This window comes from Mesorhizobium sp. M0601 (assembly GCF_040320845.1).
In the GTDB taxonomy this organism is placed as follows: domain Bacteria; phylum Pseudomonadota; class Alphaproteobacteria; order Rhizobiales; family Rhizobiaceae; genus Mesorhizobium.
The window spans coordinates 109186-220859 of record NZ_JAMYQK010000004.1 but is presented as its reverse complement, the minus strand read 5'-3'; the positions used below and the strand labels follow the sequence as shown (position 1 = coordinate 220859).

General features: G+C 62.4%; 114 protein-coding genes, 2 tRNA genes and 1 pseudogene (2 of these 117 only partly in view). 69 read left to right on the top strand and 48 right to left on the bottom strand.

Annotated elements, in window-relative coordinates; genetic code table 11:
- Together NKI41_RS06840 and NKI41_RS06835 are read left to right on the top strand one after the other, a co-directional pair.
- Nucleotides 1–664, top strand: the 3' end of a protein-coding gene (locus tag NKI41_RS06840; RefSeq protein ID WP_352682111.1) for a glucan ABC transporter ATP-binding protein/ permease. It extends 1106 nt beyond the left edge of the window; only the last 664 of its 1770 coding nucleotides appear in the window; its start codon lies beyond the left edge, outside the window; its stop codon occupies nt 662–664.
- A gap of 350 nt (nt 665–1014) precedes the next feature.
- Nucleotides 1015–1767 (top strand): heme ABC transporter permease, encoded by a 753-nt coding sequence (locus tag NKI41_RS06835; RefSeq protein ID WP_352473660.1) that lies wholly within the window; start codon nt 1015–1017, stop codon nt 1765–1767.
- Nucleotides 1768–1993: 226 nt separating this feature from the next.
- On the opposite strand, the gene NKI41_RS06830 is transcribed toward NKI41_RS06835, so the two are convergent.
- The gene (locus NKI41_RS06830) at nt 1994–3052 is read right to left on the bottom strand and encodes a D-TA family PLP-dependent enzyme (RefSeq protein WP_352682109.1); all 1059 of its coding nucleotides are present in this window, start codon (nt 3050–3052) and stop codon (nt 1994–1996) included.
- A gap of 246 nt (nt 3053–3298) precedes the next feature.
- Here NKI41_RS06830 and NKI41_RS06825 point away from each other — a divergent pair, with 246 nt between their 5' ends.
- Nucleotides 3299–3985 (top strand): D-lyxose/D-mannose family sugar isomerase, encoded by a 687-nt coding sequence (locus tag NKI41_RS06825; protein ID WP_023674428.1) that lies wholly within the window; start codon nt 3299–3301, stop codon nt 3983–3985.
- Between the two features lie 270 nt (nt 3986–4255).
- Here the strand turns inward: NKI41_RS06825 and NKI41_RS06820 are convergent, their stop codons facing one another.
- The 6 genes from NKI41_RS06820 to NKI41_RS06795 form a co-directional block, all read right to left on the bottom strand.
- Nucleotides 4256–5044 (bottom strand): RDD family protein, encoded by a 789-nt coding sequence (locus NKI41_RS06820; RefSeq protein ID WP_352457151.1) that lies wholly within the window; start codon nt 5042–5044, stop codon nt 4256–4258.
- 64 nt (nt 5045–5108) lie between these two features.
- Entirely contained in the window at nt 5109–6140 is a 1032-nt protein-coding gene (locus tag NKI41_RS06815; protein ID WP_352682108.1) for a stage II sporulation protein M, read from the bottom strand.
- A complete protein-coding gene (locus NKI41_RS06810) occupies nt 6137–7444 on the bottom strand; it encodes a DUF58 domain-containing protein (RefSeq protein ID WP_352501473.1) in 1308 nt (435 codons plus the stop codon). Before NKI41_RS06810 ends, NKI41_RS06815 begins: the two co-directional genes overlap by 4 nt.
- Entirely contained in the window at nt 7441–8397 is a 957-nt protein-coding gene (locus tag NKI41_RS06805) for an AAA family ATPase (protein WP_352449246.1), read from the bottom strand. Before NKI41_RS06805 ends, NKI41_RS06810 begins: the two co-directional genes overlap by 4 nt.
- Complete coding sequence (locus tag NKI41_RS06800) at nt 8384–9583, bottom strand: DUF4350 domain-containing protein (protein WP_352682106.1); 1200 nt, start codon at nt 9581–9583, stop codon at nt 8384–8386. The genes NKI41_RS06805 and NKI41_RS06800 overlap by 14 nt, the downstream gene beginning before the upstream one ends.
- Entirely contained in the window at nt 9580–10206 is a 627-nt protein-coding gene (locus tag NKI41_RS06795; protein WP_352682104.1) for a DUF4129 domain-containing protein, read from the bottom strand. The genes NKI41_RS06800 and NKI41_RS06795 overlap by 4 nt, the downstream gene beginning before the upstream one ends.
- A 152-nt stretch (nt 10207–10358) precedes the next feature.
- Here NKI41_RS06795 and NKI41_RS06790 point away from each other — a divergent pair, with 152 nt between their 5' ends.
- A complete protein-coding gene (locus NKI41_RS06790) occupies nt 10359–11234 on the top strand; it encodes a DUF7847 domain-containing protein (RefSeq protein WP_352492976.1) in 876 nt (291 codons plus the stop codon).
- 60 nt (nt 11235–11294) lie between these two features.
- Complete coding sequence (locus tag NKI41_RS06785; RefSeq protein ID WP_352492975.1) at nt 11295–12059, top strand: hypothetical protein; 765 nt, start codon at nt 11295–11297, stop codon at nt 12057–12059.
- Between the two features lie 64 nt (nt 12060–12123).
- On the opposite strand, the gene NKI41_RS06780 is transcribed toward NKI41_RS06785, so the two are convergent.
- The 3 genes from NKI41_RS06780 to NKI41_RS06770 are packed head-to-tail and all read right to left on the bottom strand — an operon-like array spanning nt 12124 to nt 14854.
- Nucleotides 12124–12891: an N-formylglutamate amidohydrolase gene (locus NKI41_RS06780; protein WP_352682102.1), complete on the bottom strand. Its 768-nt coding sequence runs from the start codon at nt 12889–12891 to the stop codon at nt 12124–12126.
- Nucleotides 12891–14210, bottom strand: a complete 1320-nt coding sequence (locus NKI41_RS06775) for a type I glutamate--ammonia ligase (protein ID WP_352682100.1) — start codon at nt 14208–14210, stop codon at nt 12891–12893. The genes NKI41_RS06780 and NKI41_RS06775 overlap by 1 nt, the downstream gene beginning before the upstream one ends.
- Nucleotides 14207–14854 carry a cysteine hydrolase family protein gene (locus NKI41_RS06770; RefSeq protein ID WP_352682098.1) on the bottom strand — a complete coding sequence of 216 codons (648 nt, stop codon included), beginning with the start codon at nt 14852–14854 and terminating at the stop codon, nt 14207–14209. The genes NKI41_RS06775 and NKI41_RS06770 overlap by 4 nt, the downstream gene beginning before the upstream one ends.
- A gap of 150 nt (nt 14855–15004) precedes the next feature.
- Between NKI41_RS06770 and NKI41_RS06765 the strand changes: the two genes are divergently transcribed.
- The 5 genes from NKI41_RS06765 (at nt 15005) to NKI41_RS06745 (ending at nt 19754) form a co-directional block, all read left to right on the top strand.
- Nucleotides 15005–15727, top strand: coding sequence for a LuxR family transcriptional regulator (locus NKI41_RS06765; protein ID WP_352682096.1), 723 nt, complete (start codon nt 15005–15007; stop codon nt 15725–15727).
- Nucleotides 15728–15810: 83 nt separating this feature from the next.
- Entirely contained in the window at nt 15811–16467 is a 657-nt protein-coding gene (locus tag NKI41_RS06760; RefSeq protein WP_352682094.1) for an acyl-homoserine-lactone synthase, read from the top strand.
- Nucleotides 16468–16606: 139 nt separating this feature from the next.
- The gene (locus NKI41_RS06755; RefSeq protein WP_352682092.1) at nt 16607–17536 is read left to right on the top strand and encodes a hypothetical protein; all 930 of its coding nucleotides are present in this window, start codon (nt 16607–16609) and stop codon (nt 17534–17536) included.
- Nucleotides 17537–18121: 585 nt separating this feature from the next.
- Nucleotides 18122–18943: a hypothetical protein gene (locus NKI41_RS06750; protein ID WP_352682090.1), complete on the top strand. Its 822-nt coding sequence runs from the start codon at nt 18122–18124 to the stop codon at nt 18941–18943.
- Between the two features lie 379 nt (nt 18944–19322).
- A complete protein-coding gene (locus NKI41_RS06745; RefSeq protein WP_352682088.1) occupies nt 19323–19754 on the top strand; it encodes a YybH family protein in 432 nt (143 codons plus the stop codon).
- A 270-nt stretch (nt 19755–20024) separates the two neighbouring features.
- Here the strand turns inward: NKI41_RS06745 and NKI41_RS06740 are convergent.
- Nucleotides 20025–20098, bottom strand: a tRNA-Gln gene (locus tag NKI41_RS06740).
- Nucleotides 20099–20431: 333 nt separating this feature from the next.
- Nucleotides 20432–21364, bottom strand: a complete 933-nt coding sequence (locus NKI41_RS06735) for a lysylphosphatidylglycerol synthase domain-containing protein (RefSeq protein WP_352682086.1) — start codon at nt 21362–21364, stop codon at nt 20432–20434.
- Between the two features lie 328 nt (nt 21365–21692).
- Here NKI41_RS06735 and NKI41_RS06730 point away from each other — a divergent pair, with 328 nt between their 5' ends.
- Nucleotides 21693–23114 (top strand): Ppx/GppA phosphatase family protein, encoded by a 1422-nt coding sequence (locus NKI41_RS06730; RefSeq protein ID WP_352682084.1) that lies wholly within the window; start codon nt 21693–21695, stop codon nt 23112–23114.
- The gene (locus tag NKI41_RS06725; RefSeq protein WP_352682082.1) at nt 23111–23806 is read left to right on the top strand and encodes an RlmE family RNA methyltransferase; all 696 of its coding nucleotides are present in this window, start codon (nt 23111–23113) and stop codon (nt 23804–23806) included. The genes NKI41_RS06730 and NKI41_RS06725 overlap by 4 nt, the downstream gene beginning before the upstream one ends.
- Before the next feature lie 181 nt (nt 23807–23987).
- Here the strand turns inward: NKI41_RS06725 and NKI41_RS06720 are convergent, their stop codons facing one another.
- Entirely contained in the window at nt 23988–25409 is a 1422-nt protein-coding gene (locus tag NKI41_RS06720) for an MFS transporter (RefSeq protein ID WP_352682080.1), read from the bottom strand.
- 295 nt (nt 25410–25704) lie between these two features.
- Here NKI41_RS06720 and guaB point away from each other — a divergent pair, with 295 nt between their 5' ends.
- Genes guaB through NKI41_RS06705 form a run of 3 tightly spaced genes read left to right on the top strand, consistent with a single transcriptional unit; the run spans nt 25705 to nt 28226 of the window.
- Entirely contained in the window at nt 25705–27207 is a 1503-nt protein-coding gene (gene guaB / locus NKI41_RS06715; protein WP_352458563.1) for an IMP dehydrogenase, read from the top strand.
- Nucleotides 27208–27238: 31 nt separating this feature from the next.
- Nucleotides 27239–27778 (top strand): hypothetical protein, encoded by a 540-nt coding sequence (locus tag NKI41_RS06710; protein WP_352542392.1) that lies wholly within the window; start codon nt 27239–27241, stop codon nt 27776–27778.
- Between the two features lie 28 nt (nt 27779–27806).
- The gene (locus tag NKI41_RS06705) at nt 27807–28226 is read left to right on the top strand and encodes an MAPEG family protein (RefSeq protein ID WP_352542385.1); all 420 of its coding nucleotides are present in this window, start codon (nt 27807–27809) and stop codon (nt 28224–28226) included.
- 12 nt (nt 28227–28238) lie between these two features.
- Here NKI41_RS06705 and rnd read toward each other — a convergent pair whose 3' ends face one another.
- Both rnd and NKI41_RS06695 read right to left on the bottom strand, forming a co-directional pair.
- A complete protein-coding gene (rnd, locus tag NKI41_RS06700; protein ID WP_352542386.1) occupies nt 28239–29390 on the bottom strand; it encodes a ribonuclease D in 1152 nt (383 codons plus the stop codon).
- A 92-nt stretch (nt 29391–29482) separates the two neighbouring features.
- Complete coding sequence (locus NKI41_RS06695) at nt 29483–30712, bottom strand: MFS transporter (protein WP_352682078.1); 1230 nt, start codon at nt 30710–30712, stop codon at nt 29483–29485.
- Nucleotides 30713–31102: 390 nt separating this feature from the next.
- Here NKI41_RS06695 and NKI41_RS06690 point away from each other — a divergent pair, with 390 nt between their 5' ends.
- The 4 genes from NKI41_RS06690 (at nt 31103) to aspS (ending at nt 36194) form a co-directional block, all read left to right on the top strand.
- Complete coding sequence (locus NKI41_RS06690; protein WP_352682076.1) at nt 31103–32371, top strand: ABC transporter substrate-binding protein; 1269 nt, start codon at nt 31103–31105, stop codon at nt 32369–32371.
- 68 nt (nt 32372–32439) lie between these two features.
- A complete protein-coding gene (locus tag NKI41_RS06685) occupies nt 32440–33312 on the top strand; it encodes a carbohydrate ABC transporter permease (RefSeq protein ID WP_352472057.1) in 873 nt (290 codons plus the stop codon).
- Between the two features lie 52 nt (nt 33313–33364).
- Nucleotides 33365–34189, top strand: coding sequence for a carbohydrate ABC transporter permease (locus NKI41_RS06680; RefSeq protein WP_352682074.1), 825 nt, complete (start codon nt 33365–33367; stop codon nt 34187–34189).
- 214 nt (nt 34190–34403) lie between these two features.
- On the top strand, nt 34404–36194 hold the full coding sequence (gene aspS, locus NKI41_RS06675) for an aspartate--tRNA ligase (protein ID WP_352682160.1): 1791 nt from the start codon (nt 34404–34406) through the stop codon (nt 36192–36194).
- Between the two features lie 80 nt (nt 36195–36274).
- On the opposite strand, the gene NKI41_RS06670 is transcribed toward aspS, so the two are convergent.
- Nucleotides 36275–37468, bottom strand: coding sequence for an aq_1923 C-terminal domain (locus NKI41_RS06670; protein ID WP_352682072.1), 1194 nt, complete (start codon nt 37466–37468; stop codon nt 36275–36277).
- Nucleotides 37469–37828: 360 nt separating this feature from the next.
- Between NKI41_RS06670 and parC the strand changes: the two genes are divergently transcribed.
- Together parC and NKI41_RS06660 are read left to right on the top strand one after the other, a co-directional pair.
- On the top strand, nt 37829–40081 hold the full coding sequence (gene parC, locus NKI41_RS06665) for a DNA topoisomerase IV subunit A (RefSeq protein ID WP_352682070.1): 2253 nt from the start codon (nt 37829–37831) through the stop codon (nt 40079–40081).
- A 249-nt stretch (nt 40082–40330) separates the two neighbouring features.
- Nucleotides 40331–41551 carry an AI-2E family transporter gene (locus NKI41_RS06660; RefSeq protein ID WP_352542394.1) on the top strand — a complete coding sequence of 407 codons (1221 nt, stop codon included), beginning with the start codon at nt 40331–40333 and terminating at the stop codon, nt 41549–41551.
- Here NKI41_RS06660 and NKI41_RS06655 read toward each other — a convergent pair.
- The 3 genes from NKI41_RS06655 to NKI41_RS06645 all read right to left on the bottom strand — a co-directional run bounded on the left by NKI41_RS06655 (nt 41539) and on the right by NKI41_RS06645 (nt 43931).
- A complete protein-coding gene (locus tag NKI41_RS06655) occupies nt 41539–42435 on the bottom strand; it encodes a DMT family transporter (protein WP_352472036.1) in 897 nt (298 codons plus the stop codon). The two genes, NKI41_RS06660 and NKI41_RS06655, sit on opposite strands and share 13 nt — an antisense overlap.
- 122 nt (nt 42436–42557) lie before the next feature.
- Entirely contained in the window at nt 42558–43322 is a 765-nt protein-coding gene (locus tag NKI41_RS06650; protein ID WP_352472035.1) for an arginyltransferase, read from the bottom strand.
- A 138-nt stretch (nt 43323–43460) separates the two neighbouring features.
- Complete coding sequence (locus tag NKI41_RS06645; protein WP_352472034.1) at nt 43461–43931, bottom strand: RDD family protein; 471 nt, start codon at nt 43929–43931, stop codon at nt 43461–43463.
- Between the two features lie 210 nt (nt 43932–44141).
- On the opposite strand from NKI41_RS06645, the gene sthA reads away from it, so the two are divergent.
- Nucleotides 44142–45530, top strand: coding sequence for a Si-specific NAD(P)(+) transhydrogenase (gene sthA / locus NKI41_RS06640; RefSeq protein ID WP_352542395.1), 1389 nt, complete (start codon nt 44142–44144; stop codon nt 45528–45530).
- Between the two features lie 9 nt (nt 45531–45539).
- Here the strand turns inward: sthA and NKI41_RS06635 are convergent, their stop codons facing one another.
- Nucleotides 45540–46214 carry an alpha/beta hydrolase gene (locus tag NKI41_RS06635; protein WP_352682068.1) on the bottom strand — a complete coding sequence of 225 codons (675 nt, stop codon included), beginning with the start codon at nt 46212–46214 and terminating at the stop codon, nt 45540–45542.
- 215 nt (nt 46215–46429) lie between these two features.
- Between NKI41_RS06635 and NKI41_RS06630 the strand changes: the two genes are divergently transcribed.
- On the top strand, nt 46430–47605 hold the full coding sequence (locus tag NKI41_RS06630; RefSeq protein ID WP_023674470.1) for an OpgC family protein: 1176 nt from the start codon (nt 46430–46432) through the stop codon (nt 47603–47605).
- A gap of 23 nt (nt 47606–47628) precedes the next feature.
- Here the strand turns inward: NKI41_RS06630 and NKI41_RS06625 are convergent, their stop codons facing one another.
- A complete protein-coding gene (locus NKI41_RS06625; RefSeq protein ID WP_352682066.1) occupies nt 47629–48711 on the bottom strand; it encodes a LacI family DNA-binding transcriptional regulator in 1083 nt (360 codons plus the stop codon).
- A gap of 161 nt (nt 48712–48872) precedes the next feature.
- Between NKI41_RS06625 and NKI41_RS06620 the strand changes: the two genes are divergently transcribed.
- Together NKI41_RS06620 and NKI41_RS06615 are read left to right on the top strand one after the other, a co-directional pair.
- On the top strand, nt 48873–49016 hold the full coding sequence (locus NKI41_RS06620) for a hypothetical protein (protein ID WP_352472030.1): 144 nt from the start codon (nt 48873–48875) through the stop codon (nt 49014–49016).
- 57 nt (nt 49017–49073) lie between these two features.
- Nucleotides 49074–49217 (top strand): hypothetical protein, encoded by a 144-nt coding sequence (locus NKI41_RS06615; RefSeq protein ID WP_352472029.1) that lies wholly within the window; start codon nt 49074–49076, stop codon nt 49215–49217.
- Nucleotides 49218–49243: 26 nt separating this feature from the next.
- Here the strand turns inward: NKI41_RS06615 and NKI41_RS06610 are convergent, their stop codons facing one another.
- Both NKI41_RS06610 and NKI41_RS06605 read right to left on the bottom strand, forming a co-directional pair.
- On the bottom strand, nt 49244–49612 hold the full coding sequence (locus NKI41_RS06610) for a DUF423 domain-containing protein (RefSeq protein ID WP_352542399.1): 369 nt from the start codon (nt 49610–49612) through the stop codon (nt 49244–49246).
- 53 nt (nt 49613–49665) lie between these two features.
- Complete coding sequence (locus tag NKI41_RS06605; RefSeq protein ID WP_352682064.1) at nt 49666–50916, bottom strand: multidrug efflux MFS transporter; 1251 nt, start codon at nt 50914–50916, stop codon at nt 49666–49668.
- 196 nt (nt 50917–51112) lie between these two features.
- Between NKI41_RS06605 and NKI41_RS06600 the strand changes: the two genes are divergently transcribed.
- Nucleotides 51113–51775, top strand: a complete 663-nt coding sequence (locus NKI41_RS06600) for a GntR family transcriptional regulator (protein ID WP_352472024.1) — start codon at nt 51113–51115, stop codon at nt 51773–51775.
- Between the two features lie 96 nt (nt 51776–51871).
- On the top strand, nt 51872–52129 hold the full coding sequence (locus tag NKI41_RS06595; protein ID WP_023674477.1) for a DUF982 domain-containing protein: 258 nt from the start codon (nt 51872–51874) through the stop codon (nt 52127–52129).
- Between the two features lie 51 nt (nt 52130–52180).
- On the opposite strand, the gene NKI41_RS06590 is transcribed toward NKI41_RS06595, so the two are convergent.
- Together NKI41_RS06590 and NKI41_RS06585 are read right to left on the bottom strand one after the other, a co-directional pair.
- Complete coding sequence (locus NKI41_RS06590; protein WP_254817539.1) at nt 52181–52339, bottom strand: hypothetical protein; 159 nt, start codon at nt 52337–52339, stop codon at nt 52181–52183.
- Between the two features lie 113 nt (nt 52340–52452).
- The gene (locus NKI41_RS06585) at nt 52453–53496 is read right to left on the bottom strand and encodes an aldo/keto reductase (protein WP_352472022.1); all 1044 of its coding nucleotides are present in this window, start codon (nt 53494–53496) and stop codon (nt 52453–52455) included.
- Between the two features lie 280 nt (nt 53497–53776).
- Between NKI41_RS06585 and ppk2 the strand changes: the two genes are divergently transcribed.
- Complete coding sequence (gene ppk2 / locus NKI41_RS06580; RefSeq protein ID WP_352472021.1) at nt 53777–54697, top strand: polyphosphate kinase 2; 921 nt, start codon at nt 53777–53779, stop codon at nt 54695–54697.
- Between the two features lie 48 nt (nt 54698–54745).
- Here the strand turns inward: ppk2 and NKI41_RS06575 are convergent, their stop codons facing one another.
- On the bottom strand, nt 54746–55393 hold the full coding sequence (locus NKI41_RS06575; RefSeq protein WP_352682061.1) for a dihydrofolate reductase family protein: 648 nt from the start codon (nt 55391–55393) through the stop codon (nt 54746–54748).
- Nucleotides 55394–55452: 59 nt separating this feature from the next.
- Between NKI41_RS06575 and NKI41_RS06570 the strand changes: the two genes are divergently transcribed.
- Nucleotides 55453–55773 carry a hypothetical protein gene (locus tag NKI41_RS06570; protein ID WP_352682059.1) on the top strand — a complete coding sequence of 107 codons (321 nt, stop codon included), beginning with the start codon at nt 55453–55455 and terminating at the stop codon, nt 55771–55773.
- Nucleotides 55774–55789: 16 nt separating this feature from the next.
- Here NKI41_RS06570 and hemB read toward each other — a convergent pair whose 3' ends face one another.
- On the bottom strand, nt 55790–56821 hold the full coding sequence (gene hemB / locus NKI41_RS06565) for a porphobilinogen synthase (RefSeq protein WP_352542426.1): 1032 nt from the start codon (nt 56819–56821) through the stop codon (nt 55790–55792).
- 86 nt (nt 56822–56907) lie between these two features.
- Complete coding sequence (locus tag NKI41_RS06560; protein ID WP_352472018.1) at nt 56908–57732, bottom strand: DUF8605 domain-containing protein; 825 nt, start codon at nt 57730–57732, stop codon at nt 56908–56910.
- Between the two features lie 145 nt (nt 57733–57877).
- On the opposite strand from NKI41_RS06560, the gene NKI41_RS06555 reads away from it, so the two are divergent.
- The 17 genes from NKI41_RS06555 (at nt 57878) to NKI41_RS06475 (ending at nt 74261) form a co-directional block, all read left to right on the top strand.
- On the top strand, nt 57878–58921 hold the full coding sequence (locus tag NKI41_RS06555; protein WP_352682057.1) for an enoyl-CoA hydratase/isomerase family protein: 1044 nt from the start codon (nt 57878–57880) through the stop codon (nt 58919–58921).
- A complete protein-coding gene (locus NKI41_RS06550; protein ID WP_023674485.1) occupies nt 58918–59340 on the top strand; it encodes a DUF6163 family protein in 423 nt (140 codons plus the stop codon). Before NKI41_RS06555 ends, NKI41_RS06550 begins: the two co-directional genes overlap by 4 nt.
- Nucleotides 59341–59542: 202 nt before the next feature.
- Nucleotides 59543–60058 carry a transcriptional regulator LdtR gene (gene ldtR, locus NKI41_RS06545; protein ID WP_023674486.1) on the top strand — a complete coding sequence of 172 codons (516 nt, stop codon included), beginning with the start codon at nt 59543–59545 and terminating at the stop codon, nt 60056–60058.
- A gap of 338 nt (nt 60059–60396) precedes the next feature.
- A complete protein-coding gene (locus NKI41_RS06540) occupies nt 60397–61650 on the top strand; it encodes a L,D-transpeptidase family protein (RefSeq protein WP_023674488.1) in 1254 nt (417 codons plus the stop codon).
- Nucleotides 61651–61779: 129 nt separating this feature from the next.
- A complete protein-coding gene (locus NKI41_RS06535) occupies nt 61780–63426 on the top strand; it encodes a Na+/H+ antiporter (protein WP_352682055.1) in 1647 nt (548 codons plus the stop codon).
- Between the two features lie 116 nt (nt 63427–63542).
- Nucleotides 63543–64856, top strand: coding sequence for a serine hydroxymethyltransferase (gene glyA / locus NKI41_RS06530; RefSeq protein ID WP_352449301.1), 1314 nt, complete (start codon nt 63543–63545; stop codon nt 64854–64856).
- 69 nt (nt 64857–64925) lie between these two features.
- Nucleotides 64926–65510, top strand: a complete 585-nt coding sequence (locus tag NKI41_RS06525) for an invasion associated locus B family protein (protein WP_352682053.1) — start codon at nt 64926–64928, stop codon at nt 65508–65510.
- A gap of 153 nt (nt 65511–65663) precedes the next feature.
- Entirely contained in the window at nt 65664–66173 is a 510-nt protein-coding gene (gene nrdR, locus NKI41_RS06520) for a transcriptional regulator NrdR (protein ID WP_352501513.1), read from the top strand.
- Between the two features lie 2 nt (nt 66174–66175).
- Entirely contained in the window at nt 66176–67306 is a 1131-nt protein-coding gene (gene ribD / locus NKI41_RS06515; protein ID WP_352682051.1) for a bifunctional diaminohydroxyphosphoribosylaminopyrimidine deaminase/5-amino-6-(5-phosphoribosylamino)uracil reductase RibD, read from the top strand.
- Nucleotides 67307–67336: 30 nt separating this feature from the next.
- On the top strand, nt 67337–67954 hold the full coding sequence (locus NKI41_RS06510; RefSeq protein WP_352501515.1) for a riboflavin synthase: 618 nt from the start codon (nt 67337–67339) through the stop codon (nt 67952–67954).
- Between the two features lie 130 nt (nt 67955–68084).
- Nucleotides 68085–68579, top strand: a complete 495-nt coding sequence (gene ribH, locus NKI41_RS06505; RefSeq protein ID WP_023674495.1) for a 6,7-dimethyl-8-ribityllumazine synthase — start codon at nt 68085–68087, stop codon at nt 68577–68579.
- On the top strand, nt 68576–69076 hold the full coding sequence (gene nusB, locus NKI41_RS06500; RefSeq protein ID WP_023674496.1) for a transcription antitermination factor NusB: 501 nt from the start codon (nt 68576–68578) through the stop codon (nt 69074–69076). The genes ribH and nusB overlap by 4 nt, the downstream gene beginning before the upstream one ends.
- Nucleotides 69073–70290 carry an MFS transporter gene (locus NKI41_RS06495; protein WP_352682049.1) on the top strand — a complete coding sequence of 406 codons (1218 nt, stop codon included), beginning with the start codon at nt 69073–69075 and terminating at the stop codon, nt 70288–70290. Before nusB ends, NKI41_RS06495 begins: the two co-directional genes overlap by 4 nt.
- A gap of 159 nt (nt 70291–70449) precedes the next feature.
- Complete coding sequence (gene osmF / locus NKI41_RS06490) at nt 70450–71361, top strand: glycine betaine ABC transporter substrate-binding protein OsmF (protein WP_352682048.1); 912 nt, start codon at nt 70450–70452, stop codon at nt 71359–71361.
- 43 nt (nt 71362–71404) lie between these two features.
- On the top strand, nt 71405–72580 hold the full coding sequence (locus tag NKI41_RS06485; protein ID WP_352501519.1) for an ABC transporter permease: 1176 nt from the start codon (nt 71405–71407) through the stop codon (nt 72578–72580).
- Nucleotides 72577–73515 carry an ABC transporter ATP-binding protein gene (locus tag NKI41_RS06480; protein ID WP_352542408.1) on the top strand — a complete coding sequence of 313 codons (939 nt, stop codon included), beginning with the start codon at nt 72577–72579 and terminating at the stop codon, nt 73513–73515. Before NKI41_RS06485 ends, NKI41_RS06480 begins: the two co-directional genes overlap by 4 nt.
- Nucleotides 73512–74261, top strand: coding sequence for an ABC transporter permease (locus NKI41_RS06475; protein ID WP_352682046.1), 750 nt, complete (start codon nt 73512–73514; stop codon nt 74259–74261). The genes NKI41_RS06480 and NKI41_RS06475 overlap by 4 nt, the downstream gene beginning before the upstream one ends.
- A gap of 25 nt (nt 74262–74286) precedes the next feature.
- Here NKI41_RS06475 and NKI41_RS06470 read toward each other — a convergent pair whose 3' ends face one another.
- Complete coding sequence (locus tag NKI41_RS06470; RefSeq protein ID WP_352682045.1) at nt 74287–74520, bottom strand: hypothetical protein; 234 nt, start codon at nt 74518–74520, stop codon at nt 74287–74289.
- Nucleotides 74521–74599: 79 nt separating this feature from the next.
- Here NKI41_RS06470 and NKI41_RS06465 point away from each other — a divergent pair, with 79 nt between their 5' ends.
- Nucleotides 74600–75100 (top strand): DUF2165 family protein, encoded by a 501-nt coding sequence (locus NKI41_RS06465; protein ID WP_352682043.1) that lies wholly within the window; start codon nt 74600–74602, stop codon nt 75098–75100.
- Nucleotides 75101–75351: 251 nt separating this feature from the next.
- A complete protein-coding gene (locus NKI41_RS06460) occupies nt 75352–77493 on the top strand; it encodes a sodium-translocating pyrophosphatase (RefSeq protein WP_352501522.1) in 2142 nt (713 codons plus the stop codon).
- Between the two features lie 122 nt (nt 77494–77615).
- On the opposite strand, the gene NKI41_RS06455 is transcribed toward NKI41_RS06460, so the two are convergent.
- A complete protein-coding gene (locus NKI41_RS06455) occupies nt 77616–78149 on the bottom strand; it encodes an outer membrane protein assembly factor BamE (RefSeq protein ID WP_352682041.1) in 534 nt (177 codons plus the stop codon).
- 114 nt (nt 78150–78263) lie between these two features.
- Here NKI41_RS06455 and NKI41_RS06450 point away from each other — a divergent pair, with 114 nt between their 5' ends.
- The 7 genes from NKI41_RS06450 to NKI41_RS06420 all read left to right on the top strand — a co-directional run bounded on the left by NKI41_RS06450 (nt 78264) and on the right by NKI41_RS06420 (nt 83199).
- A complete protein-coding gene (locus NKI41_RS06450; RefSeq protein WP_352682039.1) occupies nt 78264–78803 on the top strand; it encodes a ubiquinol-cytochrome C chaperone family protein in 540 nt (179 codons plus the stop codon).
- Nucleotides 78804–78843: 40 nt separating this feature from the next.
- A complete protein-coding gene (locus NKI41_RS06445; RefSeq protein WP_352456592.1) occupies nt 78844–79392 on the top strand; it encodes a YceD family protein in 549 nt (182 codons plus the stop codon).
- 123 nt (nt 79393–79515) lie between these two features.
- Nucleotides 79516–80586, top strand: a complete 1071-nt coding sequence (plsX, locus tag NKI41_RS06440; protein ID WP_352472001.1) for a phosphate acyltransferase PlsX — start codon at nt 79516–79518, stop codon at nt 80584–80586.
- A gap of 9 nt (nt 80587–80595) precedes the next feature.
- Nucleotides 80596–81567: a beta-ketoacyl-ACP synthase III gene (locus NKI41_RS06435; protein WP_352682037.1), complete on the top strand. Its 972-nt coding sequence runs from the start codon at nt 80596–80598 to the stop codon at nt 81565–81567.
- Between the two features lie 104 nt (nt 81568–81671).
- A complete protein-coding gene (locus NKI41_RS06430; protein WP_023717292.1) occupies nt 81672–81995 on the top strand; it encodes an integration host factor subunit alpha in 324 nt (107 codons plus the stop codon).
- A 245-nt stretch (nt 81996–82240) separates the two neighbouring features.
- Nucleotides 82241–82783 (top strand): MerR family transcriptional regulator, encoded by a 543-nt coding sequence (locus tag NKI41_RS06425; RefSeq protein ID WP_352682035.1) that lies wholly within the window; start codon nt 82241–82243, stop codon nt 82781–82783.
- Nucleotides 82784–82857: 74 nt separating this feature from the next.
- Entirely contained in the window at nt 82858–83199 is a 342-nt protein-coding gene (locus NKI41_RS06420; RefSeq protein ID WP_352501526.1) for a hypothetical protein, read from the top strand.
- 126 nt (nt 83200–83325) lie between these two features.
- On the opposite strand, the gene NKI41_RS06415 is transcribed toward NKI41_RS06420, so the two are convergent.
- Nucleotides 83326–83517: a hypothetical protein gene (locus NKI41_RS06415; protein WP_023674514.1), complete on the bottom strand. Its 192-nt coding sequence runs from the start codon at nt 83515–83517 to the stop codon at nt 83326–83328.
- Nucleotides 83518–83834: 317 nt separating this feature from the next.
- On the opposite strand from NKI41_RS06415, the gene NKI41_RS06410 reads away from it, so the two are divergent.
- Both NKI41_RS06410 and NKI41_RS06405 read left to right on the top strand, forming a co-directional pair.
- A complete protein-coding gene (locus NKI41_RS06410) occupies nt 83835–84113 on the top strand; it encodes a helix-turn-helix domain-containing protein (protein WP_352471998.1) in 279 nt (92 codons plus the stop codon).
- 119 nt (nt 84114–84232) lie between these two features.
- Entirely contained in the window at nt 84233–84691 is a 459-nt protein-coding gene (locus tag NKI41_RS06405; protein WP_352682033.1) for a YbaK/EbsC family protein, read from the top strand.
- A 38-nt stretch (nt 84692–84729) separates the two neighbouring features.
- Here NKI41_RS06405 and NKI41_RS06400 read toward each other — a convergent pair whose 3' ends face one another.
- The 7 genes from NKI41_RS06400 to NKI41_RS06370 all read right to left on the bottom strand — a co-directional run bounded on the left by NKI41_RS06400 (nt 84730) and on the right by NKI41_RS06370 (nt 90823).
- Complete coding sequence (locus NKI41_RS06400; RefSeq protein ID WP_023674517.1) at nt 84730–84924, bottom strand: hypothetical protein; 195 nt, start codon at nt 84922–84924, stop codon at nt 84730–84732.
- A 147-nt stretch (nt 84925–85071) separates the two neighbouring features.
- Complete coding sequence (locus NKI41_RS06395) at nt 85072–85305, bottom strand: hypothetical protein (RefSeq protein WP_352471996.1); 234 nt, start codon at nt 85303–85305, stop codon at nt 85072–85074.
- 766 nt (nt 85306–86071) lie between these two features.
- A tRNA-Pro gene (locus NKI41_RS06390) sits at nt 86072–86148 on the bottom strand.
- Between the two features lie 36 nt (nt 86149–86184).
- The gene (locus NKI41_RS06385) at nt 86185–87474 is read right to left on the bottom strand and encodes an O-antigen ligase family protein (protein ID WP_352682031.1); all 1290 of its coding nucleotides are present in this window, start codon (nt 87472–87474) and stop codon (nt 86185–86187) included.
- The gene (locus NKI41_RS06380; RefSeq protein ID WP_352471993.1) at nt 87471–89006 is read right to left on the bottom strand and encodes an undecaprenyl-phosphate glucose phosphotransferase; all 1536 of its coding nucleotides are present in this window, start codon (nt 89004–89006) and stop codon (nt 87471–87473) included. Before NKI41_RS06380 ends, NKI41_RS06385 begins: the two co-directional genes overlap by 4 nt.
- Nucleotides 89007–89122: 116 nt before the next feature.
- A complete protein-coding gene (locus tag NKI41_RS06375) occupies nt 89123–90247 on the bottom strand; it encodes a glycosyltransferase family 4 protein (protein ID WP_352501530.1) in 1125 nt (374 codons plus the stop codon).
- A 12-nt stretch (nt 90248–90259) separates the two neighbouring features.
- Nucleotides 90260–90823: a polysaccharide biosynthesis/export family protein gene (locus NKI41_RS06370; RefSeq protein ID WP_352682029.1), complete on the bottom strand. Its 564-nt coding sequence runs from the start codon at nt 90821–90823 to the stop codon at nt 90260–90262.
- Nucleotides 90824–91078: 255 nt separating this feature from the next.
- Between NKI41_RS06370 and NKI41_RS06365 the strand changes: the two genes are divergently transcribed.
- Nucleotides 91079–93328 (top strand): GumC family protein, encoded by a 2250-nt coding sequence (locus NKI41_RS06365; protein ID WP_352682027.1) that lies wholly within the window; start codon nt 91079–91081, stop codon nt 93326–93328.
- 23 nt (nt 93329–93351) lie between these two features.
- On the opposite strand, the gene NKI41_RS06360 is transcribed toward NKI41_RS06365, so the two are convergent.
- Complete coding sequence (locus NKI41_RS06360; RefSeq protein WP_352682025.1) at nt 93352–94581, bottom strand: GNAT family N-acetyltransferase; 1230 nt, start codon at nt 94579–94581, stop codon at nt 93352–93354.
- A gap of 89 nt (nt 94582–94670) precedes the next feature.
- Here NKI41_RS06360 and NKI41_RS06355 point away from each other — a divergent pair, with 89 nt between their 5' ends.
- The gene (locus NKI41_RS06355) at nt 94671–95729 is read left to right on the top strand and encodes a polysaccharide deacetylase family protein (protein ID WP_352471988.1); all 1059 of its coding nucleotides are present in this window, start codon (nt 94671–94673) and stop codon (nt 95727–95729) included.
- Here the strand turns inward: NKI41_RS06355 and NKI41_RS06350 are convergent.
- Nucleotides 95726–95953: a DUF2842 domain-containing protein gene (locus NKI41_RS06350; RefSeq protein ID WP_023674629.1), complete on the bottom strand. Its 228-nt coding sequence runs from the start codon at nt 95951–95953 to the stop codon at nt 95726–95728. The two genes, NKI41_RS06355 and NKI41_RS06350, sit on opposite strands and share 4 nt — an antisense overlap.
- Before the next feature lie 151 nt (nt 95954–96104).
- Between NKI41_RS06350 and NKI41_RS06345 the strand changes: the two genes are divergently transcribed.
- Complete coding sequence (locus tag NKI41_RS06345) at nt 96105–97199, top strand: COX15/CtaA family protein (protein ID WP_352682023.1); 1095 nt, start codon at nt 96105–96107, stop codon at nt 97197–97199.
- Between the two features lie 18 nt (nt 97200–97217).
- On the opposite strand, the pseudogene NKI41_RS06340 reads toward NKI41_RS06345, so the two are convergent.
- The 3 genes and pseudogenes from NKI41_RS06340 to speB all read right to left on the bottom strand — a co-directional run.
- A pseudogene (locus NKI41_RS06340) lies at nt 97218–98027 on the bottom strand (aminoglycoside phosphotransferase family protein); the annotation flags it as partial.
- The gene (gene argC / locus NKI41_RS06335; RefSeq protein WP_352501535.1) at nt 98028–98954 is read right to left on the bottom strand and encodes an N-acetyl-gamma-glutamyl-phosphate reductase; all 927 of its coding nucleotides are present in this window, start codon (nt 98952–98954) and stop codon (nt 98028–98030) included.
- Between the two features lie 29 nt (nt 98955–98983).
- The gene (speB, locus tag NKI41_RS06330) at nt 98984–99991 is read right to left on the bottom strand and encodes an agmatinase (protein WP_352471982.1); all 1008 of its coding nucleotides are present in this window, start codon (nt 99989–99991) and stop codon (nt 98984–98986) included.
- Between the two features lie 304 nt (nt 99992–100295).
- On the opposite strand from speB, the gene NKI41_RS06325 reads away from it, so the two are divergent.
- Nucleotides 100296–101354 (top strand): glycerophosphodiester phosphodiesterase family protein, encoded by a 1059-nt coding sequence (locus tag NKI41_RS06325; RefSeq protein ID WP_352682021.1) that lies wholly within the window; start codon nt 100296–100298, stop codon nt 101352–101354.
- Between the two features lie 356 nt (nt 101355–101710).
- On the opposite strand, the gene NKI41_RS06320 is transcribed toward NKI41_RS06325, so the two are convergent.
- On the bottom strand, nt 101711–102589 hold the full coding sequence (locus tag NKI41_RS06320) for an aldo/keto reductase family oxidoreductase (RefSeq protein WP_352682019.1): 879 nt from the start codon (nt 102587–102589) through the stop codon (nt 101711–101713).
- 94 nt (nt 102590–102683) lie between these two features.
- Between NKI41_RS06320 and NKI41_RS06315 the strand changes: the two genes are divergently transcribed.
- Nucleotides 102684–103586, top strand: a complete 903-nt coding sequence (locus NKI41_RS06315) for a LysR family transcriptional regulator (protein WP_352682017.1) — start codon at nt 102684–102686, stop codon at nt 103584–103586.
- A 111-nt stretch (nt 103587–103697) separates the two neighbouring features.
- On the opposite strand, the gene rpsI is transcribed toward NKI41_RS06315, so the two are convergent.
- From rpsI to NKI41_RS06300, 3 genes are all read right to left on the bottom strand, one after another.
- On the bottom strand, nt 103698–104180 hold the full coding sequence (gene rpsI / locus NKI41_RS06310) for a 30S ribosomal protein S9 (protein WP_023674644.1): 483 nt from the start codon (nt 104178–104180) through the stop codon (nt 103698–103700).
- A 1-nt stretch (nt 104181) separates the two neighbouring features.
- Nucleotides 104182–104646 carry a 50S ribosomal protein L13 gene (gene rplM, locus NKI41_RS06305; protein ID WP_352682015.1) on the bottom strand — a complete coding sequence of 155 codons (465 nt, stop codon included), beginning with the start codon at nt 104644–104646 and terminating at the stop codon, nt 104182–104184.
- A 214-nt stretch (nt 104647–104860) separates the two neighbouring features.
- Nucleotides 104861–105325, bottom strand: a complete 465-nt coding sequence (locus NKI41_RS06300; RefSeq protein WP_352682013.1) for a PaaI family thioesterase — start codon at nt 105323–105325, stop codon at nt 104861–104863.
- Between the two features lie 157 nt (nt 105326–105482).
- On the opposite strand from NKI41_RS06300, the gene NKI41_RS06295 reads away from it, so the two are divergent.
- From NKI41_RS06295 to NKI41_RS06275, 5 genes are all read left to right on the top strand, one after another.
- Nucleotides 105483–106304 (top strand): enoyl-CoA hydratase, encoded by an 822-nt coding sequence (locus NKI41_RS06295; protein ID WP_352682011.1) that lies wholly within the window; start codon nt 105483–105485, stop codon nt 106302–106304.
- A gap of 9 nt (nt 106305–106313) precedes the next feature.
- Nucleotides 106314–106736 carry a VOC family protein gene (locus NKI41_RS06290; RefSeq protein WP_352449340.1) on the top strand — a complete coding sequence of 141 codons (423 nt, stop codon included), beginning with the start codon at nt 106314–106316 and terminating at the stop codon, nt 106734–106736.
- Between the two features lie 76 nt (nt 106737–106812).
- Nucleotides 106813–107334, top strand: a complete 522-nt coding sequence (locus NKI41_RS06285) for a CoA-binding protein (RefSeq protein ID WP_352682009.1) — start codon at nt 106813–106815, stop codon at nt 107332–107334.
- A gap of 180 nt (nt 107335–107514) precedes the next feature.
- Entirely contained in the window at nt 107515–108795 is a 1281-nt protein-coding gene (locus NKI41_RS06280) for an O-acetylhomoserine aminocarboxypropyltransferase (RefSeq protein WP_352501542.1), read from the top strand.
- A 5-nt stretch (nt 108796–108800) separates the two neighbouring features.
- Nucleotides 108801–109151: a cupin domain-containing protein gene (locus NKI41_RS06275; RefSeq protein ID WP_352682007.1), complete on the top strand. Its 351-nt coding sequence runs from the start codon at nt 108801–108803 to the stop codon at nt 109149–109151.
- Nucleotides 109152–109310: 159 nt separating this feature from the next.
- On the opposite strand, the gene NKI41_RS06270 is transcribed toward NKI41_RS06275, so the two are convergent.
- The gene (locus NKI41_RS06270; RefSeq protein WP_352682004.1) at nt 109311–110450 is read right to left on the bottom strand and encodes an LVIVD repeat-containing protein; all 1140 of its coding nucleotides are present in this window, start codon (nt 110448–110450) and stop codon (nt 109311–109313) included.
- A gap of 129 nt (nt 110451–110579) precedes the next feature.
- On the opposite strand from NKI41_RS06270, the gene NKI41_RS06265 reads away from it, so the two are divergent.
- Both NKI41_RS06265 and NKI41_RS06260 read left to right on the top strand, forming a co-directional pair.
- Entirely contained in the window at nt 110580–110750 is a 171-nt protein-coding gene (locus NKI41_RS06265) for a hypothetical protein (protein WP_352682002.1), read from the top strand.
- 127 nt (nt 110751–110877) lie between these two features.
- On the top strand, nt 110878–111674 hold the 5' portion of the coding sequence (locus NKI41_RS06260; RefSeq protein ID WP_352682001.1) for a LysR family transcriptional regulator. Its footprint extends 118 nt past the window's final position; the window shows 797 of its 915 coding nt (coding positions 1–797); its start codon is at nt 110878–110880; its stop codon lies beyond the right edge, outside the window.

The following is a 111674-nucleotide window of genomic DNA, read 5'->3' as shown; positions in this document are numbered from 1 at the left end:
GACGGGCGCCGGCAAGACGACGCTCATCAACCTTCTGCAGCGCGTCTTCACCCCGTCCAGCGGCCGTATCCTGATCGACGGCATCGACACCCGCACGGTGACCCGCAAGTCGCTGCGCCATTCGATCGCCACCGTCTTCCAGGATGCCGGCCTGCTCAACCGCTCGATCGAGGACAACATCCGCGTCGGCCGCGCGGAGGCGAGCTATGACGAGGTCCATGCGGCGGCCAATGCCGCCGCCGCGCAGGATTTCATCCTGTCAAAGAGCGAGGGCTACGACACGGTCGTCGGCGAACGCGGCGGACAGCTGTCCGGTGGCGAGCGCCAGCGCATCGCGATCGCCCGCGCCGTGCTGAAGGACGCGCCCATCCTGGTTCTCGACGAGGCGACCAGCGCGCTCGACGTCGAGACGGAAGACCGCGTCAAGGACGCCATCGACGAATTGCGGCGCGGCCGCACCACCTTCATCATCGCCCACCGCCTGACCACCGTTCGCGATGCCGATCTGGTCGTGTTCATGGACAAGGGCCGGGTGGTCGAGATGGGCGGGTTCACCGAACTGTCGCTGCGCAACGGTCGCTTCGCCAGCCTGCTGCGCGCCGGCGGCCTGCTCAACGACGAGGAGGTCCGCCGCCTCAGCCGTCCGGTGAACGAAGCCGCTTGAGCAGCGCGGCTTGCCTTCTCCCCTATGGGAACCACAAGGGGGGCAGCGCCATCGCAGGTGGAGAGCCGAGGCTTTCGCTCTACGATGTACCCCCACCCCTAACCCCTCCCCACAAGGGGGAGGGAGACTTCCGTTGGCGCTGACCTCGGCAAATTTGCCTGCCTTTCGGCGCCAAAAGGGGAAGTAAGGGCATGCGGCAGCGTTCCCTCCCCCTTGTGGGGAGGGTTAGGGTGGGGGTCCATCTTCGTAAGAATCCAAATGCGATTGCCCCGCCGTTCACGGGGAGAACGGGAGACGCCGTACCGCCGCTGCGGTTGCCGCAACTCCGCCGGCGGTCTATGTAAGGCGGCATGAGCGACACGACTTCACGCCTCTCCGGCTGGATGGACCTTGCCAACCCGACGCGGTTCGTCGGGCTGGCCGAGAAGGTCGTGCCGTGGCTGGCGAGCGTTGCCGCCATCATCCTCGCTGTCGGGCTCTACATGAGCTTCACGGCGCCCGAGGACTTCCAGCAAGGCATCACCGTTCGCATCATGTATATCCACGTGCCTTTCGCCTGGCTCGCCATGATGTGCTACACGCTGATGGCGGTCTCGGCACTGGGCACGCTGGTCTGGCGCCATCCGCTGGCCGACGTGGCGCTGAAATCGGCGGCACCCATCGGCGCCGTCTTCACCGCCCTTGCACTGATCACCGGGTCGATCTGGGGCAAGCCGATGTGGGGCACCTGGTGGGTATGGGACGCGCGGCTGACCTCGGTCTTCATCCTGTTCCTGATGTATCTCGGCATCATCGCGCTGACCCGCGCGCTCGACGATGCCGGGCGCGCCGCGTGGGCCGCCGCCATCATCACCCTGGTCGGCTTCATCAACATTCCGATCATCAAATTTTCGGTCGACTGGTGGAACACGCTGCATCAGCCGGCGTCGGTGTTCCGGCTCGGCGGCCCGACCATCGATCCAAGCCTGTTGTGGCCATTGCTGGTGATGGCACTCGGCTTCAGCGTGCTTTTCTTCGCGCTGCACCTAGCGGCGATGCGCACGGAAATCCTCCGCCGCCGAGTCATTTCGATGCGCCGCGTCGCGGCAAGGCAGGCTAACTGACCGCCGTCGAGTTCCTTCGCGCCCCCCTCTGTCCTGCCGGACATCTCCCCCTCAAGGGGGGAGATTGAATGTCACGTATCGTTTCGCCAATCGCGAATGTTGAAAGAGAGGCGAAGCTACCGATCTCCCCCCTTGAGGGGGAGATGGCCGGCAGGCCAGAGGGGGGGTGCTGTCCCTCCAGCGTTTGAAGGATTTTGTACCTGAAGCGCACGCGCTCCAGCTGGACTCACCCCATCCGCCCGCGTGCTGCCACCGGCAGCGTTTCCAGCACCTTGTCGCCTTCGATCAGATGCACCTCGTCGAACAGGTTGGTGACGACGCAGCAATGGTCGGGCACGACGCGCACGCGCTCGCCGATGCGAAGCTCGGCGCCGCCTGACAGCGTGACGTTGCCGTGCTCTTCGCTGAGGCTGGTCACCCTTGCGCCTGAAATGCCCAGCAGCTCACCGAAATCGGCGAGCCCCAGTGTGTCGCTGGACAGGGCCTTGCTGCCGGCGTCGAGGATGGCGCGTGTCGGCGTTGGGTGGCTGACCACCGTCGACAGCACCGTCAGTGCGCAATCGTCGAGGCTGCCGACGCCTTTGGCGACCTGGTAGCGGTCGAGATAGATGTAGGTGCCGGGCCGGTATTCGGTAACGACGCTGTGCTCGCCGGAACGCCACATATCGGGTGTGCCGCCGCTGGAGATGCGCTCGCAAGCAAGGCCGGCTGCGGCAAGTGCTTGCCGCGCTTCGGCGAGCCACGCCTCGGTCTCGGCGGCGCGGCCGGCCCCCGGGTAGGTCATCAAGCCGCCGAAGACGAGCCCCCGAACCTTGTCGATCTCGCTCGCCAGCGCGACTGCCTCGCCGGCCGACTGCACACCGCAGCGGCCCATGCCGGTGTCGCATTCGACCAGCACCGGCAGGCGGTGGCCGGGATCGGCAAAGGTGGCGGCAAGCCCCATCAGCGTGTCCATGCTGTCCGTTGTCACCGACAGGGTTACGCGGCCGTGCAGCGCCTTGAGGCGCTCCAGCTTGGCCCGCCCGACGATATTGTAGGGCAGAAAGATGTCGGTCAGTCCGGCATCGGCCATGACCTCGGCCTCGCCGATCTTCTGGCAGGTGATGCCGACGGCGCCCGCCGCGATCTGCTTCTTTGCCCAGTAGGGCAGCTTGTGGGTCTTGACGTGCGGCCTGAGCTTCAGCCCGTGCCGGTCGGCATGGGCCTGCGCCCGCGCGATATTGGCTTCGGCGCGGTCGGCATCGATCAGGATCGCCGGCGTATCGAGGTCGTCTATGCTGCGCATGGTCTCACCATCGGAAAATTGGTTGACCTTATGGCCCTGATCGGACCGCATGTCATGGGGCCAGCGACAGCAGTTTGCATCGACACCGGATGGACGTTCGGCTATTGCGGTTTGAGCAATTCCAGGAAAAGTGTGAAACGGTTTTCCGTCCGGAATTGCGTCCAAAAAAAGATCGAGCGGTTCGGCGTTTCCGTGAAACGATGAACCGTTCTAGCGCTCGCAAAGCGACGGGAAGGAACCACGATCATGAAACGCTCCGCCATCAACGACATCATCCGCGACGCCGACGCCTTCATCCGCTCGTTCGGCTACATCATGCCGCCCTTCGCCTACTGGTCGCCGGAAGAGATGAAGGCGCGCCGGCAGGATTCGTCGGCAATCTTCTCGTCGCGGCTTGGCTGGGACATCACCGACTACGGCCAGGAGAAATTCGACGAGCTCGGCCTGTTCCTGTTCACCGTTCGCAACGGCCGCTACGAGGACATGAAGAAGGGCATGGGCATGCTTTATGCCGAAAAAATCATGATCTCGCGCAAGGATCAGCTGTCGCCGATGCACCGCCACAACATCAAGGCCGAGGACATCATCAACCGTGGCGGCGGCAAACTGGTGCTGGAGCTGTTCATGCATGATCGCGATGGCGGCATCGATCCGAAGGCCGAAGTATCGGTGCCTGTCGACGGAACCATCCACAGACTACCTGCGGGTGGGCTCCTGAAGCTCGACCCAGGCCAGAGCGTCACTTTGCTGCCGGGTGTCTGGCATGCCTTCTGGGCCGAGGGCAAGGACGTGCTGATCGGCGAGGTCTCGACCGTCAACGACGATCTCACCGACAACGTCTTCCGCGAGCCGATCGGCCGCTTCGCGGACATCGACGAGGACACGGCACCGCTGCATCTGCTGGTGTCCGATTATGAGAAGTGGGTGGGATAGGGGAGGGTGGCATTTGAACCGGGGCTCATGAGAGGGGCTCATCAGGTTCGTCGGCGCCGCCCCTCATTGCCCTGCCGGGCATTTCTCCCCGTATAGTGACGGGGAGAAAGACGCTATCGCAGATGGTTTCGCAAACTGGCAGCGTTGCGGAATAGTGGTCGACATTGCGTCTATCTCCCTTCTCCCCGTCACTATACGGGGAGAAGGTGCCGGCAGGCGGATGAGGGGCAGCACCGATGCTTCTCGCTAGCTGCACCTGTTCGGCAACTGCTACCGCGCATGCTTGTCGGCCCTGCGGTTGCCGAGCAGCAGCTTGCGTTCGAGATGCGCCCGTAGCTCGCCGTAGTAAGCCGTCAGGAACGCGCGTGCGTCATGGGCTTGGGGTGCCGCGCCGATCTTGCGTCCGATCGTTTCGGCCACCGTCCGCAGGGCGAAATAGTCGTCGCGGCGCAGCACCTCTTCCAGCTTGTGGAGTTCGGCAATCCCGTAGGCATCGAGCTGGGCGTGGCTGAACCGGAAGGCGCCGGCCGCCGGATCCTGCCGTGCCGACAGGTCTTCAAGCAAGGCGCGCTTCGGCGCCTCTACCACCCAGGTCCCCGCCAACAGATCACCGATCCGCATGCGGTCGCGATTGAACAGCGGGAACAAGGCAAACAGCAGCGTCCACACCAGTCCGAACACCGTCGTCAACGTGTCGGCGAGGTCGGTCCCGCTGCGTCCAACGATGATCGACAGCGGCAGGAACACCTCGATCTCGCGCATCAGGTTGCGGGCGATGACCTGGTCGATCGACAGGCCGTCTCCGCTGCGCGACGCGACCCGGATGCCGACGATCCGCTTGCCGGGCGTAGCCGCGCGCCGGCCCGCTTCGAAGACGATGAAGTAGGCGTTGCGCAGAAAGAAGATCAGGATGATCCAGACGACGAAGAGCGGCTGAAATCCCTCGCTGCCAAGGCCTCCCACCCCGAATAGCGCGACGATCGTGATCACGATTGCAGCCACGGCGATGAACACGATGTCGAGCAGGAAGGCGGAGGCCCGCGTGCCGGCGTCGGCCAACTTTATCCGGAGATCGACGCCTTCGGGCGTGATCAGCGGCCGTACAGCCGCGAAGGCGGCGCGTTTAACGATCGCCATGCCGCACCGCCCGGAACAGGTAGAAATAACCGATCCACAGCACCAGCATGCCCCCGCCAATGCCGTAGCGCGTGACGTCGCTGGTGATGGTCTGCCTGCCAATGCCCTCGAGCAGCCCGGCAAACAGCAGCATGACCGAGACCCCGACCATGGCGTTCGCAGCGATGCGTCCGGCGCGAGCCGCTGCCGCCATGCGTGTCAATTCGCCGGGAAAGGCGATGCTGGTGCCGATGCGCATGCCCGCCGCGCCGGCCAAAGAGATTGCGAACAATTCGGTTGTGCCGTGGATGGCCAGCCAGCCGCCGAGCTCCATGCCAAGCCCCTTGGACCAATAGACTTGGAACAACGCCCCGATCATGCAGCCGTTGAACAGCATCAGCAGCACCGTCGGCACCGCGAAGGCGAAGCCAAGGGCGAAGGCCAGGATTGCGACCTGGACGTTGTGCGTGAACAGATAGGCGGCAAAGCCTGAGAGAAAGCCATTGTCGCCATCATAAAGCATGCCTCGCAGCAGCTCGGCCGAGGTGTCGGGGCCCCGGCCTCCTGCCAGGCCGGGCGGGATGATCGCGTCGAACCAGCTCTTGTCGGATGCCACCAGCCAGGCGCCTGCACCAATGCCGATCACCATCAGCGCGACCGACGCCAATGTCCCGCGCCACAGGTCGCGAATGGCTTCGGGCCAGTCATGCAGGAAGAAATCGGCGAGGCGCTGCCGCAGCCCTCGGCGCGCGCCGTAGAGATAGAAATAACCGCGCAGCGACAGCGCTTCGAGATAGCCGACCAGCGCATTATCGAGCGATGTCGCGCGCGCCACCGACAGGGAAGACAGCGCCGATCGATAGAGCAGCGGCAGTGACAGCAACTCCTCTTCGGAAAGCGTCCGCGGCGCACGCTTCTCGACACGCGCCAGCAGCGCCTCGAATGCCTTCCAGTCGGCCTCGCGCTCGCGGCGGAAGCTGGCCAGCGACTGGCGTACCGCGTCGCCGCGTGCAGCATTGTCGGCGACTGGCGCCGTCACAGCAAGTCCTCCTGCTTGAACTGCAGATAGCGCTCGACCAGCGCCGGACCCAGCCGGTTGTGGTCGGCTTCGATCACATGCGCCCCGAGCAGGCGCAGCCGGCCGATGACGACCTGCCTTTCGCGCAAGAGCCCTCCGGCAACGACCGCGCGGGCAACATCCTCGCCGGAGCGTGGCGGCAGGTCGGCCAGGCCCTCCAGTTCGGTGTCCTTCATCATCATGAACAGCACGAGATGCCGTTCGGTGAGCCGGCCCACGGTGCGCAGCATCAATTCCGCACTGATCGGATCGACGAAATCGGTGAAGATGATGACCAGCGAGCGGCGGTCGAGCCGCGCCGCCAGCGTCGTCAATGCCAGCGTGAAATTGGTCTCCTCGCTGGAATAATCGATCTCGGCGGCCCGTTTCTGGATCATCGCAAAGCTGGCGGGGCCGCGCACCGCGCCGCTCGAAACGCGCGGCCTTGCATCGAAGCCGAACAAGCTGACCATGTCACCGCCCTTCAGCGCGATGAATGCCGACAGCAGGGCGGCCGTCACCGCCCGGTCCACCTTCGGCACCCCGTCGACCGGTTCGCACATCAGGCGTCCGCTGTCGATGGCCAGCACGATGTTGTTGTTCTCCTCGATGCGGAACTCGCGCGCCAACAGCTTGCCGTGGCGGGCGCTGCGCTTCCAGTCGATCATCCGCCGGCCCATGCCCGGCTGGTAGTCCTTGAGCGCGTCGAACTCGCGGCCTTGACCGGCGCGGCGCTGCGCATGGCCTTCGGCAAGCGCCGCATGTTGCAGCAGCGTGATCGCCTCGCCGCGAGCGCTGCTGACGTCGGGAAGCACCGCAACCTTGCTTTCCACCGGCAGCACGACCTGGTTCCAGACCAGCCCGAACGGCCCGCGCCAGCGCACCCAGAGACGGTCGAAGCTGGCGACGCCGCGCCGCAGCGCCTGGAAGCGGAGGTTGAGCGAGCCGCCTCCGGCGGTCGGCAGCAAGGCGCCGCCGCTGCCGTCCACCGGCGCCAGACGCGCATCGTGGCCGACGCGGGCCTCCGCGGCGCGCGGGCCCGAGTGACGGGCGGCGACGTGCACGCTGAACTCGCCGCCGACACCGACCTGGTGCGGCGCATCGATGCTGGCATTCAGCGATGCCCGTCCGCGTCCGGCTGCTGCATCCACCGCCAGGAAGGCAAGCAGCAGACAGCTCCACAGCAATCCCAGATACCAGAACGACGGCAATGCTAACGCGACCAGGAAGGCCGGCACCGCGCCGGCCGCAGCTGCCCATACCGCTCGGCCGCTGGGATAGATCAACGTGGTGCTTCCGTCTGGTCGACCAGGTCGGAGACGATCTGCTCGACCAGCCGGCCATCGATCTGTGCGGCAGGCGAAAGGATGACGCGATGACGCAGCGCCGGCACCGCCAGCGCCTTGACGTCGTCGGGGATCACATAGGCGCGTCCGTCCAGCGCCGCCCGCGCACGCGCCGCCCGCGCCAGCATGGCGCCGGCGCGCGGACTGGCCCCGACCTCCAGATCGGCATTTTCGCGCGTAGCCCGAACCAGCGCCGCTATGTAGCCGACGACATCGTCGACAAGGGTGACGGAGCCGACGACTTCAAGGGCCTCCTGCAGCGTCTCGCGGTCCGTCTGCGCTTCGATGCCATATTGCGCGATGTCGTGCGAGGCGGAGCCGCCGCCGTGATGGACGATGATGGCTCGTTCTTCCTCGGGGCCGGGATAGCTGACGCGGTGCTTGAACAGGAAGCGGTCGAGCTGCGCCTCCGGCAGCGGATAGACGCCCTGGTGCTCGATCGGATTCTGGGTCGCGACGACCATGAAATTGCGGCCGAGCGAATGCGTGGTGCCGTCGAAGGTGACCGCATGCTCCTGCATCGCCTCGAGCAGTGCGGCCTGCGTCTTGGGCGGCGTGCGGTTGATTTCGTCGGCAAGCAGGAGATCGCAGAAGATCGGGCCGCGCGTCAGCGTGAACTGCCCGGTCTGGAAGTTGTAGATGTTCGACCCGACGATATCGCCGGGCATCAGGTCCGGCGTGAACTGGATCCGCCCGTAGGCGATCCCAAGCGCCTGGGCGAAGCAGCGCGCGGTCATGGTCTTGGCCGTGCCCGGAGGACCTTCCAGCAGGATATGCCCGCCCGCAAACAAGGCGGTCAGCATCAGGTCGACCGTATCGTGCTGCCCGGTGATCGCCTTGGCCACTTCTTCCCTGATCCGTGTCGCCAGGGCCTTCACATCATCGACGTTCACCGAGCCTCCTTGCCGTCCAGTCATGCAGCCGTTCTGCTGCCTGTTGCATCTGTGTCAGATTCTTCGCCTCGCCGGCCGCTTGCGAGCGCGTCGTGAAGCCGCCGGCTTGCTCCTTATCGCGAGAGTCGAGCCAGTGGTCGAGCGCTTTGCCTTGCAACCCTTGCGGTGCCCCGAGCAGCGCGCCGGCGCGTACCCGCATCAAGGCCGCATAGCGGCCTCCCAGTTCGTCCAGCCGGCCGGCACGCCGCATGAGCATCGCCGTCGTATCGACCAGCGCACGCTTGCCGAAGGCAATCGCGCGCTGGTCGATACGCGGCGGGCCGAACCGGCCAAGGCCATGCAGGAACGCCAGCGCCGCAGCGATCAGGATCGTCAGTGTCAGCGCCAGGAACGGCGGCTCGACCAGAAGCTTGGCGAGGTCATATTTCCGCGCCCCGCCGTGCAGTGTCAGATCGAACATGACCAGACCCTTGCCAGGCCGCAGCCATTGGATCAGGTCGCGCGCCGCGGCCGCCTTGTCGGCATCTCCAAGCGCGGAATTGTTGATTAGGTCGGGGTCGGTCAGGATAAAAAAGGGTTTGTCTTGGAATTCGACGAGGACGGCCTTGCCGCTGCCTGCCGCAATGATCGGGTGATCGTCGGCAACCCATTGCATGTCTTGCGGCGCGGCGACGAGATGGCCCCGGATCTCGAGTTGCTCGACGGTGCTCCTGCCGACACCGAGCTTGGCCTTGGCGATCCGGCCGAGCCAATTGTTGACTACGGTGTCGGGCAAACGCTCGATTTTCATCTTCCATCCCTCATGCTGCTGGAGGGGCAAGGTCTGCCATTTGGGCAGCACGAAGAGAGTCTCGCGGTCATCGCGAAGCTCTAGAATGCGGTCGAGCGCCTCCGGATCGCTGTCGGGCGAGATGGTGACGATCAGCAGTATATCTCTGGCAAGGTCGTCTTCGGTCCGCGCCATCAAGGGCGCTTCGCCGGTGAGCCGCAGCCATTCCGCCAGGCCGGCGTAGCCGACGCCGCTTTTCGACAGCGGCGTGGCGCCGCCATTGCCGGGTTGCCGGAAATCGGGAGCATAGGTGGACAGCAGGAAGAAACCGGCTGCCGCAAGGAGGCTGGCGAAAATCCCCCAAAACAGTGTCTTTCGATTGAACGGCTCCTGTGCCTCGACCGCCGGTGCGCTCACGTCCAGGCATCCCGGAAGGCGAAACGTTCATAGGCGCCGCGCGCCTGCCGCCAGCCTTCCGCGCCGACCGGCCGGCGCGCGAACAGCGCCGCCTCGACGATGCGCGCGATCTCGGTAAACGCATGGCGCGCCCTTCCCGGCAGGGAAGGGGCATTGGCGATGTCGCGCGCGGTGAGCGACGGGCGCAGGAAGTCCGGCAGCCGGCCGGCAATATCGGCGACGCTGCGCCGAAGCAAAAGGTGAACCGCCTCGTCATAGTCGCCGCGTGCGGCCAGCGCATCCGCTTGCGACAACAGGATCTGCGCGGCGCCGGCGTCTGGGCGCCAGGTTTCTTCGTCTTCGACTTCGGGCCGCGCGCGCTGCCATGGCAGCCGCCAGGCGATGCCTTTCACCTCGAGGAAGACCAAAAGCAGGATGATTGCGACGCCCGATATCACCGCCCCCCAGAACAGATAGATCATGTAGGGACTGAGCCACGACAAAAAATCCTGCAGCGGCTTCAGCCACTCGGGCGGCTTTGGCGGCACATAGGCCGGCAGGTCGAACTGGATCGACTCATCGGCGATCAGCTGCTTGTGCAGATTGGTCAGCCGTTCGGCTTCCGCTGTGCCTGGCTGTGCCACCGCCACCCGCTCCCCTGCAACCTGTGGTTCCCCAGCCGACACTGGCAATGCGGCAAGACAATTGCAAGTGGACTAGACGTCGACCTCCAATGTTGGCACATTTAATGCGGGGATCACCAGCCGATATGCGGTGATTAAGCGGGGGACGCATCATGGTTTCAACGACATTGGAACGGTCGGACAAGTTTCGCATCGGCAGGGTTTTCAGCAACAGTTTTGCGGTTATCGGCCGCAATCCGGGTCTGTTGGTCGGACTAGCGGCTCTTTTTTCCGCCCTTCCGGCACTGGTGCTTAACCTTTGGAATTACAGCAATTTTGCCAACATCAATATTGCTAGTCCCGAAACTATGGCTGTTGCCGATCCCTCGGCGATTCTACGCAACTCGTTAATATCGGTGGCTTTTGGCTTGATATATCTTGTGCTGGCTTTGTTGTTTCAATCATCACTGGTGAGGGCGACGATAGAAGACTTGAACGGCAAGCGCCCGGCAATCGGTGACTGCATCCAAATAGCTTTACGCTGCATATTCCCGACGCTTGGGATCGGGCTGGTGGTCTTTTTCGTCATGGTCCTCGGGGTTGTTGCGATTGCCGTCGCAGGGCTGATTATCCCGATCTTCGGGACGATCGTCGCGTTCGTGATGCTGCTTGTTCCCGGCATCATGTGGTTGCTTGGTATATCGGTTTCCGTACCCGTGCTGATCCAGGAGCGCCTTGGCGTGTTTGGCTCGATGTCGCGGAGCCGCGCCCTGACGAAGGGCAGCCGCTGGTCACTATTCGGCCTTTTGCTGATTCTGTTCTTGGTGGCGATTGCCTTCCAAATGGCATTCGCTTTGGTGTTTGGATTGGCTTTCGCCCTTACCGGCAGCCTCTCGACCGTTGGCCTGATTGTGGGCGCGATTGGAAGCGCCGTTGTGTCAACGGTCGTGTCGACGGTAATATCGGTTGCCATCGCCGTTAGCTATGTCGAGCTGAGACAAGTCAAGGAAGGCACCAGCGTCGAAGACTTGGCGGAAATCTTCTCGTAGCGGCAAGGGATTTGCTGCCTTCATCGCGTCAGGATCGGTCTGGACTGGATAGGTAATATCGTGGCGTCAATAACGCTGGAACAGCCCGACAAATTTCGCATCGGCAGGGTTTTCAACGACAGCTTTGCCGTCATCGGACGCAATCCCGTTCTTTGCCTAGGGCTTGCCTTGATTTTCTCCGCCCTGCCGAGATTCGTATTTGCGCTCTGGTTCAGGAATACCGTTACGAATGTCGAGCATGGCGGCCCGGAATTCTCGGTTCAACGGGTCGCGCTCACGGTGGTTGGCGCGATCGGCTATATTGTCCTCATGTCCTTGCTGGAGGTGGCTTTGACGCGCGCTGCCATCGAGGATTTGAGCGGCAAGCGGCCGTCGATGCGTGATTGCATCGGGACGGCCGTGGCACTCCTGCTGCCGGCAATCGGCATTTCGCTGATTGTCAACATTGGCTTCACAGTCGGCCTCGTGCTGCTCGTCGTTCCGGGATTTTTGTTGTTGGTTCTCTGGGTTGTAGCGATACCGGTTCTGATTCAGGAAAAACTGGGGGTATTCGCGAGTTTGGGCCGCAGCCGCGATCTTTCCAAGGGCAGCCGTTGGTCTCTGCTCAGTCTCTGGTTCCCCCTGTTCGTAGCTTTGGTCGCAACAAATTTCACGTTGGGCCGCGTCCTATCCCACTTAGGCATTCCGCTCGTGTTCTTCCTGGACGCTCTGGCGCGCGCGGTCGAGCAAGTCGTGTTTTCCACTGCCATCGCCGTCAGCTATGTCGAGCTGCGCCAGGTCAAGGAAGGCACGAGCGTCGAAGACTTGGCGGAAATCTTCTCCTGAGGACGGGTGGAGGCTTTTCATCGACGGCTCGGCTCTCGCGTTGCGCTCGAGCCGCCGAGCTTGTTCACAAACCCTGTGTCTGCACCGGCAACGCCGCCGCCAGCCGCTTCGCCCATTCCTCGATGCCGGAGCGGCTCGCCAGCAGGTCCTGCCTGATCTCGATGAGGACGGCCTGAATGCCGCGATCGTCGCCATGGACCGGTATGGCGTAGTCGCCGTCGCGGCTGATCACGTAGGGCTCGTTTGCCGCGGCGTTGAGCGCACCGTCGGCGCGCAGGCCGGCAAGCACTGCCTGGCCGAAATCGACTGCCCGGTCGTAAAGCACGCCGGCGTGCCAGGGCCGCGCAATGCCGAGGAAGACCGGCGTGAAGGAGTGGACCGTCGCGATCCGCGTCGGTCTGCCCTGCTTCGCCCGGTCGTCGAGATGGGCGGCCACGCGGTCATGAAACGGCGCGAACATGATTTCGGCACGCCGGCTTCGCTCCTCCGGATCGAGGCCGACATTGCCGGGGATGCCGGTGTCCTCCGATAGCACCGGAATGCTGCCGCTGGAACCAAGCGGCCGGTTGAGATCGATCAAAAGCCGCGAATAGGAGCTGAGGAAAGCCGGAGCATCGAGCAGCTTCGACAGAAGGCGGGTCACTGCGGCGGCGCCGATGTCCCAGGCGATATGGCGCTGCAAATGGCGGCTGTCGAGACCGAGCCGCGCATACTCGGCCGGAATATGATTGGACGCATGCTCGCATATCAGAACGATATCGGAACGCCCCGTTTCGTTGATTGCTTCGACCGCTGGAAGCCAACCTTCCGGTAGGATGGCGTTGGCAGCCATCAATACAGCGTCCGGTAGAGATCGCAGACAGCCACTGGGTCGAGACCGGCGAGGCGCTCGGTCTCATGCCGCTTGAGGCCGACAAAGGTCTCGACGAACACCGGCGCGAACCATCCGGTGACGGTCTTGTCGGCGACGAGCGCGTTGAGTGCCATCGGCAGCGTTTCCGGCAGCCGCACGAGGCCAAGCTTCTTGCGCTCGGCAACGCTCATCAGCGTCGGGTCGCCCGAGACAAGCGGCGGCGCCGGCAGCTTGGCCTTCAGCCCTTCCAGCCCGGCGCGCACGATCGCCGCCAGCGACAAATAGGGATTGCCGGTGACGTCGGCTGCCCGGTATTCGATGTTGTACTGCCGCGCCGGATCGCGCCCGCCGATCGTCACCGTCGGGCAGATGCGCAGGCTCGCCTCGCGGTCGCGATCGGCAAGCCAGGTGTAGGACGAGCTCCAGCTATGCGGCTTCAGCCGGTAGTAGGACGACACACTCGCCGCCGTCATGGCGGTGATTGCGGGCAGATGGCGCAGCACGCCGGCGCAGAACGAAGCGGCCTGGCTGGAAAGGCCGCCCGGCTGTGCCGGATCGCAGGTCGCCGGCTTGCCGGCCTCGTCGACGAAACTGAAATGGATGTGGACGCCGTTGCCGACGGCATCCGGCGCGATCTTGGGTGCGAAGCTCGCCCGCGAGCCGGCGCATCGCGCGACTTCGCGCGTGATCTCGCGGATGGCGACGGCGCGATCGGCCGCGGCAAGCGCATCGGCCGGCTCGCACGTCACCTCGAACTGGTCGGTGCCGAACTCGGCGATTACCACTTCGGGCGCGACGCCGGCCTCCGCCAGCGCCGCCATAAGATTGGCGGCAAACGGATCGGCGCGGCGCAGTGCGGCCAACGACATCGAATGAGCCGGTGCGAAGTCGCCCTCGATATGGAATTCATGCTCGAAGGCGGCGATGACGGAAAGCCCGGTTGCCGCCTTCAACTCCGCCAGCGCATCCTTGAGCATGGTCCGCGTACAGCCGACCCACGGGCTGCCGTCGAGTTCGACGATGTTGCCGGCGACCATGTCGAAAGGCGTCGCCGATCCGGTCAGCGCCGTGCGGAACCGCGCGTTGAGATCGGGAACGAGCCGCACATCGCCTGACGAGCCCCACGGATTGGGATCGACGATCGAGTTGAACGGCGTCAGCGACAGGTTGGCCTGCAGCCAGCCGACGCCGGTCGCCGCGATCTTCTGCAGCTTGCTTTCGACGACCGAGCGGCCGCGCGTGATCGCCGACAGATCGGTGGTGACGACGGCAACCAGCGGTTCGACGGTCGATGTCATGCAGCTTGTCCCAAGGCTTCGAAACGGCCTGTAACGGTGGCGGTATCAGTGACCCAGCAATAGCCACCGAAGGCTTTTAGCGCGCCGTCATGACGCTCCTGCGAGGCGGCGGCGCAAGCGTCGGATACGCAGGTGACGAGATAGCCGCGATCGGCGGCATCGCGCACCGCCATGTCGACGCACTGGTCGGTCATGATGCCGGCGACGATGAGGTAACGCACGCCGAGGTTTTTCAAGACATAGTCGATGTTGGTCGAGTTGAAGACGCCCGACGATGTCTTCGGCAGCATGATCTCGTCGCCGACCGGCGCCAGCGACGGCACCGGCAGGCCCTCCGGCCGGCTCGGCGCGATGTGGATCGGCGTCAGCTTGTGGTCGAGCGAGCGGTCGCGGCCGTCTTCGGTCAGGCTTTGGATGATTGTATGGATCACCTCGACGCCGTTGGCCCGCGCCGCCGCCAGCAGGCGCTCCTGGTTGGGGATCGTTTGCGACGCCGTCTGCCGGTAGAAATAGTGTTCGGGGCCGCGCTCCGGATGCGCCGGATCGGCCCCGGGCTCAAGCCAGACGCGCTGCATGTCGACCAGCAGCAGCGCGGTTTCGCCAGCCCGGAACGGCTCGTTTCGTTTCGGCAATGCTGGCGTCATGCTTGGTGGTCCTGCTTCGCTGATCAAGTCTGGCTGATTTAGCTGATTTTGGTCCAGGCGTCCTGCGTGGCGGACGCACTTATTGGGATATTCGAAGTCTCTAATTTAAGATAAGCTTTGTTTTCGGGCGTGGAGACGGGGGTCTCTGTCATGATCGATTCAGACGTGTTCGACTTTGTCGAACGCTGCAGGAAACACACAGCTACCGGGCCGCTTCTGGGCGACCTTCTTGAAACCGTGAGGAATCTCGGATTCGAGCACCTGATCCTGAGCGGCGTGCCGCTCGGTGGCCAGAAGCTTGCACCCATGGTTGAGCTGAATGGCTGGCCGGCCGGCTGGTTCGAGCGCTATGTCGAGGCCGAGCATGCCTCGGCTGATGGTGTTTGCATCTACTCGGCAAAGACTTTGAAGCCGTTCCTGTGGTCCGAAGTCCCCGCAAAGTGGTCGGATACGGAGGGCTCACGACGCGTCGCTGGCGAGGCGACGGAGTTCGGCATCTGTAGCGGCTTCGCCGTGCCGATGCTTAGCGTGCATCACTGGCAATCCGTGCTGTCGTTTGCCTCTTCCGCGAAGGCCTGCACCCTGTCGCCGCGCCATCAGGTGCAATTGGTGACAATGGCGGTCTACGCGGGCATGTCGATCCAGGCCTTGGCGAATGACGATGACGACCACGAGGGCGTGCTGACCGACCGCGAAAAAGAAGTGCTCTTGTGGGCCGCGGCCGGCAAGACCTCATCCGAAACCTCGCAGATTCTCGGCCTGACCGAGCGTACGGTCAAATGGCACTCAACGCGCGCTCGCGAGGCTTTTGGCGTCGCAACGACCACGCAAGCGGTCGTCGAGGCGGTGCGCCGGCGTCTGATCCACCCCTAAACGCGTCAACTGTCCCATCGGACAGGTGACGTATATTAGCGCGACTGCGAGTATCCCGTTGAGAACGATCGGGGGATCGCGCCATGATAACGGCCCACGTAGTCAACGCGCATAACAAGCATCTCTACGAAAACGAATTCGACGAGTTTCTGCGCCGGCGGCACGACTTCTTCGTGCACCAGAAACATTGGCGCCCTCCGAGCCCGGACGGTCGCGAGCTGGACCAATTCGATACCGAAGCGGCGACTTACCTGCTTGGTATCGAAGATGGTCGCGTGGTGACATCGGCTCGATTGATCCCAACGAGCGAGCCGCACATGGTCTCGGAGGTCTTTTCTCACATGTGCGAAAAATCGGGCGTCCCGAGGCGTCCCGACTGGGCCGAATGGACGCGCACATTCGTCGTTCCCGACAAACGAACTGCCGGACTGAGGGGCACGCTGACGCAGCTGTGCTGCGCGGTGATGGAATACGCTCTCGACGAGGGCCTCAGCGCCGTCGGCGGAATCCAGGAAACCTACTTCATGCCCCACCATGGCGCGCTGAAGTGGCGCGCCGAGCCGATGGGCATGGCCAGGGAAGAAAACGGCGAATGGTATATCGTCGCGTATATCGAGGTGAATGAGGCGGCGCTCGCGAGCGTTCGGAAGATCTTGGGGTTCGAGCAGAGTCTGCTGGTTCGGCGGGGGGCCCAATTACCATTCATCCGGTGGCCCGACAGGGCGTACGAGATCGCCTGATCAGTCCCGGTGTCAGACCACGAGCAGAATCGAGACAGGTCCAAAGCTGCGAAAGACGGCCGCACGGCATCTCAAAAGAACATCGAAGGCAGAAAATCAAAACTTCAACGACGCAGAAGTTCGCATTTGGGAGGACAAGATGAGCATGACCGAAGTGATCACAAAGAAGGGCTCGAAGCCTGTCGTCGGGAGCGATCTGGAGGCGAAGGTATATCAATCAGCCTGTGACAAGTTGCTTGGCTCAGTAGCGTACCCGTTCACTGTAGTCGAGCGGCGACAGGATTTTCCTGGGTGTTCGAGCATGGCCATCGCAGAGGTGGGCGAGTTCTACGAGTACAGCAAAGCCGAATTAGGTGAGATGTTCGAAAGCTCAATCAGAGGTGACAAAAAGGATTCTGAACTTAACGATAAAATCTATTCATTCGCTGGTTCTATCATCGAGCAAGCAAAGAAAGTACTAGATGCGGCAGACCGAGCCGGCAGAGAATACGTTGGCCCTGATAAGAAGGAATTGCAGGCGGTCGTGGATGGAGGCATAGAAAATCTTATCCATACGCTCGGAGACTGGGGAGCTTACGCTTGGTGTCCGTACTTGCGTGTTCGGCTAGACAACAAGCCTAATCTTAGACTTGCCTCCCCCAGGATCGATTTGACGGGGGTTGTTGTCAACGTGAAGGCAACTGGCGAGTTGTGGGTGAAATATCCATGGTGGAATTGCTACAAATTTTGTTTTAACTGGAAGAAAGTGATTAAGTGCGACCGTGTAGCCAGTGTAACGGTGTCAGTTGGATTGAAGGCTCAAGCGCATGCCGATCTCGCGGCATCGGGAACCCGCATCCTCGCTCATGGTGTTTTCGACAAACTCCGGCTCAACTACAAGATTTTAGACAAGATTCCCCTTGAAGGGATTGCCAATGAGGTTTTAGCGAAGAAACTGCTGGCGGTTTATGACGCGTCTCAGCTCGTCGAGACCGTGCCGCTATTGCATTCTCGCTTTGCGATCGCGTCGATTGCACTCCCAGCCTCGGCCGATGGGATTGGCATCGGGGCAACTATCAAGCAGATTTGAGCCTACAACGCTTCGCATAAGGAGGAGTTATCATGCGTACAGTGGAAGCGGCTGTGGCGATTCTTATTTGTTGTCTCGGGTCGATGCGTCTTTTGCCGCCGATATGCCAATAGAGAGACATTATACCCAACAGAAGTCGTCGCCATCGCATTGGCGCGGTGTTGGTCAGCGTGTAACGCAATATTGTCTACATGTGAAATACAAGTACACTTATTAATATTATTACAGCGAGAACTATTATGAGACCTGGACGAATGAGGGGCGATGTCCTGGCGGAGGTCCACCGGTTGTCCAAGATCTCATGCTTTCTTGGCGAAACGATGGGGAGCCCGAACGGCACCAAAGTTATCGAAACACGTATATATGCGCCAACACCGACAAATACTATGGAGGCGGGAAATCAACAAAATGTGCCGCGGCTCGAGCTAACGATCACGGTGCTGTTACCGCGGCGACCACAAACGGCACGCAATGTGTTCCATAATAACGAAACGCTCGCGGCCAACTGTCAAGCAGATTTGAGTCTTTACCGCTTTGCATAGAAGGAATCAGTTAGTTGCGCAAACTGGGGGAGGAGTGGTTGGAATGAGGGGCGCCACGGTTCTTTGCTCAGTAGTATTGAGCTTGTTACAAGGCTGCGCATCGACGCAGTTTCAGAGCGACCCAAAGGCCACGCCAGTTGTGCCTCTTCACGAAGTTGTCGGTTCGATAAAGTGTGGACTTGCGAAGGCGATATATCGAGACAAGAGTGGTCGAACGGGCCTCTTGTCTGGTGTTGCCAAGGTTACTCTGAAGGTTAACGTCGTTGAGGGAAAAACTATAGGGGGAGGTGCCAGCGTAGGCATTCCTGTAGCCACTGCTGGAAGCCTTACGCCCGGCTTTACGGCATCGAATGACAGAACCCTTACAAACAATAGCGAAATTCACTTCAACGTCGATATGAGCGCCGCGAACCTCGATGTCTGCAACACTCCATACGCCGTTGGCCATGATGCAGGATTCTCTGGTTGGATAGGGCAAGTAGTTGCGAGCCTGGATGCCGCTGTAGCAGGCGCACCGAAAGTCTCGATGCAGAGCTACGAATATGATAGCGATTTCGTGGTCGTTCAAAAGGCTGGACTCAAACTTGGGTTCGACATCGTTCCTGTAAAGGGTAACGCGTCTTATGATTCTTCGCGGTCCGACATCCAACACCTGAACGTCAAGATTGACGCGGTTCATATTATCGGGGGAAAGGTCATTAGGACTGGAGGGACTCCTTTTGGCGTCATTCCGAGCAAGCCGGAAAAACGCTCGCAAACACCCGAACAAACTCCCGATGTTCCGAACCAAGGATGCGTCGCCCTTAGGGGCGGTAAAACGGGTCCCGGGGGCAAAATATTCCAGCTTCCGTCGGAATGCCTCTGAGCCAGCTTGTCGGCACTTTTTGATGGTATCATATGAGATCGCTAAGGTGTGATTATGCGCCAAAACGGTGAGAGGCCCGTAAAGTTAAGTTATCCGCAGGGCATCCGGTTTGGCTGGGCCCGGCGATTACGGTGACAGTGCACTATTTTCTTTTCGCCGCCTGCCCTGGTTTTCCGGATTTCACGGCTTTGCCGATTCCCGGGATGCGGCAGACCGGGAACGCCGGCAAGGTGCACCATGCGGCGGGAGCCACATGGTAAAAAGTGCACTCACCGTAATTCTGATCTATACTCCGGACCAGCCCGAACGCCTACGGCAAGGCGAAGGGCGGATGAAGCGCTTGATAAAGTTCTCTTTTTAGTCATGGGGCGATGTTAAGATGTTAGCCTCCGACCTGACGAAATTTATCGAGCAGGATCATCTGGCTCTGGATGCCTTCGTAAAGGGCGATCCTGAGCCCCTGAAAAACCTCTACTCGCGACAGGACGACGTCATTATTGCCAATCCCTTTGGCCCGCCGGCGAAGGGATGGAGAAAGGCCGCTGAGACTATGGAACGGGCCGCCACCAATTACCGGCACGGCAAGGCCATCGGCTTTGAGCGCATCTCGGAGTATGCGACAGCCGACTTGGGATACATCATCGAGGTCGAGCGGTTCCAATCCAAGGTCGGTGGTGGCAACAAACTGGTGCCGATTGCGCTTCGAGTCACCACCATATTCCGGCGCGAGGAAGGCGCGTGGAGGATCGTCCTTCGTCATGCCGATTCGATAACCTCGGCACGCCCGCCGACGTCCATTGTCGGGGAGTAGAAGGGTTGCCGGAGAGGTTTTAGGAATTACGGTGACTGTGCACTAATTTCCTTTCGCCGCCTGCCTCGTTTTCCGGGTTTCGCGGCTTTGCCGATTTGCACGGCGATGCTCTCGGCCCACGGGTGCATCGAAAACCGCGACGTCGGCGACGCGACAATACTGGAGAGGGCGACACGGGAAAAGTGCACTGTCACCGTAATTCGACCACCGTAATTCGACGGAAGTTATTCCTGGAGGAGCGGGTTCGGTAGCTAAGTAATTGAAATTGCTTGGCTGGGGAACCTGGATTCGAACCAGGACTAACGGAGTCAGAGTCCGTGGGTCTACCGTTAACCTATTCCCCAGCAGGCGCGGCCGTTGAAAACCACACGGGCAGGGCGACGATGTCGCCGCGCGTGCCTTGTAGCCGCCGCCGGAAAATAGTCAACCCTGCCGTAGGCATTTCAATCGGCGCGGTTGCTTCAGATTTGCCCTGTCGTCACTCCTGCCGGCGTTTGCGCTGCTCCTCACCCTCTTCCCGCGGAGGACGGGGAGAGGGGGTCGCCAGCATTGCGTCCGAGCCCCTTCTCCCCGTTCTTCACGGGGACAAGGTCCCGGCAGGGGGTTGAGGGGCGGCGCCGACATTGAGGATTGATCTTCTCACGGTCGTCATCAGGCCTGACGCGATTGCCCAAGCTTCAACTCTCGCTGCGGCTGTATTGCGAGTGCTCGAAGAACAGCACCACGCCGAGCGCGATCAGCAGCGGGATGATCAGGTAGAACAGCCGGAACACCAGCAGCGCCGCCAGCACGCCGACCTGGTCCATGTGTGACAAGCCGGCGAGGAACACCACCTCGAACACGCCGAGCCCGCCCGGCGCATGCGAGATCTGCGCGATCGAGAACGACACCAGGAAAACGCCGAGCACGACGAAATAGCCGGGATTGCCTGATACGGGCAGGGCGAAGAAGATGATCGCCGCCGCCGCCAGCAGCTCGATCGGGCCGACCAGCAATTGCCGCGCGACGATCGGCAGCGCCGGATAGTGAAGCTGAAAGCTGCCGATCCTGAGTGGTCTCAGATGCAGCCAACTGCCGAATATGTAGGCCGCCACCACGAGCAGCATGGCGAACCCTCCCGCCTGCGCCAGCCGGTGATGCGGCGTGCCGGAAAACCGGTCGATCACCTCGGGCTCGAGCAGCAGGACGATGCTTGAGACGAACAGCGTCGACAGCACGAAGGTGATCCAGCAGATCGCCACCAGAATGCCGACATCCTGCCCGGTCAGGCCCCTGGTGCCGTAGGCGCGGTAGCGGATCACCGCACCGGAAAACACCGAGCCGCCGATATTGTGCGACAGCGCGTAGGTGGTGAATGAGCAGAAGGTGACGAACAGCCACGATACTTTTTTGCCGATGTGCAGCAGCGCGATGTGGTCGTAGCCGGCGAGCGAGGCATAGGCGACGACCGAGCTCAGCGCCGCCAGCACCCAGCCGCGCGCCGGGATGGCGATTATGCCGGCCCAGACATCGTCGAGCGAGATGCCGCGCAATTCGTGCAGCAGCAGCCACAGCGAGAACACCACCGCGGCGATGCCGATGACGGGCCAGAAATAGCGCCTCCAGTTCATGGCATGACGATCATGCGTTGCAGCCCGTACCGTTTTCCGGTTCGCAGCAGGCAAACCGCCCGCGTTGCCGAATGATTTACCCTCCATTTCAGAAATGCCTCATTGAAGCCGGCTATTCAACCGGGAAGGCGCGTTGTGGCGCTCGCGCCTTCCCTTCTCCCAAGGGGACAAGGGCTCACCGACGTCGCCGCCTTCACGCCGCCGGCAAAATTCGCCGCGAGCGCTCTTGGTGATCCGGCCGTGCGCTGATAGTCTGGCGGCAACTTGAACATGTAAAAGCGCCTGCTGCGTCCGGTCTCCGGTTCGCGCGGCGCCGGAAGGAACGACAGTGGAAGACCACGACGCCGGCGCTGGCGCGCCGGAAGTGGGCGTGTCCAGGGGTTCGCCGACGCCGTCCGGCCAGGCAAGCCCATCCACCGGACGCTACGGCCGTCAGGTGCAACCCTGGTCCGGCAATGGACAGGCTGGCGACACGTCCCACGACCACAAGGGCCAGAACGGCTCGCATCAGAACGGCAAACCCAAGAAGCGGCGCAAGCGGCGGCGCGGGCGCAAGGTTTTCGCACGCGACGAGGCTCGTCCGGTGATAACAGGCACTTCGGTGCCCGTCGCCGGCGGGGCCTCGGCCGCTCGCCCGTCCCAGCCAGCGGCTTCGATCGCGCCGCAGTCCTCGATCGCGCAATCGCCTTCGATCGCGCAATTGCCTCCATCCTCGCCAAGGCCGGAGCAAGGTGCCCGCACACCGCCGCCGCTGCAGGAATTGCCGGTGTTTGCCGCGCTCGATCTCGGCACCAACAATTGCCGCCTGCTGGTCGCGGTGCCGACGCGCCATGGCCAGTTCCGCGTCATCGATGCCTTCTCGCGCATCGTCAGGCTGGGCGAGGGCCTTACCGCCAATGGCCGGCTCGGCGACGCCGCAATGGACCGCGCGGTCGAGGCGCTGAAGATCTGCGGTGACAAATTGCGCAACCGCAAGGTCAGGAAGGCCAGGCTGATCGCCACCGAGGCCTGCCGCACCGCCGCCAACGGCGTCGAGTTCCTCGAGCGCGTCGAGCGCGAGGCCGGCCTGCAGCTCGAGATCATCGACCGCCAGACCGAGGCGCGGCTGGCGGTGTCGGGCTGCGGCTCGCTGGTCGAGCGCGACACGCAAGGCGTCGTGCTGTTCGACATCGGCGGCGGCTCGTCCGAAATCGCGCTGATCGACCTCACCGGTCAGCGCTCGCCAAGGCTTGCCAACCACATCGTCTCGTGGACGTCGCTGCCGGTCGGCGTCGTCTCGCTGGCCGAGCGTTTTGGCGGCCGCACGGTGACACGCGAGATCTTTGGCGCCATGGTCGAGGATGTCGCAATGCGGCTGCGCGCCTTCGACGGGCGCGACCGGCTGAGCCACCTCCTGGCCAGCCCGAAATTCCATTTGCTCGGCACCTCGGGCACCGTGACGACGCTTGCCGGCGTCCATCTCGATCTCGAACGCTATGACCGCCGCCGCGTCGACGGGCTGTGGATGGATCGCGACAGCGTCGACCGCATGGTCGAAAAACTGGTCGGCTGGGATTTCCAGCAACGCGTCGCCAACCCTTGCATCGGCGCCGACCGCGCCGACCTGGTTCTGGCCGGCTGCGCCATATTGGAGGCGATCCGCGCCGTCTGGCCGTCGGAGCGGCTGCGTGTCGCCGACCGCGGCCTGCGCGAGGGCATATTGAGCGAATTGATGGCCGATGATGGCGTCTGGCGGCGAGGCCGGCAATGACCAAGAAACCGGAAAGACCGAGCTCCGCCGGCATTCGCGTGCTGAAGACGAAGATCAAGAAGAAAAGCGGCCTGAAGGAATCGTCGCGCCGCTGGCTGCAGCGCCACATCAACGATCCCTATGTCCAGCGCTCGAAGGCCGACGGCTATCGCTCGCGCGCCGCCTATAAGCTGATCGAGATCGACGACAAGCACCATCTGCTCAAGCCAGGCATGAAGGTGATAGACCTTGGCGCGGCACCCGGCGGCTGGTGCCAGGTCGCCGCCGTGCGTACCAAGTCGACCGCGGAACACCCTAACGTCGTCGGCATCGATTACCTCGAGATGGACGCCGTGCCGGGCGCCCCGGTGCTGCTGATGGATTTCCTCGATCCGCAGGCACCCGAAAAGCTGGCCGAGACGCTGGGCGGCCAGCCCGACATCGTGCTCTCCGATATGGCCGCACCGACCACCGGCCACAAACGGACCGACCACATCCGCACCATGCATCTGTGCGAGGTGGCGGCCGATTTCGCGCTGTCGGTACTGAAGCCGGGCGGGCATTTCCTCGCCAAGACGTTTCAGGGCGGCGCCGAGAACGAATTGCTGGCCAGGCTGAAACGGAATTTCCGCTCGGTCCATCACGTCAAGCCACCGGCCTCACGCGATGAGTCGGTGGAGCTTTATTTGCTGGCGAAGGATTTTAAGGGGTAGCGCCCTTTCCTTCTCCCCTTGTGGGAGAAGGTGGCCTCGCGAAGCGAGGTCGGATGAGGGGTGTTCCAGCTTGGCAACACGCTTGCAGTTATCATCGCCTCATTTCTTCCAACACCCCTCAACCGTCTCGGCGCTGCGCGCCGATCCACCTTCTCCCACAAGGGGAGAAGGGAAGGGGTCCTCAACTCCCCGGCGGGCTCACCGGCTCCAGTGTCTTCGGCGGCGTCAACCGGCCATGTCCAGACACGGCATTGCCGGCGTCCGGCGCCAGTCGCATGAACGACAGCGAGGCTGCCGCCGACACCGCCGCTACGATGAAGAAGGCGGTGTGGAAGTCGCTCAGCGTCAGCGGGCCGCCATGGATCTTGGTCGACACTTCCAGGATGCCGCCGGCCAGCGCCACACCGAGCGCGATCGCCAACTGCTGGAACACCGCCGTGATCGGCGTCGCCTTGCTGGTGTCGGCGGCCGAAATCTCGGCGTAGGCAAGCGCATTGATGCCGGTGAAGAACATCGAGCGGATGAAGCCCCCGGCGAGCAGCATGGCGAGGATCAGCCCGTAGGGCGTGTCGGGTGTGAACAGGCCGTTGATGGCGATGGACGCGGCAGCGATGAGCGAGCCTGAAATCAGCACCCGGCGGAAGCCGGCGACCCTGAAGATCAGCGCGGTGACGAATTTCATGCCTATGGCGCCGATCGCCGAGACGAAGGTGATCATGCCGGACTGGAACGGCGTCAGCCCGAAACCGATCTGGAACATCAGCGGCAACAGGAAAGGTACGGCACCAATGCCGATGCGGAACAGTCCGCCGCCGAGCACCGACGAGCGGAACACCCGATTGCGAAACAGCTCGAGCGCCAGCAACGGGTTCTTGGCGCGGCGCGCGTGCAGCAGGTAAAGCACCGCCGATGCCAGCCCGACGGCAACGGTGATAAAGCCGGCCACGGGCGGCAGAGCCGGCAGGCTGACCACTGACAGGCCGAACACGATGCCCGATGCCGTCAGCCCGCTCAGCACGAAACCGATGAGATCGAGCGGCGGCGTCTGCGCGGCGTCGGTCTTCGGCAGGAAACGCGTGGCCAGCCAGATGCCGATCAGCCCGATCGGCACATTGATCAGAAAAATCCAGTGCCAGGAAAAATAGGTCGTGATGAAGCCGCCGACCGGCGGGCCGACCAGGGGGCCGACCAGAGCCGGGACAGTCAGCCACGACATGGCGGCGACGAGCTCGCTTTTCGGCGTCGCGCGTACCAGCACCAGCCGGCCGACCGGCGTCATCATGGCGCCGCCAATACCTTGCAGGAAACGTGACACCACGAAAGCCGGCAGCGAATTGGAAATGGCGCACGCGACCGAACCGACGATGAACACGGCGATCGCGGCACGGAAGACATTCTTGGCGCCGAAGCGGTCGGCCATCCAGCCGCTGATCGGAATGAAGATCGCCAGCGATACCAGATAGGCGGTCAGCGCCAGCTTGAGCGCGATCGGGCTGGTGTGGATGTCGATGGCGATCGCCGGCAACGATGTCGCAATGACGGTCGAATCCATGTTTTCCATGAATAGAGCGACCGCCAGGATAAGCGGAATGGTGCGGTTCACGATGGATCCGGCCTTGAAATGTGCGTCGCGATTGCTTGCCGGCCCTGGGGGCCAAACCGACAGGTAGGGCGGTTATCATGGCTTGGCCCGGATGTCGCATTAATTTGCTGTCACGTTTGTGCGACCGCAAGTCTCGCAGCCCCTGGGGCAAAATGCAGCTTCGCCACTACACAACCATCGGCTTTTCAACGGCCACGGGACGTGTTACGAGCCAGCGCCAATCCTGAAAGGGAAGAAGACGAGTCGGCGCTGTCCATCCAGGGCGAGCGCCTTTCCTGCATTCCGAGGGCTGGCCATGGCAAAAATCATCGAGACGTCCACCGGCGCATTGGCGCTGACCTTTGACGACGTGCTGCTGCAGCCGGGCCATTCCGAGGTCATGCCCGGCGAGACCGACATCCGCACCCGCATCGCCGGCGACATCGACCTCAACGTGCCGATCCTGTCGGCCGCCATGGACACGGTTACCGAGGCGCGGCTCGCCATCGCCATGGCCCAGGCCGGCGGCATCGGTGTCATCCACCGCAATTTCTCGCCGGCCGAACAGGCCGAGCAGGTGCGGCAGGTGAAGAAATTCGAGTCCGGCATGGTGGTCAACCCTGTCACCATCGGTCCCGAGGCGACGCTTGCCGATGCGCTGGGTCTGATGCGCACCTACAGCATTTCGGGCATTCCGGTGGTCGAGAACGGCGGCACCGGCGGCCACACGGTCGGCCGGCTCGTCGGCATCCTGACCAACCGCGACGTCCGCTTCGCCTCCGATCCGGCGCAAAAGGTCTATGAGCTGATGACCCGCGAGAACCTGATCACGGTCAAGGAGAACGTCGATCAGGACGAGGCCAAGCGGCTGCTCCATCAGCACCGCATCGAGAAGCTTGTTGTGGTCGATCGGGACGGCAATTGCGTCGGGCTGATCACGGTCAAGGACATCGAGAAGTCGCAGCTCAACCCGCACGCCACCAAAGATGCGCAGGGGCGCTTGCGCGCCGCCGCCGCCACCAGCGTCGGCGATGACGGTTTCGAACGCGCCGAGCGCCTCATCGACGCCGGCGTCGACCTTCTCGTGATCGACACCGCGCACGGTCATTCGCAGCGCGTTCTGGATGCGGTGACGCGGGCCAAGAAACTGTCCAACTCGGTTCGCATCCTGGCCGGTAACGTCGCCACCGCGGAAGGCACCTTGGCGCTGATCGATGCCGGCGCCGACGCGGTCAAGGTCGGCATCGGACCAGGCTCCATCTGCACCACCCGCATCGTCGCCGGCGTCGGCGTGCCGCAGCTCTCGGCGATCATGTCGGCGGTCGAGACGGCGCAGAAATCCGGCGTTTCGGTCATTGCCGATGGCGGCATCAAATATTCGGGCGATCTCGCCAAGGCACTGGCCGCCGGCGCAAGTGCTGCGATGATCGGCTCGCTGCTGGCCGGCACGGACGAGAGCCCGGGCGAGGTCTATCTGCACCAGGGCCGCTCCTTCAAAGCCTATCGCGGCATGGGCTCGGTCGGCGCGATGGCGCGCGGCTCCGCCGATCGTTATTTCCAGGCCGAGGTGCGCGACACGCTGAAACTGGTCCCGGAAGGCATCGAAGGGCAGGTGCCGTACAAAGGACCTGTGTCTGGCGTGCTGCACCAGCTTGCAGGCGGCCTGAAAGCCGCTATGGGTTATGTCGGTGGCCGCGACCTTGCCGATTTCCGCGAGCGCGCCACTTTTGTGCGGATATCCAATGCCGGACTTCGTGAAAGCCACGCCCATGACGTCACGATTACCCGCGAAAGCCCGAATTATCCTGGCGGAGCCTGACCGTCATGCGTCTTGGCGCAATCTGGCGGCAATGATCCTGCGGCTGTCGCGCCACGCGGCCGCACTCTGTGTCGCCACCGTGGCGGTTTTCATCATCATGACGGCAATGGAGTTCCTCTATTTTCGCCAATTGAGCGGCGGTCTGCCGTCGCTCGACATGCGCTATGCCGGTTTCACCCCGGATGAGGGCATGGCCTGGCTGACGGCACTCGGCCGGCGCGGCAGCGAAATTATTCTCGTCTGGCATTACCTGACCTTCGACCTGCTGTTTCCGGCGCTGCTGTCGCTGACGATGGTCAGCCTGATCCTGGCCACGGGCCGGCGGCTGAAGAATTTCCGTGCACTGCCTGCGCAAACCCAGTCGATATTCGCGGTTGTGCTGGTGCTGCCCTACCTGCTTACCGACTATGCCCAGAATATCGCTGTGGCTCGTCTTTTGTCCGATTTTCTGTCGGCCAATCCGGATTCGCTGTCCTTCGCCTCGGCGCTGATCGTCACCAAATTCGCCCTACTGGCGATACCAGTGACCGTCACTGCGGCTTTCACTCTGATGGCTCAGAAACGGTCTTGAAGGCTGGGTGACAGAGACAGGGGGCATCTTGAACCAGACCGCGATCTTCTGGCCGATGCTGGCGCAGGTGCTGCTGGTCTATATCGTCTACGTCGTTATGGGCCGGCGCCGCCATGGTGCGGTCAGATCGGGCGAAGCCAAGGCCGGCCAGTTCAAGACGCGCTCGACGGAGCCAGGTTCCAGCGTCACCGTCGCCGACAATCTGAGCAACCAGTTCGAACTGCCGGTGCTTTTCTACGTCTTATGCTTGACGCTGCACGTGACCAATGGCGTCAATTATCTGACCTTGGCACTGATGTGGATCTTTGTCGTCTCCCGCTATCTTCACGCATCGGTCCACTTGACCAGCAATCAGCTGATCCTGCGCAGCAGGGCATTCTACCTGGGCGCGGTGGTTCTTGCACTTGGATGGATATGGCTAGCGGTGCATCTGCTCGGCTTGGTCTGAGCAAGCTCAATGCTACAAATCGAACACAGCGATCTTGCGCTTGTCGAACCTGATGGCGAGTTCACCGCGCACCAGCTTGAGCGCGGCCTCGCCGAAGACGGCACGCCGCCAGCCTTGCAATGCCGGCACGTCGGCTTCGTCGCCCTCGGCAGCGATGCGGTCGATGTCGTCACTGGAGGCGAGTACCTTCGATGCGACGCCTTCCTTTTCGGCAACGATCCGCAGCAGCACCTTCAGCAACTCCGCCGCGGCGCTTGACCCCTCCGGCGGCTGGAAGCTCTTCGGCAGCTTCGGCATCTCTTCCCTGGGCAGGGCAAGGGCAGCGTTTACCGCGCCAAGCAGTGCCGTCGCCGTCGACGAGCGCTCCCAGCCCTTCGGCGTGGTACGCAGCTTGCTCAGTGCCGCAGCGTCGCGCGGCGCCTGCTGCGCCACTTCGTAGATAGCATCGTCCTTGAGCACCCGGCCGCGCGGCACGTCGCGCTCGCGCGCTTCGCGTTCGCGCCAGGCGGCCACCGCCTGCACGATCGCCAGTTCCTGCGGCTTGCGCAGCCGCATCTTGAGCCGCTTCCAGGCATCCTCGGGATGCGGATCGTAGGTCTCGCGCGAGGTCAGCACGTCCATCTCCTCGTTCAGCCAGTGGGCGCGGTTTTCCCGCACCAGCTCGGCACTGAGATGCTTGTAGACCTCGATCAGGTGGGTGACGTCGGCGAGCGCGTAGTCGAGCTGCTTTTCGGACAGCGGACGGTGGCGCCAGTCGGTGAAGCGCGAGGACTTGTCGAGCCGCGCTCCGGTGATGCGCTGCACCAGCTGGTCGTAGGAGACGCTGTCGCCGAAGCCGCAGACCATTGCCGCAACCTGGGTGTCGAACACCGGATGCGGCACCAGATCGCCGAGATGCACGATGATTTCGATGTCCTGGCGCGCCGCATGAAAGACTTTGACGATCGCCTCGTTGGACATCAGCCTGAAGAACGGTTTCAGGTCGATGTCGGGCGACAGCGGATCGATCAGCGCGGTCACCCCGGGCGCTGCCATCTGGATCAGGCACAGGATCGGCCAGAAGGTCGTTTCGCGAATGAATTCGGTATCGACGGTGACGAATTCCGCCTTTTCGAAAGCGGCAATAGCGGTCTCGAGTTCTTTCTGGGTGGTGATGACGTGCATCAAATCGCTTTTGGCAAGGGATAGGGTCTCTTTCAATTTCAGCCGCGCGCGCTTTCGTCAAGCGCAAGCACCTCTATCCAGGCTTTGCGGGTTCATCGGGGATCGGCATTCCGCTTCGCCAGCCGGGCAAAAACCGTCGAAGTGCGCAACAGCGCCGTAAAACGGCTGCGATGGGTGGCCGGCACGGCGGAGCGCGCCTGCATCCGGTAAAGGATGACGGCCACGAAGATCGCATAGACGGTGGCGCTGAACACGAACAGCGCGCTCGGCCCGAAAAATTGCATCACCGTCGAGGCTGCGAACGGCCCGCCGATGGCGCCGAAGGAATAAAACAGCATCAAGGCCGCGTTGATCAGCACGAACTCGCCCTTGTCGGCGCGGTCGTTGGAATGCGCCGCTGACAATGAATAGAGCGGCATGGCGAAGCAGCCGAAGATGAAGACGAGCAGGAAGTTGAGAAACGGGCTGCCGCCTGCCACGAATGCCAGCGCCAGTGCCGCCACCATCGCGCAGCACGTCGTCATCAGCAGCACCGAGCGCCGGTCCCAGCGGTCGGAGAGATAGCCAAGCGGGTATTGGATGATGGCGCCGCCGAAAATGCCGACGCTGACGAAGGTGACGACGTCGGCGACCGACATGCCGATCTGCTCGGCATAGACCGGCGACAGGGTGCGGAAGGCGCTGTTTGTGACGCCGACGGCGATACAGCCGAAGCAGCCGAGCGGCGAGATCCGCCAGACGCGCGCCAAATCGAGCTTGACGTCTTCCGGCGGCGTCGGATTGGAGCGGTCGCCGAGCGAAACCGGCACCAGCGAAACGGTGATCATCATCGACATGATGGCGAAGATGGCAAAGCCGCCGGCGCCAAAGATAGGGATCAGGAACTGGGCGCCCGTCACCGAGCCGATGTCGACCATCCGGTAGATGGCAAGCACCCGCGCCCGGTCGGTGTTGGTGACGCCGGAATTCAGCCAGGCTTCCATGATGGTGAACAGGCCGGCAAAGCAGAACCCGCCGGCAAAGCGCACGGCGCACCACATCACCGGATCGATGACCAGCACCAGAAGCAGCGTTCCCGCCGAGGCGATCGCCGCGAGTGCCGAAAAGGCGCGCACATGGCCGACGGACTTCATGATGCGGGTCACGGCAAGGCAGCCGAGCAGGAAGCCGGCGAAATAGAACGTGCCCATCAGGCCGATCGAGGAAGCGGGAAAACCTTCCTGCGCACCACGCAGCGCAATCAACGTGCTCTGCAGGCCGTTGCCGCCGAGCAGGATGCCGGCGGCGATCAGGAGGGGGATCAGCGGGCGGATGGAGGACATGAAGGAAAGCCTGTCGTTGATCCTTCTTGAACCATCGCCTTCGCCAATGCCAGCGGCAATTCCCGGTGGCGTTGGGGCCAGCCGGGGGCCTTAATGCATGTCGCGCAAAAGTGTGCAGCGGTTTTGCGATAACGACATGCATAAAAACAAGAACCTAAAGCGCGTCGCCGACGCCGATCGAACGCGACACGTTTTAGGTGCATTAACGAGGGGGAACTTGCGCTACCGCGTGGCGCCGGACCCTCCGTGTTGGGAACCAAGGCGTATCTTTGTAGTTCAGTGCTGGTAGGCGAATACGCGTCTTGTGAGCTGCCGGTGTGCGGAGATGGTGTCAGGCATCGACGTCGTTTCTGCTGCCCGGCCTGAAGCTCCAAAGGGAGGTCCGCCATCATGAAATTTCATTCCGCATTTGCGGCATTTGCCGTGGCCGCAGTTCTGGCGGCCGGGCCGGCGCGGGCTGTCGACCTCGTCATGGTGTCCGGAGATACCGGCAACGGCCAGAGAATCCTTCGCGAGATCCTCGATCAATACGAGAAGACGACCGGCAACAAGGTTAGCGTCGTTCCGCTGCCCCCCTCGGCGACGGACCAGTTTGGCCAATACCGGCTCTGGCTTGCCGCCGGAAGCAGCGACGTCGACGTCTATCAAACGGACGTCATCTGGGCCCCCCAGCTTGCAAGGCAGTTCATCGACCTGACCGAAGCGACCAAGGATGTCGGTGGCGCCCATTTCCCATCGATCATCAAATCGCAGACCGTGGACGGCAAGCTCGTCGCCTTGCCGATATTCACCGACGCTCCGGCGCTCTACTACCGCAAGGATCTCCTCGACAAATACGGCGCCAGGGTCCCGGCCAGCTGGGCTGAACTTGCCGATACCGCCAAGCTTGTCATGGATAAGGAGCGCGCGGCCGGCAACAAGGACATGTGGGGTTTCGTTTTCCAGGGCAACGCCTATGAGGGGCTGACCTGCGATGCACTCGAATGGGTGAAGTCGAACGGCGGCGGCCAGATTATCGAGCCGGACGGCACCATCTCCATCAACAATCCGCAAGCAGCTGCGGCGCTGGAAATGGCGAGGAGCTGGGTGGGAACCATCTCACCGCCCGGCGTTCTGGCCTACCAGGAAGAAGAGTCGCGCGGAGTCTGGCAGACCGGCAACGCCGTCTTCATGCGCAACTGGCCCTACGCCTACGCGCTTGGCAACAGCGAAAGCTCCCCCATCAAAGGCAAGTTCGAGGTGACGACGCTGCCGCCGGGGTCTGGTGAGGGCGCGCACCCGGCAGCAACGCTTGGCGGCTGGAATCTCGCGGTTTCCAAATATTCGAAGAACCCGGATGCAGCGATCGAGCTGGTCAAATGGATCGCCTCGCCTCAGATGCAGAAGTACCGCGCCTTGAAGGGGGCATATCTGCCGACCATCCAGGCACTCTATGATGATGCCGACATCGCCAGCGCCCAGCCGGTGATTCCGCGCTGGAAGGAAGTCGTCCTCAACGCGGTGCCGCGTCCCTCGGCCCAAGCCAAGAGCCGGTACAATGAGGCATCGAGCGAGTTCTGGACCGCCGTCCACAACACCATTTCCGGCGAGGGCACAGCCGCCGACAACCTTGCCGATCTGGAGTTCTCCTTGACCAGGCTCAAGGGCACCGCCTGGTGACCTCGCCGCGCTCAGGCTCGCTGCTGGCGCGTCAACGTACGCGCTCGGCATGGCTGTTGCTTGCCCCGATGCTCATCGTGCTCGCCGCCGTTGCCGGTTGGCCGTTGATGCGCACGATCTATTTCGGCTTCACCGACGCCTCGCTCGCCGACCTCGAAGCCCGCCGCTGGGTTGGCTTCGCCAACTATTTCTCCGTCGTGCAAATGCCGAGCGGCCGCGTCGTCTATGACGGGCTGCTCGCCGATCCGGTCTGGTGGCGCGCCGTCTGGAACACGGTGCGCTTCGCGGTGATTTCGGTGACCTGCGAGACGGTGCTCGGCATGATCGTCGCGCTGGTGCTCAACGCCAGGTTTCGCGGCCGCGGTATCGTGCGCGCCGCGATCCTCATCCCTTGGGCGATCCCGACGATCGTCTCGGCGAAAATGTGGCAGTGGATGCTCAACGACCAGTTCGGCATCATCAACGACGTCCTGCTCAAGCTCGGCCTGATCAGCACCAAGATCGCCTGGACGGCCAGCGCCGACACGGCGATGGTCGCCGTCCTTGTTGTCGACATCTGGAAGGCAACCCCCTTCATGGCGCTTCTCATTCTCGCCGGCCTCCAGATGCTTCCACAAGAAATCTACGAGGTCGCCAAGCTCGACGGCGTCGGCGCGTGGAGAATTTTCTGGAAGATCACTTTGCCGCTCATCCGACCGGCGTTGATGGTGGCCATGATCTTTCGCGGTCTCGATGCCCTGCGCATCTTCGATCTGATCTACGTGCTTACGCCAAACAACATACACACCAAGTCGATGTCGGTGTTTGCCCGCGAGAGCCTGTTTGAGTTCGACAAGTTCGCTTCCGGTTCCGCCGCCTCGACGCTTCTCTTCCTTATCCTCGCTCTGCTGACCATGCTCGTTCTTTGGCTCGGCCGGATACGACTGGACAAGGACTATTGACCATGGGGACTATTGACCATGGGGGACTATTGATCATGGGGGACTACTGACCATGTGGATCGTCAAGCGCACGGCTTTCTACCTCCTCGTCGCCGTTATCGTCGTCGTCGCGGTGTTCCCGTTCTACTACGCCATCATCACCAGCCTGAAATCGGGGACGGCGCTCTTCCAGATCGACTATTGGCCGAAGACGATTACCTTCAGCAACTACAGGACCGTGTTCACCGAGGGGACCTTCCTGCGCAACCTCGTGAACTCGCTTTTCATCTCGAGCGCCGTTGTCGTCATTTCGCTGTTCCTCGGCGTCACCGCCGCCTATGCGCTGGCGCGCATCCGCTTCCGCGGCCGCTCGGCTCTGCTCCTCATTATCCTGTCCGTTTCGATGTTCCCGCAATTGGCGGTGCTTGCCGGGCTTTTCGAGCTGATCCGCATCTTCGGCCTCTACAATTCGCCGTTCGCGCTGATCTTGTCCTACATGATCTTCACCTTGCCGTTCACCGTCTGGGTGCTCACCGCCTTCGTTCGCGACCTGCCGATCGAGCTGGAGGAAGCGGCGATCCTCGATGGCGCCACGCCCTGGATCATCATCAGCCGCGTCTTCCTGCCGCTCATGTGGCCGGCGCTGGCGACCACCGGGCTTCTCGCCTTCATCGGTGCTTGGAACGAGTTCCTGTTCGCCCTGACGTTTACCTCCAGCAACGAGCAGCGAACCGTGCCGGTGGCGATCGCGCTGCTCTCCGGCAGCTCGCAGTTCGAGATCCCGTGGGGCAACATCATGGCCGCATCGGTGATCGTCACCGTGCCGCTCGTCGTCCTCGTTCTCATCTTCCAGCGCAAGATCATTTCCGGTCTCACGGCGGGCGGGGTGAAGGGGTGAGTGCATAGTTGAACTGCGGGCACAGAGCAGCGAACTCAGATTGACGCCTCGAGCATAAATTGATGCCGGTGGGAAAGGGGCGGGAAGAACGCGAACTCGACCCGGCTGCCGCTTGCCTTGACAAATGCACCCTCTCATGTGCTTTTCGCGCAAATTTTCAGGCTGGGCCATCATGCCTTGGCCGCAACCCAACATCCGGACTTTAAGAATGACAATGCATCGTTACCGCAGCCATACCTGTGCCCAATTGAGGAAGCTCGACGTCGGCTCGACCGTTCGCTTGTCGGGCTGGGTGCATCGCGTGCGCGACCATGGCGGCCTGCTGTTCATCGATTTGCGCGACCATTACGGCCTGACCCAGATCGTCGCCGATCCGGATTCGCCCGCCTTCAAGATTGCCGAGACCCTGCGCGGCGAATGGGTCGTCCGCGTCGACGGCGAGGTCAAGGCGCGCCTCGCCGACACCGTGAACCCTAATTTGCCAACCGGCGAGATCGAAGTCTTCGCGCGCGAGATCGAGGTACTGTCGGCCGCCAGGGAATTGCCCCTGCCGGTCTTCGGCGAGCCGGATTACCCAGAGGACATCCGCCTCAAATACCGCTTCCTCGACCTGCGCCGCGATACCCTGCACAAGAACATCGTCGCGCGCACCAAAATCATCGCCGAGATGCGCAAGCTGATGGGCGAGGTCGGCTTCACCGAATTCTCGACGCCGATCCTGACCGCCTCGTCGCCGGAAGGGGCGCGCGACTTTCTGGTGCCGTCGCGCATCCACCCCGGCACTTTCTATGCGCTGCCGCAGGCACCGCAGATATATAAGCAGCTGATCATGGTGTCCGGCTTCGACCGCTACTTCCAGATTGCGCCCTGCTTCCGCGACGAGGACCCGCGCGCCGACCGTCTGCCGGGTGAATTCTACCAGCTCGACGTTGAGATGAGCTTCGTCGAGCAGGAGGATGTGTTCACCACCATGGAGCCGGTGATGCGGGGGGTGTTCGAGACCTTTGCCGCCGGCAAGCCGGTGACGGAGAAGTTTCCGCGCATCGCCTATGATGTCGCCATGCGCAAATACGGCACCGACAAGCCGGACCTGCGCAACCCGATCGAGATGCAGGCCGTCTCGGATCATTTTCGCGACTCTGGCTTCAAGGTATTTGCCAACATCCTTGCCAACGATCCGAAGGCCGAGGTCTGGGCCATTCCGGCCAAGACCGGCGGGTCTCGCGCCTTCTGCGACCGCATGAACTCATGGGCGCAAGGCGAGGGTCAGCCCGGCCTCGGCTACATCTTCTGGCGCAAGGAGGGCGAGAAGCTCGAAGGCGCCGGGCCGCTGGCCAAGAACATCGGCGAGGAGCGCACGGAGGCGATCCGACAACAACTCGGCCTCGCCGATGGCGATGCCGCCTTCTTCGTCGCCGGTGATCCGAAGAAGTTCGTCTCCTTCGCAGGAGCGGCGCGCACCCGCGCCGGCGAGGAGCTCAATCTTGTCGACCGCGACCGCTTCGAATTGTGCTGGATCGTCGACTTCCCGTTCTTCGAATGGAACGAGGAGGAGAAGAAGATCGACTTCGCGCACAATCCTTTCTCGATGCCACAAGGCGGCATCGATGTGCTTAACGGCGAGGATCTGCTCGGCATCAAGGCGTTCCAGTACGACATGGTCTGTAACGGTTTCGAGATCGCCTCCGGCGGCATCCGCAACCATCTGCCCGAAACCATGGTCAAGGCGTTCGAAACCGTCGGGCTGGACCGCGCGACGGTCGAAGAGCGCTTCGGCGGCCTTTATCGCGCCTTCCAGTATGGCGCGCCGCCGCATGGCGGCATGGCGGCCGGCATCGACCGCGTCGTCATGCTTCTGGTCGGCGCCAGGAACCTGCGCGAAGTGACTATGTTCCCGATGAACCAGCAGGCCTACGACCTGTTGATGAGCGCGCCGTCGGAAGCCAGCCCGCAGCAGCTTCGCGAATTGTCGCTGCGCGTGGTGGCGACGAAGAAAGAGGTTTAGGAAACGCTCCGAACCGGTGCTGTTGATTCATAAAAAAGCCCGGCATCGCTGCCGGGCTTTTTGCTTGAAGCCTGTCTCGGTCAGTCTTCGTTTGCCGTAACCGTCACGCCGAGCGTTTTCGGCAGGTCGAGCGGGTTGGACATGGCGCCCGCCATGATCAGCGCGAACGGCACCGCTGCCGGCGGCTCGGCCGAGACCTCGATGCTTTGCGGATCGTCGAGGAACTTGTTGACCGCGGCCGAAACCTGCGCGGTCAGTTCCGGATTGTTGAGCTGCGCCATGCCGAAGGGCACGATCGCCTTGGCCTGGTTGGCGATGTCCTTGCCGGACATGCCTTGCTGCTTGCCGGCATAATCGAGCACCTTTTTGGTCAGCGAATCGTCGTCGAAGCGGATCGAGGCGCTGTTGAACGAAAGCTGCTGCAGCAGCCCGAGCATGGCCATGCCTTGCGCCGAATTGTCCGCGCCTTCGGCCTGCGCTGCCATCTTCTTCTGCATGTCCTGCAGTGATTTGATGACGTCCAGCGTGTAGCCGCCGAGATCGAAGGTCATGCCGAGCGTGCCGGCATTGTCGACCGATATTTCGTATTTCGACAAGTCCATCCTGCCGTCGGTAGGCTGCCAGGTGCCTTCCATCTCAAGATTGCCTGTTATGTTCTGGTAGCCGAGCGCGTTGATGACTTCCTTGGACTTCGGATCTTCGACCAGGGTCAGGTCGGCAGCGAATCTTTCCGTAGTGCCGGAAAACGCCATGGCCTTGCCGTCGGCCGGCGGCGTGATTGCGATGGCAAGCCCGTCCATCGAGAAAGCAGTTTTGTCAGCCACTTTGACTGTCATGTTGTCGAGCTCGGCCGATTTGTACATCATCAGCGAGCCCAGCGGACCGGTTGCGCCTTCGGCCGGAACCGTCATGTCGTGGATGACGAAGGGGCTGAGATTGAGCGTGACGCCATCTTCGCTGTGTTCGAACGGCGACGTCGATACGGTCGCGATTTGATAGCCGCCATTGGCTTCGGTCACACCTTCGAGCTTGACGTCGCCGATCTTGAGCGCCTCCTTTTCGGCCGCCGGTTTGACCGCTACGCCTTGCAGAACCATGCTGGAGGTGTCGCCGGTTACTCCGGTCCAGGAGAGGTCGACACCCTGCGCGGCGAGGGCAGCCTTCAGCCGGTCGGCGACCGCGGTATCCTGCGCGAACGCCGCATTCAGCGGCAGCGTCAGCAAAAAGGTCGAAAAAGCCAGTCTCTTAATAAGTGTCGAGTGTCTGATCGTCATCGAGAGCTCCCCTGAGAGTGTCCTGAAATTCTTTTCAAATCGTCGCGTCGTCACCATTCGGTGACGAACTGGACCGGAAAAAGGCGGGCCTCGGCACAATGGTCGAAAATCGCGGCCAAAGGCAAACCCGATCCATTAGCCTTGCGATAGAAGCAGGATGTAACGGATTGATGTTGGCCGGCGTCGCGACGCTTCCAATCCTGTTGCATAATGGATGTCGCGCAACGGTTTTGCGGTAACGACATGCATCAAAACAAGGGCCTAAAGCGTCGCATGGGCCGGTCGAACGCGATGCGCTTTAGGAGCACGCATACCGGTGTGCCTCTTGCCGCGAATCACCCGCTCGGCTAGTGCCAGCCCATGGGAAAAAGGCTTTTGCCGCCCGAGAGTGGCGGCGGCGACAATATCGAGCCGGTCGATCTGAAGAAGGCGCTGGAAGAGCGCTATCTCGCCTACGCGCTGTCGACCATCATGCACCGGGCGCTGCCGGACGTGCGCGACGGATTGAAGCCGGTGCATCGTCGCATCATGCATGCCATGCGCCTGTTGCGGCTCAACCCCGACCAGGGTTTTGCCAAATGCGCCCGCATCGTCGGCGAGGTGATGGGCAAATTCCATCCGCATGGCGACCAGTCGATCTACGACGCGTTGGTGCGGTTGGCGCAGGATTTTTCGATGCGCTACCCGCTGGTCGACGGGCAGGGCAATTTCGGCAATATCGACGGCGATAACGCCGCCGCCATGCGCTACACCGAAGCGCGCATGACCGAAGTGTCGACGCTGCTGCTGGAAGGCATCACCGAGGACGCGGTCGATTTCCGCCCGACCTACAACGAGGAAGACGAGGAGCCGGCCGTGCTGCCCGGCGCCTTCCCGAATCTGCTCGCCAACGGCTCGTCCGGCATCGCCGTCGGCATGGCGACCTCGATCCCGCCGCACAATGCGGCCGAGCTCTGCGACGCCGCGCTTCACCTGATCGATCATCCGGATGCGCCCGTCACCAAGCTGATGGATTTCGTGCAAGGTCCGGATTTCCCGACCGGCGGCATCATCGTCGACAGCCGAGCCTCGATCCTCGAAGCCTACGAAACGGGTCGCGGCGGCTTTCGCGTCAGGGCGAAGTGGAGCCAGGAGGACCAGGGCAGGGGCACCTGGAACATAGTCGTCACCGAAATCCCTTACGGCGTCCAGAAGGCCAGGCTGATCGAAAAGATCGCCGAGCTCTTGATGGCGCGCAAGCTTCCGTTGCTCGAGGATATCCGCGACGAGAGCGCCGAGGACATCCGCGTCGTGCTGGTGCCGAAGAGCCGCTCGGTCGATCCCGGCATCATGATGGAATCGCTGTTCAAGCTGACCGAGCTCGAAAGCCGCTTTCCGCTCAACATGAACGTGTTGTCGCGCGGCAAGGTGCCGAACGTGCTGTCGCTGAAAGGTGTGCTCAAGGAATGGCTGGAGCACCGCCGCGACGTCCTGATCCGCCGCTCCAAGCACCGCCTCGGCGAGATCGAGAGGCGGCTGGAGATCCTCGCCGGCTATTTGATCGCCTACCTCAACATCGACGAGGTGATCAGGATCATCCGCGAGGAGGACGAGCCCAAGCAGGTGATGATGGTGCGCTGGTCGCTGACCGACACCCAGGCTGAAGCCATCCTCAACATGCGGCTGAGAGCGCTGCGCAAGCTCGAGGAATTCGAAATCCGCGAGGAATTCAATGGCCTGACCGGCGAGAAGAAGCAGATCGAGGCACTGCTTGCGTCCGACGCCAAGCAGTGGGCGACGATCAAGTGGGAAGTCGCCAATGTTCGCCAGAAATACGGGCCCGACACCGAGATCGGCAAGCGCCGCACCGAGTTCGCCGACGCACCCGAGCATGACCTGACCGATATCGCCCACGCCATGATCGAGCGCGAGCCGGTCACCGTGGTCGTTTCGGAAAAGGGCTGGCTGAGGGCCATGAAAGGTCATCTGACCGACCATTCGGCCCTGACCTTCAAGGAAGGCGACAGCCTCAAGCTCGCCTTCCACGCCCAGACGACCGACAAGGTGCTGGTCTTCACCACCGGCGGCAAGTTCTACACGATCGGCGCCGACCGGCTGCCGGGTGGGCGTGGCCACGGCGAGCCGATCCGCATCATCGTCGACATGGACAACGACCAGGATATCGTCACCGCTTTCGTCCATGATCCCAAGCGCAAGCTGCTGCTGGTGTCGCATGACGGCAACGGTTTCATCGTGCCGGAAGAAGAAGTCGTCGCCAACACCCGCAAGGGCAAGCAGGTGATGAACGTCAAGGCGCCCGACGAAGCCCAGCGCTGTGTGAGCGTCGCCGGCGACCATCTCGCCATTGTCGGCGAGAACCGCAAGATGCTGGTGTTCCCGCTGGCCGAGATCCCCGAGATGGGACGCGGCAAGGGCGTGCGCCTGCAGAAATACAAGGATGGCGGTGTCCTCGACCTCAAGACCTTCACGCTGGCAAGCGGCCTGTCCTGGCAGGATTCGGCAGACCGCACCTTCACCAAATCGCGTGACGAGCTTGCCGAATGGATCGGCGCCCGCGCCTCGGCCGGCCGCATGGTGCCGAAGGGTTTCCCGAGGACTGGCAAGTTCGGGTGAAGCGGTAATCTCCCCCCTCGAGGGGGAGATGGCCGGCAGGCCAGAGGGGATCCCCGCGCATGAAGCGCCAGCCTGCTTTGTTCGTGGTAAGGTCGCGTCAGGACGTCCCGACCCCCTCTGTCGCCTTCGGCGACATCTCCCCCTCAAGGGGGGAGATTAGCAGCGCCACCCGAACATTTGGAATGTCGTCACGATTGCTGCACTATATCAGTGCATAAGCGATGCGATGGGCTAGGGAGAATTGGGCGCTTGAAGGAAATCAGGATCCAGAAGCCGGAGCGGCAACAGCGTCTGTTTGGCCTGTCGACGCCGCTCAGGGCCGCTGTCATTCCACCGCTGTCGGCGGCGCGCTGGCTCCTGGTGCTGATCGTCGCCGCCGGCGTATATTTTTTCCACGGCTTCCTGTTCCCGGTCCTTGCCGCCCTGGTTATCGCTTTCGCCAGTTGGCCGCTCTATCGGCGGCTGCTCGCAGGCGTCGGCGGCAACCGCACGATTGCCGCTACGCTTGCGATCCTGTTCATCCTGACCTTCCTGGTGGTGCCGATCGCGCTTGCCGGCACCTACGCCATCAACGAGGTGCGCGAATGGGTCGGCTGGGCTATCGAGACCAACCGCTACGGCGCGCCGACGCCGCACTGGATCGCCACGCTGCCTGTAGTAGGCGAATGGCTCAATGAACAGTGGACGGTCAACGTTGGCCATCCAGGCGGTATCGGCGAACTGATCCAGCTGATCAGCGGCGCCAATATCGGCAGCATCTATCGCGGCGCGCTTGCCGCCGGCGGCAGCGCCTTCGGACTTTTGCTGACGCTGCTGTTCATGATGATCGCATTGTTCTTTGCCTATCGCGACGGCGAGCATTTCGCCGGGCAGGTCGATCGCCTCGGCGAACGCATCCTGCCGGCCCGATGGGAACGGATCTCACGCGTGGTGCCGGCGACGATCTCGTCGACGGTTACCGGTATGACCGTTATCGCCATCGGCGAAGGACTGGTGCTGGGCATCGCTTACTGGTTGGCCGGCGTACCGTCGCCGGTGACGCTCGGCGCGCTGACCGGCATCATGGCGCTTATCCCCGGCGGCGCGCCGCTGTCGTTCACGCTGGTCTCGATCTATCTCGCCGCCAGCGGCTCGCCGATGGCGGGGCTGGCGCTGTTCGTCTGGGGCGCGGTCGAACTCTTCATCGTCGACAAGACATTGCGCCCGAAGCTGGTCGGCGGGCCGATAAAGCTGCCCTTCCTGCCAACCTTTTTCGGCCTGATCGGCGGCGTCAAGACAATGGGTTTTCTCGGCCTGTTCATCGGCCCGGTGCTGATGGCCCTGCTGGTCGCAATCTGGCGCGAATGGCTGCGCGAGGTGGAACTGACCGATGAACTCGCTGCCGCCGAACCGGCGGAGCAGGAAGATGCACCGCCGCAGATTGAAATTGTTGCCGAACGCGCCGCCGCGAAAAAGAATCAGGCCGGGTGACTGACGGCGAACGTGGCGCGGCGCTTGCGCCCGTCGTGCAACTGCCAGAGCGAATGGCCGATCAAGGTCATGATGAGGATCGCGCCGCCGATCAGGCTGTTGCGCGTCGGTGTTTCGGCGAAGATCATCCACACCCAGACCGGCGCCAGCACGGTTTCAAGCAGATAGAACATCGCCACCTCCGGCCCGGAGATGTATTTCGGGCCGTTGGCGAGGCAGAAGAACGAGATCGGCATGATGACGGCACCGTTGAAGACGATCCACCATGGCGCGTTGACGTGAAAACCCACCTTGGAAACCATCAGGGTGGCGACGGCCAGCGGCAGGACCACTCCGATCAGCGCCGTGAAACCCATATCCTTGCCGCTGGCGCGCGAGATGGTGATGGCCGCGGCGATCATGAAAGCCGAGCATAGCGCCATCAGGTCGCCGAAGAGATGTCCGGTTCCAACGGAATCGCCGACAATGATCGTCACGCCGACGATCATAAGTGCCAGCGCTGCAAGCGTCAGGGGCCGTGGCCTCTCCTTCAGGAACAGCCATGACAAAAGGGCCGCGAACATGGTTGTGAACGCCAGGATGAAAACGAGGTTGGCTGTCGAGGTATTGTAGACACCGGTGATGAAGGCGATCGAGCCGAGCCCGTAGAGGCCGGCAACGATGAGCCCTGACCAGCCCGGTACAAGCTGCGGTGCCTTTGCGCTCAGCGATCGCCAGGCGGCCCAGATGATAAGCGTGGCGACGAAGGTCGTGCCGGTGCGCAACAGCAGGATCGTCCACGCCTCGCCGTCGGCGAGCCGGATCAGCGGAATGTCGACGGTCAGCGTCAGCCCGCCGATGGCGGTGATCAGAAGGCCTCTCTGGTGGTCGTTGTGGGAAGACATGCGGCAATTCTCGCGTAGGCTTGGAGGCGCAAAATTGACCCGCCCGGTTTCCCAGCCGATCGGCCGGAAGCCCAGCGGCATCCTCCTCGAAACAATTTAAGAGTGAATACCGAAAGCGAAGATCAGCGCGAAACCGCTTCGTGATTGTAGCGTTCCCAGCCTTTCGGGCCGAGATGCTCCTGCGGCTGGAAGCGCATCTTATAATTCATCTTGCGCGAGCCGTTGACCCAGTAACCCAGGTAGACATGGGGCAGGCCCATCGCCCTGGCGCGGGCGATGTGATCGAGGATCATGAAGGTGCCGAGCGAACGGTCCTCGAAGTCCGGGTTGAAGTAGGAATAGACCATCGACAGGCCATCGGCCATCTTGTCGGTAAGCGCCACGGCGATCAGTTCGCCCTGGCCCTTGCCGGTAATGAAGCTGTCAGGTCCGCGGCGACGGTATTCAATGACCTTGGTGTCGACATGGGTATCCTCGACCATCATGGCGTAGTCGAGCACGGTCATGTCAGACATGCCGCCACGGCGGTGGCGGACGTCGAGATAGCTGCGGAACAGCGAATACTGTTCGGTGGAGGGTTCGGCGTCGTGCATGGCGCCGACCAGATCCGAATTATGCTGTATGACCCGTTTCATGTTGCGGCTGGCGGTGAATTCCTGCGCCAGGATGCGCACCGACACACAGGCGCGGCAGGTCTCGCAGGCCGGCCTGTAGGCGATGTTCTGCGACCGCCTGAAACCGCCCTGCGTCAACAGATCGTTCATCTCGGGGGCCTTGTCGCCGACCAAGTGTGTGAACACCTTGCGCTCGAACTGGCCCTCGAGATAGGGACATGGCGAGGGCGCGGTCAGAAAGAACTGCGGCGACTGGGTCGGGTGCTGCGTCATCGAGCCTTGGAAATACTCCTGCGAATCGCTCTACCTTTGGCGCGGACGCCGAAAAATTCAACAGGATTGTGAAAGCCTGGTTGATTGGACGTCTTCACATTTGTGCGCAAAGGCTGCGGCCGCGCTTCAAAAGTCTGCTCAGCGGCCACTGCGGCTGACAACGGTGCCGAGCAGCAGGTCGTGCAGCGTGCGCTTGCGGTCGGAAAACAGGCTCACCAGCAGGACCAGCGGCGAAAGGATGACATTACCGGCCCAAAACAGCACCGAATGCACGACGGCGGTCAGCCCGTCGATGCGGCTGCCGTCGAGTCGGTCGAGCCGGATGCCCATCATCTTCATGCCGGTGGTGGCCTGGTCTTTACTGCCGAGCGTGTTCCAGATGTAGAGGATGGCGACGGTCGGCACGAGAATGGAAAACAGCATCCAGCCGAGGCCGAGCGTCAACAGCCCGAACAGGAACACCAGGATCGCGAATGGAATGGTGAGCAGCGCGACGATGAAATAGTCGATGACGAAAGCGAGAATGCGCCGCGTGCGCACGCCCTCATAAGAGCGGACATCTTCGAGCCTGCTGGTGATGATTTCGCCGTCGAGAACGCGAGCGTTCATGTCATTTCCTCGTAATCGAACCCGGGTTAATGCACGGGCCGCGTATTGATGAAATGGTGAAGGTTCGCGGCGGAATCAAGATCGAGCCTTTCGCCGCCGTGTAGATGGCGACAGAGCGCCTGGGGCCGTCTGACTTGTTGAATTCACGGCGCGGATAGCGTTAGTTTGCTGCGGCGCACAAAGCGCGCCGAGCCGAGGGGACGGGGCGACATGGACTACGACATGCTGGTCATCGGCAGCGGCCCATCCGGGCGCCGCGCCGCGGTGCAGTCGGCCAAGCTCGGCAAGTCGGTGCTGGTGGTCGACAGGGGCCGGCGTCTCGGCGGCGTTTCGGTGCATACCGGCACTATACCGTCGAAGACGTTGCGCGAGACGGTGCTCAACCTCTCCGGCTGGCGCGAGCGCGGCTTTTATGGACGCGGCTACCGCGTCAAGCAGGACATTTCGGTCGGCGATCTGGTCGAGCGCCTGCACAAGACGCTCGACCATGAGGTCGAGGTGCTGCAGCACCAGTTCATGCGCAACACGGTCAAGAGTGCGCGCGCCGCGGTAAAATTCCTGGGCCCCAACAAGGTCAGCCTGACCACCGACACCGGCGACTACAGCGAGGTTGGCTTCGCCCATGCGCTGATCGCGGTCGGCACCCGGCCGCACCGGCCGCGCGACGTGCCGTTCGACAAGACACGGATCTTCGACAGCGACGAGATGCTGGAGCTCGATCGGCTACCGCGCACGCTGACGGTGATCGGCGCCGGCGTCATCGGCGTCGAATATGCGACAATCTTTTCGGCACTCGACGTTCCGGTGACATTGGTCGAGCCGCGCAACACGATATTGGATTTCGTCGACCGCGAGATCGTCGACGACTTCATCCATCAGATGCGCGACCGCGGCATGACCATCCGATTGGGCAGTGCCGTCAAGGAGATCGCCTCGAAACCCGACTATGCTGAGGTGACGCTGGCCGACGGCCGCACCATACGTTCCGAGATCGTGCTTTATGCCGCGGGACGCACCGGCAATGTCGGCAATTTAGGGCTCGACGCCGTCGGCATCGAGGCTGATTCGCGAGGCCGCATCAAGGTCGATCCGCAGACCTTCCAGACCAGCGCGCCCAACATCTATGCCGCCGGCGATGTCATCGGCTTTCCGAGCCTGGCATCGACCTCGATGGAGCAGGGCAGGGTGGCCGCCTGCCATGCCTTCGGCGTGCCCTTGCCGCCCCCGCCCGAAACCTTTCCCTACGGCATCTACGCCGTGCCGGAAATCTCCACCGTCGGGCAATCCGAGGAGCAGGTGCGCGAGAGCGGTGCCGCCTACGAGGTCGGCGTGGCGCGGTTCCGCGAGACATCGCGCGGCCACATCATGGGTGTCAACACCGGTTTCCTGAAGCTTCTGTTCTCGATCGAAACACGCCGTCTGCTCGGCGCCCATATTGTCGGCGAGGGCGCGACCGAACTCATCCACATCGGCCAGGCGGTCATCAATCTCGGCGGCACAGTCGACTTCTTCGTCAACAACACCTTCAACTACCCGACGCTGGCGGAAGCCTACAAGATCGCCGGGCTGGACGCCTGGAACCGCATGGGGCGAGGGTAGCTTCGGGGCTCATCGATCCGACGCTGCAACGGCGACCGCAGGATCCGCCAGCCATTGCCTGACGATGTCGGCGTCCGGATCGCCAATTTCATGGCCGGAGGCGACGGTGTGGGCCTCGACCTTGGCGCCATGCGAGTTCAGTACAGCGGCCAGCACCGGCGCGAATGGCACGTAGGTCAGGTCGGCGGCGCCGGCGATGATCAGCGCCCGCGCCTTCGACAGGTCGGCCGGCGGCACCTCGTCGAGCACCGGCATCGGACGCAGCAATGCGGCGCGCTCGATGAGGCCCGGATGCAGCAGCATGACGCTTGAAACCAAATTGGCGCCGTTCGAATAGCCGAGAAAGGTCGCGCGGCGGAGATCGAGGCTGTGGCGCTTCGCGACGCCGGCGACGAAGCCTGCAAACGCATCTGCCTCCGCGCGGACACTTGCCTGCTCGAATCGCGTCGGGTTGATTCGCGTGAACCAGCGGAAACCGTCCTCCTGAGGGATGCGGCCACGGACCGTAACCAGCGCCGCATGCGGCGCGATTTGCCGACCAAGCGGCAGCAAGGTCGTCTCGTCGACACCCGATCCATGCAACAGGAACAGCCAGTCACCGGGTAAATTGGCGGATCGATGGAGCCGGTAGAAAAAGCCTGAATTCTCCTGCAAAATACCGTCTTCGAGGCTTTGCTCGGCCATAGGCACATCCTTTTGATTCCGCGTTACTTTCGTTAATTTGCCGGCTTCAAAACGGAATATTTTCAAGCTCCGCGAAAGTTGATTGAACCGGGCGCATTTCAGTCCGTTTCTTTGCCGATATAATCCCCGCGGGGGGATCGAAGCAGTGTGCGCCGGGTGGTCGCCCGAGGGATCGCATGCCGGGCATGAACAACCAGCTTTAAGGCCTTTTATCGATGACCATGCCAGTTTCGCCGGAACGCGATACGCGTATTGATGTGTTCCGGGCTCTCGCCCTCCTGACCATATTCGTCGATCACGTGCCGGGCACCGTGTTCGAAACCCTGACCTACAAGAATTTCGGGTTTTCCGATGCGGCCGAGGCCTTCGTGCTGATCTCCGGCATGTCCGTCGCTCTCGCCTACGGCACTAAGTTCCAGCCGGGAAACCGGCTGATTGCAACGCTGAAAATGTGGCGCCGCGCCGGCGTGCTCTACGTCACCCACATCGTCACGACGATGGTGGTCATGGCCATCTTCTGCGCGGCGGCGGTGTTTGCGAAACGGCCGGACCTTCTGACGCTGATCAACATCGAGCCGCTCGTCAGGAACCCGCCACAAGTCCTGGTCGGCATCGTCACGCTCGGCCATCAGCTCGGTTACAACAACATACTGCCGGTCTATGCGGCGCTGCTGTTGATGGCGCCGGTCTTCCTGCTGTTCATCAGCTACCGGCCACTGGCGGCGCTTGCTGTGTCCGCAGCCCTTTGGCTGATTGCCGGAATCTACCAGATCGCGCCGCCGAACTACCCGGAGCCCGGCTTCTGGTTCCTCAATCCGCTGTCATGGCAATTGCTGTTCAATATCGGCATGGCCAGCGTGTTGCATGTGCGGCGCGGCGGCACCATCCCGGTCAATCGCTGGCTGGTCGGCGCGGCCGCCGCCTATGTGCTGACGGCGCTCGTCTGGGTGCACAGCCCGCTGTGGGGGCATGTGTCGTGGCTCGACCTGCCGGTGGTGCTGACCGGTTTCGACAAGACGTTCCTGTCGTTGCCGCGACTGCTGCACATCCTGGCGATGAGCTACCTGGTTGTCGCCTTGCCTTTCGTCTCGAACCTGTTCCGCACCGGCCGCGACAATCCGCTCGCCATATTGGGCAAACGCTCGCTGCCGGTTTTCATTGCCGGCACGGTGATTGCCATGGCGGCGCAGGTGATGAAGCTGGTCAACCCGGGCGGCTTTGCCTATGACAGTCTGCTGCTCGCCGCCGGCATCGCCATGCAGTTCGCGCTCGCCTTCTATCTGGAATGGCTGTCCGCTATCGGCTGGTCCGGCAAGGGCAAGCCGGTCCGCAATGAGGCGCCGCCTGTCCGTCCATCCTTTGGCATCGGTCCCATGGCGGCCAACAGGTAAGATTTGGAGCCGATCTGCCCCAGTCAGCCTGTACTTGGCGGCGGTCCGGAAGATGCCCTGACGACAAGTTCGACGTCGAGCGTTTCTCGCCGCACGGTGCCGTCGAAGTCGAGGATTCTTCGCGCTGCCCGGCGGCCGATCTCGGCGATCGGCTGGGCGATGGTGGTGAGCGGAGGCTCGCAAGTTGCGGCTTCAGGCACGCCGTCGAAGCCGACGACGGAAATATCGCGGGGAACCGCGATGCCCCGTGCGTTGAGCCATTCCAATGCCACCATCGCGATCCGGTCCGACATCGCCAGGATGGCGGTCGGCGGTTCCGCCGAGGCGAAGATGGTTTCGAGACCGGCCCTTGTGCTCGCCTTATCGTTTTCCGTCTCGTAGACCGGCACCTTGGCGGTGTCGACACCAAACCGGGAAAGCTCTTCGAAATAGCCGAGGAGGCGGTCACGGGTTCCGGTATAGACTGCGGTCCGGACCTGCTCGGGCGAGACAAGACCGGTGCTGTCGTCGGCGAAGGCCAGCGACAGCACGGCGAAGCGGCGATGTCCAAGTTCCGCCAGATGGCGCGCCGCGAGCCGGCCGCCGGCAACATTGTCGATACTGATCGCCGAGACCGTCTCGTCCTGCGAGCCGAGCTCGAGCGCGACGAAGGGGAGCTTTCGTTCGCGCGTCAGCTCAACGAGACGCGGACCGCCCTCGATGCAGAAAAGGATGAAGCCGTCCACGAGGGCGCTCTGGATATTCCAGGCAAGTTTTTCCTCGTTGCCAGCCGACACGAGGGCTATCCCCGCGCCGGTGGCGTCGCAGGCTTCCGAGATGCCGGCCATCATCACGCGGGCAAACGGGTCGTCGAAGAAATAGGACAGCGGCTCGGTTGTGGCGACGCCGATTGCATTGACCTTGCCGGCGCGCAGCAGCCGGCCCTTGGGATCCGGGCCGGCGTAGCCCAGCGCCTCGGCCGCCGCCTTGACCCGCTCGCGGACTTCCTCGCGCACGATTTCGGGACGGCTGAAGGCATTGGAGGCAGTGCCGTGCGATACGCCCGCGGCTTTGGCGATGTCCGCCAGCCGGATGGGCCTCCTGCTGCCCTCGGTGGGTGATGTCATTTGTTCGTCTCCAGGACTCCTGTCCGACAGTAGTGCCGATTACTAACATCTTCCTTGGATCGATTCAAATTTTGCTTGACATTTGTGCTGTGACGCATATTCTTGAATCGATCCAAGAGCGGTTTTGCCCGCACATTGGATCGATACAAGAGGAGAGTGCCATGCACCCCGTCAATTATTTGTTCGAGGACATTTACCGGAACGACTGGAGCATCCGCTCGAGCGCGGAGGCCCGCAAGGGGCGCGACAGGACCGGTCCGTGGATTCGCGACCTGCGTTTCCTCGTAGGACGCAAGCGGAGCTGATCGGCGGCCTATTTTTTGTACCCGCTGATTGGATCGATTCAAAAAGGAGATTAAGCCATGCACCCGATCAAGCATCTGTTCGAAGACATCTATCGCAATTATTGGGGCATATCGCCGGCCACCGAACGGCCGGAGCGGCGGCGTGTGGTCAAAACGGCCAAACGCGACGGCCAAGTCCGGCCCGAACGTCGCCAAGACTGACAGAACCGGCGAACCTGGCTGCCGCGTCAAGGGCGCGGCCGCACCAGCGCCGAGGCGGCCATCATCAGCCAGCCGCCGATGAGCAACGTGCCGCCGATCGGCGCCGACATCGGGAACAGCCGCGAGCCAAGGAAGTCGCGGGCCAAAAGATCTCCCGAGAACAGCAGAAGCCCGACGAGAAGGATGAGGCTTCCGGTTCGCAGGATGCTATTGCCACCGAGCAGCCCGACGGCAAGGAAGACCGGCGCATGCAAGAGCAGGAAGGATGCGGCCGTACCGACCAAAGCGCCGCCGAGATGCGCCGCCGCCGCCGAAAGCGCCACGCCAGCCGCGCCGCATAGGCCGCCGGCAAAAACCAGAATGCGGCCGCCTGCCGCGTGTTCATCCGTGCTCATGTCCACGCCTCCGTGATTCCTGGCGACCGCCTGAGATAGTGCTGCGAACCGTGTCAGGATTTGCCGGCTTCCGCCAGCATGTCGCGCTCGCGGCGCGACTGGACCAGCCAGTTATAGGCCGCTCCGCCCGCCATCAGAATGGATGTGCCGAGAAACACCGAGCGCATACCGAAATGGCCGCCGGCAAAGCCGCCGAGCAACGGTCCGGCGACCTGCCCGACATATTGCGCCGAGATCGACAAGCCCAGCACATTGCCGCCGACCCCGTCGGGCACATTGTGGCGGATGACGCTGGTGATGCAGGGCAAAAGACCGCCAAGCGCTAGGCCCATCAGGAAACGCAGGCCGACGAGTTGCCAGCCCTGGGTAACGAAGGCCTGCGGGATCAGCAGCAGCGCCGAGACGGCGAGTGCGGCAACGATGACGTTCCAGTGGCCGATACGGTCGGCGAGATTGCCGAGCCGCGACGCCGACAGGATGGCGCCGAGCGCTGCCGCTGACATGACGATGCCGGAGACCAGCGTGACCTGGCACTGATCTTCGATGAGCTGCTGGACATAGACGGTGATGATCGGCTCGATCGACATGGTGGCGAAACTCAACAGCATGCCGGTCGCCAGCATGGCGACGACGGGGCGCTTGTCGGGAATCTGCGACCAGCTGTCCTTCACTTTTTCTTCTGACGCGGCCTTGGCGGCAACCGGGCGAGGCGCCTCCTTGATCAGCAAGGTGGTTGCCAGAAAAGCCAGGAAAATGACGCCGCCGGCGAGCAGGAATGTGGCGCGTATGCCAATCAGCGGCGGCAGCGCGCCGCCGAGCAGCGGACCGACCAGGGCACCGGCGGTGATACCGGCCGACAGAACGCCCAGCGCCCAGCCGGAGCGATCCTTCGGCGTCTGCATGGCAACCAGGATGGTCGAGCCCGAAGAATAGCCGCCGGCAAAGCCGATCAGCAGGCGCAAGAGCACCAATTGCCAGACAGTCTGCACCATGCCGGTCAGCGACATGCACAGCGCCATGCCGAAACTGGCGCGCACCAGCATCAGTTTGCGGCCGTAACGGTCGCCTAGCCGCCCCCACAGGGGCGCGACCAGCGCGGCGGCAAGGAAGGTGGCGCCGTAGGCGACGCCCGACCACTGCACGATCGCCGCATGGCCCTCTGCGCCCAGCTGCTCGACGTAAAGCGGCAGGAAGGGCAACAGCAGCGTCATCGCTACAAGCGTGCTGAACGAGCCGGCAAAACACACGGCGAGATTGCGGCGCCAGTGGACGTTGTGCGTGGCGCGGTTGGCGTCTTGCGGCATGTCTGTCCTGTCCGGCCAGCTTGCATGAAACTTGCTGTGGATACCAATCTGGGATACCAACCTGGTATCTGTCATGAACGCAAGCCCCGTCGCTGTCAATGCGGGCCTCTCAAACATGATCGACAAAGGCCGGCGTGATCGGCCAACGCCGGCCAGTGACCCGATTGCCGGAACGAATGACCTGAACGGAACGCCAATGTCGCAGATGCAGAACGTCGAAAAGCAGCTTCGCGAGATGATCCTCGGGCTCGAGATTGGTCCCGGCGAGCGGCTGACGGAGCGCTGGGTCGAAAGCCGCTTCGGCGCCTCGCGCACGCCGGTCAGGGCTGCGTTGCTGCGGCTCGAGACCGAAGGCCTGATCTGCCGCGACGGCCGCGGCTGGACGGTCTCGCCAATCAATCTTGCCGAGCTGGAGCAGATCGCCGTCTATCGCGAGGCGGTCGAGGTCGCGGCAGTCAGGCTGACTTGCACCTTGCAGGACAGAAGTGCCGTCGAAATCATCGAGGCGATGCTCGATTCCTGCGACGACAAGACGCCGCGCGAGGAATGGCATCGCGTCGGCAGGGATTTTCATATCGAGCTGGCACGCCTGTCAGGCAACGAGTTCCTGTTCAGAGCGGTTCGCGATGCGATGACGCGCCTGTCGCGCGCCCGCTGGCTCGAGGTTCGCGACGAGGCAGCGCTCGGCCGCGCCTGGGCCGAACACCATGCCATTCTGTCGGCGGTGCGGGCCGGCGATGCCGATACCGCCGCCCGCCTGCTTTCGGCCCATATCATCGGCAGCCGCGACCGGCTGGTGACCTCGCTGCGCAACGACCGGCGCGGCCTGCGCGCCCGTGGATTTGCCGTCGTCGCTTGAGTGAGGATCGGCTGCCATTGATCACGAAAAGAGCAGATGAGCGAAGAATGCTACTTTCGGTCTCGCTTCGCAAATGCCGATGGCGTAAGAGCGGCGATGGAAAACAACCGATTTGACACACCCGTGACCGTCAAGGGCGCGGCGGGAAGCAATCAGCTCTTGCGTACGGCCCGCGAGGCTTCCGACTACCTCCTCAACAATTGGCCCGGCAAGCGCAGCCCCAAGCACCGCGAAGCGTTGCAAGCCTGTCATGATGCGCTGGCCGGCGACAAGCCGGCCATGAACGCAAGACGGGCCTTCATTGCCGCCGCTCGTGAAGTGAACGTCTTCGTCAGCGACAAGGCGCCTGCCTGAGGCATAGCGGGATTTGACCGAGGCCCGGCCCGCCTGGCAGCCCGGATATCATCACTCTGCCGTTTCGGTTTTGGTTTGGGACTCGCTCTCGCCCTCGGGCTTCGATCGCTCCTTGGCTGCGACCTTGGCAGCCTGCTTTTCCGCCTTCTTGGCAGCCTTCTGCCGGTCGCGTTCCTTGCGTTCCTGACCGTAGTTCGGTGCTCGTGCCATATCGTTTCCTTTCGTTGTGCTTGGCCTTTGCCTAGGAGCATTGGACCGCAAACACAACACCGCAAGGCACGATCGGGCTCTATATCTCGGCGCAGTCCGGAGAGCCCGGCTTTTCAGGCGCCGTCGCGGTCGAGAACGAGATCGGCCGGCCCGAACCGGTCCTTTGCCGTGAATTGCTGGTGCCAGTAGGGATAGAGCACGGGCGGCCTGCTGACCACATCGAGCCGTGTGCGCTCCTCATCGGCAAGCACAAGGCTTGCAGCGGCGATATTGTCTTTGAAATGGGCTTCGGTTCGTCCGCCGATCACCAGCGAACTGACAGCGGGCCGGCCGAGCAGCCAGGCAAGCGCCACCTGCGCCGCCGACACGCCGTGATTATTGCCGATATCGATCAGCGTGTCGACGATCCGCCACAGCCGGTCCTCGTCGCGGATCGGCGGTTCCGACCAGCCGCTGAGCTGGCGGGCGGTCGGCTGGTCACGGTGGTATTTGCCGGACAGCAACCCGCCGGCAAGCGGGCTCCAGACCAGCACGCCGAGCCCCTGGTCGACCGAGATCGGCAACAATTCATACTCGGCCTCGCGCGCTTCCAACGTGTAATGGATCTGCTGGGTGACGAAGCGCGGCTGGTGATGACGGTCGCTGATCCCCAGCCCCTTCATCACTTGCCAGCCGGAATAATTGGAGCAGCCGACATAACGGACCTTGCCCTGCGCGACCAGCGTGTCGAGCGCGGCGATGGTTTCCTCAAGCGGTGTCAGGCCATCCCACTCGTGCAGGAAATAGATGTCGATGACATCCGTCCTGAGCCGCTTCAGGCTCCTCTCGCATTCGCGGATCAGATGGTAGCGCGACAGGCCTTCATCGTTGGGGCCTTTGCCGATCCGCATGCGCGCCTTGGAGGCGATCAGCACGTCGCCCTTGCGCTTGCCGCCGAGCGCCTCGCCGATGATCTCTTCCGACACGCCGTTCGAATAGACGTTGGCGGTGTCGATGACATTGACGCCGGCATCGATGCAAAGGTCGATCATCCGGCGCGCCTCGTCGAGGTCGGTCTTGCCGACCGCCGAAAACGCGCCGCCGCCGCCGAACGTCATGGTGCCCATGGTCAGCGTTGAAACCTTCAGCCCGGAACGGCCGAGAGTGCGGTATTCCATGTCGTGTCCTCACAATTTATCGGGAAAGGGCGTTGCAGACGACAGCCCTCAATGAACCGGCTATTTGTAGGATAATTCGTTCCGCTTGTCGCCCGTTCCGCAGGGCAAGCTCGATCACATCTTGCGGATTGAAACGCACAGCCAGCGCAGTAGTGGCTGCAATAAAACCGTCATTGCCGGCCTATACTAACATCGGTCCAGCGCTTCGATTTCCGGCCGCCGGGCCGGGCGGCAGAGCGCCTGACAGCGGCCGGCAAGGCCTGTAAGCGGAGCAGCGTAAATGACCGAGATAAAACAGAATTCCCCGGCCAGGGACTGGCTGGAAGCGGAACTCGCCGACACGCTGGATGAAGACTATGAGCTGGAAATCTCGGAGCCGGCGCTGTCGATGGAGATCGCCAAGATCTACAAGAATGCCCATCCGCCATCGATCGACCGCCTGCAGTATTTTCGCGATCTCATCACGCTGCAATCCGAGTTGATCAAGCTGCAGTCCTGGGTCGCCTATCACAAGAAGAAGCTCGTCGTGGTTTTCGAGGGCCGCGACTCGGCGGGCAAGGGTGGTGTTATCAAGCGCATCACCCAGAGGCTTAATCCGCGCATCTGCCGCGTCGCAGCACTTCCGGCGCCGACCGAGCGCGAGAAGTCGCAATGGTATTTCCAGCGCTACGTTCCGCATCTGCCGGCCGGCGGCGAGATCGTGCTGTTCGACCGCTCCTGGTACAACCGCTCCGGCGTCGAGCGGGTAATGGGCTTTGCCCAGCCGGATCAGGTCGAGGAGTTCTTCCGCGACGTTCCGGATTTCGAACGCATGCTGGTCCGCTCAGGCATTACGCTTGTCAAATACTGGTTTTCGATCACCGACGAGGAGCAGCAGATGCGCTTTTTGATGCGCATCCATGACCCGATGAAGCAATGGAAACTGTCGCCGATGGACCTCCAGTCGCGCGTGCGCTGGGAGCAGTACACCAAGGCCAAGGAAGAAACGTTCGCCCGCACCAATATCCCGGAAGCCCCGTGGTTCATCGTCGAGGGCAACGACAAGAAACGGGCACGGCTGAACTGCATCGACCATCTCCTCAAGCAGATGCCCTATGAGGAGGTGCCGCACGAGGAGATCACACTGCCGGAGCGCGTCTTCAATCCCGAATACGAGCGCCAGGTACTGCCGCGCGAACTGTATGTGCCGGAGAAGTACTGACTAAAGCGGCGAGGAGGGCGCCGCTCCATGGCGGCACCCTGCAACAAGCTAGGTGCGCTCGATGATGACATGCGTGGCCTTCGGCGTCGCGACCTGCTCGCTGCAGCGATAGCCGAGCTTGGGCATGTCGATGCCGGCAAAAAGGCTCTCGCCGGCGCCTAGCAGGACCGGTGAGATCGCCAGATGCATTTCGTCGATGAGCTTTTCCTTGAGATATTGCCGGATCGTAGAAACGCCACCGCCCAGCCGTACATCCTTGCCGTCAGCCACTGCTTTCGCCTTTTGCAGCGCTGAGTGGATGCCGTCGGTCACGAAATAGAAAGTCGTGCCGCCCTCCATGACAATGGGATCACGCGCATGGTGCGTGAGCACGAAGACCGGCACGTGGTAGGGTGGGTTGTCACCCCACCAGCCTTTCCAGCTGTCATCCGGCCATTCGCCGCGGATCGGCCCAAACATGTTGCGGCCGAGGATCCATGCGCCGACATTTTCGAAGCTGCGTGCTGCGAACGCCTCGTCAGTGTCCGTGGTCCCGCCATCCTTGCCGAGGACCATCTTGCGGAAGGTGCGGGTGCCGAACATCCATTCGTGCAGGGCTTCCCCGCCAACACCCAGCGGGTTCTTCAGGTCTTGGTCGGGACCGGCGCCGAAGCCGTCGATCGACAAGGTGAAAGCGCTGACGCGAAGCTTGGACATGGGAGCCTCCTTGATAACCAATTGTGACATGCAAGCAGTTATCGGGGTAGCTTAACTGATTGCATTTTGCAAGCGGTATTTTGCCGGCGGGGCAATCGCTTCCAAATCATGTTGGAATAACCAATCTCAATGTCGGCGCCGCCCGTCATCCGCCTGCCGGCAGCTTCTCCCTGTATAGTGACGGGGAGAAGGGGCTGGCCGCAACGTCGATGTTTTTTGCAACGCTGGAGATTGGTGAAATCTTTTACGAACGCGTCTTTCTCCCTGCCACTTTACGGGGAGAAATGCCCGGCAGGGCAACGAGGGGCAGCGTAAACTTGAAGCGATGTCCTGCGGCGTTCCATGTCGCGCTTTGGACGGACGAACACTATTCGATGTAGACGCTACAAAGGCGCATCACCCCTTGAGCATCGCCGCCACTTCCGGCGCGAAGTAGGTCAGGATGCCGTCGCAGCCGGCGCGCTTGAAGGCGAGCAGCGATTCCAGCATCGCCTTTTCGCCGTCGATCCAGCCATTGGCAGCGGCGGCCTTGATCATCGAATATTCGCCCGAGACCTGATAGGCAAAGGTCGGCATCTGCAACTCGACTTTCAGCCGGCGGATGATGTCGAGATAGGGCAGGCCGGGCTTGACCATCAGCATGTCGGCGCCCTCGGCCAGATCCTGCTCGGCCTCGCGCACCGCTTCGTCGGAATTGGCGTGATCGATATAATAGGTCTTCTTGTCGCCCTTGAGCAGGCCGGCGGTGCCGACCGCCTCACGGTAGGGGCCGTAAAAAGCGGATGCGAACTTGGTCGCATAGGACATGATCGCCACATCCTGAAATCCATTGGCGTCGAGCGCATCGCGGATGGCACCGATCCGGCCGTCCATCATGTCCGAGGGGGCAATGATGTCGGCCCCCGCCGCCGCCTGGATGACGGCCGCCGCCGTCACTTGCTCCACCGTTTCATCATTGACGATAATGCCCTCGCGCAAGATGCCGTCATGGCCATGCGAGGTGAACGGGTCAAGCGCCGCGTCGGTGATGATGCCGATCTCCGGCACCGCCCGCTTGATGGCGCGGGTGGCGCGGTTGATGATGTTTTCCGGATCGAGGATGTGCGAACCGGTCTGATCGCGCAGGCCGAGCTCCACATTGGGGAAAGTGGCGATCGCCGGAATGCCAAGCTTGGCCGCGCGCTCAGCCTCCTTGACGGCGAGGTCGAGCGACAGGCGGAACACGCCGGGCATGGCGGCGATCGGTTCGCGCACTTGTCTGCCGTCGACGACGAAGATCGGCCAAATCAGATCGTCGACCGAGAGCCGGTTCTCCTGGACAAGGCGGCGCGACCAATCGGCCTTGCGCATGCGCCGCAGACGCCGGCTGCCGGTGATCTCGTCGACGCTGCGCGCGCCGGCAGGCTTTGCAGGGGTGAATTTGTTCATCGCAAAAACTCCGGATCGGGCGGCTTTTACCACGAGCCTCCGCTGCTGACCAATGCGACACGATTGTGCCAGGGTCCTGTCGGGCGCTATTCTGGTTGGCCATTGCCCGACAGGATCTGCGCAGCACCCCGCATGGCGACGCGGAATGCCTCGTCGAAGCTGACGCCGCGCACTTGCCAATTGTAGCTCTTGCCATTCAAGGCAAGCCGCCAGTCGGCTATCCAGCCCAGTTCCTTGTCGCTCCAGACGATACTGCCGGCGAGCGCCTGGTCGGCTCCGGCCTTCCTGGCAAGCTGGTCCAGCGTCGTGATATCGGCATGGCGCAGGGCCTGGTCGTCAAGCTTCGAGGCCGACAGCAGTGACGCTTCGGGAAACACAATCGGCATGACCAGCGGACCGGTGGCATTGACGAAGGATTCGCGCATCGCCGCCCCGCGCTCATCGTCGGCGGTCAGCACGAACTGCCTTGTGCCTTGCTCCGCCGCCAGGAAAATTGCCAGGCGTGGCCGCTCGCCAAGCCATGGTTTGCTGCCAAGCGCGGCAAGCACCGGATCGATAACGTCAGGCCTGTACAGACAAGTGAGATCATGCGGCCGGTCATGGGTGCCTTGTTCGTCATGGATTGGAATGCCTTCGAGACGGTCGCGATAGCGGAATTCGGCAACGAAGCTGCCGGCCTTGTCGCGCAGCGCCGCCATCTCAGTTCTCTTCGGCAGCCGCTGATCGCCGGACACACGAACCAGCACCGCATCGAGGCAGGCCTTGAAGCCGATCTGCCTGTTGACCTCGCCCTGGCCGGTGACGATGGTCTGCGATTGATAGAGCTCGTCGACGGTTTCGGCCGATACGGGAGGAGTGTTCGCAGCGATCAGGCCGACCACCATAACAGCAAGGCGCGGCAACCAAGGCATGGTTCAACCTTCCGGTTCAAAGCGCCAGCATTAGCACTGGGTGACGCCGACGACCATGCAGCGGATTGGCCGCCGCCATTGACGCGGCCATGCGCCACGCTTTAGCACTTCACTCCCGGCGGGCGCGGGGAGGGATTCTCTGGCGATGGATTTTGGCGGAGGCGACGAGATTCGCTTCGAAAGATTGGGCAGGGCTGGCGTCGTCACGCTGACGCGGCCGCAGGCGCTCAATGCCGTAACCCACCGCATGGTCAAGGCGCTGGACAAGGCGCTGCGCAGTTGGGAGCGCGACGACGGCGTCGACGTTGTCGTCGTCAAGGCCGAGGGCAGGGCATTTTCGGCGGGCGGCGACATCCTCCACATCTACGAAGCCGGCCGCGCAGGAAGGCCTCCGGTCGATTTCTTCGCCGATGAATACCGGCTGAACGCCCGCATCGCCCGCTTCAAGAAACCCTATGTCGCGGTGATCGACGGCATCGTCATGGGCGGCGGCGTAGGTATCTCCTTCCATGGTTCGCAGCGAGTGCTGACCGAGAACGCCCAGTTTGCCATGCCCGAGGTCGGCATCGGCTTTTTCCCGGATGTCGGCGCCAGCCATCTGTTGCCGGATCTCGGCGGCAGCTTCGGCATGTATCTGGCGCTGACCGGCAACCGCATCCGCTATGGCGATGCTTTGTGGTCGGGCCTCGCCACCCATACGATCAAGGCGGAGGACCAGGCCGGCTTCCTCGACCGTCTGGCGGAAAGCGGCGACCCGGAATCGGTGCTGCGCGGCTGCTTCGTCCCGGCCAGGCGCGAGACCGACAGCCCGACGCTGGAAGCCATCGCCCGGCATTTCGCGCAGCCGTCGCTGGCCGATATCGTCGCCAGTCTGGAGCGGGCAGCCGCTGCCGACGAGTTCGCGGCGAAGACGCTGGCCACCATCCGCACACGTTCACCGACCAGCCTGCATGTTGCATGGCGCCAGATTAGCGCCGGGCAGACGTTGTCGATGGACGAGTGCATGAAAATGGAGTTCCGTATCCTCAACCGCATGCTTGCCGGGCACGACTTCTATGAAGGTATCCGCGCCGCCATCATCGATAAAGGCTCGACGCCGCAATGGCGGCCGGCAGGTATCGATGACGTCAGCGCCGCCAACGTCGACGCCTATTTCGCACCGCTCGGCGAACGGGAACTGAAGCTGTGAGCGAGGTCGCCTCGAGACGCGTGGTGCTGCAGCCCTCGACGATCGAGGTCATCTTCGCCTGGTTCCAGCGCGTCATCGCCGGCTACTGTCTGCTGTTCGGCATCTTGTACTGGATCCGGCTGATCGGCTTTTACCCCGGCCCGTTGTGGCGCTTCGACCTGATGCCGGTACACTGGCAGGTGGCGGCGGTGGTGCTGGCGGTGTTTTTTCCGTTCGCTGCCGCCGGCCTGTGGATGCTGGCGTCCTGGGGGCCGGTGATCTGGTTCATCTGCGCGGTGACCGAGTGCGTCATGTATGCTGGCTTCCCCGAGTTGTTCGGCCACCGGCCGCTGATCGTCGCCTCGCACCTTGCGGTGGCGCTGCTCTACATAGTGTTCCGCGTGGTGATCTGGATCCAGAAGCGGCAACCCCGGCGATAGCAATTCCGGCCAGGATCGTTGGCTAAATCTTTAGGTTAATTATCCTTGCTCGGGTGACCGTCCGTTAAGCCTCTTTCGAAACCCCTTACCGGTAAGCTCTTGTTAGCCTTGGCGTTTAAGTCGAATTTTATGAGTATTCGATAGTGTCGCGATCAAGGTGAAGAACAAAAAATCACCGGGCGACAAACGAGAGGCAAAGACAATGATCAATTCGCGTCCGGCGGCGAAGACCGCCAACGTATCCGATGACCGCCGCGAGGCGATCCGTTCGCTGTACATGGAATCGCTGCAGCTGGTCGAGCGGCTGCATCGCCGTCTGCTTGATGTGATCAAGGACGAATTCGACCGCAACGGTCGCTCCGACATCAACGCCATCCAGGCGCTGCTCCTGTTCAACATCGGCAATTCGGAGCTGACCGCCGGCGAACTGCGCTCGCGTGGCTACTATCTCGGCTCGAACGTCTCCTACAATCTGAAGAAGCTGGTCGATCTCGGCTTCATCAACCACCAGCGCTCGCGCATCGACCGCCGTTCGGTGCGGGTTTCGCTGACGCCGAAGGGCAATGAGGTGGCGGAAGTCGTCGCTGGCCTCTACGAGCGCCATGTCGGTTCGATCGAGCAGGTTGGCGGCATCAACACGGAAGAGTTCAAGCAGATGAACCGCGCCCTGCAGCGCCTGGATCGGTTCTGGAACGATACCATCGCCTACCGGATGTAATCGCATCCGCCGCATCTAGATCTGAAGCTGGACTACGGAAGTGCTGCCGCGGAGTGGACCAAAGGCCGGTGCCGAAAAGCACCGGTCTTGCCGTTTCGTCAGGCCGGCCGATCCAAATTCGAGCAACAGCCACGTTGCCGCCATATTCCAATGGAACCGAAGATGCGGGTGATGCTGGGGCCAAAGCCGTGCATTTGTCCTGTGCTCAAGTCACTTCCCATGTGGTTTTACACCGAAGTGATGCGGGCCATGGTTGGCTAATTGTTAAGAAGCCAACTCTAGAGTGCGGGCGAGACCGCCCGGTGGGTTGAATTGTAGCAAGAATGTCTGGAACGTCCATGAGAACCAGCCGCCGTTTCTTCCTTTCAGGAGCCTCTGCGCTCGCAGCCGCAATGGTCGCCGGCCGCGCCAGTGCGCAGGATGTGATCGGGGATATCCTGAAATCCTCGGCGCGCGGCAATTGGGACGACCAATTCGATGCGCGTGCCAGCGAAGGCGGCAAGGTTGCCTCGACGCTGCCGATCTTCAGCCTGCAGACGGTGTCCTTCACCGAGCAGGCGATCATGCAGTATCAGAATATCGTCGCGCAAGGCGGCTGGGAACAGGTTCCAGACACCAAGAAGCTGCAGCTTGGCGTCGAGGATCCCGATGTGGTGCCGCTGCGCAGGCGCTTGATGATATCGGGCGATCTGGCGCAGAGCGCCGGGCTCTCGGAAGCGTTCGATTCTTACGTCGACTCGGCGCTCAAGCGCTTCCAGTTGCGTCACGGCTTGCCGGCCGACGGAACCACGGGCAAATATACTTTCGCGGCAATGAACGTGTCGGCGCCGGTTCGGCTTGGTCAGCTCCAGACCAATCTGCAACGGCTGCGTGAGCGGGCCGGCACGCTTGGCAACCGCTATGTTCTGGTCGACATCCCGGCGGCGCAGATCGAGGCTGTCGAGAACGACCGCGTTGTGCTGCGCCACACCGCAATCGTCGGCAAGATCGATCGCCAGACGCCGATCGTCAATTCCAAGATCAACGAAATCATCGTCAATCCGTACTGGAACGCGCCGGTCTCGATCGTGCGCAAGGATATCATTCCGTTGATGCGGAAGGACCCCAACTATCTCAAGGATAGCCATATCCGCCTGTTTGCGCCGGACGGCAGCGAGGTCGACCCAATGACGGTCGACTGGTCGACCGATGATGCCGCCAAATACCGCTTCCGCCAGGATCCCGGTTCCGGCAACGCGATGGCCTCAGTCAAGATCAATTTTCCCAGCCCGGACGGCGTCTACATGCACGACACGCCGCAGCAGAGCCTGTTCGGCAAGCTGATGCGCTTCGATTCCTCTGGCTGCGTGCGGGTTCAGAACGTGCGCGACCTCGTCACCTGGATTCTGCGCGACACACCGGGCTGGGATCGCCAGCATTTCGAGGCGGCGATCAAGACCGGGGAGAACACGCCGGTGCAGGTCACCAATCCGGTGCCGGTTTATTTTCTCTACGTCTCGGCCTGGTCGACAGGGCCGGGCGTGGTCCAGTTCCGTGACGACATTTACGGCCTCGACGGGGCCAACGAGCTGCAGATCACATCCGCGCTCTAAACAGCTGAGTTCATTTGCAAAAAGGCCGCCGGAAGGGCGGCCTTTTTCGTTGCCGGGGTCTTTCGCGGCAAGCTTTGCTGGACTGATTGCCGGCAAAGAACGCGCGGCGCTGTAGTCGGAAATCGCATCATGCATGTCGCAATGTTCATTCTGGTCGTGCTCATCTTCGTCGCCGTTTCGGGCGCGCTGGTCCGGCTGGTGCGGGTGCCGCTGCCGGTACTGCAGATCGCCATCGGCGCGGCACTGGCTTGGCCGGTGCGCGGAATGCATGTCGAGATCGATCCCGAGCTGTTCCTGCTGGTGTTCATCCCGCCGCTGCTGTTCAGCGACGCCTATGGTGCGCCCAAGCGCGAACTGATCGCGCTGCGCGGGCCGATCCTCGACCTCGCCATCGGGCTGGTCTTCTTCACCATTGTCGGCTTCGGCTACGCTTTGCACTGGCTTGTCCCGAGCATCCCGCTCGTCGTCGCTTTCGCACTTGCTGCGGTGCTGTCCCCGACGGATGCGGTGGCCGTCTCCTCGATCGTCGACAAGAGCCTGGTCCCGGCCCGGCTGATGCACATCCTGGAGGGCGAGGCGCTGCTCAACGATGCGTCGGGCCTCGTGATGTTCCGCTTTGCGGTGGCAGCTGCCTTGACCGGCAGCTTCTCCTTCGTCGCGGCATCCGTGACTTTCCTCTATGCCGTCGCTGCCGGCATCCTGGCCGGCGTGGCTGCCTTGTTCGTCGCCGCCAAGGTGCTGCAATTGCTGAACCGTATCGGCGGCGTGCCGTCCGAGGCGCAGGTGCTGGTCATGGTCCTGCTGCCGTTCATCGCCTATCTCGGCGCCGAGAATGTCGGCGCCTCGGGCATTCTGGCGGCGGTCACGGCCGGAGTGCTCACCGGCGGCTCCGGGATTTTCCGCTTTCTCGGCGTCTCGGCGCGCATACAGACCGTATCGCTGTGGACGACGCTATCCTTCGTCTTCAACGGCGCGCTGTTCATCCTGCTCGGGTTGCAGCTTCCCGACATCATCGGCAACGTGCCGCCTGAGCTCGGCAGCCGCTATCCGGTCATCCAGCCAATCGCCACGGTGGTCGCGCTGACACTATGCCTGATCGGGCTGCGCTTCCTGTGGATCTGGGTCGGCGACATCGCGACGCGCGTCTCGGCGCGATTACGCGAGCAGAAGGCCGAGCCGTTCGGGCTGCGCGTCCGGATCGCCGGCTCTGTTGCCGGCGTGCGCGGCGCCATCACGCTGGCCGGCATCCTGTCGCTGCCGCTCACCATGCCGAATGGTTCGCCCTTTCCGGCGCGCGACGTCGTGATCTTCCTCGCCGCAGGCGTCATCATCTGCTCATTGTTCATTGCCAGCCTTGCCTTGCCCAAGGTGGCACGAGGGCTGGTCGAGCCGGGCGAGGATCCTGGCGCTGCCGAGGAGCGTTTTGCGCGCGTGGGCGCGGCCAAGGCCGCCATCGCCCGCATCGAGAGCATGGCCGGCGCGACCGACAGCGATGAAGGGGAAACACCCGGCGCCCGGCTTGCCGCCGCCGACAGCATCGTCGCCGGCTACCGTCGCCGCATCGCTGCCTCCGACGAGGCCGACGAGGCGCGCGCCGAGGCCCGCGAGGCCGGACGGCTGGAGCTCGAATTGAGGCTGGCGGGCATTGAGGCCGAACGCGCAGCGGTTCGCGCAATGTTTCGCAGCGGCCAGATTAACGACCATACGATGCAGGCGCTGTTCACCGAGATCACGCTCACCGAGGCCCTGCTGAAGGGCCGGCAGGCAAGGAAATAGAGGCTGCCAGTCCCTCTGGCGCAATCCGGCCAGCAAATTTCGCGCTGCAAACGTGGCGGGCCGAAAGCAACTGTGTTAATGGCGCGACAGACCCCGAACCTTGAGGATTTCAGCCCATGGCAACAGCAGCGGCAGTGTCGAACAAATTCGAATCCTTTTTCGAAACCACGCTTGCCGATGCCGACCCTGAGATTTTCGGCGCAATCCGCAACGAACTCGGCCGCCAGCGCCACGAGATCGAGCTGATTGCCTCGGAAAATATCGTCTCGCGTGCCGTGCTCGAGGCACAGGGATCGATCATGACCAACAAATATGCCGAGGGCTATCCGGGCAAGCGCTACTATGGCGGCTGCCAATTCGTCGATGTCGCCGAGGAACTGGCCATCGAACGCGCGAAAAAGCTGTTCGGCTGCAACTTCGCCAACGTCCAGCCGAATTCCGGTAGCCAGATGAACCAGGCGGTGTTCCTGGCGTTGCTGCAGCCCGGCGACACCTTCATGGGCCTCGACCTCAATTCCGGCGGACACCTGACACATGGCTCGCCGGTCAATATGAGCGGCAAATGGTTCAAGGTCGTCTCCTATGGCGTACGCCGGGACGATCATCTGCTCGACATGGATGCGATCGAGAAGACCGCCCATGAGACCAGGCCGAAATTGATCCTGGCCGGCGGCACAGCCTATTCACGTGTCTGGGACTGGAAGCGTTTTCGCGAGATCGCCGATTCGATCGGTGCCTATCTGATGGTCGACATGGCCCACATCGCCGGCCTGGTCGCCGGCGGCATGCATCCGTCGCCGCTGCCGCATGCCCATGTGGTCACCACCACGACGCACAAATCGCTGCGCGGGCCGCGCGGCGGCATGATCCTTTGCAACGACGAGGATATTGCCAAGAAGATGAATTCGGCCGTCTTCCCCGGCCTGCAGGGTGGACCGCTGATGCATGTGATCGCCGCCAAGGCGGTGGCTCTGGGCGAGGCGCTGAAGCCGAGCTTCAAGATCTATGCGGAGAGCGTCGTCGCCAATGCCAAGGCGCTGGCCTCCAGTCTGCAGGAAACCGGTCTCGACATCGTCTCCGGCGGCACCGACAACCATCTGATGTTGGTCGACCTGCGTCCCAAGAACGCAACCGGCAAGCGCGCCGAGGCTGCCCTTGGCCGCGCCAACATCACCTGCAACAAGAACGGCATCCCCTTCGATCCGGAAAAGCCTTTCGTGACATCGGGCGTTCGGCTCGGCACGCCGGCCGGCACCACGCGCGGCTTCGGTCAGGCCGAGTTCCGCGAGATCGGCAAGCTGATCGCCGAAGTGCTGGATGGACTGAAGGTCGCCAATTCCGACGAAGGCAACGCGGCCGTCGAGGCAACCGTGAAGGCCAAGGTGGCGGCATTGACGGATCGTTTTCCGCTTTACCCGTATCTTGGTTGACGCAGGGCGCCAGCCCCCAACTGTGACGGCGCCGATCAACTGGCCACGGCTGCATCTCGGAGACGTTTGATGATGATGCGAATTTTCCGTTTCACCAGTGTTGGCGCTGCCTTGCTCACCTTAGCGACCTCTCAGCTACTCGGCGCGGCCTTGGCGCAGACCGAGCCGACGCCGGCAGCACCCAAGACAGAGACTTTTGGCAGGTGGTCCACCACGGTGGACGAGGTCAACACCGGTGAGGACGTGCGCAAGACCTGCGCCGCCTCGACGGTCTTTTTCGACGCTAACGGCACCAGTGGCACCCTCACGCTGGCCATCTCGAATGGCGACGTACTGCCACCCGAGGGCTATCCGAGCCTCATCATCGCCGTGAGAAACAGTGACTTGCCCAAGGGGGACAACATCCCGGCGGTGTTCCGCGACGTCAACGACAAGATCAAGGCTGGCTTTCATATTATCGCCGACGGACAGTGGATGATGGACAACAAACCCGAGACCACGGTTGCCATACTGCGTGACATGCGCCGTACCAGCGCCCTCGATGTCAGCTTCGCCGACAAGCCGGTCGCGACGATATCGATGGACGGCTTCACCAAGGCCTATCGCTATCTCGGCACGTCCTGCGGCTTCCCGACCGGCGACGTCGCTCCCTGATTGGCGTATTGCCGTCCAACTAATTGCCGCTCTCGCAATTTTCCTCGTGCCTCGCTATCTCTGAGACGCGATCGGTCATCGGCCATACTTTGCCATCGTGGCAAAAACCTCTAAGCCGTTCGCACTACGAGAATCGCGAACCGAAGGCTCTCCATGCGCTGTCCCTACTGTCAGTCCGAAGATACGCAGGTGAAGGATTCGCGCCCTGCCGAAGACGGTGCAGCGATCCGCAGGCGGCGCGTCTGCCCGGATTGCGGCGGCCGCTTCACCACTTTCGAGCGCGTCCAATTGCGCGATCTCGTCGTGGTGAAGAAGTCTGGACGCAAGGTGCCGTTCGACCGCGACAAGTTGCTGCGCTCTGTCGAGATCGCGGTACGCAAGCGCAATGTCGACCCGGAACGTATCGATCGGGCGGTGACCGGCATCGTGCGCCAGCTCGAAAGCTCGGGCGAGACCGAGGTGGCCTCGGGGGAAGTCGGCCGGCTGGTCATGGAGGCGCTTAAGTCGCTCGATGATGTCGCCTATGTGCGCTTTGCCTCCGTCTACCGCAATTTCCGCGAGGCCAAGGATTTCCACGACGTGTTGGGCGAACTCAAAGGCGACGAGCTCAAAGCCGACGAGCTCAGGGGCGAAGAGCTGAAGAGCGAAGAGGACGCCAGCTGAGCATGGCAGGGTCCGGACGCCGCACGGCTGAACAAGAGGTCCTCGATCGCCGCTATATGGCGGCAGCCCTCAGGCTGTCGCGCAAGAATGCCGGGCGGACCTCGACCAACCCTTCCGTCGGCACGCTGATCGTGCGCGATGACGGCGACGGGCCGATGATCGTCGGCAGCGGCGTCACCGCCGTCGGCGGCCGGCCGCATGCCGAGACCGAGGCTTTGGCAGAGGCCGGCGAACTGGCGCGCGGCGCCACCGCCTATGCAACGCTGGAGCCCTGCGCCCATCACGGCCGCACGCCGCCTTGCGCCAATGCGCTGGTCAGTGCCGGCGTGGCGCGTGTGGTCGGCGCTGCCAGCGATCCTGACCCGCGTGTTTCCGGCAAGGGCTATGCAATCTTGCGTGCCGCCGGCGTCGAAGTGGTGGAAAAAGTGTTGGCGGCCGAGGCTGCGGAGCAGATGGCCGGCTATTTAATTCGATCTCTGAAAAAACGCCCGGAAGTGATCCTGAAACTTGCGCTTTCGAGCGACAACAAGATCGGCGTGAAAGGCGAGGGACAGCTCTCCATCACCGGCGATATCGCCCGACGCGAAGTCTATCTGATGCGCGCCGAAGCCGATGGCATATTGATCGGCATCGGCACGGCACTGGAGGACGATCCGGCGCTGACGGTTCGGCTTCCGGGACTGGAGAGCCGTTCGCCGGCGCGCATCGTACTCGACCGTCAGATCAGGCTACCCGAGACTTCGAAACTGGTCGCCGGCGTCGACCGTGTGCCGCTCTATGTCGCTGCCTGCGCCGAGGCCGATCCGCACCGGCGCGCCGCGCTCGAACGTGCCGGCGTTCGCTTCATCGGTACTGAGACCTATGAAGGCGATATCGCGCTGCCGGAACTGTTCGAGGATCTGGCGGCGCTCGGCATGGCAAGCGTCCTGGTCGAGGGCGGCGCGAGGGTGGCCAAGGCGTTCCTCGACGAACAACTGGTCGATCGTATCGTGCTGTTTCAGGGGCCGGACGCGATCGGCGAGGGCGGCATTGTATCGCCGATCGATGCCAACAATATCCCGCCGGGATTTCGCAAATTGCGCAACATGCGTTTCGGCGAAGATACATATGCGGAATGGATAAGAGACATCTAGGACCGACCTGATGTTCACGGGGCCAAACTAATGTTCACTGGAATCGTCACCGATGTCGGCACCGTCGCTGCCGTGAAGCCGCTCAGGGAAGGCGTCGGTTTGCGTATCGACACCGCTTACGATCCGCAGACCATTGCCATCGGTGCCTCGATTTCCTGTGGCGGCGTCTGCCTGACGGTGACGGGATTGCCGGAAGACGGCGCCAACGCACGCTGGTTCGAGGTCGAGGCCTGGGAAGAAGCACTCAGGCTGACGACCGCGATGGGCTGGAAATCCGGCACGCGCATCAACCTGGAGCGGGCGCTGAAGATCGGCGACGAGCTTGGCGGCCATATCGTTTCAGGCCATGTAGACGGCATGGCCGAGATCGTGGGGCGCAAGGAGGAAGGCGACGCCGTTCGCTTCACCCTGGATGCACCGCGAGAGCTGGCCAAATTCATCGCGCCCAAGGGCTCCGTCGCACTCGACGGCACTTCGCTGACCGTCAACAAGGTCGAAGGCAGCCGCTTCGACGTGCTGTTGATCCACCACTCACTGACGGTCACCACCTGGGGCGAACGCCAGGTCGGCGATCGCGTCAATCTCGAGATCGACACCATGGCCCGCTATGCGGCGCGACTGGTGGAGGCGGCTAAAGAGGGGCTTTGAGGCGCTCGTCCATAAAGCCCATTCCCTGGTGCGACCGCCGCCGAGTTGGCCTTGAAAGTTCCTTCGGCAATCTTCCGCTTGCGATCAAACCGGCTTCGGCCTAAGTCACCGGCGATCCCCGGAGACATCTATGGCAGGCACATCCCAACACGGCAAAGCGTTCATCCGTCCGAAGAAGAAGGCCCACCTTCTTGTCATCGAGGCGCGCTTTCACGACGACCTTGCCGACGCGTTGCTCGAAGGCGCGACAAAGGCCCTCGAGGAAGCGGGCGCGACATACGATGTCGTCACCGTTCCGGGCTCGCTCGAAATCCCGGCGGTGATTTCCTTCGCGCTCGACGGTGCCTCCGAAGGCGGGACGAACTATGACGGCTTCGTCGCCCTCGGCACGGTGGTCCGCGGCGACACCTATCATTTCGATATCGTCGCCAATGAATCCAGCCGTGCCCTGATGGACCTGTCCGTGCAGGATGCGGTCTGCATCGGCAACGGCATCCTGACCACCGAAAACGACGAACAGGCCTGGACACGCGCCAGGCGTTCGGAAGGCGACAAGGGCGGCTTTGCGGCGCGTGCGGCGCTGACCATGATCGCTCTAAAGGAACAGCTGGGAGCGCCCTCGTGAGCGAACCCGCTTCGCCCGGCCAGCCCACGGTGCGCCACGCCAACAAGCGCGGTGCTGCCCGTCTGGCCGCCGTGCAGGCGCTCTACCAGATGGATGTCGCCGGCAGCGGCGTCTTCGAGATCACCGCCGAGTACGAGGCGTTCAGGCTCGGCAAGGAGGTCGATGGCGCGCTCTATCGCGAGGCCGATGCGCAATGGTTTCGCGCCATTCTTGCCGGCGTTGTCGAGCACCAGAAGACCATCGATCCAGTCATCCGACAGGCGCTGACCGAGGACTGGCCTCTGTCGAGGCTCGATTCCACATTGCGCGCCATATTGCGCGCCGGCGTCTACGAGCTGATGCAGCGCGAGGACGTGCCGGTGGCGGTTATCGTCTCCGAATATGTCGACATCGCCAAGGCATTTTACGAGGAAGACGAGCCGAAACTGGTCAATGCGGTGCTTGATCGCGTGTCGCGCCGGGTGCGTGGCGAGGGCCGCGGCAAGGACGCCTCATGACTGCTATCGTCGCCGTTGGGGCGGGCAAGGAAGCGCGTCGCACCGCCTTCATCCTCGCAGCCTCGCAGGCGATCATCGGCTCGGCCGCACCCATCGCCATTTCCATGGGCGGATTGGCGGGGCAGTACCTGCTCGATGCTGACAAGTCGCTGGCAACCGCGCCGATCACCGGTTTCAATGTCGGCGTGGCGCTCGGTTCCTTGCCGGCCGCGGCGATCATCCGCCGGCTCGGCCAGCGCGACGGCTTCATGACCGGCACAGCGGTCACGGCGCTTGGCGGGCTGGTCGCCACGCTGGCGCTGTTTCATGCCAGCTTCTGGCTATTCGCTTTCGGCTTGGCCGTGATCGGCATCGGGGGCGCCTTCGTCCAGCAGTTCCGGTTTGCCGCCGCCGACAATGCGCCGCCTGAATTCAAGGCGCGCGCCATCTCCTTCGTGCTGGCCGGCGGCATCGTCACCGCCATCCTTGGACCGCAGATCGTCATCTTCACCGGCGACCTGTTCTCGCCGGTGAAGTTTGCCGGCTCGTTTGCGTCCATCCTGGTGCTGGCGGCGGTCGGCGCCGCCATTCTCTCTTTGTTGCGCATCCCGGCCAAGGCAACCGACAAGGTGGAAATCGCCGACAGCGACGCCCGGCCGCTCTCGGAAATCGTCACCAGGCCGCGCTTCGTCGCAGCGCTGTTTTGCGCCGTCGGCAGCTACGCGCTGATGAGCTTCGTCATGACGGGCGCGCCGCTGGCCATGGTCGGCTGCGGCCTTTCGACCGACGACGCCACGCTCGGCATTTCCTGGCATGTGATGGCGATGTTCGCGCCGAGCTTCTTCACGGGGTCGCTGATCTATCGCTTCGGCGCTGAGCGGATCCTGGCCATCGGCCTGGTGCTGCTGATTGGCTGCGCCACAGTGGCGCTGTCAGGGTTGGCACTGTGGCAGTTCTGGACGGCGCTGATCCTGCTCGGCCTTGGCTGGAACTTCAGCTTCATCGGTGCCACCGCCATGGTGGCCGACAGCTACCAGTCATCCGAAAAAGGCAAGGTCCAGGGGTTTCACGATTTCGTCCTGTTCGGCTCCGTCGCCTTCGCCTCGCTGATGTCGGGGGCGGTCTACAATGCCTGGGGCTGGGAGATGTTGAACTGGATGATTTTCCCGGTCGTCGTGCTGTGCTTCGTGGCACTGGGCGTGTTGAAGATGAGGGGCTTGCGCGCGGCCAGCTGACGTCACGCTGTCGGGACGAGGCAACGGCGGAGTCACTCGCATCCGAACAAAATTATTGCGCCCATCCCCTTTCTTATGAAACCGTGTACCCCGACGGGGCATCGAAGCCATGCTCATCTGCGGCAGCCGTATTTCGGTTCACAGCAAGGGATTTGTGAGATGTTTTCAATCAAGGTTCTGGCCGGCGCTGTACTGGCGCTCGGAGTTGCGTTGGCCTCGGCGAGTGCCCAGGTGGTGGTGTCGTCGAAGATCGACACCGAGGGCGGCGTGCTCGGCAATATCATCCAACTGGTGCTGAACGCCAACGATATCCAGACCACCGACCGCATCCAACTCGGCGGCACACCTGTGGTGCGCAAGGCGATTACAGCCGGCGAGATAGACATCTATCCGGAATACACCGGCAACGCCGCCTTCTTCTTCGAGAAGGCCGACGATCCGGTGTGGAAAGACGCCGCCAAGGCCTACGAGACTGCCAAGAAGCTCGACTACGACGCCAACAAGATCGTCTGGCTGTCACCGTCACCGGCGAACAATACTTGGGCGATCGCCCTGCGCAAGGAGGTCGCCGATACCAATAAGCTCGTCACCCTTTCCGACTTCGGCAAATATGTCTCGGGCGGCGGCAAGGTGGTGCTGGCCGCCTCCGCCGAGTTCGTCAATTCGGCGGCCGCGCTGCCCGCTTTCCAGAAGACCTATGGCTTCACGCTGAAGCCGGACCAGTTGATCACGTTGTCGGGCGGCGACACGGCGGCGACAATTGCCGCCGCAGCCAACCAGACCAACGGCGCCAACGCCGCCATGGTCTATGGCACCGACGGCGGCATCGCGCCCTCCGGCCTCGTCGTGCTTGAGGACGACAAGGGTGTGCAGCCGGTCTACCAGCCGGCGCCGATCATCCGCGAGGCGGTGCTGAAGGAGCATCCGGAGATCGAGACGCTGCTGAAGCCGGTGTTCGCCAAGCTCGATCTCGTCACGTTGCAGGAGTTGAATGGTCGCGTGCAGGTTGGCGGCGAGCCGGTCAAGGGCGTCGCCGAGGACTTTTTGAAAAAGAACGGCTTCCTGAAGTAAGGCGATTCCGGCGCTCCGCTTTCGAGGTGCGCCGGATCGGCCGATGGGGGAGGGCGTGCGCATCCGGTTCGACAAGCTCGGCGTGGTCATCGCGGCGATATCGGCCTATGCGGCTTTTGCGGCGCCATTCGCCACCTTCCGCGCCAATCGCATCGTACCCGGCGAGGCGCGCTCGATCCTCGAATCTTTGCCTGCGACGGTCGGTCCGCTGTTGATGGCGATTGTCGTCGCAGCGGCGCTCATTGCGCTGCTGAAAACACCGCTTGCTCTGCGCCTCGCCGCCAGTGTGGTTGCGCTTGCAGCGCTGGCGCTGCTGATCGGCGTCGCCGGCAGTTTCCTGACACCCGCCGGCAACACCTTCGCCCGTATCTCGCCGGCTTCGGGCTTTTGGCTGCTTATCTTCGCCTTCACGCTTCTGCTCGCCGACGTGCTTACGCGGCTGAACCTGTCGCCGCAGGCACGCATCGGCGTGCTTGTTGTCGCCGCCGCGGCGATCGGGCTGCTGCTCGTCTCGGGAAGCTGGAACAGCCTGTCGATCCTCAAGGAATATTTCAATCGCGCTGACAGTTTTTGGGCGGAAGGCTCCAAGCACGTGACGCTGGCGCTGGGTTCGCTGGCGGCTGCGGTGATTATCGGCCTGCCGCTCGGCATCCTCTGCCATCGCGTCGAGAAATTGCGGGCCGGCGTGCTCAACGTGCTGAACATCATCCAGACCATTCCTTCGATCGCGCTGTTCGGCCTCTTGATCGCACCACTCGGCTGGGTCGCTTCGCATGTGCCGGGTGCTGCCGCGCTCGGCATTCGCGGCATCGGCACAGCGCCGGCTTTCGTCGCTTTGTTCCTCTATTCACTGCTGCCGGTAGTGGCCAACACCGTGGTCGGCCTTGCCGGTGTGCCGCGTGCCGCCAACGACGCAGCGCGCGGCATGGGCATGACCGACCGCCAGCGGCTGTTCGGCGTCGAGTTTCCGCTGGCTTTCCCGGTGATCCTCACCGGCATCCGCATCGTGCTGGTGCAGAATATCGGCCTCGCCACAATTGCCGCGTTGATCGGCGGCGGCGGCTTTGGCGTGTTCGTATTCCAAGGGGTCGGCCAGACGGCGATGGACCTGGTGCTGCTCGGTGCTGTTCCGACGGTGGTGCTGGCCTTCGCCGCTGCCATCATCCTCGATGCAGTGATCGAAATGAGCGCCAGCAAGCGCAGGGTTGAAACGGCATGATCGAGATCGAAGGCGTCACCAAGCGCTTCGGCGAGACGACAGTCGTCGACGACGTGTCGATAGTAATCGAGCCGCGCAGCATCGCCGTCATCGTCGGCACCTCCGGCTCCGGCAAGACGACGCTGCTTCGCATGATAAACCGGCTGGTCGAGCCGACATCGGGCGTGATCAAGCTCGACGGCGTCGACAACCGCTCGGTCCCGGATTATGAGCTGCGCCGCAGCATCGGCTATGCCATCCAGGGCCACGGGCTGTTTCCGCATCGCACGGTGGCGCAGAACATCGCCACTGTGCCGGTATTGCTCGGCTGGGACGCCAACCGCATCAAGGCCCGCGTCGACGAGCTGATGACGCTATACCAGCTCGACCCGCAAGCCTACGGGCCACGCTATCCGCATGAGCTTTCCGGCGGTCAGCAGCAGCGCGTCGGCGTCGCCCGGGCGCTTGCCGCGGAACCCAACGTGCTGTTGATGGATGAGCCCTTCGGCGCGCTCGATCCGATCATCCGCAACAAGGCGCAGGAGGATCTGCTGGCGATCCAGAAACGCTTCGGCACCACCATCATCCTCGTCACCCATGACATGGAAGAGGCCGTTCACATGGGCGACAAGATCGCGGTGATGGATGGCGGCAAAGTAGTGCAATATGCCGCGCCGGCCGAGATACTGGCGAAACCGGCCAGCGCGTTTGTCGAGACCCTGGTTGGCGCCAGTGAAAAACCGTTCCGGCTGTTGTCGCTTGGCCGGGTGCGCGACGCGGTGGAAAAAGGCACGGCCGAAGGCGAGGCGATCCCCGGTGACGCCAGCCAACGCGACGCGCTCGCCGAACTCCTGTGGTCGGGCCGCCCGGCACTTCCGGTGAAAGATACCGACGGCAAGCCGCTTGGCCGCGTCACTGTGGACGGGCTGGTTAAGCGCGCGGCGAGGCCGGCATGAAAGCCTGGCTTCCCTCGCTGCTCAGGCTTGCCCTGGTGGTGGTGCTTATTGCCTTCGTCACCAATCCCGGCTGGTTCGAACCGCTGCTGAAGCCGCTGACAGAGAACAACGCGCCGGTAATCTACAATCAGGGCAGCCTTTTGACGTTGACGCTGCTGCATCTGCGGACCGTGCTGATCGCGACCGTTGCCGCGACGGTCGTTGCGGTCGCGCTCGCCATTCTGGTCACCAGGCCAGCCGGCGCCGAATTCCTGCCGCTGTCGCGCAGCCTGGTCAATATCGGCCAGACCTTTCCGCCGGTTGCGGTGCTGGCGCTTGCCGTGCCGGCCGTCGGCTTCGGCGAAAAGCCGACGCTGATTGCGCTGTTTCTCTACGGACTGCTGCCGATCTTCGAGAATGCGCTGACCGGCCTGACGACGCTGCCGGCCAACGTAGTCGAGGCGGCGCGTGGCGCCGGCATGACCGGTTGGCAAAGACTGGTCAAGGTCGAGCTGCCGCTCAGCGCGCCGATCATTCTCGGTGGTATCCGGCTGTCGGTGGTGATCAGCCTCGCCACCGCGACCATCGGCTCGACGGTAGCGGCGAGGACACTGGGCGAGGTGATCATCGCAGGCCTGCTGTCCAACAACCTCGCCTTCATCCTGCAGGGTGGCCTGATCGTCGCCGCCCTTGCCGTGCTGATCTATGACGGGCTGTCAGCGGTCGAGCGCTACACGGCTCGGCGCATGGGACGCGAGGCCGAGTAACCTCTCGGGGCGAAGTTCGTTTCTTTCAGTGGCCCGTTGAACGCGCTGGATGATCGAGTGTCAGTTCCAGCGTTGTGCTCGTCTCGCCGGTGATCCAGCGGCGGCGGATGATGGCGAAATCGTGCTGTGTGTCGGCTCTAACCACAGAGACCAAGTCGCCCACCGCGCAATCACTGTCGAGATCGAGGGCCTCGACAGTCTCGGCAATGTCTTGCTTGCCGGCATAACGTCTCGCAATGACTGTGAGCACGATGATCACTGGCCCACCCGTTGCGCGATCTTCGGGACTCGGCGATTGATGAGTGCGATGCCCCGATCTTTCAGCAGGAGTTCTTGCCATGACCGCGCGTTTCTCCAAGATCGTCATGTGTTTGTGTCTGGCGGCTTTCGCCTTCCTCGTCGCCTTCGGCAACATCACCGATTACGGCTCAAACTTCGCCTTTGTCCAGCATGTGCTGAGCATGGACACGACCTTTCCCGGCAATGCACTGATGTACCGCTCGATCATCAACCCGTCGCTGTGGACGGCTGGCTACTGGCTGATCATCATTGGCGAGGCGCTGACCTGCCTGCTTTACCTAATCGCCGCCTGGCAACTCTGGCAGGCGCGCAACGCTAGCGGACATGCTTTCAACGATGCCAAGAAGTTCGCCATCATTGCCGCCACAATGGGCTTCCTCGTTTGGTATTTCGGCTTCATGGTCGTTGGCGGCGAGTGGTTCGCCATGTGGCAGTCTTCGACTTGGAATGGTCAGGAGGCGGCGTTCAAATTCTACATCACCATGCTGCTGGTGCTGGTCTTCGTCGTCCAGCCGGACGGCGACCCGCGTAAAGCCTGACCACTGTTCGCCGATTTCAACCGATCTAACCGGATGGCAGTGTCGACAGGCGCTGCCGTCCAGCCTTTTGGGCGAAACCCGGGATCTTTTGGGCGAAAGCCGGACAGGAACGGAACAATATCTTGACGTTCCGAGCCCTGTTTCGCATAAGCCGCTGCGAAGGGACGGATTCCGGTTGCGGAAAATTCGTCCCCTGTCTCAACGGCCCGGGGAGGGGTTCTTTTGGGCCACCAATCGAGGAAAATTCGGCAATGACCATAATTTCAGCTGTCATCGCCTGCGGTCTGCTTTCAGTCCTTTACGCCATCTGGGCGACACGTTCGGTCCTCGCGGCCGATCAGGGCAATGCACGCATGCAGGAAATTTCCGCGGCCATCCGCGAAGGCGCTCAGGCTTATCTGGCGCGCCAGTACACCACCATCGCCATCGTCGGCGTCGTGGTCCTGCTGCTTGCCTGGTGGCTGCTTTCGATCACCGCGGCCATCGGCTTCCTGATCGGCGCCGTTCTATCGGGTGCCGCTGGCTTCATCGGCATGCACGTCTCGGTGCGCGCTAATGTGCGTACCGCGCAGGCGGCTTCCAACAGCCTCGCTGCCGGTCTCGAGATCGCCTTCAAGTCGGGCGCCATCACTGGCATGCTGGTTGCTGGCCTGGCCCTGCTCGGCGTCTCGATCTACTACCTGATCCTGACCCAGTTCATGGGTCTGCAGCCAAACGATCGCGTCGTCATCGACTCGCTTGTTTCGCTCGGCTTCGGCGCCTCGCTGATCTCGATCTTCGCCCGTCTCGGCGGCGGCATCTTCACAAAAGGCGCCGACGTCGGCGGCGATCTTGTCGGCAAGGTTGAAGCCGGTATTCCCGAGGACGATCCACGCAATCCGGCCACCATTGCCGACAATGTCGGCGACAATGTCGGCGATTGCGCCGGCATGGCCGCCGACCTGTTCGAGACCTATGCGGTGACCGTGGTCGCCACCATGGTCCTCGCCGCCATCTTCTTCGGTGGCACCGACGTTCTCGGCGCGGCCATGCTCTATCCGCTGGCCATCTGCGGCGCCTGCATTCTCACCTCGATCGTCGGCACTTTCTTCGTCAAGCTCGGTTCCAGCGGCTCAATCATGGGTGCGCTCTACAAGGGCCTGATCGTCACCGGCCTGCTGTCAATTGTCGGCCTTGCCGTGGCCACCTCGGCATGCATCGGCTGGGGTGAGATCGGCACCGTCGCCGGCATGACCATCACCGGCACGAACCTGTTCATCTGCGGCCTTGTCGGCCTTGCGGTGACCGGACTCATCGTGGTGATTACCGAATATTATACCGGCACCAACAAGCGTCCGGTGAACTCCATCGCCCAGGCCTCGGTCACCGGTCACGGCACCAATGTCATCCAGGGCCTCGCGGTCTCGCTGGAAGCGACGGCGTTGCCGGCGATCGTCATCGTCGGCGGCATCATCTCGACATACCAGCTCGCCGGCCTCTACGGCACGGCGATCGCGGTGACGACTATGCTTGGCCTCGCCGGCATGATCGTCGCGCTCGATGCCTTCGGCCCGGTCACCGACAATGCCGGCGGCATTGCCGAAATGGCCGGCCTACCCAAGGAAGTGCGCCAGTCAACCGACGCGCTCGACGCTGTCGGCAACACCACCAAGGCGGTAACCAAGGGCTACGCCATCGGTTCGGCCGGCCTCGGCGCGCTGGTGCTGTTCGCGGCCTACTCTAACGACCTGAAGTTCTTTGCCGCCAATGGCGACAAATACCCCTACTTCCAGGGCATGGGCGACGTCTCCTTCGACCTCTCCAATCCTTACGTCGTCGCCGGCCTGATCTTCGGTGGCCTGATCCCGTATCTGTTCGGCGGCATCGCCATGACCGCCGTCGGCCGCGCCGCGGGTGCTATCGTCCAGGAGGTGCGCAAGCAGTTCCGGGAGGATCCGGGCATCATGGCAGGCACCTCGAAGCCGAACTATGCGCGCGCCGTCGACCTTCTGACCAAGGCAGCGATCCGGGAGATGATCGTTCCGTCATTGCTGCCGGTGCTGGCGCCGCTGGTGGTCTATTTCGGCGTCCTCCTGATCTCCGGTTCGAAGGCATCCGCCTTTGCCGCGCTTGGCGCCTCGCTGCTCGGCGTCATCGTCAACGGCCTGTTCGTCGCCATCTCGATGACCTCCGGCGGCGGCGCCTGGGACAACGCCAAGAAGTCGTTCGAAGATGGTTTCGTCGACAAGGACGGCCTCAAGCACATCAAGGGCTCCGAAGCGCACAAGGCTTCGGTGACCGGCGACACGGTCGGCGATCCCTACAAGGATACTGCCGGCCCAGCGGTCAACCCGGCGATCAAGATCACCAACATCGTCGCGCTGCTGTTGCTGGCCGTTCTCGCGCACGGCTAAGCTCGGCCGCTATGGCCTTAAAACAAACCCGCGGGATCGCTCCCGCGGGTTCTTCATTGCCTGAGATATGCCGCTTACAGGGAAGCGAAAGGAACGGAAGGAAGCCGACACCCTCGGGTGGATCAGCTGCCGCCGAGCGTGCTGCCGCCGCTGGCGCCGGGAATACCAGGCGCCAGCTTGCTGGCGCCACTGATGATCTGGCTGAGGAAGTTCTGGTCCTTGCCGCCGGTCGGCGTGGTGCGCGAGATGAAGTCGAACACCTTGCCGTCCTTCAAGCCGTAATTGGCGATCTGGGTGACGCGCCCGTCATCGCCAAAATAGACCGCCAGCACATGCTGGTCGACCAGCCGCGGCTTGTCGAAGGCGACATAGCGCTTGCGCGTCTGCGAAATGTAATAAAAGGCCTCGTTATCGAAGGTCGCCTTCGTCGAGGGAGTGCCGAGCGCCAGCAGCACCTGTTCGCGGCTTGAGCCGACCGGCACCAGGTCGATCGCCTGCTGGTCGATGACGTAGCCTTGCGTCAGCGTCTCGCTCGGATTGAGATCGCCGATCATCTTGGACGAATTGCAGGCGGAAAGTGCCGCAGCGATCACCAGCAGCGAAACCGCACCGCCGGGCCTAGGCAGGAAAGTCGACTTGAATTTCAGCGCGCGCAACTACAACTCCATAAGCTGGCCGCAACTTGCGCTGGGCCGCAAAACCGGTAAACCAGCTTGCTTGCCGATGCAACAAGGCCACTTCAACAAACGGTCCCGGGAGACCACCCTCAAATGTTCCAGCGCCTCTTTGGCCGCGAACGACATGCCAACCGCGCCATCACCGAGGCGCTTTACGCACAAATCGTGGCGGCGGCGCGGCAAACGGTGTTTTATTCCGCCTGGAACGTGCCGGACACGCCGCTCGGCCGCTTCGAGATGCTGTCGTTACACATGTTCCTGTTCCAGCACCGATTGCGCGGCGAGGGCGGTGCCGCGGCGGAGGTTGCGCAGGTGCTGATCGACGAGTTCTTCATGGATGTCGAACATTCGTTGCGTGAATTGGGCATTGGCGACGTCGGCGTGCCGAAGCGAATGCGGAAACTGGCGAAAATGTTCTATGGCCGTACCGCCGCCTATGATGATGCGCTGCAAAGAAATGACCATGATGCACTCGCCGCCGCCCTTGCCCGCAATGTCAGGCCGGATGCCGGCGCCTGGCCGCAAGCGTCGCAACTGGCACTCTATGCCGCCGATGCATCAAGGCAACTCGCGGAACAGCCGACCGAATCGATCGTTTCCGGAACGGTGTCATTTCCCGTGGCCAACGCTTGAACGACGGCAGGCCGATGAAGGTGGCGAAGTGGAGGCGAAGATGAAACACCCTGATACCCACAGCCCAGTGTCATTCCTGGCAAATGTCGCCCGGCTGCCGCAAAAGGGGCTGCCGGTGGTGATCGATGCCGACGCTGGGCAGCGCGCCCTGCTGGCCGTCGAGCACGAGCTGCTTTCGGTCGAGAACTATCGCGCCGAACTCCTGGTCGAGCCCTGGAAACGCAACGGAGTGAAAGTCAGCGGCCATGTCGAGGCCGATATAACGCAGGCCTGCATCGTCACCCTCGACCCGGTCGAGGCGCATATCGACGAGCCGGTCGAAGCGCTGTTCCTGCCGGAGCAATCCAAGCTCGGGCGGCAAGGTTTCGACGGCGGCGGTGAGATCCTGCTCGACGCCGAAGGCCCCGACAGCCCGGAAACCTTTTCCGGCGATGCGATCGACGTCGGGGCGCTTGCCGAGCAGTTCTTTGGCTTGGCGATCGATCCATATCCGCGCAAGCCGGGTGTATCGCTGGAGGCCGCCGGCGATGCCGAGCCTGTGGAGAATGAATTCCAGCAAAAGCTCAGATCACTGTTGGGAAAATCCTGATGGCTGACCCAATTTGAGAAAAGTTGGTTGTGCGGCAGCCCAAAACCGTTATTTTCGCCGAACCTTCGCGAGCCCCGCACCTTGGCAAGCCCGCTGGCCAATCAACCGTGAGATGAACACCGCGTGATCAGGATTTCCATCGATGCCATGGGCGGCGATCACGGGCCAAGCGTGGTCATCCCGGCGCTCATGACTGTCGCCACCCGCCGTCCGGATATACGCTTCGTCATTTATGGGCGCGAAGAAGTGGTACGGCCCGAACTCGCCAAATTCCCCAAGCTGGCGGAAGTGAGTGAGTTCGTGCACTGCGAGATCGCAGTGCGGATGGACGACAAGCCGAGCCAGGCGCTGCGCCATGGCCGCTGGAAGTCATCGATGTGGAAGGCCGTCGAGGCGGTCAAGGCAGGCACTGCCGACGCCTGCATCTCGGCCGGCAATACCGGCGCGCTGATGGCAATGTCCAGATTCTGCCTTCGCACCATGGCGACCATCGATCGCCCGGCAATCGCGGCGCTCTGGCCGACATTGCGCGGCGAGAGCGTGGTGCTGGACGTCGGCGCCACCATTGGCGCGGATGCGCATCAACTGGTTGATTTTGCCATTCTGGGCACCGGCATGGCGCGCTCGGTTTTCGGCATCGAACGGCCGAGCGTCGGGCTGCTCAATGTCGGCGTCGAGGAGATCAAGGGTCAGGAAGAGGTCAAGGAGGCGGGTCGTATGTTGCGCGAGGCCAACATGGCCTCGATGAACTACCATGGCTTTGTCGAGGGTGACGACATCGGCAAGGGCAGTGTCGACGTCGTCGTTACCGAGGGATTTGCCGGCAACATCGCGCTGAAGACGGCGGAAGGCACCGTTAGGCAGATCGCCGGCTATCTGCGCGCGGCGATGAACCGGACGCTGATGGCCAGGATCGGCTATATCTTCGCCAAGACCGCCTTCGATCGCCTGCGCGAGAAGATGGATGTCGGCCGCTCCAATGGCGGCGTCTTCCTCGGATTGAACGGCATCGTGGTGAAGAGCCATGGCGGGGCTGATTCGGATGGCTTCGCGGCGGCGATCGAGCTTGGCTACGACATGGTGCGCAACAATCTGCTTGACCGCATCGAAGCCGATCTCGACCTGTTCCATGCCCGCAATCCGAATGCCCAGACAATCCGGAAATCCGACGTCGTCATCGACGCAAAGGAATAGGAAAGAGCATTGATCAGATCCGTCGTGCGCGGCACGGGCGCCGCGCTGCCCCGCCGCATTATGAAGAATGCCGATTTCGAAGGCATGGTCGAGACGTCGGACGAGTGGATCGTCCAGCGCACCGGCATTCGCCAGCGCCACATTGCGGCCGACGACGAGACGACGGCCTCGCTGGGCGAGGCGGCAGCGCGCGCGGCCCTCGACAGCGCCGGCCTGACGGCTGACGATATCGACCTGATCGTGCTGGCGACCTCGACGCCCAACAACACCTTTCCCGCGACCGCGGTCGAGATCCAGAACCGGCTCGGCATGCACCACGGTTTTGCCTTCGACCTGCAGGCGGTCTGCTCCGGCTTCGTCTATGCAGTGACGACCGCCGACCTCTATATCCGCGGCGGCTTGGCCAGACGGGTACTGGTGATCGGCTCGGAAACATTTTCGCGTATTCTCGACTGGAACGACCGCTCGACCTGCGTTTTGTTCGGCGACGGCGCCGGCGCGATGGTGCTGGAAGCAGGCACGGGGGCAGGCGGCATCGCCGACCGAGGCGTTCTGGCGGCCAGCCTGCGCTCCGACGGCATCCACAAGGACAAGCTTTTTGTCGACGGTGGGCCGTCGACCACCGGAACGGTCGGGCACCTCAGGATGGAAGGCCGCGAAGTGTTCAAGCATGCGGTCGGCATGATCACCGACGTCATCGAGGCGACGTTCGCACAGGCCGGCATCGGCGCCGCCGATCTCGACTGGTTCGTGCCGCATCAAGCCAATAAACGAATTATTGACGCTTCGGCCAAAAAGCTCGGGATAGAGGAGCGGAAGGTGGTGGTGACCGTCGATTTGCACGGTAATACCTCGGCGGCTTCCGTGCCGCTGGCACTGTCCGCAGCCGTCGCCGACGGTCGCATCAGAAAGGGTGACCTGGTACTGCTCGAGGCGATGGGCGGCGGCTTCACCTGGGGTGCCGTCCTGCTCCGCTGGTAAGTGCCGAACTATCGGGTTCGGGTCCTTGACCTTGACGGATCAATTACTTAGGTTCTGCCGTTGCTTGTATCGATTTATGTTTTTGAGCTGATGGGACGGTTCGTATGGGGGGAAAGACACTTACGCGCGCCGACCTCGCCGAAGCCGTTTACCGCAAGGTTGGGCTGTCACGTACTGAATCGGCCGAGCTTGTCGAGGCGGTGCTGAATGAGATCTGCGAGGCGATCGTTCGCGGCGAGACGGTGAAGCTGTCGTCCTTCGCGACTTTCCACGTCCGCTCCAAGAACGAGCGCATCGGGCGCAATCCCAAGACCGGTGAGGAAGTGCCGATCCTGCCGCGCCGGGTGATGACCTTCAAGTCGTCGAACGTACTGAAGAACCGTATCCTGCGCTCCCATCAAAACAGCAAAGCCAAGGGCAGCAAGTAGCCGCCCAATCCCCCTTTGCCAAGAATCATGCTCCAGGCTTCGGTTGAAAAATGAACCCTGCTTTTGCGCCGGGCTTGAATATTGTTTCATAAACCGCTGAAATAAGATGCGATTCGGTAGGCCGGATCGGTATTTGGGTGTGATCCGTTCCGCCGGGACGGAAAGCTGCTCTCTTTGTTAAGCGTGATGTCGCCCGAACCCGGTTCCCGCCTTTCGCGATCATGCTCTAGCGTGAGGATTCGTCCATGGACAAGAGCCCTGATGCTTTCCGCACCATCAGCGAGGTCGCGGAGGATCTGGATTTGCCGCAGCACGTGCTGCGCTTCTGGGAGACGCGTTTCAACCAGATCAAGCCGATGAAGCGCGGCGGCGGTCGCCGCTACTACCGTCCGCAGGACGTCGAACTGATCAAGGGTATTCGTCATATGCTCTACGACCAGGGCTATACGATCAAGGGCGTGCAGAAGCTGTTGCGCGAGAACGGCAACCAGTTTCTGATCGCCGTCGGCAGTGGCGACATGGCGGCGGTCGAGGCGATCTCGCAGCGCCGACAGGCCGACACGGTACCGCTGACGCAAGCGGCGCAGCCGCGCGGCCCGGACGACGAAATGCTGGTTGGCCAGCCGAGGGTGAAACCCAGCCGTCGTTTTTTCGGTATGGGCAAGACCGACGAGGAAGGTCCGGTTCCGCCGGACACGTCAAAACTTTCCCGTGACAATCGCGCGTTGCTGCAGGAGGCGCTGTTCGACCTCCTGGAATGCAAGCGCCTGCTCGATCAGGTTCGCTAGAGCCCGCCGGGTTGACCGGAACGGTCTTCAGGGTCATGCGTTAGGCTTCCTTCTGCAGATGAAGGAAGCACGTCATGGCATCGCTTTCGAGCATCTCCGACACCGATCTCAACAAGCAGGTCGCGGCCTTGGCCAGGGAACTGGCCACCTTGAAGAAAGCCGTGTTGAAGCAGGGCGGCGCCTTTTACGAAGACGGGCGCGATACCGCGTCGGATTACTATTCGGATATCACTGAGCGGCTCGGCAACGCCTTGCCGGCAATCAGAAGGCAAGGCCGGGCGATCGAGAAGACCGCCCGAGATCACCCGGCGACGGCGGCCGCTGTCGGGCTGGTTCTGGTCGGGCTCGTCGCCAGTCTGTTCCTCGGCGGCCGACAGCAAAACGCGCCGCGAGCGCGTTCAAGGTCGGCACGTTAAGGTAGGCAAATGGCGGTGGTCAGCGGACCGCCGCCATTTTTCGCCGACACGGCAAACCCGGTAAGCGCGCCGCCCTTGATCAAGCACCAGAACGCCTGATTGCGGGTTGTTCGCCCGAAGGTGTTTTCAGTACTTCTTCGCGACAACCTTCTTGTGATGGTGGCGGTAGTGGTGGACGCGGTGATGGTAGTGATGGCGGTGATGCTTCTTGACGGTGGTGTGCATCGTCGTCGCATTCGCGCTGCTTGCGCCGATGATCGGCATCGAGAGTGCAAGTGCGATTGCAAGTCCAAGAGCGGAGAGAAGAGGCTTCTTCATGACATCGTTTCCTTTTTGCGCAGGCGGAATTTGAGCGTCACTGATTCAGGTCGGTGACTCGAGCGCTGCGGTTGGGACTATCGCCTTGGAGTTTTTCGGCAGTTTTTCCGGCCTGTAGAATTTCGTTTCCGAACTGTGTCTGCTGAGGATCCGGCCAGATGTCAGCTCGCCGGCATCCGCCATCCATTCCGGCGTCGGTTCACGATGCCGTGACGCTATCTTTGATGCTTGGCAAATCACCGGCGAGCGGGCATTCTCCCGATCGTCTCAGGCAACAACATGATTTGATCTAACTCTTTCATCCCACGGAGTTGCCAATGCCCCAAATAGCAAAACGCGAACCTTACTCCGAACTGGCGGCGAGCGCGGTTACGCCTGAACGCAGTGCCGTCCGAACCGCCCGGGAAGCCCGTGGATACAGCATCGAAGAGCTGTCCCTGGCGTGCGGGCTGGCAGCCTATGAGATTGCCGACGTTGAAAGCGGCAAGGATGCCGATCCCTCGAAACGTCGGCGTATTGCCTCCGCGCTTCAACTTCCGGAAAGCGCTCTGTTTGACGAAGCCGTGTTGCCTGCCAAAAGGCGATCCGTGTCGTAGCGACGTGTCATGCTTTTATTCCACGAGCTCGCCATGGGTCGCCCTGGCGGGCTTCGTTTTTTCGGCCACGTAGTGGACTTGCCGGCCGCCACGGCGACGCCAGACGGAAATTGCTGGAGATGAGCCTCGAATCCGTTCGCGCCTTCTTCGCCGCACACGCGGCCGACATTGACGTCATCGTCACGGAGGCAAGCTCGGCGACGGTGGCTCTGGCCGCCGAAGCGCATGGCGTAGCGCCGGCGCAGATTGCCAAGACGATCTGCTTGCGCGCCGGCGACCAGACGATGCTGATCGTGGCCAGCGGGATCTCCAGGCTGGACAATCGCAAATTCAAGGACCGGTTTGGTGGCAAGGCGCGAATGCTGGACGCCGACCAGGTGCTCGCCGCGACCAACCATCCCGTCGGTGGGGTGTGCCCGTTCGGCCTACCGGCGCCGCTCCCGGTCTACTGCGACATCTCGCTGCGCGCCTTTGACGAGATCGTCCCGGCGGCAGGCGCGACGAATGCCGCCGTGCGGCTCAGCCCGCAACGCCTGGCCGAACTCGTCGACGCCGAGTGGGTGGATGTGTGCCAGTAGCGATTTATCCGGGTCGTGGAATCCGCTGAGCGTTACCGCTACTCGGTCTTCTGTGGCTCTTCTTTCTTGATCGTCTGAGCGTCCGTGACAGTCGACATATCGGCCTTCTCGACGCTTGCTGTCTTCGTCTGCGTGTCGACCGATGCCTGAACCTTGGAATGCGCGGGGCAATCCGCAGAGGCAGCTGATATGGACATGGTCAGTGCCGCGGCTATTGCGAGGAATGTCTTCATGATCATTCTCCTCTTTCGTTCGATGGGTAAAGTTAGCCCGTCTGGCACCGACCGCAAAATCACATTTGTTCACACGCGCTCCTGCGCACACGGAAGCCGACGCTGGGCCAGTGATTCAAATGGCTGCGCGGATAGCCGCTTGCCGTATCAAGGCCCACTGGCTCCGGCCGGAGGATTTTTGGCGTTAAAGATCTCGCCGCTCAGAGCCAGTCTCAAATCTTCGGCGCTGAGCTGACCACTTTCAAATAAATCCATCACTCTGCGGCCGAGCACTTCTCTGCCTGGATCTCCATCAGCGAGGCCTAGTTCACGGCATCGGGCATCAAGTGCCTTGGTCAACATGGTCAGCTCGGCAGGACAGGCAACTCCTTGAAGCGACATTGCATCTCTCCCGAAAAGGGCGAAAGCGCGTGGCATCTTCGTAGCGTCCGCTCGCCCTTACAACTGCGGACGACGGCAATTCAACTAGAGCCAACCTTTTTCGAACTCAACATTCAAACGTACCAAAACGCCGCGCGCTCCAATGCGAGGATCCTGCTACAATACGGTATGGCCGTCCGAATAGCGGTTGTCCTCGCGCTTCTTTTCGCCTTCGCCTACGGTTTCGCAAAACTCGCGGAACATTATCGCAGCGTTGGCGACAGGCCCTCTCCGTGTGAAGAATTGCCCTATCCTGATTGTCCTGACCAAAAAGCTCCTCCCGGGAAGAAACTGAGCCTTGAGCGCGCGCCTGTTCAGGCCAGGCCAGCCGTCGGGATTGAATTAGTTCTTTCCAACCGACGGTTGGTGGACGCATTGCAGCTGATGCGCCTAGGGTTCAGTACGATCCGCGCGCACCGGGCATGCCCAACCCCCGAGTCACCCCTGCCTGATGCAAGGCGCCTGATCGAGTCCCGCCGTTCTGGCATGTGCGGCGGGACCTTTTCTCACGATAAAGGTTGGCGTACGCAGCAAAGCTTACCTAGCCATTACCGCGCGGTTTCTCGGTGGGCTTCTGGCTAGACGCCAGCCTCCGTGCCTCGCGCACGAGTGATGCGTGATCGGTTCCCTCGATGAGATCACGCCTGCGTATGTTGCGCTGCTGCAGTGCGGCTATCGTCTGTACAGCCAGTTTTGGGGGAAAACTGGCTAAGGCTTTGGATTTTAATGGTCGGAGTGGCCGGATTCGAACCGACGACCCCTTGACCCCCAGTCAAGTGCGCTACCGGGCTGCGCTACACTCCGGACCGGTCGCGATGTATCGTGATAGACCGGGTCCGGTCAACCGAATTCGGTTGCTGTCTTGCCTGAAGCAACCGCGACGGGGATTGCCGGTCGCTGCGTCGCCCGCAGCTGCCACTGGTGGCGGTATTCGAGCGCGATGGCACCCCAGATCAAGCCGAGCAGCAGGTAGACATGGCGCCAGTGGTCGATGTCGATGAAGGTGCCGAGCCCGATATTGCCGATGAAGGCGACGTAGGCGCATAGAAGATAAGGCTGCCACGGCCGGTCGCGCAGCAGAATGCGGAAGCCGGCGGCGATCGTCCAGCACGTCAGCGTCAGGAACGACACGAAGCCGAGCCAGCCGTAATCCATCAGCATCTTCAGCCAGATGTCGTGCGTGTCCTCGCCGAAGATCTTGCCGAAGACGAGCGGGCCGATGCCGAAAGGATGCTCCAGTGCCATCTGAAAGCCGATCGTATAGCGGGCGAAGCGGCCGAGCCGGGCGGTGTCGTAGCTTTGTTCGAGCTGTGCGCGGTTCGAGAACATCTCGGCGACGCCTGGCAGTTGCAGGATGACGATCATTGCGATGATCAGCAGTCCGACGGCGGCGACGGTCATGACGACGACGCGCAGCCTGAACTTGCCGCTGGCGCTCTGCAGGAACAAGGCACCGGTCAAAAGGATCGCCGAAACGGCGAACATGCCCCAGGCGCCGCGCGAAAAGGAAAAGAAGATGCCGGCGGTGATGATCAGCAACGGCATAGCCAATAGAGGCATGCGCGCGACCGAGCCGGTAAGCAGCAGATAGAGCAGGTAGATGCCCGGCAGCACCAGGAACGGACCGAACACGTTCGGGTCCTGGAAGGCGCCGGCGGCACGGTCATATTTGGTGAAGATCTCGGCTCCTGGAAAGGCATGGAAATAGCCGGCTATGCCGACCAGCGAAGTCAGCACTGCCGATACCACATAGGCGACGAAGATCACCCGGTAGAGACTGGGCCGGACCGCCGTTACCGAAGCGAAAAAAACCGCGGTTAAGGCCAGGAACAGCGAGACGGCGAGATAGAGCGGCGTGCCGGCGAGGTCCGACATCTGCGTCATCGAGATCATGCCGCCGATGTTCATGATCACCAGCAGCACCAGCAGCGGCACCGCCGCGCGTTGTATGCGCAGGCCGAACAAGGGCCACACCACGATCAGCCCGACCATATAGAGGTCGTATGGCGCCGGTTCATCGATGACGAAGCCCGACAGGAAAACACCGAGGAAAACCGCCCCCGACGCAATCAATGCAATCAGCTTGGCGTTGACCGCCGCAGCCGGCAATTCATAGGCCGTCGCGCTCAATACGCGTTTTCCGTATTGAGCAGGCGGATCGGCGTCAGGAACAGGATTCTGAGATCGAACAAGAGCGACCAGTTCTCGATGTAATAGAGGTCGTATTCCGTCCGCATGCGAATCTTCTCGTTGGTGTCCATCTCGCCGCGCCAGCCATTGATCTGCGCCCAGCCGGTCACACCGGGTTTGACCTTGTGGCGGGCGAAATAGCCGTCGACCACTTCATTGTAGAGGAGGTTGTGCGACTGCGCGGCAATGGCGTGCGGGCGCGGCCCGACCAGCGACAGCGAACCGAACAGCGAATTGAAAAACTGCGGCAGTTCGTCGATCGAGGTCTTGCGGATAAAGCGGCCGACGCGGGTGACGCGCGGATCGTTCTTGGTCACGGTCTGTTTGGCCGTCGGGTCCGCCTTGTCGGTATACATCGAACGGAACTTGTAGACGTCGATGATCTCGTTGTTGAAGCCGTGCCGCTTCTGATGGAACAGCACCGGCCCCTTGCTGTCGAGTTTGATCGCGATTGCGGTCGCCAGCATCACCGGCGAGAACACGATGATGCCGATGATCGAAAAGACAATGTCGAAGGCGCGCTTGGCGACCGAATCCCAGTCGTTGATCGGCTTGTCGAAGATATCGAGCATCGGCACCGAGCCGATGTAGGAATAGGCGCGCGGCCTGAACTGCAGAGCGTTCGAATGCGCCGATAGCCGGATGTCGACCGGCAGCACCCACAGCTTCTTCAATAACTGCAGCACGCGCGATTCGGCGGTCAGCGGCAGCGATACGATCAGCATGTCGATGCGCGCGATGCGGGCAAATTCGATGAGTTCGGAAATTGTGCCGAGCTTGGGATAACCGGCGACAACCGGCGGCGACCGCTTGTCGCCGCGGTCGTCGAAGATGCCGCAGATGCGGATGTCGTTGTAGGGCTGCCTTTCGACCGAGCGGATCAATACCTCCGCCGCCTTGCCGCCGCCGACGATGACGGCCCGGCGCTCCATCCGCCCGTCGCGCGCCCAGCGCCGGATCAGCTTCGACATCACCAGGCGGAGACCCAGGATCAGCACGAAACCGACGACGAACCATGTGCCGAAGAGCAGGCGCGAATAGTCTTCCGACATTTTCATGGTGAAGGCGGTGAGCGCCATCAAGGCGAATGTTCCGGCCCAGACCAGCAGGAGACGGCCGAAATTGGCGATCGGCCGCATCAGCGCGACGATCTGGTAGCGGTCGGTGACGTCGAACAGAACGACCGCGAGGAACGAAGTGGCGGCGATCGTCAGTGAGTATTGCCAGGCAAGATAGTTGAAAAAGCCGACATAATAGAAATAGACGGCAAGACCTGAGACCAACAGCAGCGCGAATTCCACCATGCGCAGGACGCCGCTCACCATGATCGGCGACATCGTATCGCGCCGGTATTGCGAGGCGACCTGGCGGGCAACATCGTTCATGCCGCCGGCCGTATTGTTCTCGGCAGGGGCGTCGAATTTGCGCACCGCGTCTAGCGAAAAACGGCGCGCTGGGTCGATTTCGTTCATGGGGCGTCCGCAGGTTTCCCTCAGGTGAATAGCAAAAGAGAGCTAAGAAACCCTTGAAACAACGGATGGCTTTGGAGACGCTTTCACCAGGAGCAGCCCGGTGGAAACCCGTTGTTCTATTTTTTGAGCGCGGCGAAATAGGCCTTTTCGATTTCGGCGGCCATTACATCGGCGCCGAAGCGTGCCTTGAGGTCGGCGAGGCCGGGCATCAGGCCTTTGTAGGTGTCGAGATCGGCCAATGCGGCGCTTATCTTGTCGCCAAGTTCGCGCGGGTCGGGCCGGATCAGGACAGGTGAGCCGGTGTCGAAGATTTCCGGTATGCCGCCGACCGCCGTCGCGATGATCGGCTTGCCGGCGGCGAGCGCTTCCAGAACTATATAGGGCATGGCTTCCGCGCGCGAGGGAACGACGACCAGTTCGGCCAGCCTGAAGGCGAGCCTGGCCGGCATCGGCGCCAGGAAGCTGACCTCGAGGCCGAGCTGATCTACCTGGGCGCGATAGCGCGGCAGGTCGTCGCCGTCGCCGACCATCAGCGCTTTCAATGGGCGGCCGAGTCGTGTCGCGGCTAGCCCCAGCGCATCGATGAAGATGTCCGGGCCTTTGAGGTCTCGCATCATGCCGATATAGAGGAGGTCAACCGCATTGTGCTCGGTCCGCACCGGCTCGAACTCGGCGGCGCGCAGGCCGTTGTGGACGAGAGCGTTCGGAATGGGCGGCTCGCCGACCTTCCTGCGATAGGTCCGCCGCTCATAATCGGAAACAAACAGCAGGCAATCGGTGAAGCGAGCCATGAAGCGCTCGAGCGCGAAGAACAACTTCCCCATGGCGGTGGTCTCGTCATAGTGAAGCGAGCCGCCATGCGGCGAATAAAGGCGGGCTACGCGCGACCTGGATACCCGCAACAATGAGCCGAACAGACGGGCATAGGCGCCACCTTTGGCGCCATGCCCGTGCAGCACGTCCGGCCGCAATTCTTTTATGATCCTGTAGGTGCGCCGGGCCGAGGCGAGATCGCCTGGCCCGACATGCCGCTGCATCGGGGTGCGGTGAATGCCGAGTGCCAGGCTGCCTTTCATCTGTTCGAACAGCCGTTCCTCGAAATCGCCGCCCGTCGTCGAATCGCAGACGATGCCGACGGCATGGCCGGCGGCGACCTGAGCCTCGGTCAGGTCGCGCACATGCCGGAAGATGCCTCCGACCGGTGAGCGAAAGCAGTGGACGATCCTGAGTGTGTCCGCCACTTTGTCAGCACATCAAAACAGGCGTTCGCGAACATAGACTGTATCGCCGGGCAGCAGCGGGTCGGAGATCACCACGCGTCCGGTTATCACCTTGCCGTTGATGTCGCGGGTAATGTCGACGCTTTCCTGGTTGGCGCGTGGCGTGAACCCGCCGGCGATGGCGACGGCTTTCTGCACGGTCAGGCCTGGAACGTAGGAATACTGCCCCGCCGCACCCACTTCACCCATGACGAAGATCGGCCGGTAGCGATCGATTTCTACCGAAACATCGGGATCCCGCAAATAACCCTGGCGCAGTTTCTCGGCGATCTCGCTTTCAAGCTGTTGGGCGGTGTGGCCGCGCGCCGGCACGTTGCCGACGAGCGGCAGCGAGAGATAGCCGGACTGGTCGACGCTGTAGGTATTGGTCAGTCCTTCCTGCTCGAACACGGTTACGCGGACGCGGTCGCCGGCGCCGAGGCGATAGGGCTGGTCGAGAACTTCATGGAATGCGGCCGGCGTCGGCCGGTAGCTGGAGCAGCCCGAAAGCATCGATACGGCAAGCAGCGCGCGGAAAAGGGGAGCAGTGCTTTTCATGAGCGGACACGTACCTTTGAATAGCCGGCGACTCTGCGGCAAACCTTAACGATCGAGCTCGATTATCATCCTGTTAGGGTTAATGGCCGGTAAAGGCGCGCGGCCGATGCGGGCCGGATCGACGAATGCAGATGGTTTTCAGCCTCTTGTTTGCGGCTTGTTAATAGAGCCTGACAGGTTCTTACCGCGATATTAACGGCTGAGTTACCATAGTTGTTTACGGTGCATGCTGACTCAGTACCGGAGCAGGGATGCATGTCCGTTCAATCCGCGGCCGCAGATGTCGACGTCGATCTCAGGCAGCTTTTCGCCGGCCTGGCGCGAAACTGGCTGCGCATCCTTGTCGTCGCACTGGTTGTAACCGGTCTGGCCTTTGCGCTCGCCTGGCTTGCAACGCCCGAATACAAGGCGGCAGCCAAGCTGGAGATCGGGCCTCGAGAATCGGAGTTCACGCGGCCAGCCGGGGCCAACGGCAACGAGCGGTCGATTCCCGACGGAGAGGCTGTGGCCACCGAGGTCCAGATCATCTCGTCCCCCGACATCCTCAAGCAGGTGGCGGCGAAGCTCAACCTGGCGAAATTGCCCGAATTCGACGAGGCGCTGAAGATGTCGGCGCTGAGCCGCGCCCTTGTCCTTGTTGGCTTGAAAAGCGATCCGTTCGAGATTCCGCTGGAAGAGCGCGTGCTGGACGCAATGCATGAGAAGCTCAACGTCTATGGCGTTGAAAAAACCCGCGCGATCGCAATCGAGTTCTCGTCAGAGGATCCAAAGCTTGCCGCCGCGATCCCGAACGCCATTGCAAACGCCTATATCGCCTCCAAGGGCAATGCCAAGCTCGAATCGAATTCCGCCGCCACCGACTTTCTGGCGCCGGAAATCGCGGATCTGCAGAACCGGGTGAAGGAGGCGGAAGCCAAGGTTGCCGCATTCCGTGCGCAGTCCGATCTTTTGATGGGCGGCAACAATTCGGTGCTTGCCACCCAGCAGCTGTCCGAATTGTCGAGCGAACTGTCACGCGTGCGCGCCAATCGCGCTTCGGCGGAAGCGACCGCTGACAGCGTGCGCAGGGCGTTGCGCAATGGCGGCTCGCTGGATGCCGTTCCGGAGGTGTTGTCTTCCGAACTGATCCAGCGCCTGCGCGAGCGGCAAGTCGAACTCAAGAACAACATCGCCGACCTTTCCACCACCTTGCTCGACAACCATCCGCGCATCCGCGCGCTGAAGTCGCAGCTCGCGGATCTCGACCGCCAGATCCGCAACGAAGCGGAAAAGATCATGAAAGGTCTGATGGCGCAGGCCGAGACGGCGAAGGCGCGAGAGGCTCAACTCGTGGCAGACGTCAACACGCTGAAGGCGGCGTCCGCCCGCGCCGGCGAAGAGCAGGTGGAACTCGATGCGCTGCAGCGTGATGCCGCGACCAAGCGTCAGCAGCTCGATCTCTATTCATCCAGCTATCTCCAGGCGGCCGCACGCAAGGATCGCAACTATCTGCCCGTCGACGCTCGCGTATTTTCGGAGGCCCAGGTGCCGGCCGAACCTTATTTCCCCAAGATTGGTCCGATTGTCAGTGCGGCCTTTGTCGGCTCGTTGCTCATCATGGCGATCGTCACGCTGCTGCAGGAACTGTTTTCCGGCCGCGCCATGCGTCCGGCCGCCGGTGCCCATTTCGAGCGCATCGAGCAGGTTGCGATGCCGGCTGTCCAGGCCGAACGCGTGATGGCCGAGCCCGACCCGTCGGTTGGCCGGTCCGAACCGGCAGTCGTTGAGATCGATGAGGCCGACGACGACAATATCATTGAAAGCAAAGTGGAGTCGGAACCCGTCGCGGTGGCGGAAGCGGCTGCCGAGAAAATCGAACCGGAGTACTCTGAAATGGCTGCTGGAGACATTGAACCGGCACGTTCTATCCTCGGCGAGGTCGACATCGACAAGGCCGCGGAAAAACTGATCGCCACCGGTGCCGCCCGCGCCATATTCGTGTCGCCGGAAGGCGACGAGGCGGCTGCCTCGGCAGTGCTGGTGGCGCGCGCAGTCTCCGACGCCGGGCTACGCGTGCTGCTGCTTGATCTCACCGCTTCGGGTGCTGCCTCGCGGCCGATGCTGGACAGCGGGCTGTTTCCGGGCATCACCGATCTGCTCGCCTCGCAAGCGCAGTTCAGCGATGTGATCCACCCCGATCTCTATTCGGACTGCCACGTTATTCCCGTCGGCACAGCCGATCCGGTCCGCGCCATGCGCGCCGCCGACCGGCTGCCGATCATCATGCAGTCGCTGACCACCGCCTATGATTTGGTCGTGGTCGAATGCGGACCGGCCGACGCGCAAGGCATCAGCCGCCTGGTGGGCGAGGGGACCGAGGTTTTGCTCTCCATGCTTGAACCGGACGACGAGGTGACGCAGGCCGCGGTCGCGCTCATCGAGAGTGGCTATCCCGACCTGACGCTGGTCACGCCCATCGGCCATGTGGCGCCGGGCCCAATGCCGGGACGGCGCTCGGCCGCCTGAGGCAGTTTTCTCTCAAATCGAAATCAGCTGTCGTCTTCGCCTGCGGCCGGTGCTGTCCGCCCCACGGCTTTACGGCGCAGCAGCTTGGTCAGCTTCCAGACCATTGGGCTGTGCTTGATGAATGCCTTCAGGCTTGCGCCGTGCCTGAGCGCAAGCGCCAGCGCACGACCTTTCGGCGTCAGCGGAACCAGCACCTCGAAATGCTGCGTTTCGATATCGCACCACAATCGCTTGTAGGGTTCGTCGCCGACCGAGAAATCATAGATTTCGAAACCCGCCTCGCAGGCTTCCTGGATGTTCTCGAAGAACAGGAAGTCGCCCGGGCTGGTGTGTGCGAGGTCGTCCTCGGCAATCGCCCCGAACTCGCAGATCAGCCGCTTGCCCGAACGGCTCGACCCGGTGACTGCACGAAGTTTGCCGGCGACTTCCAGCCCATGCAGGACGAAGGACGGATCTTCCTCTTGAAGCGCGTCGGCAAACAGCGAGCGGAAAAAAGCGCGCACCTCCGCCTCACCGAAAACATTGGCGATGCCCATCTTGCGGAAGCGGAATTCCTTCATCTCGAAAAAGGCATCGAGCAGCATGTGCACCTCGTCCGCAGTTCTCGCCTCGATGCGACGATAGCTGCCAACGGCCTCGAACTTGCGCGCCTGCGAGCGATGCTTCTTGCGCCTGCGCTTGCCGCTCACGCGGGTGAGCAGTGCGTCAAATCCTCCCACAAGACCGGCGGCCAGCGACAGATTGGGGCTCGAAAAATGCGGCAAGGCGGAGAGCGGGTTGGCAACGCCGTCGAGATCGGGCAGCAACCGCTCCAGCGCAACAAGATCGATGTCGCGCCGCGCCTTGGCAATCGCAGCCAGCATCGAGCGGATCGCCGCGCTATCGGCATTCGCCAGCCATTGCGGGTCGGCGGCGGCAAAATTGCCGTTTGCATGGCGGCCGCCCATGAACCGGGCGACGCGGAACGCTCCACTGCGAGTGACCTCCAGCGCCAGTGAGAAAACCGGCCTGTCCTCGGCGCGCAGCGTCGCAACGACAACGTCGGCGCCGGTATGTGCGGCCCAGTTCAGGATCCAGCCGGCGCTTTGCGCAGGGGCAAAAAGCGCCGAATGGCAGAATTCTGCGTACGCCGCCAACGCCGCACTATCGGCGACTGAGGTTGACAGGCCGGCTTTGCCGGCCGGCAAGGCATACGGCGACGCCTCGCTGCTTGCCAGCCGATTGCCGTCAAATGACGCGGTGGCGTCAACCATACCTCAATCCTTGGGGCGTATTCGTCGCGATTGGGGGTCCGCGCAGGCGCATTCCATGCTTAATGAGCTTAGGCGCAAAAGGTGAATGAATGATCGACGGGGGCGAGGCAATCCGCAAACTGGCGCTCAATCTCGCCCGCTATTCCGGTCTCGCGCCGCTGGCCAAGCCGTTTATCGGCGGCCTTGGCGCCATCCTGATGCTGCATCGGGTAACCGCGACACCGGAGAAGCCGAACGGTGTCAACCGCCATTTGAACATCGCGCCTGGGTTTCTCGACACCGTGATCGCCGACATGAAGGCGAACGGCTACAGTTTCGTCACGCTTGACGAGGCGATCGAGCGCATCAAGGCCGGCGACAAGGACGGCCAGTTTGCGACGATCACCGCCGACGACGCCTATCGAGACAACATGACCGAGGCGCTGCCGGTGCTGGAGAAGCACGGCGCGCCGATCACCATCTACGTCGCGCCGGGGCTGATCGACGGCGCTGCCGATTTGTGGTGGGACGTGGTCGAGGACATCGTCAATGCGCGCGATCGCCTGACGCTGACGACGCCGGATGGCCCGGTGACAATCGACTGCTCGAGTCCGGGAAAAAAGGTCCAGGCCAATGCGCGCCTGCACGCTCATCTGACGCTGAAGGTGCGCGAGCAGGACCAGCGTGCGGTGTTGCGGGATCTGGCGCGCTCGAACGGCATCGAGTTGGGTGGTCCGCGCCCGAGCACGCTGATGAACTGGGACGAGATCCGCACCATGGCCGGGCACCCGCTGGTGGCGATCGGCGCACATAGCGTCAATCACTGCAATCTGAAGCGGCTTTCCGAGAGCGATGCGCGACATGAGATCGGCGACGTCAAGCGCATATTGCAGGCCAAACTCGGCGAGGAACCGCGCCATTTCGCCTATCCCTACGGTTATGCCAGTGCCGTCGGCCGCCGCGAAGTAGGCCTAGCCCGCGATGCCGGCTACGCCTCGGCGGTGACGACCCGCCACGGCATACTCCGCGCCGAGCATGCCGGCTTCCTGCACGCCCTGCCGCGCATTTCGGTCAATGGCCGCTACCAGAGCGTCGCCCACATCCGAACAATGTTGTCGGGCGTGACGACGCCGCTGGCCAATGCCGGCAAGACGGTGGTGACGATCTAACTGTTGCCTCGCCCCTTCGGCCGCGGCTCCAGGATCAGCCATTTGATGATGCCCATCGCCGGCAGCACCCACAAAAGCCCGCTGAGCAGGAAGAAGATGAAGTGCGCCAGCGGCCCGGACTGCGACAATTGGGCGACCGCCACAATCGAGGCGACCAGCGCATAGACTATGACCAGCACTACCAGCAGGAAGCTTCCGATCAGCTTTTTCAGGCGAATGGGCATGGCGCGATCTCGTTGATCGCTATCGCTTAGGCCGAACAGCCAATACGCGCAACCCGCCAGAAACGGCGCGACGGCGTGCCGCGCTGTCCGGTCTTGCAAGCCGGGTTGCGATGGTTCACCAATCCGCGACTTCAACTGCCGGGACAAATCCATGGCTGCTGCCATATCCGATGCCGCGCCTTTCGCCGCCCGCGATCGCGACCTTCGCAACCGCGCGCTGGTACGCGGTTGGCTCTATGTCGTGCTCCTGGTGCTGTTTGCGCTGGTACTGGTCGGCGGCGCTACAAGGCTCACCAATTCCGGCCTGTCGATCACCGAATGGCAGCCGATACACGGCGTCATCCCGCCGCTCAATGATGCCGAGTGGCAGGAGGAGTTCCTGCGCTACCAGCAGACCCCGCAATATGCCGAACTCAACAACGGCATGAGCATCGAGGGGTTCAAATCGATCTTCTGGTGGGAATGGGTGCACCGCATCCTGGCGCGTAGTGTCGGCGTGGTCTTCGCCCTGCCGCTGCTGTTCTTCTGGGCGACGCGCCGCATCGAGCGGGGCCTCGGCACGAAGTTGTCGGGCATCCTCCTTCTCGGCGCTCTGCAGGGCGCAATAGGCTGGTGGATGGTGGCGTCCGGGTTGGTTGAACGGGTTTCGGTCAGCCAATATCGGCTGGCGACGCATCTGACGCTGGCGGCGCTGATCTTCACGGCGACCATGGTGGTCGCGCGTGGGCTGGCGCCGCACTCGGAACCTGCCGCCGACCGCTCGACGCAACGTCTGGCCGGCTACCTGGTGCTGCTGGCGCTGGTCCAGATCTATCTCGGCGGGCTGGTCGCAGGGCTAGACGCCGGCTTGAGCTACAACACCTGGCCGCTGATGGACGGCAAGCTGGTCCCCGGCGACCTGCTGCTGCTCGAGCCGGCATGGCGCAATTTCTTCGAAAACCCGAAGACGGTGCAATTCGTCCACCGCGTCGGCGCCTACACGATCTTCGCGGTCGCGCTCTGGCACATGATTGCGACACGCCGGCGCCTGCCGGGCACGACGCATGCCCGGCGCGCGACGCTGCTGTTCCTGATTGTCGTGGTGCAGGCGTCGATCGGCATCGGCACGCTATTGATGCAGGTGCCTCTGCACATGGCCCTGACGCATCAGGCATTCGCGCTGGTTCTGCTGGGCTTCGCCGCCGCGCATTGGCGCGGTACCAAGGGCGCTTACCCGCTGCCCCACGAGATCGCTCTCAGAGGCTGAGCCGCACCCGCCGGATTGCGCGGCAATCGCCAGCTCGCGGTTTTCGTCGACCGCATTGCGATCTTCATGGTGCCATGCAGCCGACAGGCAGCCATAGGCGATGGCGTGGTCCAGTATCGCGGGCGGCGGCTGGCCGAGCGTTGCGGCAAAGACATGCGCCATATGCGCGATCCGCCGCGGATCGGTGCAAAGACCGTCTCGGTCGAGTGGGTTGTAGAACACATTGGCGGCATCGAAGCCGGGGTCGCCGAGAACGCCCTTTGGATCGATCGCCAGCCAGCCGCGCGGACCGTGCATGATGTTGTCGTGATGCAGGTCGCCATGCAGCGGCCGCACGTCGTGCGGATTGGACAACAGCCGTTCCGCGATTTCGGCAGCTTCGACATACAGGCTCTTTTCGCCGGCGGCGCGATCGGCCTTCGCCTTTTTGAACAGGCTGGAAAACCGGATCCGCAACGGCTGAAGGTCCGGCGGGGCAGGGTGCTTCGACGGCGAGAACAGCTTGGCCATTACCTCCGCCGCGATCGCGGTGGCGGCATTGTCGCCCTGATCCGCAATCATCTGTGACAGCGAGGTTTCGCCGGCATACTCGAGCAGCATCCGGTGGCCATCGCGACCCAGCAGCCGCACCGCGCCTTCGCCGCGTCGCCAGGCGAGGAAATGCTCGCCGCGCAACTCGTCCTCGACATCGTCGAAAGGCTTTAGATCCTTGACGATTGCCGGTGAGCCGTCTTCGCGATCAACCTTCCAGATGCGGCTGCTGAACGTTTCGGCGATGAGTTCGGGCGCGCCGACCTTCCAGCGCTTCGGAAATGCTGGCGCATCCATTCAGAGGCCGAGCATCAGATCCATGTTCTGCACGGCAGCGCCCGAGGCGCCCTTGCCGAGATTGTCGTAGACGGCAAGCAGCAGCGCCTGCGCCCTGTTATCATTGGCAAAGACATAGAGCTTCATCCGGTTGGTGCCGTTGTAGATCTCCGGATCGATGTCGGGCATGCGTTCCTGATGCAGATACGGCGCCACCTCGACCACGCCGCCATCGATGGAAGCGAAATGATCGGCGATCGCCGCGTGAAGCTCGGCGCCGGTCGGCACATGGTCGAGGCCGCCGAGTTGCAGCGGCACCACCGTGATCATGCCTTGCGCGAAATTGCCGACTGCCGGCTGCATGATCGGATCGTGCGAAAGCCTGGCATAGGTCCTGAGTTCCGGCACGTGCTTGTGCTGCAGCGTCAGTCCGTAGGGCAGGAATTCCGGCGCATCCTCGCCCTTGGCGACATAATCCTCGATCATAGGCCGGCCGCCGCCGGAATAGCCGGAAATGCCGTTGACGGTGACCGGAAAATCGGCCGGCAGCAGCCCCGCCGCAACCAGCGGCCGCAGCGTCGCGATTGGTCCTTGCGGCCAGCAGCCAGGATTGGCGACGCGCTTCGCCGAAGCGATCTTCTTCGCCTGGTCCTTGTCCATTTCGGCGAAACCATATTCCCACCCATCGGCGACACGATGCGCCGTCGAGGCGTCGATCACTTTGGTGGTGTCATTGGCGATCAGCGAAACGCTTTCCTTGGCGGCCGCGTCCGGTAGGCAGAGAATCGCGACATCGGCGGCATTGAGGAACTCGGCGCGCGCTGCCGTTTCCTTGCGGCGCTCGGTCGGGATGGAGATGATTTCCAGGTCGCCGCGCTCGGCAAGCAGCGCCCTTATCTGCAGACCGGTGGTGCCGTGCTCGCCGTCGATGAAGATTTTCGGTTTCATTGCGTGCCAAAATTCCTGTTATCTCAAAGCTATATGCCGCTCGCCTGATTCAATCCGGCAACGCTGTGATTGCCTTGGTTCATTTCCTCGAGCCGGGCCTTTCGTTCCGCCAGCAGCCCGAGATAGTGCATGGCCACCATCGAGCCGGCAATCGCCGTTATATCGGCGTGATCATAGGCTGGCGCAACCTCGACGACGTCGGCGCCGACGATATCGAGCTGGTTGATCTGGCGCAGCACCGACAGGATCTTTGCCGAAGACGGGCCTCCCGCGACCGGCGTTCCGGTGCCGGGCGCAAAAGCCGGGTCCAGGCAATCGATGTCGAAAGTGACATAGGTCTTCTTGCCGCCCGTACGGTCGACGATGGCATAGGCGATGTCGGACGCACGCATTTCCTCCACTTCATGGCCGTACAGGATCTTGATACCGAACGTGTCGGGCGCATGGGTGCGGATGCCGATCTGGATCGACCGGTCGGGGTCGATGATGCCCTCCTTGACTGCACGGCCGACGAAGGAGCCGTGATCGATGCGCTTGCCGTCGTCGGGCCAGGTGTCCTGGTGTGCGTCGAACTGCACCAGAGCCAGCGGGCCATGGATGGCGGCATGCGCCTTGAGCAGCGGCCAGGTGACGAAGTGATCGCCACCGAGTGACAGCAGAAAGGCGCCGGATTTCAGGATCTTGGCCGCTTCGCGTTCGATCGTGGCAGGCGTCTTCTGGTGATTGCCGCTGTCGAGCAGGCAGTCGCCATAATCGACCACGGCAAGCTGTTCGAACAGATCGCGCGAAAACGGATATTGCGGGTCGTTGTCGAGGATGGCCGAGGCGCGGCGGATTGCCTGCGGTCCGAAACGGGCGCCCGGCCGATTGGTGACCGCAGCGTCGAAGGGAATGCCCCACACCACCGCATCGGCGTCCTTCACGTCCTTCGAATATTTGCGCCGCATGAACGACAGGGCGCCGGCATAGGTCGGCTCGAACGACGCACCCGTCCTGGAGCGGGTGGTGAAGGCATGATCGATGGTCCTTGGCGGCATGAAGCGATCTCCTGTGCGTCGACGCGCACCCTTATTGGACATAATTCTCAGAATTGCGACCCCTGCGGAGGATCATGGCCATTCGATCCGGTCACAAATCCTTGCTCGCCAGGCGAACCCGGCAGGCTCGCCAGGAGATTGCCTGGCAAGCAACCGAAAGTAGCCGCCGAAGACTGCTTCGGCCGGCGCTGACCTGATTTTCCGGCATTTTGCAAGCCGGCTTCGTTCACCTGCTTGTCACGGGCATCGCTTAACCGGGGTGCGATCCCGGTACGGAGCGATTCTCGTGCGAACGACCTGTCTCATGCGAACGATTTGGCTGAGCCTTCTGCTTGCCGCGGCGCTGGCGCTCTCCCTTGGCCAGGCATCGGCAGGCGAAACGCGCGCCAGGCAGATTCTCGACCGCTTCGAGCACGCCAACCAATGGCGCGACCATGTGATAGTGGCCGCGCACCGCGCCGGCGGCATGCAATCCGGCAAGACGCTCTATCCCGAAAATTCGATCGCCGCCGCCGAGGCGTCGATCGCAATGGGCGCCGAAATCGTCGAGGTCGATATCAGGCGCTCGAAGGACGGACAGTTCGTCGTCATGCATGACAGTTGGCTCGACCGCACGACGAATTGCAAGGGTGAGGTGGTCAACCGCACGATGGCCGAACTCAAGACGTGCCGTTTGGTGATCGAAGGCACCGGCGCCGTTACGGGCGAGACGGTCTCGACGTTGCGCGAGATGTTGATGACGACCAGGGACAGGATCCTCATCAATCTCGACAACAAGCTCGACACCGAAAGCCTCGTCGGCATGGTCGCGGTTGCGCGCGACCTCGGCATGGCCGAACAGGTGATCGTCAAGGAGAACCTGTGGAATGCGGAGCGGATTGCCAGTGTCAAGGCCGCCATGGACGCGATCGGCAGCGGCTTCCAGTTCATGCCGATTATCGCCGATGACGCGGTTCGCGACGCCATGTTTGCCGAGAAAGTGGGCCGGGCCTTCCCGATGCGCGCGGTCGAGATGATCAACTGGCGCATGGGATCAGAGACACTGACCGAGACCGGCGGCCCGCTGTTCAGCCCGCGCATGCGCGCGCTGGCGGTGAGGGGCGACTGGCACATCTGGGCCGACACCTATGCCATCGTCAACAAGCCGGGAGGCTTCCTCGCCGGCGGTCGCGGCGACGAGCTGGCGGTTGCGGCCAGCCTGCCGCGCGAGACTTATGGCTTCTGGGTCGAGCGCGGCGCCACCATCATCCAGACCGACGAACCGAAGGCCGCCATCAGTTGGCTGGCGGCGAACGGTTTTCGCGTGCCCTATGCCGGTGAGAAGCGCCCGGCCGAGCCGGCCAACACGGCCAGCATCAACTAGACCGGCGCGGCGAGAATTGGATCTCCCTCTTGTGGTGACGATGCCCGGCAGGGCAGAAGGGCGCTGTCCCGCCGACCCCAGGCCGGCAGCGCCAAACTTTCGAAGGAACCCAGAAACAGAAAACCCGCCTCTGTGGGGCGGGTCGTTGGAGCCAATTAGCACCATACCCAAATTAGTAGCATAGCTGCCGGCACAAAGCAAGAACAAAATGTGGCGTAGTGGCAGAAAAATGCGACGATCCTTCAGCGCCTCGGCGGTTCCGCGTGCAAGGTCGCGCGCCTTCGCTGTCCTGCCGGCAATCTCCCCCGCAAGGGAACCCACTTGGGGGAGATTGGCTCATCACTGCCTTCGGCAATCTACCCGCAGGCCGCCATTGCCACACCATCCAGCTCCTTGATGACATCGTCCGACAGTTCGAGGTCGGCAGCGGCGAGGTTCTCCCTGAGATGCGCGACGGAAGACGTGCCGGGAATCAGAAGAATGTTGGGCGCGCGGCGAAGCAGCCAGGCGAGCGCGACCTGCATGGGCGTGGCGCCGAGGCGTGCGGCGACCTTGGACAAGGTCGACGACTGCAACGGGTTGAAGCCGCCAAGCGGGAAGAACGGCACATAGGCGGTGCCGTCGCGGGCGAGATCGTTGATCAAGGCATCATCGCCCCGATGCGCCAGATTGTACTGGTTCTGCACGCAGACGATCCTGCACATCCTGCGGCCTTCGGCGATCTGTGCGGCGGTGACGTTGCTCAGCCCGATGTGGCGCACGAGGCCCTGTCGCTGGAGCTCGGCAAGCGTCGCAAGCGGCGCCTCGATCGACCCTTCGGCGGGGCCATGCGCGTCGAACATGACCCGAAGGTTGACCACCTCCAGCACGTCGAGTCCGAGATTGTGCAGATTGTCTTGCACCGCCTGTGTCAGCTCTTCCGCCGAGAAGGCCGGCAGCCATGAGCCATCCGTGCCGCGTCGGGCACCGATCTTGGTGACGATAACGAGGCCGTCGGGATAGGGTGCGAGCGCTTCGCGGATCAACAGGTTGGTCACGTGCGGGCCATAGAAGTCGCTGGTGTCGATGTGGTTGACGCCTTGTGCAACGGCTTCGCGCAGTACGGCCAATGCCGCGTCGTGGTCCTTTGGTGGGCCGAAGACGCCTGGCCCTGCGAGCTGCATGGCGCCGTAGCCGAGCCGCCTCACTGGGCGGTCGCCGAGGATGAATGTGCCGGACTGGTCGACGCTGGACATGGTCTTTCTCCTTCAGGAACGGTGCACAGATAGACGCTGTCCGATCTCATGATAATTGGGTACAATTCGCACGGGCTGTGCGGAATGACGAACAATGCAGATTGATCTCGGGGACCTGAACGCCTTCGTGGCCGTAGCGCGCGCCAAAGGTTTTCGGGATGCGGCACGCGCCAGCGGCGGCAGTGCGTCCGGCTTGAGCGAGGCGGTGCGGCGCCTGGAGACGCAGCTCGGTGTCAGGCTGCTCAACCGGACGACCCGCAGCGTTGTCCTGACGGAAGCCGGCGAAGGCCTGCTGGCGCGGCTCGGTCCTGCCTTGACCGAGGTGGAGTCGGCCCTCGACGTAGTGAACGGCTTTCGCGACAGGCCGGCAGGTACGTTGCGCCTCAATGTGCCGGTCAGCGCGGCGCGGCTGGTACTGCCCAGCATCGTTCCGCCTTTTCTCGCCGCCTATCCGGGCATCCGGTTGGAGGTGATCTCGGAGGAGAGCTTCGTCGATGTGCTGGCGGCGGGGTGCGACGCCGGCATCCGCTATGAGGAGCGGCTGGAGCAGGACATGATCGCTGTGCCGATCGGACCGCGTGTGCAGCGCTTCGCCACCGCCGCCAGCCCGGCCTACCTGGATCGTCATGGCCGGCCGCAACACCCGCGCGACCTGCTCGGCCACGCCTGCCTGCGCGGCCGCTTTGCCAGCCGTGCGATGCCGCCGTGGGAATTCGAGCGCGACGGCGAGGTGGTGCGGGTCGACCCGACGGGGCCGCTTCTCGTGACCCTGGGCGGGGCGACTGACCTCAAAGTCGATGCAGCCATCGCCGGCACCGGCATCATCAGCCTGTTCGAGGATTGGCTACGTCCTCACTTCGAGAGCGGAGCGCTCGAACCGCTGCTTGAACCCTGGTGGCAGAGCTTCTCCGGGCCGTTCCTTTACTATCCCGGACGGCGCCTCGTGCCGGCGCCGTTGCGGGCGTTCATTGACTTCATCAAGGACAGCCGGACCTGAGCTCTGCGCCAGGCATGAACCGCGCCGCAGGCGCGGGTGGGGTGATGCCCCTGTATGAAAAGAAAAGGCCGCCCGGAGGCGGCCTTTCGATAGCGTGTAATTGCGCAGCGCTTAGCGCTTGGAGAACTGGAAGCTCCGGCGGGCCTTCGCCTTGCCGTACTTCTTGCGCTCGACGACGCGGCTGTCGCGGGTCAGGAAGCCACCCTTCTTGAGCACGGCGCGCAGCGCCGGCTCGTAATAGGTCAGCGCCTTGGAGATGCCGTGGCGCACGGCACCGGCCTGGCCGGAAAGGCCGCCGCCGATGACGGTGGCAACGATGTCGTACTGGCCGGCGCGATTGGCGGCGATGATCGGCTGGTTGAGGATCATCTGCAGCACCGGACGCGCGAAATATTCGGCGAACACCTTGTCGTTGACGACGATCTTGCCGGAGCCGGGCTTCACCCAGACGCGGGCGATGGCGTTCTTGCGCTTGCCGGTGGCGTAGGCGCGGCCCGACTTATCGAGTTTCTGGACGTGGACGGGTGCGGCCGGCTGGGTGTTGGTATTGCCGGTGGCAGCTCCGAGTTCTGCGAGCGAGGAAAGCTCAGCCATCTTACGAAACCTTCTTGTTCTTGGCGTTCAGCTTGGCCACGTCGAGGACGACGGGCTGCTGGGCGACATGCGGATGTTCCGTGCCTGCATAGACGCGGAGGTTCTTCATCTGGCGACGGCCGAGCGGGCCACGCGGGATCATGCGTTCGACGGCCTTCTCGACGACACGTTCGGGGAAACGACCCTCGAGCAGCTGGCGCGCGGTGCGCTCCTTGACGCCGCCGGGATGGCCGGTGTGCCAGTAATAGACCTTGTCGGTGAACTTCTTGCCGGTGAACACCACCTTGTCGGCATTGATGACGATGACGTTGTCGCCGTCGTCGACGTGCGGGGTGAAGGTGGGCTTGTGTTTGCCGCGAAGATGATTGGCGATGACAGTGGCGAGACGGCCGACGACGAGACCCTCGGCGTCGATCAGCAGCCACTTCTTCACCACATCCGCAGGCTTCTGCGAAAAGGTTGCCATGGATTGTTGCTTTCGGTTCGGACCTTCAAAAGAAGGCGTTTCTTGTTGCTTGGATTGGCGAAAGGCGCTTGCCCGCCGCCAATAACAAAACGGCGGCCTTTGCGGGCCGCTGTTCCGTGAGGGCTTATAGGGGAGGGGTTCGACCGCGTCAAGGCGCATGAAATGTCGGCGAGCTATCAAAATCCAGCAAAAACAATGCCTTGGATGAAAGGTATTATTTTACCACACCATCAATCCGCTTTGGCGGGATCGAATAGGTGCCCGTTGCGTGCGCTACCGTGTGTCCCTCCGGGCCGGCGACGATGTCGATATCGAACACCATCAGGCTCTTGCCGAGCTTGAGGATGCGGCAATGGCCGTCGATAGGACCACTCTCGGCCTTGCGGACGAAATTGATGTTGAGACTGGTGGTGACCGAAAGCGCATCCGGTCCGGCATGCGAGAGCACGCAGACATAGCCGCCTATGTCGGCCAGCGTGAACAGCGCCGAACCCGACACGGTGCCGCCGGGACGCAAATGGCGCTCGTCGGCGTTGAGGCGCACGACACAGCCGCCTGGAAACACCTCCAACGCCTCGTAGAAGGTGAACTGGTCGTTGAGCTGCGGGAAAATGGTCGCCATCAGCGCGTTGATTTCGGCAGCCGTCAGCACCGGCTTGAGATTGCTGTGGGCGGGCATTTCAGTCTCCCGGTTTGCGCCCTGCATGTATGAACGCGACGTGGCGTTTCTGGCAACAGCCCATTCATTATGGCAGAAGCGGACGAGGGAGTTGGACGAAGCGAGACGGCATACTAGATTAGTCCATCATCGATCCGGAATCGCGGAGGAACGACCTATGGCCGAAATCGTCGCCATCAAGCCTGCCGTTGCCGAAGGGCCGGTCGTCTCCAGGCTGGACAACGGCGCGCTGCGCCTGACGCTCGCCAATCCGCCGGCCAATGCTCTTTCGCTTGCAGTGATGGCGGCGCTGACGGCGGAACTCGACCGCGCCAAGGCCGACAAATCCGTCCGCGTCATCGTCCTCGGGGCGACCGGCAAGGTGTTCTGCGCCGGGCACGACCTCAAGGAGTTGAGCGCGCACCGCGCCGACGCCGATCGCGGCAGGGGCTTCTTCGAAAAGACGTTTTCCGCCTGCGCCGCGCTGATGCAGGCGATCGTTCGCCATCCTAAGCCGGTGATCGCCGAAGTCGACGGCCTGGCGACGGCGGCCGGATTGCAGCTGGTTGCCAGCTGCGATCTCGCCATCGCCTCGCACGAGGCGACCTTCTGCACGCCTGGCGTCAATATCGGACTGTTCTGCTCGACGCCGATGGTGGCGCTGTCGCGCAACGTCTCGCGCAAGCACGCCATGGAGATGCTTTTGACCGGCGAGACGATCGATGCGGCAACCGCCAAGGAATTCGGCTTGGTCAACCGCGTCGTGCCGCGCGAATATCTGAATCAGATTGTCACCAAATACGCGCAAACCATTGCGTCCAAATCCTCTCTGGTCGTCAAGATCGGCAAGGAAGCCTTCTACGAACAGGCAGAAATGGGGCTGGCCGAGGCCTATGATTACACCGGGCGCGTCATGGTCGAGAACATGCTGGCGCGCGATGCGGAAGAGGGCATTGGCGCCTTCATCGGCAAGCGCAAGCCGGAATGGCCGGAGGAATAGGAGGCGGATATGGAACCGCGCATCTCCATCATCACCATCGCCACCGACGATCTCGACCGTGCGACGCGCTTCTATGAGGCGATGGGCCTGACCCGCCATGCCGGGATCACCGACGGCGTTGCCTTCTTCCAGATGGGCGGCGCCATTCTTGGCTTGTTTCCGCGCCCAAGCGCCGAAGAGGATTCGGGCGTCAGCTTCTCGAAGGCGCCGTCGGCCGTCTACCTCGCCTACAACACCCGCTCTGACGCCGAGGTCGACGAAGTGCTTGCGGCGGCTGAGAAGGCCGGCGGCAAGATCGTCAAGCCGGCCGGGCGCGCCTTCTGGGGCGGCTGGTACGGCTATTTCGCCGATGCCGACGGGCATGTCTGGGAAGTCGCGCACAATCCGGCTTTTCCGATCGCGGAAGACGGATCGATTTCGCTGCCGGGCTGACGACGTTCTCCCTGGCCCATTGCAAGCCACTTGCTCGGCTGTTGGCACCTCACTCCGAAGCGCTGTATGACGAGGCATGAACCACGACGCCTACGACAACGCCTATATCGCCGGCATCCTCAATTCGGTGAAGACCATCGCCATGGTCGGCGCATCGGCCAATGACGTGCGGCCGAGCTATTTCGTGCTGAAATATCTGCTCGGCAAAGGGTTTTCGGTGTTCCCGATCAATCCCGGCCAGGCCGGCAAGGAAATCCTCGGGCGGATGACCTATGCCAGGCTGGCCGATGTTCCAGAGCCAATCGACATGGTCGACGTCTTTCGCGGCTCCGCTGCCGTGCCGGGCATCGTCGACGAGGTGTTGCGGCTCGATCCGCTGCCGAAGGTCATCTGGATGCAGCTTGGTGTGCGCAATGACGAGGCCGCCGCGCGCGCCGAGGCCGCCGGCATCAAGGTGGTGATGAACCGTTGCCCCAAGATCGAATATGGCAAGCTGTCCGGCGAGATCGGCTGGACCGGCGTCAATTCCGGCGTTTTGTCGTCGAAGAAGCCGCTGATGCGGCCGGGATTCCAGAGTTTCGGCGTTCGCCAGAAGTAGGTAGTGAATAGTGAATGGTGAATAGAAAGATTTTTCTGGAAGGCGGGCAAGGCGGCATATGAGCCGCTTGCAATCAGGGTGGGGCTGGCCGACTTTGCCATTCACCATTCACCATTCACCATTCACCATTCACCATTCACCATTCACCATTCACCATTCACCATTGAGGGAGGTTTTTCGATGGCCCGCACGCCCGGTTTCAACACGCTCGCCGTCCATGCCGGCGCCAAGCCGGATCCGGCGACCGGCGCGCGAGCGACTCCAATCTACCAGACCACCTCCTTCGTCTTCGACGATGCCGACCATGCCGCCTCGCTGTTCGGGCTGAAGGCGTTCGGCAACATCTATACCCGCATTATGAACCCGACGCAGGCGGTGCTGGAAGAGCGCATCGCGGCACTCGAAGGCGGCACGGCAGGCCTTGCGGTCGCCTCCGGCCATGCCGCGCAGGTGCTGGTCTTCCACAATCTGATGCAGCCCGGCGACAATTTCGTTTCCGCGACAAAGCTTTACGGCGGCTCGATCAACCAGTTCGGCCACGCCTTCAAGAATTTCGGCTGGCAGGTGCGCTGGGCCGACACCAATGATATCTCGACCTTCGAGAGCCAGATCGACGACAGGACCAAGGCGATCTTCATCGAGAGCCTGGCTAACCCTGGCGGCGTCTTCGTCGATATCGAGAAGATTGGCGACATCGCCCGCAAGCACGGCCTGCCGCTGATCGTCGATAACACGCTGGCCTCGCCCTATCTGCTGCGGCCGATCGAGCATGGCGCCGACATCGTCGTGCATTCGCTGACCAAGTTCATCGGCGGTCACGGCAATTCGATCGGCGGCGCTATTGTCGACGGCGGCACGTTCGATTGGTCGAAGTCGGGCAAGTATCCGATGCTGTCGGAGCCGCGCCCCGAATATGGCGGCCTCGTCCTGCACGAAACCTTCGGCAATTTCGCTTTCGCCATTGCCGCCCGAGTGCTCGGGCTGCGCGATATCGGCGCGGCGATTTCGCCGTTCAATGCATTCCTGATCCTGACCGGTCTGGAAACCTTGCCGCTCAGGATGCAGCGCCACTGCGACAATGCGTCGGCGGTCGCCGGATGGCTCTCCAACCATCCCAAGGTCGCCTGGGTTTCCTATCCCGGCCTGCCCGGCGACAAGAACAACGCGTTGCAGAAGAAGTACTCGCCGCTTGGCGCCGGCGCGGTGTTCACCTTCGGGCTGAAGGGCGGCTATGCGGCGGGCATCAAGTTCGTCGAGGCGCTCGAACTGTTCTCGCATCTGGCCAATGTCGGCGACACCAAGTCGCTGGTCATCCACCCGGCATCGACCACGCATCGCCAGCTTTCCGACGAGCAGAAGATCAACGCCGGGGCAGGGCCTGACACGGTCAGGCTTTCGGTCGGCATCGAGGACGTCAACGACATCGTCGCCGATCTGGAACAGGCTCTCGCCAAGGTTTGATCGCCATGACCACGCCGAAATTTCTTTCCGTCGGCGTCGACACCGTCGAACCGGAACTTGGCGCACCAGCGCCGGATCGCCTGATTTCGGGCGATCCGAAATTCCGCACCTGGAATGTCGAGGAACAGCACGGCGGCCTCTATGCCGGCGTCTGGGAAGCAACGCCAGGCAAATGGCGCATCGAATATGATGAGTGGGAGTTCTGCCACATCCTGTCAGGGGTTTCGGTGATCGCCGAAGACGGCGGCGACGCGCGCACCGTCAGGGCAGGCGACAGTTTCGTGCTCAGGCCGGGCTTTAGAGGAAGCTGGGAAGTGCTTGAAACGACGCGCAAGGAGTATGTGATCAAGCTTTGATCTCGCATCGCGCCGGACTTTACAAAAGGCGATCGATGTCCGTGTCGGAAAATCCGTATCGGCTCATAATGCCGCGGTGCCATGAAACTTTCCCAGCAAATCATGACTGCCTCCGCTTCCGCGCTCCGACTAAGGCTTCATTCAGGGTGAATGTGACCGTCACGTTCGATCCGTTTCCGGCCGCGGGCCGGTGTAGCGGAGAATCCAGAGCCCCTGGTTCTTGTCAGTTATGTAAATGAAGCCGCGCCGGTCCACGACCACGTCCTCGGTCTGAACAACCAGCTTGTCTTCCGGCATAGGGCCGTAGCGTCGGACTGGCTCCGGCGGGATGAAGTAGCCGACCTCGCGCGGAAGCCGAGTATTCGAGACGTCATAGACCCTGAGCCCGGCGTTGAAGTGCGCGATATAGAACAGATCGCCTTGTTTCTGGACATCGGGATGATGCTGGTGGTGGTTGATGTTGTGCGGTCCGCGCCAGCCGCCACGAGTTGTGAAATCCGAATAGGGAGCGCCTTCGGGTGGCACTGGTTCGGGCAACAGCGACAGCAGAAAGGGTTCACTGGAATCGGAAATATCGACGATCGAAGCGTGATGCATCGGACCAAGTCCATAGGTGACGTTCTCCGAATTGGCGAAGGCAATGCCGCGCTCTGGAATCGGCAGCACGCTATGCACACCGAAGCGCGAGTGAAACGGAGGGCTGAAGCTCAGGCCGCCGACCTGCCTCGGCTGGGAGACATCGCTAATATCGAGCACAACGATTCCCGCCGCACCATAAGGCAAATAGACAAGATCGCCAGTGACATAAGGCGGGCCGTGCAGCGAGACATCCTCGCCCGTGCTGGCGCAGAAGGCGCCGCACATGCATTGCGGCTTCAGTCGCAACCGGTAGCGATCGGCGGTCTCCTGGTCGGCGGCGGGCTTCGCAGCCGCAAAGCTCTCGCCGCCGGCCTCGTGCTGGCCCGGCACCCACCAGCGTCCGGCTTCGCGCGGATTCGAGCGATCCGAAATATCGAGGATGACGTAGATGTTGCCCCTGTAACCCGGCATGCCGGCGGCAAGGTGGACATAACGTCCACCGGGATAGAGGTTGCGATGCGTGCCGTTTCCGCCGGTGCGGTAGTGACTGAGTTGTTTCGGATTGATGGGGTCCGCGATATCCCAGATCAGAACGCCTTCGCCGAACGGTGCGTCGGGGTCACCGCCGAAATTAGCAAAGGGCTTTTCGAGGGCGGTCACCATCGTGTCGCCGGACAAATCTATTTGTAGAGTCCAAGTATTCGTGCCGAGATAGGGCACGAACTTGACCGTCTCGGGCTTGGCCGGGTCGGTCACGTCCACGATGCTCCAGCCGGAGTGCCAGAAGTGCCCAGTGTAGAGATACCAACGTTCGCCAACCTGCCTGATCGCCATTTTGAAGGCTGGGCGATGATCGAGATCGGTATAGCCCACTGCTTCGACATTGTGGGCGAAAGCGCCAGGGGGCGCTGGCGACGAAGCTGGAACGGGCTGGGCAAGGGCCTCGCAGACAAGACCGGATTGAGATGTCGCGGCGATCGTCGCGCCGATGAGCGGCACTTTCAGCATCTGGCGGCGTGAAATCTCGGAATTTTTCAAAGCGCGTCTCCCGGATTTTGCAGCTTTCCGGATTTTGCAGATTCCGATACTTTCCGTCCAATATCGTTTGAGCCATGGGTAATTCTATTTGGGAAATTAAAGGCTGAAGATGAACCACAAGCTGATGCAGTCCTTCATGGCCGTCGCCGAAGAGCTGCATTTCGGGCGCGCGGCAGCGCGCTTGCATATCTCACAGCCGCCCCTGACAAAGCAGATCCAGCAACTGGAACAGGCGATGGGTGTGCGCTTGCTGGAGCGCACCAAGCGCAAGGTCGAACTGACTGCGGCGGGGCGTGTGTTCCTTGATGAGGTTAGGGCCGTGCTTCAGCAGACAGAGCAGGCGGTGGAGCTTGCTCGCAAAGCCGATCGTGGCGAAACCGGCCATCTTGCTGTCGGATTCATCGACGCGGCTATCTACAGCGTGGTGCCGTCTGTCGTCCAACGCTTCACCAAGCGCTATCCCGAGGTCGAGTTGAGCCTGACCGACCTGCGCATTCCCAATCAAGTCAGGGCTGTGGCCGAACGCCAGCTCGATATCGGTTTTGTTCATCCTCCCGTCGTTCACAACGCATTGAAGGTCGAAAGCATACTGGTCGAACCCCTGATCGTGGCCTTGCCGGAAACGCATCGGCTGGCCTCGGAAGCAGAGGTCGCGCTAGCCGACTTGGCCTCCGAAGCGTTGATTCAGTTCCCGCGCAGCATCAATCCATCCCTCTATGACGAGATCGTCGGGTTGTGCCGTTCATCCGGGTTCAGCCCGAGGATCGTTCGAGAAGCAACGCCGAAGCAGACAATCATCGGACTTGTATCCGTCGGGCTGGGCGTCTCGCTGCTGCCCGCCTGTCTGCAAAATTTGCGCCGGAGCGGCGTCGTTTATCGCCCTATCCAGGGACGAACCTTGTCTAT

Excerpts from the sequence above, each read along its gene's own strand:
- NKI41_RS06835 (WP_352473660.1), top strand. The coding sequence starts at position 1,015 with ATGAGCGACACGACTTCACGCCTCTCCGGCTGGATGGACCTTGCCAAC.
- NKI41_RS06830 (WP_352682109.1), bottom strand. The coding sequence starts at position 3,052 with ATGCGCAGCATAGACGACCTCGATACGCCGGCGATCCTGATCGATGCC.
- NKI41_RS06825 (WP_023674428.1), top strand. The coding sequence starts at position 3,299 with ATGAAACGCTCCGCCATCAACGACATCATCCGCGACGCCGACGCCTTC.
- NKI41_RS06790 (WP_352492976.1), top strand. The coding sequence starts at position 10,359 with ATGGTTTCAACGACATTGGAACGGTCGGACAAGTTTCGCATCGGCAGG.
- NKI41_RS06780 (WP_352682102.1), bottom strand. The coding sequence starts at position 12,891 with ATGGCTGCCAACGCCATCCTACCGGAAGGTTGGCTTCCAGCGGTCGAA.
- NKI41_RS06775 (WP_352682100.1), bottom strand. The coding sequence starts at position 14,210 with ATGACATCGACCGTCGAACCGCTGGTTGCCGTCGTCACCACCGATCTG.
- NKI41_RS06770 (WP_352682098.1), bottom strand. The coding sequence starts at position 14,854 with ATGACGCCAGCATTGCCGAAACGAAACGAGCCGTTCCGGGCTGGCGAA.
- NKI41_RS06765 (WP_352682096.1), top strand. The coding sequence starts at position 15,005 with ATGATCGATTCAGACGTGTTCGACTTTGTCGAACGCTGCAGGAAACAC.
- NKI41_RS06760 (WP_352682094.1), top strand. The coding sequence starts at position 15,811 with ATGATAACGGCCCACGTAGTCAACGCGCATAACAAGCATCTCTACGAA.
- NKI41_RS06755 (WP_352682092.1), top strand. The coding sequence starts at position 16,607 with ATGAGCATGACCGAAGTGATCACAAAGAAGGGCTCGAAGCCTGTCGTC.
- NKI41_RS06750 (WP_352682090.1), top strand. The coding sequence starts at position 18,122 with ATGAGGGGCGCCACGGTTCTTTGCTCAGTAGTATTGAGCTTGTTACAA.
- NKI41_RS06745 (WP_352682088.1), top strand. The coding sequence starts at position 19,323 with ATGTTAGCCTCCGACCTGACGAAATTTATCGAGCAGGATCATCTGGCT.
- NKI41_RS06735 (WP_352682086.1), bottom strand. The coding sequence starts at position 21,364 with ATGAACTGGAGGCGCTATTTCTGGCCCGTCATCGGCATCGCCGCGGTG.
- NKI41_RS06725 (WP_352682082.1), top strand. The coding sequence starts at position 23,111 with ATGACCAAGAAACCGGAAAGACCGAGCTCCGCCGGCATTCGCGTGCTG.
- guaB (WP_352458563.1), top strand. The coding sequence starts at position 25,705 with ATGGCAAAAATCATCGAGACGTCCACCGGCGCATTGGCGCTGACCTTT.
- NKI41_RS06710 (WP_352542392.1), top strand. The coding sequence starts at position 27,239 with ATGATCCTGCGGCTGTCGCGCCACGCGGCCGCACTCTGTGTCGCCACC.
- rnd (WP_352542386.1), bottom strand. The coding sequence starts at position 29,390 with ATGCACGTCATCACCACCCAGAAAGAACTCGAGACCGCTATTGCCGCT.
- NKI41_RS06695 (WP_352682078.1), bottom strand. The coding sequence starts at position 30,712 with ATGTCCTCCATCCGCCCGCTGATCCCCCTCCTGATCGCCGCCGGCATC.
- NKI41_RS06690 (WP_352682076.1), top strand. The coding sequence starts at position 31,103 with ATGAAATTTCATTCCGCATTTGCGGCATTTGCCGTGGCCGCAGTTCTG.
- NKI41_RS06685 (WP_352472057.1), top strand. The coding sequence starts at position 32,440 with ATGCTCATCGTGCTCGCCGCCGTTGCCGGTTGGCCGTTGATGCGCACG.
- NKI41_RS06680 (WP_352682074.1), top strand. The coding sequence starts at position 33,365 with ATGTGGATCGTCAAGCGCACGGCTTTCTACCTCCTCGTCGCCGTTATC.
- aspS (WP_352682160.1), top strand. The coding sequence starts at position 34,404 with ATGCATCGTTACCGCAGCCATACCTGTGCCCAATTGAGGAAGCTCGAC.
- NKI41_RS06670 (WP_352682072.1), bottom strand. The coding sequence starts at position 37,468 with ATGACGATCAGACACTCGACACTTATTAAGAGACTGGCTTTTTCGACC.
- parC (WP_352682070.1), top strand. The coding sequence starts at position 37,829 with ATGGGAAAAAGGCTTTTGCCGCCCGAGAGTGGCGGCGGCGACAATATC.
- NKI41_RS06655 (WP_352472036.1), bottom strand. The coding sequence starts at position 42,435 with ATGTCTTCCCACAACGACCACCAGAGAGGCCTTCTGATCACCGCCATC.
- NKI41_RS06650 (WP_352472035.1), bottom strand. The coding sequence starts at position 43,322 with ATGACGCAGCACCCGACCCAGTCGCCGCAGTTCTTTCTGACCGCGCCC.
- NKI41_RS06645 (WP_352472034.1), bottom strand. The coding sequence starts at position 43,931 with ATGAACGCTCGCGTTCTCGACGGCGAAATCATCACCAGCAGGCTCGAA.
- sthA (WP_352542395.1), top strand. The coding sequence starts at position 44,142 with ATGGACTACGACATGCTGGTCATCGGCAGCGGCCCATCCGGGCGCCGC.
- NKI41_RS06635 (WP_352682068.1), bottom strand. The coding sequence starts at position 46,214 with ATGGCCGAGCAAAGCCTCGAAGACGGTATTTTGCAGGAGAATTCAGGC.
- NKI41_RS06630 (WP_023674470.1), top strand. The coding sequence starts at position 46,430 with ATGACCATGCCAGTTTCGCCGGAACGCGATACGCGTATTGATGTGTTC.
- NKI41_RS06625 (WP_352682066.1), bottom strand. The coding sequence starts at position 48,711 with ATGACATCACCCACCGAGGGCAGCAGGAGGCCCATCCGGCTGGCGGAC.
- NKI41_RS06620 (WP_352472030.1), top strand. The coding sequence starts at position 48,873 with ATGCACCCCGTCAATTATTTGTTCGAGGACATTTACCGGAACGACTGG.
- NKI41_RS06615 (WP_352472029.1), top strand. The coding sequence starts at position 49,074 with ATGCACCCGATCAAGCATCTGTTCGAAGACATCTATCGCAATTATTGG.
- NKI41_RS06610 (WP_352542399.1), bottom strand. The coding sequence starts at position 49,612 with ATGAGCACGGATGAACACGCGGCAGGCGGCCGCATTCTGGTTTTTGCC.
- NKI41_RS06605 (WP_352682064.1), bottom strand. The coding sequence starts at position 50,916 with ATGCCGCAAGACGCCAACCGCGCCACGCACAACGTCCACTGGCGCCGC.
- NKI41_RS06600 (WP_352472024.1), top strand. The coding sequence starts at position 51,113 with ATGTCGCAGATGCAGAACGTCGAAAAGCAGCTTCGCGAGATGATCCTC.
- NKI41_RS06595 (WP_023674477.1), top strand. The coding sequence starts at position 51,872 with ATGGAAAACAACCGATTTGACACACCCGTGACCGTCAAGGGCGCGGCG.
- NKI41_RS06590 (WP_254817539.1), bottom strand. The coding sequence starts at position 52,339 with ATGGCACGAGCACCGAACTACGGTCAGGAACGCAAGGAACGCGACCGG.
- NKI41_RS06585 (WP_352472022.1), bottom strand. The coding sequence starts at position 53,496 with ATGGAATACCGCACTCTCGGCCGTTCCGGGCTGAAGGTTTCAACGCTG.
- ppk2 (WP_352472021.1), top strand. The coding sequence starts at position 53,777 with ATGACCGAGATAAAACAGAATTCCCCGGCCAGGGACTGGCTGGAAGCG.
- NKI41_RS06575 (WP_352682061.1), bottom strand. The coding sequence starts at position 55,393 with ATGTCCAAGCTTCGCGTCAGCGCTTTCACCTTGTCGATCGACGGCTTC.
- hemB (WP_352542426.1), bottom strand. The coding sequence starts at position 56,821 with ATGAACAAATTCACCCCTGCAAAGCCTGCCGGCGCGCGCAGCGTCGAC.
- NKI41_RS06560 (WP_352472018.1), bottom strand. The coding sequence starts at position 57,732 with ATGCCTTGGTTGCCGCGCCTTGCTGTTATGGTGGTCGGCCTGATCGCT.
- NKI41_RS06555 (WP_352682057.1), top strand. The coding sequence starts at position 57,878 with ATGGATTTTGGCGGAGGCGACGAGATTCGCTTCGAAAGATTGGGCAGG.
- ldtR (WP_023674486.1), top strand. The coding sequence starts at position 59,543 with ATGATCAATTCGCGTCCGGCGGCGAAGACCGCCAACGTATCCGATGAC.
- NKI41_RS06540 (WP_023674488.1), top strand. The coding sequence starts at position 60,397 with ATGAGAACCAGCCGCCGTTTCTTCCTTTCAGGAGCCTCTGCGCTCGCA.
- NKI41_RS06535 (WP_352682055.1), top strand. The coding sequence starts at position 61,780 with ATGCATGTCGCAATGTTCATTCTGGTCGTGCTCATCTTCGTCGCCGTT.
- glyA (WP_352449301.1), top strand. The coding sequence starts at position 63,543 with ATGGCAACAGCAGCGGCAGTGTCGAACAAATTCGAATCCTTTTTCGAA.
- NKI41_RS06525 (WP_352682053.1), top strand. The coding sequence starts at position 64,926 with ATGATGATGCGAATTTTCCGTTTCACCAGTGTTGGCGCTGCCTTGCTC.
- nrdR (WP_352501513.1), top strand. The coding sequence starts at position 65,664 with ATGCGCTGTCCCTACTGTCAGTCCGAAGATACGCAGGTGAAGGATTCG.
- ribD (WP_352682051.1), top strand. The coding sequence starts at position 66,176 with ATGGCAGGGTCCGGACGCCGCACGGCTGAACAAGAGGTCCTCGATCGC.
- NKI41_RS06510 (WP_352501515.1), top strand. The coding sequence starts at position 67,337 with ATGTTCACTGGAATCGTCACCGATGTCGGCACCGTCGCTGCCGTGAAG.
- ribH (WP_023674495.1), top strand. The coding sequence starts at position 68,085 with ATGGCAGGCACATCCCAACACGGCAAAGCGTTCATCCGTCCGAAGAAG.
- NKI41_RS06495 (WP_352682049.1), top strand. The coding sequence starts at position 69,073 with ATGACTGCTATCGTCGCCGTTGGGGCGGGCAAGGAAGCGCGTCGCACC.
- osmF (WP_352682048.1), top strand. The coding sequence starts at position 70,450 with ATGTTTTCAATCAAGGTTCTGGCCGGCGCTGTACTGGCGCTCGGAGTT.
- NKI41_RS06485 (WP_352501519.1), top strand. The coding sequence starts at position 71,405 with ATGGGGGAGGGCGTGCGCATCCGGTTCGACAAGCTCGGCGTGGTCATC.
- NKI41_RS06480 (WP_352542408.1), top strand. The coding sequence starts at position 72,577 with ATGATCGAGATCGAAGGCGTCACCAAGCGCTTCGGCGAGACGACAGTC.
- NKI41_RS06475 (WP_352682046.1), top strand. The coding sequence starts at position 73,512 with ATGAAAGCCTGGCTTCCCTCGCTGCTCAGGCTTGCCCTGGTGGTGGTG.
- NKI41_RS06465 (WP_352682043.1), top strand. The coding sequence starts at position 74,600 with ATGACCGCGCGTTTCTCCAAGATCGTCATGTGTTTGTGTCTGGCGGCT.
- NKI41_RS06460 (WP_352501522.1), top strand. The coding sequence starts at position 75,352 with ATGACCATAATTTCAGCTGTCATCGCCTGCGGTCTGCTTTCAGTCCTT.
- NKI41_RS06450 (WP_352682039.1), top strand. The coding sequence starts at position 78,264 with ATGTTCCAGCGCCTCTTTGGCCGCGAACGACATGCCAACCGCGCCATC.
- NKI41_RS06445 (WP_352456592.1), top strand. The coding sequence starts at position 78,844 with ATGAAACACCCTGATACCCACAGCCCAGTGTCATTCCTGGCAAATGTC.
- NKI41_RS06430 (WP_023717292.1), top strand. The coding sequence starts at position 81,672 with ATGGGGGGAAAGACACTTACGCGCGCCGACCTCGCCGAAGCCGTTTAC.
- NKI41_RS06425 (WP_352682035.1), top strand. The coding sequence starts at position 82,241 with ATGGACAAGAGCCCTGATGCTTTCCGCACCATCAGCGAGGTCGCGGAG.
- NKI41_RS06420 (WP_352501526.1), top strand. The coding sequence starts at position 82,858 with ATGGCATCGCTTTCGAGCATCTCCGACACCGATCTCAACAAGCAGGTC.
- NKI41_RS06415 (WP_023674514.1), bottom strand. The coding sequence starts at position 83,517 with ATGAAGAAGCCTCTTCTCTCCGCTCTTGGACTTGCAATCGCACTTGCA.
- NKI41_RS06410 (WP_352471998.1), top strand. The coding sequence starts at position 83,835 with ATGCCCCAAATAGCAAAACGCGAACCTTACTCCGAACTGGCGGCGAGC.
- NKI41_RS06405 (WP_352682033.1), top strand. The coding sequence starts at position 84,233 with ATGAGCCTCGAATCCGTTCGCGCCTTCTTCGCCGCACACGCGGCCGAC.
- NKI41_RS06400 (WP_023674517.1), bottom strand. The coding sequence starts at position 84,924 with ATGAAGACATTCCTCGCAATAGCCGCGGCACTGACCATGTCCATATCA.
- NKI41_RS06395 (WP_352471996.1), bottom strand. The coding sequence starts at position 85,305 with ATGTCGCTTCAAGGAGTTGCCTGTCCTGCCGAGCTGACCATGTTGACC.
- NKI41_RS06380 (WP_352471993.1), bottom strand. The coding sequence starts at position 89,006 with ATGAACGAAATCGACCCAGCGCGCCGTTTTTCGCTAGACGCGGTGCGC.
- NKI41_RS06370 (WP_352682029.1), bottom strand. The coding sequence starts at position 90,823 with ATGAAAAGCACTGCTCCCCTTTTCCGCGCGCTGCTTGCCGTATCGATG.
- NKI41_RS06365 (WP_352682027.1), top strand. The coding sequence starts at position 91,079 with ATGTCCGTTCAATCCGCGGCCGCAGATGTCGACGTCGATCTCAGGCAG.
- NKI41_RS06360 (WP_352682025.1), bottom strand. The coding sequence starts at position 94,581 with ATGGTTGACGCCACCGCGTCATTTGACGGCAATCGGCTGGCAAGCAGC.
- NKI41_RS06355 (WP_352471988.1), top strand. The coding sequence starts at position 94,671 with ATGATCGACGGGGGCGAGGCAATCCGCAAACTGGCGCTCAATCTCGCC.
- NKI41_RS06350 (WP_023674629.1), bottom strand. The coding sequence starts at position 95,953 with ATGCCCATTCGCCTGAAAAAGCTGATCGGAAGCTTCCTGCTGGTAGTG.
- NKI41_RS06345 (WP_352682023.1), top strand. The coding sequence starts at position 96,105 with ATGGCTGCTGCCATATCCGATGCCGCGCCTTTCGCCGCCCGCGATCGC.
- argC (WP_352501535.1), bottom strand. The coding sequence starts at position 98,954 with ATGAAACCGAAAATCTTCATCGACGGCGAGCACGGCACCACCGGTCTG.
- speB (WP_352471982.1), bottom strand. The coding sequence starts at position 99,991 with ATGCCGCCAAGGACCATCGATCATGCCTTCACCACCCGCTCCAGGACG.
- NKI41_RS06325 (WP_352682021.1), top strand. The coding sequence starts at position 100,296 with ATGCGAACGATTTGGCTGAGCCTTCTGCTTGCCGCGGCGCTGGCGCTC.
- NKI41_RS06320 (WP_352682019.1), bottom strand. The coding sequence starts at position 102,589 with ATGTCCAGCGTCGACCAGTCCGGCACATTCATCCTCGGCGACCGCCCA.
- NKI41_RS06315 (WP_352682017.1), top strand. The coding sequence starts at position 102,684 with ATGCAGATTGATCTCGGGGACCTGAACGCCTTCGTGGCCGTAGCGCGC.
- rpsI (WP_023674644.1), bottom strand. The coding sequence starts at position 104,180 with ATGGCTGAGCTTTCCTCGCTCGCAGAACTCGGAGCTGCCACCGGCAAT.
- rplM (WP_352682015.1), bottom strand. The coding sequence starts at position 104,646 with ATGGCAACCTTTTCGCAGAAGCCTGCGGATGTGGTGAAGAAGTGGCTG.
- NKI41_RS06300 (WP_352682013.1), bottom strand. The coding sequence starts at position 105,325 with ATGCCCGCCCACAGCAATCTCAAGCCGGTGCTGACGGCTGCCGAAATC.
- NKI41_RS06295 (WP_352682011.1), top strand. The coding sequence starts at position 105,483 with ATGGCCGAAATCGTCGCCATCAAGCCTGCCGTTGCCGAAGGGCCGGTC.
- NKI41_RS06290 (WP_352449340.1), top strand. The coding sequence starts at position 106,314 with ATGGAACCGCGCATCTCCATCATCACCATCGCCACCGACGATCTCGAC.
- NKI41_RS06285 (WP_352682009.1), top strand. The coding sequence starts at position 106,813 with ATGAACCACGACGCCTACGACAACGCCTATATCGCCGGCATCCTCAAT.
- NKI41_RS06280 (WP_352501542.1), top strand. The coding sequence starts at position 107,515 with ATGGCCCGCACGCCCGGTTTCAACACGCTCGCCGTCCATGCCGGCGCC.
- NKI41_RS06275 (WP_352682007.1), top strand. The coding sequence starts at position 108,801 with ATGACCACGCCGAAATTTCTTTCCGTCGGCGTCGACACCGTCGAACCG.
- NKI41_RS06265 (WP_352682002.1), top strand. The coding sequence starts at position 110,580 with ATGATCGAGATCGGTATAGCCCACTGCTTCGACATTGTGGGCGAAAGC.